101 protein-coding genes, 1 tRNA gene and 1 riboswitch (2 of these 103 cut by a window edge) are annotated in these 114,271 nt (G+C 67.9%); of the genes, 59 read left to right on the top strand and 43 right to left on the bottom strand.

Annotated elements, in window-relative coordinates; all coding sequences use genetic code 11:
* The 6 genes from ABIB29_RS13665 to ABIB29_RS13640 all read right to left on the bottom strand — a co-directional run.
* Window positions 1-1,501 carry the 5' portion of a sensor domain-containing protein gene (locus tag ABIB29_RS13665; RefSeq protein ID WP_354173338.1) on the bottom strand. 305 nt of this gene lie to the left of the window's left edge, so only the first 1,501 of its 1,806 coding nucleotides appear in the window; its start codon is at window positions 1,499-1,501; its stop codon lies beyond the left edge, outside the window.
* 210 nt (window positions 1,502-1,711) lie between these two features.
* On the bottom strand, window positions 1,712-3,898 hold the full coding sequence (locus ABIB29_RS13660; RefSeq protein WP_354173337.1) for a putative bifunctional diguanylate cyclase/phosphodiesterase: 2,187 nt from the start codon (window positions 3,896-3,898) through the stop codon (window positions 1,712-1,714).
* A 48-nt stretch (window positions 3,899-3,946) separates the two neighbouring features.
* Window positions 3,947-6,178, bottom strand: coding sequence for an EAL domain-containing protein (locus ABIB29_RS13655; RefSeq protein ID WP_502915608.1), 2,232 nt, complete (start codon window positions 6,176-6,178; stop codon window positions 3,947-3,949).
* Window positions 6,179-6,359: 181 nt separating this feature from the next.
* Window positions 6,360-7,799 (bottom strand): UDP-glucose dehydrogenase family protein, encoded by a 1,440-nt coding sequence (locus ABIB29_RS13650; protein ID WP_354173336.1) that lies wholly within the window; start codon window positions 7,797-7,799, stop codon window positions 6,360-6,362.
* The gene (locus ABIB29_RS13645; RefSeq protein ID WP_354173335.1) at window positions 7,796-8,944 is read right to left on the bottom strand and encodes a glycosyltransferase family 4 protein; all 1,149 of its coding nucleotides are present in this window, start codon (window positions 8,942-8,944) and stop codon (window positions 7,796-7,798) included. The genes ABIB29_RS13650 and ABIB29_RS13645 overlap by 4 nt, the downstream gene beginning before the upstream one ends.
* A 224-nt stretch (window positions 8,945-9,168) precedes the next feature.
* Window positions 9,169-10,104 carry an HNH endonuclease gene (locus tag ABIB29_RS13640; protein WP_354173334.1) on the bottom strand — a complete coding sequence of 312 codons (936 nt, stop codon included), beginning with the start codon at window positions 10,102-10,104 and terminating at the stop codon, window positions 9,169-9,171.
* On the opposite strand from ABIB29_RS13640, the gene ABIB29_RS13635 reads away from it, so the two are divergent.
* Complete coding sequence (locus ABIB29_RS13635) at window positions 10,103-10,282, top strand: hypothetical protein (RefSeq protein ID WP_354173333.1); 180 nt, start codon at window positions 10,103-10,105, stop codon at window positions 10,280-10,282. The two genes, ABIB29_RS13640 and ABIB29_RS13635, sit on opposite strands and share 2 nt — an antisense overlap.
* 228 nt (window positions 10,283-10,510) lie before the next feature.
* On the opposite strand, the gene ABIB29_RS13630 is transcribed toward ABIB29_RS13635, so the two are convergent.
* Window positions 10,511-10,981: a DUF4383 domain-containing protein gene (locus ABIB29_RS13630; RefSeq protein ID WP_354173332.1), complete on the bottom strand. Its 471-nt coding sequence runs from the start codon at window positions 10,979-10,981 to the stop codon at window positions 10,511-10,513.
* Between the two features lie 186 nt (window positions 10,982-11,167).
* On the opposite strand from ABIB29_RS13630, the gene ABIB29_RS13625 reads away from it, so the two are divergent.
* The gene (locus ABIB29_RS13625; RefSeq protein ID WP_354173331.1) at window positions 11,168-12,487 is read left to right on the top strand and encodes a cell division protein PerM; all 1,320 of its coding nucleotides are present in this window, start codon (window positions 11,168-11,170) and stop codon (window positions 12,485-12,487) included.
* Between the two features lie 28 nt (window positions 12,488-12,515).
* On the opposite strand, the gene ABIB29_RS13620 is transcribed toward ABIB29_RS13625, so the two are convergent.
* Window positions 12,516-12,956 (bottom strand): hypothetical protein, encoded by a 441-nt coding sequence (locus ABIB29_RS13620; RefSeq protein WP_354173330.1) that lies wholly within the window; start codon window positions 12,954-12,956, stop codon window positions 12,516-12,518.
* A gap of 39 nt (window positions 12,957-12,995) precedes the next feature.
* Between ABIB29_RS13620 and purN the strand changes: the two genes are divergently transcribed.
* Window positions 12,996-13,577: a phosphoribosylglycinamide formyltransferase gene (purN, locus tag ABIB29_RS13615; protein ID WP_354173329.1), complete on the top strand. Its 582-nt coding sequence runs from the start codon at window positions 12,996-12,998 to the stop codon at window positions 13,575-13,577.
* Between the two features lie 42 nt (window positions 13,578-13,619).
* Here the strand turns inward: purN and ABIB29_RS13610 are convergent, their stop codons facing one another.
* Window positions 13,620-14,972, bottom strand: a complete 1,353-nt coding sequence (locus tag ABIB29_RS13610) for an MFS transporter (RefSeq protein ID WP_354173328.1) — start codon at window positions 14,970-14,972, stop codon at window positions 13,620-13,622.
* A 151-nt stretch (window positions 14,973-15,123) separates the two neighbouring features.
* Between ABIB29_RS13610 and purH the strand changes: the two genes are divergently transcribed.
* A complete protein-coding gene (purH, locus tag ABIB29_RS13605; RefSeq protein WP_354173327.1) occupies window positions 15,124-16,818 on the top strand; it encodes a bifunctional phosphoribosylaminoimidazolecarboxamide formyltransferase/IMP cyclohydrolase in 1,695 nt (564 codons plus the stop codon).
* Between the two features lie 476 nt (window positions 16,819-17,294).
* Here purH and ABIB29_RS13600 read toward each other — a convergent pair whose 3' ends face one another.
* Window positions 17,295-18,296, bottom strand: a complete 1,002-nt coding sequence (locus ABIB29_RS13600) for a trypsin-like serine peptidase (protein WP_354173326.1) — start codon at window positions 18,294-18,296, stop codon at window positions 17,295-17,297.
* 247 nt (window positions 18,297-18,543) lie between these two features.
* On the opposite strand from ABIB29_RS13600, the gene ABIB29_RS13595 reads away from it, so the two are divergent.
* A complete protein-coding gene (locus tag ABIB29_RS13595) occupies window positions 18,544-20,763 on the top strand; it encodes an NADP-dependent isocitrate dehydrogenase (protein WP_354173325.1) in 2,220 nt (739 codons plus the stop codon).
* A 230-nt stretch (window positions 20,764-20,993) separates the two neighbouring features.
* Window positions 20,994-23,207: a catalase gene (locus ABIB29_RS13590; protein WP_354173324.1), complete on the top strand. Its 2,214-nt coding sequence runs from the start codon at window positions 20,994-20,996 to the stop codon at window positions 23,205-23,207.
* A gap of 120 nt (window positions 23,208-23,327) precedes the next feature.
* Here ABIB29_RS13590 and ABIB29_RS13585 read toward each other — a convergent pair whose 3' ends face one another.
* The 8 genes from ABIB29_RS13585 to ABIB29_RS13550 all read right to left on the bottom strand — a co-directional run bounded on the left by ABIB29_RS13585 (window position 23,328) and on the right by ABIB29_RS13550 (window position 33,978).
* On the bottom strand, window positions 23,328-23,921 hold the full coding sequence (locus ABIB29_RS13585; RefSeq protein ID WP_354173323.1) for a mucin-associated surface protein: 594 nt from the start codon (window positions 23,919-23,921) through the stop codon (window positions 23,328-23,330).
* Entirely contained in the window at window positions 23,918-25,126 is a 1,209-nt protein-coding gene (locus ABIB29_RS13580; protein WP_502915614.1) for a serine/threonine-protein kinase, read from the bottom strand. The genes ABIB29_RS13585 and ABIB29_RS13580 overlap by 4 nt, the downstream gene beginning before the upstream one ends.
* A 709-nt stretch (window positions 25,127-25,835) precedes the next feature.
* Window positions 25,836-27,086: a hypothetical protein gene (locus ABIB29_RS13575; protein ID WP_354173321.1), complete on the bottom strand. Its 1,251-nt coding sequence runs from the start codon at window positions 27,084-27,086 to the stop codon at window positions 25,836-25,838.
* A gap of 114 nt (window positions 27,087-27,200) precedes the next feature.
* On the bottom strand, window positions 27,201-28,271 hold the full coding sequence (locus tag ABIB29_RS13570; protein ID WP_354173320.1) for a Gfo/Idh/MocA family protein: 1,071 nt from the start codon (window positions 28,269-28,271) through the stop codon (window positions 27,201-27,203).
* Window positions 28,272-28,608: 337 nt separating this feature from the next.
* Window positions 28,609-29,709, bottom strand: coding sequence for a substrate-binding domain-containing protein (locus ABIB29_RS13565; protein ID WP_354173319.1), 1,101 nt, complete (start codon window positions 29,707-29,709; stop codon window positions 28,609-28,611).
* Between the two features lie 63 nt (window positions 29,710-29,772).
* Window positions 29,773-31,041 carry a multiple monosaccharide ABC transporter permease gene (gene mmsB, locus ABIB29_RS13560; RefSeq protein ID WP_354173318.1) on the bottom strand — a complete coding sequence of 423 codons (1,269 nt, stop codon included), beginning with the start codon at window positions 31,039-31,041 and terminating at the stop codon, window positions 29,773-29,775.
* A gap of 58 nt (window positions 31,042-31,099) precedes the next feature.
* Window positions 31,100-32,656, bottom strand: a complete 1,557-nt coding sequence (gene mmsA, locus ABIB29_RS13555; RefSeq protein WP_354173317.1) for a multiple monosaccharide ABC transporter ATP-binding protein — start codon at window positions 32,654-32,656, stop codon at window positions 31,100-31,102.
* A 131-nt stretch (window positions 32,657-32,787) separates the two neighbouring features.
* Window positions 32,788-33,978, bottom strand: a complete 1,191-nt coding sequence (locus ABIB29_RS13550; protein WP_354173316.1) for an ROK family transcriptional regulator — start codon at window positions 33,976-33,978, stop codon at window positions 32,788-32,790.
* A gap of 277 nt (window positions 33,979-34,255) precedes the next feature.
* On the opposite strand from ABIB29_RS13550, the gene ABIB29_RS13545 reads away from it, so the two are divergent.
* Window positions 34,256-35,047, top strand: coding sequence for a nitrilase-related carbon-nitrogen hydrolase (locus tag ABIB29_RS13545; RefSeq protein WP_354173358.1), 792 nt, complete (start codon window positions 34,256-34,258; stop codon window positions 35,045-35,047).
* Here ABIB29_RS13545 and ABIB29_RS13540 read toward each other — a convergent pair.
* Window positions 35,026-36,798 carry a PucR family transcriptional regulator gene (locus ABIB29_RS13540; protein WP_354173315.1) on the bottom strand — a complete coding sequence of 591 codons (1,773 nt, stop codon included), beginning with the start codon at window positions 36,796-36,798 and terminating at the stop codon, window positions 35,026-35,028. The genes ABIB29_RS13545 and ABIB29_RS13540 overlap by 22 nt on opposite strands.
* Window positions 36,799-36,910: 112 nt before the next feature.
* Here ABIB29_RS13540 and ABIB29_RS13535 point away from each other — a divergent pair, with 112 nt between their 5' ends.
* Window positions 36,911-38,452, top strand: coding sequence for an amino acid permease (locus ABIB29_RS13535; protein ID WP_354173314.1), 1,542 nt, complete (start codon window positions 36,911-36,913; stop codon window positions 38,450-38,452).
* A complete protein-coding gene (locus tag ABIB29_RS13530) occupies window positions 38,449-40,152 on the top strand; it encodes a flavin monoamine oxidase family protein (protein ID WP_354173313.1) in 1,704 nt (567 codons plus the stop codon). The genes ABIB29_RS13535 and ABIB29_RS13530 overlap by 4 nt, the downstream gene beginning before the upstream one ends.
* Window positions 40,153-40,155: 3 nt before the next feature.
* On the opposite strand, the gene ABIB29_RS13525 is transcribed toward ABIB29_RS13530, so the two are convergent.
* Window positions 40,156-40,674 (bottom strand): gamma carbonic anhydrase family protein, encoded by a 519-nt coding sequence (locus tag ABIB29_RS13525; protein WP_354173312.1) that lies wholly within the window; start codon window positions 40,672-40,674, stop codon window positions 40,156-40,158.
* 90 nt (window positions 40,675-40,764) lie between these two features.
* Between ABIB29_RS13525 and ABIB29_RS13520 the strand changes: the two genes are divergently transcribed.
* A complete protein-coding gene (locus tag ABIB29_RS13520; RefSeq protein ID WP_354173311.1) occupies window positions 40,765-41,283 on the top strand; it encodes a hypothetical protein in 519 nt (172 codons plus the stop codon).
* Between the two features lie 72 nt (window positions 41,284-41,355).
* On the opposite strand, the gene ABIB29_RS13515 is transcribed toward ABIB29_RS13520, so the two are convergent.
* The gene (locus ABIB29_RS13515; RefSeq protein WP_354173310.1) at window positions 41,356-41,784 is read right to left on the bottom strand and encodes a class I SAM-dependent methyltransferase; all 429 of its coding nucleotides are present in this window, start codon (window positions 41,782-41,784) and stop codon (window positions 41,356-41,358) included.
* A gap of 41 nt (window positions 41,785-41,825) precedes the next feature.
* Window positions 41,826-42,686 (bottom strand): formyltetrahydrofolate deformylase, encoded by an 861-nt coding sequence (gene purU, locus ABIB29_RS13510; protein WP_354173309.1) that lies wholly within the window; start codon window positions 42,684-42,686, stop codon window positions 41,826-41,828.
* Between the two features lie 62 nt (window positions 42,687-42,748).
* Window positions 42,749-42,834, top strand: a riboswitch (ZMP/ZTP riboswitch).
* Between the two features lie 171 nt (window positions 42,835-43,005).
* On the opposite strand from purU, the gene glyA reads away from it, so the two are divergent.
* The 10 genes from glyA to ABIB29_RS13460 all read left to right on the top strand — a co-directional run bounded on the left by glyA (window position 43,006) and on the right by ABIB29_RS13460 (window position 52,583).
* The gene (gene glyA / locus ABIB29_RS13505; RefSeq protein ID WP_354173308.1) at window positions 43,006-44,307 is read left to right on the top strand and encodes a serine hydroxymethyltransferase; all 1,302 of its coding nucleotides are present in this window, start codon (window positions 43,006-43,008) and stop codon (window positions 44,305-44,307) included.
* Window positions 44,308-44,311: 4 nt separating this feature from the next.
* On the top strand, window positions 44,312-45,244 hold the full coding sequence (locus tag ABIB29_RS13500) for a bifunctional methylenetetrahydrofolate dehydrogenase/methenyltetrahydrofolate cyclohydrolase (protein ID WP_354173307.1): 933 nt from the start codon (window positions 44,312-44,314) through the stop codon (window positions 45,242-45,244).
* 239 nt (window positions 45,245-45,483) lie between these two features.
* Entirely contained in the window at window positions 45,484-46,434 is a 951-nt protein-coding gene (locus tag ABIB29_RS13495; protein WP_354173306.1) for an ABC transporter ATP-binding protein, read from the top strand.
* A 10-nt stretch (window positions 46,435-46,444) separates the two neighbouring features.
* Window positions 46,445-47,332: an ABC transporter permease gene (locus ABIB29_RS13490; RefSeq protein WP_502915613.1), complete on the top strand. Its 888-nt coding sequence runs from the start codon at window positions 46,445-46,447 to the stop codon at window positions 47,330-47,332.
* Window positions 47,329-48,162, top strand: coding sequence for an ABC transporter permease (locus ABIB29_RS13485; RefSeq protein WP_354173305.1), 834 nt, complete (start codon window positions 47,329-47,331; stop codon window positions 48,160-48,162). Before ABIB29_RS13490 ends, ABIB29_RS13485 begins: the two co-directional genes overlap by 4 nt.
* Before the next feature lie 90 nt (window positions 48,163-48,252).
* Window positions 48,253-48,822, top strand: coding sequence for a hypothetical protein (locus ABIB29_RS13480; RefSeq protein ID WP_354173304.1), 570 nt, complete (start codon window positions 48,253-48,255; stop codon window positions 48,820-48,822).
* Window positions 48,823-48,832: 10 nt separating this feature from the next.
* Window positions 48,833-49,666 (top strand): exodeoxyribonuclease III, encoded by an 834-nt coding sequence (locus ABIB29_RS13475; RefSeq protein WP_354173303.1) that lies wholly within the window; start codon window positions 48,833-48,835, stop codon window positions 49,664-49,666.
* Window positions 49,667-49,683: 17 nt separating this feature from the next.
* Complete coding sequence (gene trpS, locus ABIB29_RS13470) at window positions 49,684-50,799, top strand: tryptophan--tRNA ligase (protein ID WP_354173302.1); 1,116 nt, start codon at window positions 49,684-49,686, stop codon at window positions 50,797-50,799.
* Window positions 50,800-50,803: 4 nt separating this feature from the next.
* Window positions 50,804-51,472, top strand: coding sequence for a 2'-5' RNA ligase family protein (locus tag ABIB29_RS13465; RefSeq protein ID WP_354173301.1), 669 nt, complete (start codon window positions 50,804-50,806; stop codon window positions 51,470-51,472).
* The gene (locus tag ABIB29_RS13460; RefSeq protein ID WP_502915612.1) at window positions 51,417-52,583 is read left to right on the top strand and encodes a YihY/virulence factor BrkB family protein; all 1,167 of its coding nucleotides are present in this window, start codon (window positions 51,417-51,419) and stop codon (window positions 52,581-52,583) included. Before ABIB29_RS13465 ends, ABIB29_RS13460 begins: the two co-directional genes overlap by 56 nt.
* Here the strand turns inward: ABIB29_RS13460 and ABIB29_RS13455 are convergent.
* From ABIB29_RS13455 to sdhC, 5 genes are all read right to left on the bottom strand, one after another.
* Window positions 52,540-53,310: an alpha/beta hydrolase family protein gene (locus tag ABIB29_RS13455; protein ID WP_354173300.1), complete on the bottom strand. Its 771-nt coding sequence runs from the start codon at window positions 53,308-53,310 to the stop codon at window positions 52,540-52,542. The two genes, ABIB29_RS13460 and ABIB29_RS13455, sit on opposite strands and share 44 nt — an antisense overlap.
* 84 nt (window positions 53,311-53,394) lie before the next feature.
* Window positions 53,395-54,177, bottom strand: coding sequence for a succinate dehydrogenase iron-sulfur subunit (locus tag ABIB29_RS13450; RefSeq protein WP_354173299.1), 783 nt, complete (start codon window positions 54,175-54,177; stop codon window positions 53,395-53,397).
* Window position 54,178: 1 nt separating this feature from the next.
* A complete protein-coding gene (sdhA, locus tag ABIB29_RS13445) occupies window positions 54,179-55,987 on the bottom strand; it encodes a succinate dehydrogenase flavoprotein subunit (RefSeq protein WP_354173298.1) in 1,809 nt (602 codons plus the stop codon).
* A gap of 126 nt (window positions 55,988-56,113) precedes the next feature.
* A complete protein-coding gene (locus tag ABIB29_RS13440; protein WP_354173297.1) occupies window positions 56,114-56,596 on the bottom strand; it encodes a succinate dehydrogenase hydrophobic membrane anchor subunit in 483 nt (160 codons plus the stop codon).
* 2 nt (window positions 56,597-56,598) lie between these two features.
* Entirely contained in the window at window positions 56,599-56,979 is a 381-nt protein-coding gene (sdhC, locus tag ABIB29_RS13435; RefSeq protein WP_354173296.1) for a succinate dehydrogenase, cytochrome b556 subunit, read from the bottom strand.
* A gap of 304 nt (window positions 56,980-57,283) precedes the next feature.
* Here sdhC and ABIB29_RS13430 point away from each other — a divergent pair, with 304 nt between their 5' ends.
* The 24 genes from ABIB29_RS13430 to ABIB29_RS13315 all read left to right on the top strand — a co-directional run bounded on the left by ABIB29_RS13430 (window position 57,284) and on the right by ABIB29_RS13315 (window position 83,163).
* Window positions 57,284-58,429 (top strand): mannose-1-phosphate guanylyltransferase, encoded by a 1,146-nt coding sequence (locus tag ABIB29_RS13430; protein WP_354173295.1) that lies wholly within the window; start codon window positions 57,284-57,286, stop codon window positions 58,427-58,429.
* Window positions 58,430-58,544: 115 nt separating this feature from the next.
* Window positions 58,545-59,744, top strand: a complete 1,200-nt coding sequence (locus tag ABIB29_RS13425; RefSeq protein WP_354173294.1) for an amidohydrolase — start codon at window positions 58,545-58,547, stop codon at window positions 59,742-59,744.
* Between the two features lie 142 nt (window positions 59,745-59,886).
* Window positions 59,887-60,336 carry a MarR family winged helix-turn-helix transcriptional regulator gene (locus ABIB29_RS13420; RefSeq protein WP_354173293.1) on the top strand — a complete coding sequence of 150 codons (450 nt, stop codon included), beginning with the start codon at window positions 59,887-59,889 and terminating at the stop codon, window positions 60,334-60,336.
* 33 nt (window positions 60,337-60,369) lie between these two features.
* Window positions 60,370-60,801: an organic hydroperoxide resistance protein gene (locus tag ABIB29_RS13415; protein WP_354173292.1), complete on the top strand. Its 432-nt coding sequence runs from the start codon at window positions 60,370-60,372 to the stop codon at window positions 60,799-60,801.
* Window positions 60,798-61,829 carry an NADP-dependent oxidoreductase gene (locus tag ABIB29_RS13410; protein WP_354173291.1) on the top strand — a complete coding sequence of 344 codons (1,032 nt, stop codon included), beginning with the start codon at window positions 60,798-60,800 and terminating at the stop codon, window positions 61,827-61,829. Before ABIB29_RS13415 ends, ABIB29_RS13410 begins: the two co-directional genes overlap by 4 nt.
* A 277-nt stretch (window positions 61,830-62,106) precedes the next feature.
* A complete protein-coding gene (locus ABIB29_RS13405) occupies window positions 62,107-63,216 on the top strand; it encodes a BMP family lipoprotein (protein WP_502915606.1) in 1,110 nt (369 codons plus the stop codon).
* 167 nt (window positions 63,217-63,383) lie between these two features.
* Window positions 63,384-65,027: an ABC transporter ATP-binding protein gene (locus ABIB29_RS13400; protein ID WP_354173290.1), complete on the top strand. Its 1,644-nt coding sequence runs from the start codon at window positions 63,384-63,386 to the stop codon at window positions 65,025-65,027.
* Window positions 65,020-66,354: an ABC transporter permease gene (locus ABIB29_RS13395; RefSeq protein WP_354173289.1), complete on the top strand. Its 1,335-nt coding sequence runs from the start codon at window positions 65,020-65,022 to the stop codon at window positions 66,352-66,354. The genes ABIB29_RS13400 and ABIB29_RS13395 overlap by 8 nt, the downstream gene beginning before the upstream one ends.
* Window positions 66,351-67,688, top strand: a complete 1,338-nt coding sequence (locus ABIB29_RS13390; protein WP_354173288.1) for an ABC transporter permease — start codon at window positions 66,351-66,353, stop codon at window positions 67,686-67,688. The genes ABIB29_RS13395 and ABIB29_RS13390 overlap by 4 nt, the downstream gene beginning before the upstream one ends.
* Before the next feature lie 2 nt (window positions 67,689-67,690).
* On the top strand, window positions 67,691-68,095 hold the full coding sequence (locus tag ABIB29_RS13385; RefSeq protein WP_354173287.1) for a cytidine deaminase: 405 nt from the start codon (window positions 67,691-67,693) through the stop codon (window positions 68,093-68,095).
* The gene (locus ABIB29_RS13380; RefSeq protein WP_354173286.1) at window positions 68,092-69,414 is read left to right on the top strand and encodes a thymidine phosphorylase; all 1,323 of its coding nucleotides are present in this window, start codon (window positions 68,092-68,094) and stop codon (window positions 69,412-69,414) included. Before ABIB29_RS13385 ends, ABIB29_RS13380 begins: the two co-directional genes overlap by 4 nt.
* A 133-nt stretch (window positions 69,415-69,547) precedes the next feature.
* Window positions 69,548-70,186, top strand: coding sequence for a DedA family protein (locus tag ABIB29_RS13375; RefSeq protein ID WP_354173285.1), 639 nt, complete (start codon window positions 69,548-69,550; stop codon window positions 70,184-70,186).
* A gap of 111 nt (window positions 70,187-70,297) precedes the next feature.
* Window positions 70,298-71,065, top strand: a complete 768-nt coding sequence (locus ABIB29_RS13370; RefSeq protein WP_354173284.1) for a DedA family protein — start codon at window positions 70,298-70,300, stop codon at window positions 71,063-71,065.
* A 69-nt stretch (window positions 71,066-71,134) separates the two neighbouring features.
* A complete protein-coding gene (locus tag ABIB29_RS13365; protein ID WP_354173283.1) occupies window positions 71,135-72,292 on the top strand; it encodes an adenosine deaminase in 1,158 nt (385 codons plus the stop codon).
* Between the two features lie 121 nt (window positions 72,293-72,413).
* Window positions 72,414-73,049, top strand: a complete 636-nt coding sequence (locus ABIB29_RS13360; protein WP_354173354.1) for a MazG nucleotide pyrophosphohydrolase domain-containing protein — start codon at window positions 72,414-72,416, stop codon at window positions 73,047-73,049.
* Window positions 73,050-73,207: 158 nt separating this feature from the next.
* Entirely contained in the window at window positions 73,208-74,488 is a 1,281-nt protein-coding gene (gene eno, locus ABIB29_RS13355; RefSeq protein WP_160667174.1) for a phosphopyruvate hydratase, read from the top strand.
* 210 nt (window positions 74,489-74,698) lie between these two features.
* The gene (locus ABIB29_RS13350) at window positions 74,699-75,526 is read left to right on the top strand and encodes an FtsB family cell division protein (RefSeq protein ID WP_354173282.1); all 828 of its coding nucleotides are present in this window, start codon (window positions 74,699-74,701) and stop codon (window positions 75,524-75,526) included.
* A 220-nt stretch (window positions 75,527-75,746) separates the two neighbouring features.
* A complete protein-coding gene (locus tag ABIB29_RS13345; protein WP_354173353.1) occupies window positions 75,747-76,436 on the top strand; it encodes a DUF501 domain-containing protein in 690 nt (229 codons plus the stop codon).
* Window positions 76,433-77,380 carry a Ppx/GppA phosphatase family protein gene (locus ABIB29_RS13340; RefSeq protein ID WP_354173281.1) on the top strand — a complete coding sequence of 316 codons (948 nt, stop codon included), beginning with the start codon at window positions 76,433-76,435 and terminating at the stop codon, window positions 77,378-77,380. Before ABIB29_RS13345 ends, ABIB29_RS13340 begins: the two co-directional genes overlap by 4 nt.
* Window positions 77,381-77,553: 173 nt before the next feature.
* Window positions 77,554-78,942: a S8 family serine peptidase gene (locus tag ABIB29_RS13335; RefSeq protein WP_354173280.1), complete on the top strand. Its 1,389-nt coding sequence runs from the start codon at window positions 77,554-77,556 to the stop codon at window positions 78,940-78,942.
* A gap of 38 nt (window positions 78,943-78,980) precedes the next feature.
* Complete coding sequence (locus ABIB29_RS13330) at window positions 78,981-80,450, top strand: NAD(P)/FAD-dependent oxidoreductase (RefSeq protein ID WP_354173279.1); 1,470 nt, start codon at window positions 78,981-78,983, stop codon at window positions 80,448-80,450.
* 123 nt (window positions 80,451-80,573) lie between these two features.
* Window positions 80,574-81,521, top strand: coding sequence for an N-acetyltransferase (locus tag ABIB29_RS13325; protein ID WP_354173278.1), 948 nt, complete (start codon window positions 80,574-80,576; stop codon window positions 81,519-81,521).
* Window positions 81,522-81,554: 33 nt separating this feature from the next.
* Window positions 81,555-81,628, top strand: a tRNA-Leu gene (locus tag ABIB29_RS13320).
* A gap of 176 nt (window positions 81,629-81,804) precedes the next feature.
* Complete coding sequence (locus ABIB29_RS13315; protein WP_354173277.1) at window positions 81,805-83,163, top strand: ABC transporter substrate-binding protein; 1,359 nt, start codon at window positions 81,805-81,807, stop codon at window positions 83,161-83,163.
* Window positions 83,164-83,476: 313 nt separating this feature from the next.
* Here the strand turns inward: ABIB29_RS13315 and ABIB29_RS13310 are convergent, their stop codons facing one another.
* The 4 genes from ABIB29_RS13310 to ABIB29_RS13295 are packed head-to-tail and all read right to left on the bottom strand — an operon-like array spanning window position 83,477 to window position 87,599.
* Window positions 83,477-84,250, bottom strand: coding sequence for an ABC transporter ATP-binding protein (locus tag ABIB29_RS13310; protein WP_354173276.1), 774 nt, complete (start codon window positions 84,248-84,250; stop codon window positions 83,477-83,479).
* Window positions 84,247-85,341, bottom strand: coding sequence for an ABC transporter ATP-binding protein (locus ABIB29_RS13305; protein ID WP_354173275.1), 1,095 nt, complete (start codon window positions 85,339-85,341; stop codon window positions 84,247-84,249). The genes ABIB29_RS13310 and ABIB29_RS13305 overlap by 4 nt, the downstream gene beginning before the upstream one ends.
* Entirely contained in the window at window positions 85,338-86,306 is a 969-nt protein-coding gene (locus ABIB29_RS13300) for a branched-chain amino acid ABC transporter permease (protein ID WP_354173274.1), read from the bottom strand. Before ABIB29_RS13300 ends, ABIB29_RS13305 begins: the two co-directional genes overlap by 4 nt.
* Before the next feature lie 9 nt (window positions 86,307-86,315).
* Window positions 86,316-87,599 carry a branched-chain amino acid ABC transporter permease gene (locus ABIB29_RS13295; protein ID WP_354173273.1) on the bottom strand — a complete coding sequence of 428 codons (1,284 nt, stop codon included), beginning with the start codon at window positions 87,597-87,599 and terminating at the stop codon, window positions 86,316-86,318.
* Between the two features lie 519 nt (window positions 87,600-88,118).
* Between ABIB29_RS13295 and ABIB29_RS13290 the strand changes: the two genes are divergently transcribed.
* On the top strand, window positions 88,119-89,027 hold the full coding sequence (locus tag ABIB29_RS13290) for a Bax inhibitor-1/YccA family protein (RefSeq protein WP_354173272.1): 909 nt from the start codon (window positions 88,119-88,121) through the stop codon (window positions 89,025-89,027).
* Between the two features lie 143 nt (window positions 89,028-89,170).
* On the opposite strand, the gene ABIB29_RS13285 is transcribed toward ABIB29_RS13290, so the two are convergent.
* Both ABIB29_RS13285 and galK read right to left on the bottom strand, forming a co-directional pair.
* Window positions 89,171-90,409 (bottom strand): acetyl-CoA C-acetyltransferase, encoded by a 1,239-nt coding sequence (locus ABIB29_RS13285; protein ID WP_354173271.1) that lies wholly within the window; start codon window positions 90,407-90,409, stop codon window positions 89,171-89,173.
* Between the two features lie 20 nt (window positions 90,410-90,429).
* Window positions 90,430-91,590 (bottom strand): galactokinase, encoded by a 1,161-nt coding sequence (gene galK, locus ABIB29_RS13280; protein WP_354173270.1) that lies wholly within the window; start codon window positions 91,588-91,590, stop codon window positions 90,430-90,432.
* 88 nt (window positions 91,591-91,678) lie between these two features.
* On the opposite strand from galK, the gene ABIB29_RS13275 reads away from it, so the two are divergent.
* From ABIB29_RS13275 to ABIB29_RS13260, 4 genes are read left to right on the top strand one after another with little or no spacing between them, the layout of a single operon-like run.
* Complete coding sequence (locus ABIB29_RS13275; protein ID WP_354173269.1) at window positions 91,679-92,662, top strand: aldose 1-epimerase family protein; 984 nt, start codon at window positions 91,679-91,681, stop codon at window positions 92,660-92,662.
* A 48-nt stretch (window positions 92,663-92,710) separates the two neighbouring features.
* Complete coding sequence (locus tag ABIB29_RS13270; RefSeq protein WP_354173268.1) at window positions 92,711-94,024, top strand: AI-2E family transporter; 1,314 nt, start codon at window positions 92,711-92,713, stop codon at window positions 94,022-94,024.
* Between the two features lie 43 nt (window positions 94,025-94,067).
* A complete protein-coding gene (ilvA, locus tag ABIB29_RS13265; protein ID WP_354173267.1) occupies window positions 94,068-95,306 on the top strand; it encodes a threonine ammonia-lyase in 1,239 nt (412 codons plus the stop codon).
* Between the two features lie 9 nt (window positions 95,307-95,315).
* Window positions 95,316-95,939: a rhomboid family intramembrane serine protease gene (locus tag ABIB29_RS13260; RefSeq protein WP_354173266.1), complete on the top strand. Its 624-nt coding sequence runs from the start codon at window positions 95,316-95,318 to the stop codon at window positions 95,937-95,939.
* A gap of 95 nt (window positions 95,940-96,034) precedes the next feature.
* On the opposite strand, the gene greA is transcribed toward ABIB29_RS13260, so the two are convergent.
* On the bottom strand, window positions 96,035-96,529 hold the full coding sequence (greA, locus tag ABIB29_RS13255; protein WP_354173265.1) for a transcription elongation factor GreA: 495 nt from the start codon (window positions 96,527-96,529) through the stop codon (window positions 96,035-96,037).
* A gap of 162 nt (window positions 96,530-96,691) precedes the next feature.
* Window positions 96,692-97,150: a DUF4307 domain-containing protein gene (locus ABIB29_RS13250; RefSeq protein WP_354173264.1), complete on the bottom strand. Its 459-nt coding sequence runs from the start codon at window positions 97,148-97,150 to the stop codon at window positions 96,692-96,694.
* A 108-nt stretch (window positions 97,151-97,258) separates the two neighbouring features.
* On the opposite strand from ABIB29_RS13250, the gene mca reads away from it, so the two are divergent.
* The 4 genes from mca (at window position 97,259) to ABIB29_RS13230 (ending at window position 101,502) form a co-directional block, all read left to right on the top strand.
* The gene (gene mca / locus ABIB29_RS13245; protein WP_354173263.1) at window positions 97,259-98,164 is read left to right on the top strand and encodes a mycothiol conjugate amidase Mca; all 906 of its coding nucleotides are present in this window, start codon (window positions 97,259-97,261) and stop codon (window positions 98,162-98,164) included.
* Between the two features lie 111 nt (window positions 98,165-98,275).
* Entirely contained in the window at window positions 98,276-98,629 is a 354-nt protein-coding gene (locus ABIB29_RS13240) for a hypothetical protein (protein WP_354173262.1), read from the top strand.
* On the top strand, window positions 98,607-100,886 hold the full coding sequence (locus tag ABIB29_RS13235; RefSeq protein ID WP_354173261.1) for a thioredoxin domain-containing protein: 2,280 nt from the start codon (window positions 98,607-98,609) through the stop codon (window positions 100,884-100,886). The genes ABIB29_RS13240 and ABIB29_RS13235 overlap by 23 nt, the downstream gene beginning before the upstream one ends.
* A gap of 220 nt (window positions 100,887-101,106) precedes the next feature.
* Window positions 101,107-101,502, top strand: a complete 396-nt coding sequence (locus ABIB29_RS13230; RefSeq protein WP_354173260.1) for an HAD-IA family hydrolase — start codon at window positions 101,107-101,109, stop codon at window positions 101,500-101,502.
* 142 nt (window positions 101,503-101,644) lie between these two features.
* Here ABIB29_RS13230 and trhA read toward each other — a convergent pair whose 3' ends face one another.
* A complete protein-coding gene (trhA, locus tag ABIB29_RS13225) occupies window positions 101,645-102,307 on the bottom strand; it encodes a PAQR family membrane homeostasis protein TrhA (RefSeq protein WP_354173352.1) in 663 nt (220 codons plus the stop codon).
* 211 nt (window positions 102,308-102,518) lie between these two features.
* Between trhA and ABIB29_RS13220 the strand changes: the two genes are divergently transcribed.
* Complete coding sequence (locus ABIB29_RS13220) at window positions 102,519-103,280, top strand: isoprenyl transferase (protein ID WP_354173351.1); 762 nt, start codon at window positions 102,519-102,521, stop codon at window positions 103,278-103,280.
* Window positions 103,281-103,513: 233 nt separating this feature from the next.
* On the top strand, window positions 103,514-104,956 hold the full coding sequence (gene phoH2, locus ABIB29_RS13215) for an RNA 5'-3' helicase PhoH2 (RefSeq protein ID WP_354173259.1): 1,443 nt from the start codon (window positions 103,514-103,516) through the stop codon (window positions 104,954-104,956).
* Window positions 104,957-105,026: 70 nt separating this feature from the next.
* Here the strand turns inward: phoH2 and ABIB29_RS13210 are convergent, their stop codons facing one another.
* From ABIB29_RS13210 to ABIB29_RS13200, 3 genes are read right to left on the bottom strand one after another with little or no spacing between them, the layout of a single operon-like run.
* Window positions 105,027-105,161 carry a hypothetical protein gene (locus ABIB29_RS13210; RefSeq protein ID WP_354173258.1) on the bottom strand — a complete coding sequence of 45 codons (135 nt, stop codon included), beginning with the start codon at window positions 105,159-105,161 and terminating at the stop codon, window positions 105,027-105,029.
* 48 nt (window positions 105,162-105,209) lie between these two features.
* Window positions 105,210-105,860 carry a GNAT family N-acetyltransferase gene (locus ABIB29_RS13205; protein WP_354173257.1) on the bottom strand — a complete coding sequence of 217 codons (651 nt, stop codon included), beginning with the start codon at window positions 105,858-105,860 and terminating at the stop codon, window positions 105,210-105,212.
* A gap of 48 nt (window positions 105,861-105,908) precedes the next feature.
* Window positions 105,909-106,751 carry a hypothetical protein gene (locus tag ABIB29_RS13200; RefSeq protein ID WP_354173256.1) on the bottom strand — a complete coding sequence of 281 codons (843 nt, stop codon included), beginning with the start codon at window positions 106,749-106,751 and terminating at the stop codon, window positions 105,909-105,911.
* Window positions 106,752-106,810: 59 nt separating this feature from the next.
* On the opposite strand from ABIB29_RS13200, the gene ABIB29_RS13195 reads away from it, so the two are divergent.
* Together ABIB29_RS13195 and ABIB29_RS13190 are read left to right on the top strand one after the other, a co-directional pair.
* A complete protein-coding gene (locus ABIB29_RS13195; protein WP_354173255.1) occupies window positions 106,811-107,371 on the top strand; it encodes a prepilin peptidase in 561 nt (186 codons plus the stop codon).
* Window positions 107,372-107,522: 151 nt separating this feature from the next.
* Window positions 107,523-108,191, top strand: a complete 669-nt coding sequence (locus ABIB29_RS13190; protein WP_354173254.1) for a vWA domain-containing protein — start codon at window positions 107,523-107,525, stop codon at window positions 108,189-108,191.
* 105 nt (window positions 108,192-108,296) lie between these two features.
* Here ABIB29_RS13190 and ABIB29_RS13185 read toward each other — a convergent pair whose 3' ends face one another.
* The 3 genes from ABIB29_RS13185 to ABIB29_RS13175 form a co-directional block, all read right to left on the bottom strand.
* Window positions 108,297-109,733 (bottom strand): class II fumarate hydratase, encoded by a 1,437-nt coding sequence (locus tag ABIB29_RS13185; RefSeq protein ID WP_354173253.1) that lies wholly within the window; start codon window positions 109,731-109,733, stop codon window positions 108,297-108,299.
* Between the two features lie 72 nt (window positions 109,734-109,805).
* Window positions 109,806-110,420 (bottom strand): carbonic anhydrase, encoded by a 615-nt coding sequence (locus ABIB29_RS13180; RefSeq protein ID WP_354173252.1) that lies wholly within the window; start codon window positions 110,418-110,420, stop codon window positions 109,806-109,808.
* A gap of 9 nt (window positions 110,421-110,429) precedes the next feature.
* Window positions 110,430-111,158 carry a DUF4245 domain-containing protein gene (locus ABIB29_RS13175; protein ID WP_502915605.1) on the bottom strand — a complete coding sequence of 243 codons (729 nt, stop codon included), beginning with the start codon at window positions 111,156-111,158 and terminating at the stop codon, window positions 110,430-110,432.
* A gap of 224 nt (window positions 111,159-111,382) precedes the next feature.
* On the opposite strand from ABIB29_RS13175, the gene glpX reads away from it, so the two are divergent.
* Window positions 111,383-112,405, top strand: a complete 1,023-nt coding sequence (glpX, locus tag ABIB29_RS13170; RefSeq protein WP_354173350.1) for a class II fructose-bisphosphatase — start codon at window positions 111,383-111,385, stop codon at window positions 112,403-112,405.
* 104 nt (window positions 112,406-112,509) lie between these two features.
* Window positions 112,510-113,484 (top strand): UDP-glucose 4-epimerase GalE, encoded by a 975-nt coding sequence (gene galE, locus ABIB29_RS13165; protein ID WP_354173250.1) that lies wholly within the window; start codon window positions 112,510-112,512, stop codon window positions 113,482-113,484.
* Between the two features lie 459 nt (window positions 113,485-113,943).
* On the opposite strand, the gene ABIB29_RS13160 is transcribed toward galE, so the two are convergent.
* On the bottom strand, window positions 113,944-114,271 hold the 3' portion of the coding sequence (locus ABIB29_RS13160) for a lipid II:glycine glycyltransferase FemX (RefSeq protein ID WP_354173249.1). The gene runs 665 nt beyond the window's last position; the window shows 328 of its 993 coding nt (coding positions 666-993); its start codon lies beyond the right edge, outside the window — the gene reads right to left on this strand; its stop codon occupies window positions 113,944-113,946.

Genomic DNA, 114,271 nt, shown 5'->3' with positions numbered 1-114,271 from the left:
ACACGTAGCCCGTACCGAAGTCGTCCATCGCGATCCGCACCCCGGCCTCACGCAACTGCCGCAGCTGGCGCAGCACTGCCGTGTCCGCCGCGAAGAACGTACTCTCGGTCAGTTCCAGCATGAGCTGGCGCGGGTCCACCCCGGCGGAGGCCACAATCGCGAGCACCTCCGCGGCGAAGTCGCGGTTCTGGAACTGCAGGCCGGAGACGTTCACCGAAACGCTGCACGCGGCGTCGCCGGCCAGCCAGGGCCGGATCTCGGCGCAGGCCCGGCGCATGACCTCGTCGCCGATCTCGCGGATCAGTCCACTTTCCTCAGCCACGGGCAGGAACTGGTTGGGCGGAACCAGCCGGCCGTGCCGTTCCCAGCGCGCAAACGCCTCGAACTGCACCACGGCACCGAGCCCGGGGGACACCACGGGCTGGTATTGGACCGAGATCTGGCCCAGCTCCACCGCCTGCCGGAGCCCGGCCTGGCCGTCGGCCCCGGTGTCCACCTCGGCCGTGATGGCCACGGAGTTCAGCATCTCCGGCCGGAACCGCAGCCAGGCGTTCTTGCCGGTCTTCGCCGCCGTCATCGCCGCGTCGGCCCGCCGGAGCAGCTCCGCGCCGTCGAGCGTCGGAGAAGTCCGGGAGGCCAGGCCCATGCTCACACCCGGCCGGACCAGCGAGCCGCCCACGCGCAGGGGCACGTGCAGCGACTCGGCGATCCGCGCGGCCACCGCCTCCGCGTTGAGGCATTCGGTCAGCAGCACGGCAAACTCGCCGCCGCCGAGCCGGGCCACGGTGTCATGCGGGCGGACGTAGTTCCGCAGCCGTCCCGCGACCTCCACCAGCAGTTGGTCCGCGGCGGAGCGCCCCAGCACGTCGTTGAGGTTCCGGAGGTCATCCAGGTTCAGCAGCAGTACGTCCACCGGGTCCGGGCGGCGCAGCGCCGCGGCGAGGCGAGCGTTGAACAGGGTCCCGTTGGGCAGCGACGTCAGCGGATCGCGCAGCACCCCGGCCCGCACCTGGTCATCGTGCCCGGCGAAGGCGGCGGGAGCGGCCGTTGACGCCGCCAGCGTCCGACGGCGGTGCGCCGCCCCGCCCGCTGTGCTGCCGCCGTCGTCCGGGTGGTTCCCGTGCAGCTCGGCTCGGTGCCCGGCGCCGCGGACGGACACCGCGACGGACGGTGCGGCCGGGCCTGCCCCGGCCCCGGCGGGCAGCAGTGAGCACGTGATGTCGAGCGGGATATCGGTGCCGTCAGCCCGGCGGCCGGAGCCCGTGAAGGGCTTGCCGGGGCGGGGTGCCGAGCCGGACAGCCCGGCGAGGAGCGCGCGGAAGTCTGCGCGGCAGGGTTCGGCCAGGAGCAGGCTGGAGTCCGTGCCCAGCAGCTGCGACCGCGAGTAGCCGAAGAGCTGCTCCGCAGCGGTGTTCAGGTAGGAAATGGAGCCGTCGGGCGCCAGTAGCAGCATCGGATCCGGGCCGTGCTCCAGCAGCAGTTGTGCGAGTCCAGCGTCCATGTGTTTGCCTGCCCCCAAGCCGGTGGATATGGATGGCAGCCGCTCCTGCGGAGAGCAAGGCGGGTTGCGCTCCCTGAAGCATATGCGCAGTAGCCGGTTGCGGCGCGCTGCGCATCATGCCGCGCCCAAGAAGATGCCGCGCGCCCGCCCGGACTGGCGGCTATCCCGGACGCGCGGCCGCCCGGACCGGCGGCTATCCCGGGCGGGAGGCTATCCCGGGCGGGAGGCGACGGCCAGGGCCGCGGCGGCCGCGGCGGTGTTGCGGATGGCCAGCGCCCGGCGGTGCTCCGGCTCGGGGCGGGAGAAAAGGAAGCCCTGCAGGGCATCGCAGCCCTGGGCTATCAGGTAATGGGCCTGTTCCGGGGTTTCGATGCCCTCGGCCGTGACCTTCAAGCCCAGGCTGCGGGCCATGTGGATCATCGAGGTGAGGATGGGCAGCTTCTCCGCCCCGGTGCGCAGCATGGAGACGAAGGACTTGTCGATCTTTACGATGTCCACCGGGAGCTCCTGCAGACGGCCCAGCGAGGAGTAGCCAGTGCCGAAGTCGTCCAGGGCTACCCGGACGCCGGCCCCGCGCAGGCTCTCGAGCTGGTCGATGACGTGGGACCGGGGGTCAAAGAACACGCTCTCCGTCACCTCCAGCACCAGCTGGTGCGGGTCCACGTTGCCCCACTCCGCGATGTCCAGGACGCGTTCGGCGAAGTCCCGGTGCAGCAGTTGCACGCCGGATACGTTCACCGCCAGGGTCCGGGACGGGTCCTCCGCCAGCCAGGGCTGCAGCTCGACGCAGCTGCGCCGCAGTACTTCGGCCCCGATGTCCCGGATCAGGCCGCTGCGTTCCGCGGTCCTGATGAACTCGTCCGGGGGCATCAGCTTCCCCTCGAACTGCCAGCGGGCCAGGGCCTCAAACTGCACCACTTCCAGCAGCCCGGTGGACACCACGGGCTGGTAGTGCACCACAATTTGCCCCAGTTCCACGGCCCGCCTGAGCCCGGCCGTCAGCTGGGTCCGTGCCAGCAGCTCGGCCAGCATCGCCGGCTGGAAGTGGAGATAGCAGTTCTTGCCGGCTTCCTTGGCGGCATACATGGCAAGGTCCGCCTGCCGCAACAGCTCCGAGGACGTCATGGCCCCGGCGCCGCGCGAGGCGACCCCCAGGCTGAGGGCCGGCCGCATGAGGGTTCCCTCGATGGAAAAGGGGGCGTTCAGGGTGGCCACGATCCGTCGGGCCACGGCGTCGGAATCGTTGCAGCCGATCAGCAGGACCACGAACTCGTCCCCGCCGAGGCGTGCCACGGTGCCGTGCGGCCCAACGCACTGCTGCAGCCGGCCCGCGATTTTCACCAGCATCTCATCGCCTGCGTGGTGGCCCAGGATGTCGTTGACTTCCTTGAAATCATCCAGGTCCAGCAGCAGCACGTGCACCGGGTCGCGGGTCAGCAGGGCGGCTGCGACGCGTTCGGTAAACAGGGTCCGGTTGGCCAGCCCCGTGAGCGGGTCCTGGAACGCGAGTTCCTTGAGTTTGTCCGCCTGCTCGGCGAGTTCCGCCAGGGCGCGACGGGCCTGGTCCTGGGCGCGCTGCGTGGAGGTGATGTCGCGGAAGTTCCAGATCCGGCCCACGATCCTGTCCGCGACTTTCTGCGGCCGGGAGACGAGCTCCACGGTGCGGCCATCCTTGAACTCCAGCACATCGCGGCTCTGCTTGAACTTGTCGGCGTAAACGTCCGTGACATTCTGCAGGAACTCCTCCGGATTCACCAGCTGCCGGGAGATGAAGGTGACCAGCGCCGCCGGGTCATCCGCCGCAACCAGCTCCGGCGGCATGCCCCACAACTTGAGGTACTGGTCGTTGATACCGGTGATGAGTCCCTCGTTGGAGATGACGAGAATCCCGTCGGCGGTCGATTCCAGCGTGGCATCGAGCAGCGAGACCGCCAGCCGGCGGCCGGAATCGGTGTCCTCCCGGTGGCTGCCGTCCCGGACGGCAACCGCCATGGCCGGACCGCCGTCGAGCGTCACCAGCGAGCAGGTGATCTCGAGGGACAATTCGCGGCCGTCCCGACGCCGGCCTGCCGCCGCGAACGGCCGGCTGCCGGACAGGCTGCCGCGGCCCAGCCGGCCCAGGACCCGCAGAAAGCCGCCGCGCTCGTCCTCGGAGAGCAGAATGGTGTGTTGTGCTCCGAGCATCTGCTCGCGGGGGTAGCCGAAGAGACGCTCGGCCGCCGCGTTCGCGAAGGCGATGGTTCCGTCGGCGGTCAGCAGCAGGACAGCATCGGGACCCTGCTCCAGCAGGCTTTCTTCAAACCCTGTTCCCACGGCGATACCGGCCCCCCGAAGCGACGGATGATGTGTTGATGGCTGAACCGCGGCGGCGCCGCGGAGAATGCGTTCCTGAATCATAGGGTCAGGGGGTCCTTGTCCAGTACCCCGGCAACCGAAAGTGCCGGGTCATCGCGGCCCGGACACCCGTTCTCCCCGCAGGGCGGCGAACGCGTCGTTGGACCGGGCAATGGCGGACCGCAGGCCGGGCCCGGCCGTCGGGCGGGAAAACAGGAAGCCCTGCAGCGAATCGCAGTCCAGTTTCATCAGGTACGCGACCTGCGCTGCCGTCTCCACGCCTTCCGCCGTGACGGTGAGGCCCAGGCCGTGGGCCATGGCGATCATGCAGCTGAGGATCGGCAGTTTCTCATCGCCGGTGTGGATCATGGACGTGAAGGACTGGTCGATTTTCAGGGTGTCCACGGGGAGCCCCTGAAGCCGTCCCAGCGAGGAGAAGCCGGTACCGAAGTCATCCAGTGCCACCCGCACGCCGGCGTTCCGCAGGGCGCTGAGCTGCTGGATCACGTGGCAGTCGTCGACGAAGAAGACACTTTCGGTGACTTCGACGACCAGCTGCCGTGGTTCCACGCCGGTGTTCCTGGCGACGGCCATCAGCAGCTCGGCGAAGTCCCCGTGCTGCAGCTGCACCCCGGAGACGTTGATGGCGAGGGCGCGTTCTGAATCTTCCGCCAGCCAGGGTTTCAGCTCGGTGCAGGCCCTCAGCAGTACCTCCGTGCCGATCTCGACGATCAGGCCGCTGCGCTCCGCCGCCGGGATGAACTGCGCCGGCGGGACGGTGCCGCCGTCGCGCTCCCAGCGGGCCAGCGCCTCAACTTTCACCACAACGCCGCTCCGGGCCGAGACGATGGGCTGGTAGTGCACGGTGATCTGGCCGGCGTCCACGGCCAGCCGCAGCCCGGCCTCCAGCTCGGTGCGCTCCACGAGGGACTTCATCATCGCCGGGCGGAACCGCAGGTACCGGTTCTTCCCGGCGGTCTTCGCGGCGTACATCGCGATGTCGGCCCGGCGCAGCAGCTCGGAGGCGTCCACGGCATCCTCGCTGATCGACGCCAGGCCCAGGCTGAGGCTCGGGCGCAGCATGGTCCCGTCGATCCAGAGCGGCACGCGCAGGGATGCGACGATCCGATCGGCAACCGCGTCAGGGGCCAGCGAACCGACCAGCAGCACCACGAACTCGTCACCACCCAGGCGTGCTACAACGTCGTTCGGGCGGACACACTCGCGCAGGCGGCGGCCGACCTCGATCAGCAGCTGGTCCCCGGCGTGGTGGCCCAGGATGTCGTTGACTTCCTTGAAGTCGTCCAGGTCCAGGAGTAGGACGTCGACGGCGGTGCCGCACGGCCCGCGCAGGGCTGCTTCGAGGTGGTCGTTGAAGAGCTGCCGGTTGGACAGGCCGGTCAACGGGTCCTGGAACGCGAGGGCCTTGAGCTGGGCGGCCTGCTCGGCAAGATCGGCCAAGGCCTGGGTGATCCGGTCCTGCGCGATCCGGGCCGGGGTCACGTCGCGGAAACTCCAGACCCGGCCGACCACCCGGTCCGCGACCTTCTGCGGGCGGGAATAGCGTTCAAAGGTGCGGCCGTCACGGAAGTCCAGGACGTCGTGGCTTTCGGCGTCCGGATCGGCGTAGAGCGCGGTGATCTTTTCGACGAACTGCGCGGGGTCCACCAGCTGGTCCAGGACGAAGCCCATCACGGCCTCGTCGTCCTGGGTGGCCAGCAGCTCCCGCGGGACGCCCCACATGGAAATGAACTGGTTGTTGACGCCGGCGATCCGGCTATCGCCGCCGACCACCAGAATGCCGTCGGCCGTGGATTCCAGCGTGGCGCTGAGCAGGGACAGGGCTTCGCGGAGTCCCGCGTCCGCGGCGAGCCGGTGCGAGGTGTCGCGGACGGCGACGGCCATGCTCATCGGGGCGCCGTCGGAATCCTGGACCAGCAGCGAGCAGGCCACTTCGCCCTGGAACTCGGTGCCGTCGCGCCGCACCCCGTAGGCCTCGGCCGGCGGGAGGCTGGAGGTGGCTGGGTCGGGGCCGGCGTCTGCCTCGGACTCGGCGTCGGACTCTGCGACGGGGCCGGCGTCGGCCTCCTTGCGGAGGGCGAAGAAGAGCCGGTGGAAGCCGCTGCGGAAGCCTTCGGCGAGGAGCATGCGGTGGTCCTGGCCCACGAGCTCCTCACGGGTGTAGCCGAACATGCGTTCCGTGGCGGCGTTGACCAGGCGGATTGTGCCGTCCTCGGAGATCACCAGAAGGGCATCGGGGCTGGATTCCAGCACCGCCTCGACGGCGGGCGGCGGGTACGAGGAATCCGTCACGGTGCCACCGCCGTAAGAGTCTGAGACCACCGGTAGTTCATATAGAGTCCTCCCCTCAGGAAATCATAGGGGCCTCACGGCTGGGCGGTGACCACATGCGCCCGGCGTTTCAGCGGCTGGGTTTCGGCGGCGGCGTTTTAGCGCCCGGCGTGTCAGCGGGGCCGGGATGGTGTCAGCGGGGCGGGATGCGGGGTCCGGCCAGCGGGTCCCGTCAGCGGGTGCGGTCGGCGATGGCTGCGCCGGCAGCGGTTGCAGGGCCGGCCGGGACCAGCGGGTGGCCTGCGGCATGGCCTGGGGTGGTCGCCCGGCCCCGGCCCAGGCCGCGGACCGTCCAGCCTTCCGCTTCCCAGACGGCGGCGTCGACGACGTTCCGGGCGTCCAGCAGGGTCCGGCGACGGACCAGCGCCCCGGCGACTGCCGGTTGGAGCGAGGTGTACTCGTCCCATTCGGTCAGCAGCAGCACGAGCTCAGCCCCTTCGAGGGCAAGGGACGTGGACGGCTCGAAGCGCAGCTGCGGAAAGCGGAGCCACGCATTGTTGGTCGCAGCCGGGTCCGTCACCGTGACATGCGCGCCGGCCGAGGCCAGCTGGAGGGCCACGGCCAGGGCAGGGGAATCCCGGATATCGTCCGTGTCCGGTTTGAAGGCCGCCCCGAGCACGGTGACCCGGCGGCCGCCGAGCTGGCCGCCGCACAGTTCCCGGGCCAGCCCGACAGTGCGGGAACGCTGGTCCTGGTTGATGGAATCCACCACCGCCATCCACCGATCCACCGAATCCACGCCCAGACCCGCAGCCTGGACCCGGAGGGAGCGGATGTCCTTGGGCAGGCAGCCGCCGCCGAAGCCCAGGCCGGCATGGAGGTACCGGCTGCCGATGCGCGGATCAAAGCCCATCGCCGTGCCCAGCTGTTTCACGTCGGCGCCCGTCGCGTCGCAGAGCTCGGCCATGGCGTTGATGAAACTGAGCTTCGTGGCCAGATACGCGTTCGACGCCGACTTGATCAGTTCCGCCGTGGCGAAGTTGCAGACCAGCCGCGGAATCCCGGCGGCAAGCAGGGGTTCGTAGACGGCATCGAGGGCTGCGGTGACCGCTGCGCCGGTGATGGGGCTGGTGGCGGACGGACCAGTCCGGGTGGGGCCGTCCTCGGGGACGCCGTAGACCAGGCGGTCCGGGACTAACGAGTCCTTGACCGCGGTTCCCTGGCGCAGGAATTCGGGGTTCCAGCCCAGGAGCACGTCCTGCCGCGGCGACAGTACACGGGTGAGCATGTCCACCGTTCCGACCGGCACGGTGGACTTGCCCACCACGGCGGACCGTGCGGCCAGATGGGGGAGCAGCGCCTCCGTGGCGGCGACGAGGTAACTGAGGTCGGCGCCGTCGGAAGTCTTGGACTGCGGTGTGCCCACGCAGAGGAAATGCAACTGGGCGCGGGCGGCGTCGGCGAAGTCCGTGGAGAAGCTGAGCTGGCCGGTGGCGATGCCGTCTCGCAGGAGTTCGTCCAGCCCCGGTTCGAAGAACGGTGCCGCGCCGCGGCCCAGCTGCTCCACCTTGGCGGCGTCGACGTCGATCCCCACCACGGTGTGGCCCATCGAGGCGAGGGTGGCCGCGTGCACGGCTCCCAGGTAACCGCAGCCGATCACGGAAATTCTCACAGGGCGACTCCTTGAGGGGTTGTGCTGGGAAGGTCGGCGGCGAGGACCGCCTGGTAGTGCTGGACCAGCTCGGCGCCGAGGGCGGACCACGTCCTGCCCTGGACCGAGGCGTAGGCTGCCGCTGCGAACGCGCGGCGCTTGGCGTCGTCGCCCATCAGGTCCACCACGTGGGAGCGCAGCGCGGCCAGGTTCCCCGGCTCATACAACCAGCCGGTGCGGGAGTTCTCGACGAGGTCCAGGGGGCCGCCGCGGCCCGTGGCGACCACCGGCACGCCCGAGGCCATCGCCTCCTGGATGGTCTGGCAGAAGGTTTCGAACTCGCCGGGGTGCACGAAGAGATCGAAGGACGCCACCGCGCGGGCCAGCTGCTCGCCGCCGAGGAACCCGGTGAAGACCGCGCCGGGCAGGGCGTCCTCGAGGGCCCGCCGCTGGGGCCCGTCGCCCACAATCACCAGCCGGGTGCCGGGGACATCGGCCAGCGCGGCGAGGTCCTGCACCTGCTTCTCGACCGCGAGCCGGCCCACGTAGCCGATGATGCGCCCGCCGGCCGGGGCGACGGCGGCCCGCCATCCGGCGTCGCGCTTGGCCGGGGAGAACCGTTCCGTGTCCACGCCGCGCCGCCACATCTCGACCCGCGGAATGCCGCGGCCGCGGAGCTGGTTGAGCGCGAAGCTGGACGGGGCGAGGGTCCGGGAGGCGAGCAGGTGGATGTTCTCCACCCGGTTCCAGGCCCAGTTCTCCAGGAACGGGACACCGTACCGGCCGGCGTAGCCCGGGACCTCGGTCTGGTAGATGGCGATGGTGGGGATCCCCAGCTGGTGGGCGGCCTGTGCTGCGCGCCAGCCGAGCACGAACGGCGACGCCAGGTGGACCACGTCGGGCGCATACTCGGCAAGGATTCGCTTGACCCGGGAGACACCGCCCATCGCCACCCGGACGTTCGCGTAGCCGGCCAGCGGAACCGAGGGCAGCCGGTGGACATGCGCCCCGGAGACCTCGTTGGGGGTCTCCGTGTCCTGCGTGGAGGGCGCGATCACGAGCACCTCGTCTCCGCGCTCCTGCAGATGCTCCAGGACCCGCAGGATCGAGTGGGTTACCCCATTCATCAGCGGCAGGAATGACTCAGCAACAATTGCGATCCTCACCCCTCCACAGTGCGGGGGCAGGCTGTCGGCGCGGGGTGAGGGGGATGGCGCGGGAGGGAAGAGTGGGTTAACGGGGCGTGGTTCGGGGCTGGGGGCGCTTGGTCCACTGGACATGCCCTCCGTGCGGGCCGAGGGCTGGACATAATCCCCATATGCCCACGCGTTGCAGCGAAGAATGAGCATGTCCACCGCGTATAGCGGCCATTTGTGGCAAACGGTTAGTGCTATTGCGGTCCCAGGAGCTCGCGGGCCTGCCGCTGGGCCTCGAGCTGTTCTGCGGTGACCGTGGATCCGCGGAGGAACCCGGCGTCGCCGATGATCCGGCGGAGCTCGGCCACGGTCCGCGGGGTGCCCACACTCTGGTGCGCCATGGCGTGGCAGTTGGCGCAGAGCGGGACGAGGTCGGTGATGGGATCGAGTTCGTAGCTGCTGCCCAGCTGGGAGACCGGGACGAGATGGTGTACCGGGATGAAGTCCATGCCGATCTCGCCGTACGTCTGCTCGAACGAGAAGCCGCAGGCCGCGCAACTGCTGCCGTGGTTCGCAATGCAGGCCCGCCGTGCGTCGGGGTCCTGTTCGTAGCGGTTCACCACGATCCGGGTGACTGCATTCTGCGGGTAGCTGCCAGGTCCGGGCCGGGTGGGGTCCAGGCCTGGCGGGGGCCCGAAGTCTTGCCAAAGTGCCCGGATGGTCGCTTCCTCGGCCGGCTCAACGCTCAGTCCGATGGCATCATCGCTGTCCCACGGCACCCCGGGCACCGCCTCCGTGAGCACGTCGACGGCGATCTGCTCACCGGGCGGCAGGAAGGCATCGAAGGCGACCTGCACATACATCGGAGCCTCATCCGGCGCGGCCTCCGCTGGGAAGAGCGAGTGCGGCCCGGCTTCGGACTGGACGGAGACCACGACGCCATGGCCGATCAGTCCCCGGCCGTGGTCTCCCTGCAGGAGCAGCCAGGCGTCCGTACCTGCGCTGATATTCCGGTGGCGTCCCACGCTCCAGCGCTCAAGGTGCAGCCCGGTCGCGGCCACGCGCTCAACGGCGTCGGCGTAGTTCCAGTCATTCCAGCGGTCCGGGTTCCAGCCCAGGATGATGGCGGTCATCTGGCCATTCTCGCAGGAGCGGACCGGAGTAAAATTGATCTTAGAGGTGTTGGACATGACCGGGTCCTTTGTGGTTCTGCTGATTATCCTGGCTGCGGTTGCCGTGGTCGCCATCGTCGGCACGGTGGTGCTGGTGGTTCGCGACGGCCGCGGGCGCATTCCGGTGGAAAAATCGGACCGCCCCTGGACTGCGGGGAACCTGCCGAGCCTGCCGTACTCCCTGGTCCGCTTCTAGCCGTGGCCCTCAAATGGGCCATGGGCCGCAAACGGCCGCTGAGCAAGGATGCTTAGCGGCCGCTTGTGGCACATGGCAGGGCCAGCGGCCCCCACCAAGCTCCGCACACAAATAAAGCTGGTGCAGCCGCTGCGTTTCCGCGATGCGACTGCACCAGCAGGTAGTACGAATTTTCGGATTGCTATGAAACGTTACTCATTCGCGGCTCCCTTTTTCCCGGTTGTTTGATTACCGGGTTTTTGCGTCGTCAGCCAGATGCCTCGACATCAGCCAACCGGCGCCGACCATTGCCAGGCCGATGATCATAAAGGCCCAGACGTCCATGGCGTTCAGCGACAGGAAGTTGGCCGCCGACGCCTCCCCAACAATGAGGCCGTAGACGCTAAGGACGATGTACAGCAGGCCAAAGCCCATCAGGAAGTTCCGGGCACCCATGGGGTTGTTCCGGGACATGGCCAAGCCGGTGGCGCCGATCGCGAGCTGAACAATGTTCAGCAGCATCGATACCTGGAACACGCCCAGGAACATGGCCGAGGAAGCCGGTCCAAGGAACGCCAATTCGCTGTACTGCGTGGTGATGACCGGGATGAACCCCAGGATGCCCACGACTATCAGGACGATACCTGCACCCATGCCGACGTTCTGGACGTCCGTCCGTCCGAAGTGAACGCCGTGTGCATGTGGAGATGCGGTAGTCATTTTTCTGCCTCCAACCACTGATTGCGGACACTCCAATTTTACGGCGGAGTAGGGAAAAAAGCGCCGGCAAGGAGGGCAGTTGAATTCATCCCGGATCCCTGCGATATGGGCAAAATCCCGGCCAAATCGGCCGGTTGAGCCTGTCGGAACGGGCAGGAACCCCGGCACGTGGCACCATGGAACACGATGAAACTGCGCGCTGATCAGACCGGGGAACGTGGACTTCCGATGCCGCTGTGGCTGCAGGGAGCCCTTGAGTCCGCGCAGGCAGCCATTATCTCCGCCCTGGTGGTGGCCGCCCCGATCCTCGCCGTGTGGGCCACTGCCGGTTTCCTGAACGGCGCACCCGACGCCCTGGCCCGCCTCGCCGGCCAGGCCTGGCTGCTGATCCATGGCGTCCCGCTGCTGCTGGACATCGTGGAAGTAGGCTCCGCGGCCGCCCATCCGCAGTCCGGCGTCCTTTCGCTTACCCCGCTCGGACTCACCCTGATCCCGTTCCTGCTGGCCTGGCGCGCGGGCCGGCGGCTGGCCCGGGCCTCGTACACGGACCAGCTTTGGCAGGCTCTGCTCGGCTCCTGGCTGATGTACGCCGCCTTCGGTCTGACCACCGGCTTTGTCTGCCGCACGGACGACGTCGGCGTGGGCCTCTGGTCCGCCGCCCTCATCCCGCTGATCCCGTTCGGGCTCGGCATGGTGATCGGCGCCCGCCGCGAGGCCGGTTCCTGGAGCCGCCTGATCGGCGTCGACGCCGTGGACTGGCTCGCCCGCACCAGCCAGCATTCACGCTGGGCCGGCTCCTACCTGGGGTCGGCGGTCAAGGCCGGATTCGTGGCGCTGCTGGCGGGCCTGGCGATGTCCTGCGCGCTGCTCGCCGCCACCTTCTTCATCCACTGGAACCTCGCGGTCGCGGTCTATGAAGCGCTCGACGCCGGAGCAACGGGAGGTGCCATGCTCACCATCGCGCAGCTCGGCTTCCTGCCCAACCTGGCGGTGTTCGCGCTCGCCTGGATCTCCGGTGCGGGCGTCGCACTGGGCGTCGGCTCCCAGGCCGGGGCGCTGGGCACCGCCGTCGGGCCGCTGCCGTCAATCCCGGTGTTCGCGGCGCTGCCTGCCGGGTCACTGGACTTCGCGGTGGCGGCGCTGGTGGTGCCGGTCCTCGCCGGAACCCTGGCCGGCTGGTGGTTCCTGCGCGAAGGCGAAAACCACTTCGACGAATGGCTCTCGATCAAGATCCACACCCGCTGGTTCACCGCCACGGTCTCCACCCTGGCGCTCGGCGTGATGGTCGGCAGCGTCGCCGGGCTGCTGGCAGCGGGCCTGGCCTGGCTGGCGAGCGGCTCCGCCGGGATCGGACGGCTCACGGAGATCGGGCCGGACCCGCTCCGGACGGCACTGTTCGTGGCCGCGGAGGTGGGGATCGGCGTCGTGATCGGTTACGCTGCCGGACCGTGGCTGGAACGCCAGCAGAAGCTGCGCGAAGCGGACCTGGAGACGGCGTCCGTCTGACGCCGGGCGGCGGTTAGCGGAACCGGCCTCAGCGGAACCGCGGCAGCGACTCTTCCAGCTGGGTCTGGCACATCGAGGCGGCCTGCTGGGTGAGGGCCTGGCGGCTGCACTGCTGGTAGTCCCGGACCTGGTTGAAGAACAACGCCGAGGTCACGAGCAGCAGCACCTGCACGGCCAGGACCACCATCCCCGAAATCGTCCCGAACAGCACGAACTTCGATTCCTTGAGCCTGGCGTACCGGACCAGTACCATGATGCCCAGCACGATCGCGGCCACCGTCAGAAGTGCGCTCAGCCAGAGATAATTGATGTCCAGCTGGTAGACGAAGAACGACCCCAGCACCGCCACAACGAAGCTGCGGAACAGATTATGGGTCTTGGCCTGCGAGGCCTTGGCCGCGTCGCTGAGCGGGTGCTTGCCTTGCGGCTGGCCGCCCTTGCTGCCGGCGGAGTCGTTCGGGGGATTCATGGTTTCCAGCCTACGCGAGCGGCCCCATAAGCTAGGACAATGCGCATCGTAGTCCTCGTCTCCGGCACCGGCTCCAACCTCCAGGCCGTCATCGACGCCGTGCACGAGGGCAGGCTCGACGTCGAGATCGCCGCCGTCGGCGCGGACCGGCCCGGAACCTACGGGGTGGAGCGCTCGGCCGCCGCCGGAATCCCGACCTTCGTGGCGGACTTCAAGGCCTACCCGGACCGGGCTGCCTGGAACGCCGCGCTCACCGACGCCGTGGCCGCGTACTCGCCCGACGTCGTTGTGTCCTCAGGGTTCATGCGGATCGTCAGCGCGGACTTCATCGACGCTTTCGGCGGCAAATACCTCAACACCCACCCGGCCCTGCTGCCCTCGTTCCCCGGCGCGCACGGGGTCCGCGACGCGCTGGCCTACGGTGTGAAAGTCACCGGCTGCACGGTGCACTGGGCCGACGCCGGGGTGGACACGGGCCCGATCATCGCCCAGGAAGCCGTGGCGATCGCGGACGGCGAGACCGAGGAGTCCCTGCACGAGCGGATCAAGGTGGTGGAACGCCGGCTCCTGGTTTCCACCCTGGCCTCCCTCGCCGCCGCGGACACCCCCGCACACGCGTAGCGCACCCCGGGTTGCCTGCACACCGAGGCGGGAGCGGGCGGCTTAGGCGAGGTGGCGCTGTTTGGTCTCGGGGGCGAAGAACGCCATCCACAGCACACTCAGCAGCACCAGCACCCCGGCAATGGCGAACGAGGTCGCGAGGCCCAGCTCCGGCCAGAGGAACGCCGCGAAGATCAGCGGTCCGAAGCCGGCGCCGAGCCGGGAGAACGTCGAGGCCCAGCCGAAGCCCGAACCGCGCAGCTCCGTCGGATACAGCTCCGAGACATAGGCGTAGAGCACCGGGATGGCCACCTGGACCACAAAGCCGAACACCAGCAGCCAGAACACGGCCGCCGTCGGGATGTCCACCACGATCGCCACGATCACCAGGGTCAGCGCGGACAGCGGGCCGGTGATCGCCAGGATCCATTTCCGGCCCACCCGCTCCACCAGCAGTGCGGCCACCACCACGCCCAGGAGTCCGACGGCGGCCATGGAGGCGGTGGTGAGGAAGGCCTTGTACTCCTCGAAGCCGGCGCCGATCAGGATCCGCGGCATCCAGGTCAGCGACAGGTAGTAGACCAGCAGGATGCTGAAGAACAGCGACCAGGCCGCCGTCGTGATCTTCCAGTCGTACTGCCAGAGCAGGCGCAGCTGGGTCCAGGCGCTGCCGGCGGAGAGCCGCGGCGCGTCCTGCGCCTCGGGCAGGCTGTAGACGCGGGGCTCGGCCCCGGTCGCCGCGACGAGGTCATCGATCACCTTGGCGGCTTCCTCCCGCCGGCCCTTGCGGATCAGGAACAGCGGGGATTCGGGAACGCTGCGGCGGACCCAGAACACCAGCAGCGCCGGCAGCACCATCACCAGCATGGTCAGCCGCCAGTCCCCGTACAGGGCCACGAGCCCGGCGGACACGAAACCGCACAATGCGGCGCCGATCGGCCACCAGCCGTCCATCGCGGTGAGGACCTTGCCGCGCTGCTTGCGGGGCGTGAACTCGCCCACCAGCGCGTAGTCCACCGGGATGCAGCCGCCCAGGCCGAAGCCGGCCATAAAACGGAACGCGACGAACCAGAGGAAGTCGGGGGAGAAAGCGCCGAGCACGGTGAAGAGCGAGAAGATCAGCAGGGTGGCCGTGAAGGCCTTCTTGCGCCCGATGGTGTCCGCGATGGTGCCCCAGATGAAAGCGCCCAGGGCCATGCCGATCAGGTTCGAGGCCCCGATCCAGGCAGCCTCGCCGGGGGTGAGGGACCAGTGCTTGGACAGCAGCGGGATCAGGATGCCGTTAAGCGTGACGTCCCAGGCATCGAACATAAAGCCCAGGCCGCCGATCAGGAAGATCCGGCCCTGCACTTTCCAACGCCACGGCAGTTCCTGGACCACCTGTTCGCCGCTGGGCACAGTGGTGTACGTATTCATCTCAGCCTCCTGGGAAAACTCTACGTGGCCCGGGGTGCAGGTGCGGTGCGCTTCATACTCCGGCGCGCGGGAAGGCCCGGCGCGCTGACGCGATAAACTGGCCGCATCCCCACCACCCGCGGCCCCGCCGCGATATAAGACGGAGACTTTTGTGAGCTTCACGCCGCTTGACCGTGTATCCATCGACCGTGTTCCCATCCGCCGGGCCCTGATTTCGGTCTACGACAAGACCGGTCTGGAGGAGCTCGCGCGGGGCCTGCACGACGCCGGCGTCAAGATCGTCTCCACCGGCTCCACCGCCAAGAAGATCGCCGCTGCGGGCATCCCGGTGCAGGAAGTCGAAGAAGTCACCGGCTCCCCGGAAATGCTCGACGGCCGGGTCAAGACCCTGCACCCGCGCGTCCACGGCGGCATCCTCGCCGACCGCCGCGTCCCGGCCCACATGGACACGCTCACGTCCATGGACATCGAACCGTTCGACCTCGTCGTCGTGAACCTCTACCCCTTCGTGGAAACGGTGAAATCGGGCGCTGCGCAGGACGACGTCGTCGAGCAGATCGACATCGGCGGCCCCGCGATGGTGCGCTCCGCCGCGAAGAACCACGCCGCCGTCGCGATTGTGGTGGACCCGTCCTCGTACCACGACGTCGTTGCCGCCGCCGCTTCCGGCGGCTTTGACCTGAAGACCCGACGCCGGCTCGCCGCCAAGGCCTTCGCGCACACCGCCACCTACGACACCGCCGTGGCCAGCTGGACCGCGAGCCAGTTCCTCGACGAGGACGGCGACGGCGTCATCGACTGGCCCGCCTACGCCGGCCTGGCACTCGAACGCTCCGAGGTGCTCCGCTACGGCGAAAACCCGCACCAGCAGGCCGCCCTCTACGTGGACAAGGCCGCCCCGGCGGGCATCGCGCAGGCCGACCAGCTGCACGGCAAGGCCATGAGCTACAACAACTTCGTCGACGCCGACGCCGCCCTGCGCGCCGCGTTCGACTTCGCCGAGCCCGCCGTCGCGATCATCAAGCACGCCAACCCCTGCGGCGTGGCCGTGGGTTCGGCCTCCGCAGCGGACCCCATCGCTGACGCGCACGCCAAGGCGCACGCCTGCGACCCGGTCTCCGCGTTCGGCGGTGTGATCGCGGCCAACCGCACGGTCACCGCCGGCATGGCCAGGACCGTCGCCGGCATCTTCACGGAGGTCGTCATTGCCCCGGGCTTCGAGGACGAGGCCGTGGAGATCCTGTCCAAGAAGAAGAACATCCGCCTTCTGGCCCTGCCCGAGGGCTACGGCCGCTACCCCTCCGAAATCCGCCAGGTCTCCGGCGGCGTGCTGGTGCAGATGTCGGACCGGGTCGACGCCGAGGGCGACAACCCGGCCAACTGGACCCTCGCCGCCGGTGCGGCCGCCGATGCCGTCACCCTGGCCGATCTCGCCTTCGCCTGGACCGCCTGCCGCGCGGCGAAGTCCAACGCCATCCTGCTGGCAAACCACGGTGCCGCCGTGGGCATCGGCATGGGCCAGGTCAACCGGCTCGATTCCTGCAAGCTCGCCGTCGAGCGCGCCAACTCCCTGGGCGTGAGCGTGGACTCTGACGTCGAGGGCGCCGGTGGTGCAGCCGGTCCGTCGACGGCAGAGGCGAGCGGTGCGCCCGAGCGTGCGCGCGGCGCCGTGGCGGCGTCGGACGCGTTCTTCCCGTTCGCAGACGGCCTGCAGATCCTGATCGACGCCGGCGTCCGCGCCGTCGTCCAGCCCGGCGGCTCGGTCCGCGACGAGGAAGTCATCGCCGCAGCCAACGCCGCGGGCATCACGATGTACTTCACCGGCGCGCGGCACTTCTTCCACTAAGGGCTCGCGCCGAGTCCCCTCGGGTTTTGCTGTCCCGCGTGGGGTTCCGCGCACCCTGCTTCAGCACGAGTGGACATGCCCTCCCTTTACCGGAGGGCATGTCCATTTTTCGTGGCTGCGGATGGGCACATTGGGACTATGTCCATGCTCTGAGCGTTGCGGGGGATATGTCCCGTGGTGTGGGGGAGGATCAGGATCGCGCGGAGTCCCGGGCCGGGGGACATGCTCTTTGTTCGAGCCAGGGACTGGGCATGTTGGGACTATGTCCAGTGCCAGGCCTGTGGATTGGGCATGTCCAGGCTTGCGGGGGACATGTCCCGTGGTCCGGGGGCGTGCCGGGAGGACATGTCCAGCCAGCCGGGCCCGGCCCCTGACCACACGGCAACGCGGGGCCACCCGGTCCCATCCCCGCTGCTGGAGATGGGCCTCGAGTGACCCCGCGCTGGTGTGCGTCTGCTGGGTGCAGGAAGCGCTACCTAGGAAGCGGCCGCGGTGCTGTAGGCCTGCTGGATGACGGAGCCCCAGTACGGGCCGTACATCGTGGTGGACTTGCTGCCGTAGCCGTAGCTGTTGACCGAGTTCTGGTAGCCGGTCGAGCTGGAGCCGATGAACCACGGGCCGCCCGAGGATCCGCCGGTCATGTTGCAGGGGATGCCCTGGGAGTTGAACTGCGGGTTGTAGGGATCGTTCGTGGCGGTGCCGCTGCAGCTCTTCAGGGATTCACCGTTGAAGGGCCGTGCTGCGGGGTAGCCGAACGCCTTGTAGCTCAGGCCGCGGGCGGCGTTGAACTCCAGGCCCGAGGCCCCCACGACGTCCGAAAGCGTCTGGCCGTTGAGCGGGTTCATGACCGCGAAGCCGGTGTCGTACATCATGTCGCCGCCGGAGCTCCACTGGGTGGGCGCGTGGAGGGACTTGGCCGTCCACATGCCGTAGGGAGCGGATCCGTTGAGGTAGGCCGGGACAAAGGTGAACTTGGTGGCGAAGGCGCCGGGACCCTCGTTGAGGCAGTGCCCGGCCGTGGAAACGGTGCTCTTGTTCGTGGAGGAGACCGAGTTGCCGGAGCAGACGTAGTTGGAGCCGCCCAGGGTGAAGAAGACCTTGCCGATGTGCTTGACCGGGGTTTCGCTCGCGTTCGCCTTGCTCTGGATCTCCTTCGCCTGCAGGCTCGGCGCCTGGGACTCCACGGTGGTCGGCGCTCCCGCTTCCGCCGGGCGGTTCACGGCGGCCTTGGAGTTGGCGCTCCTCTGCATGGCCTTCTCGGCCAGCACGTCGCCGGGGATGGCGTTGCGCATCCGTTCTTCCGTCCAGTACTCCGCTCCGCCGGTCTCGACGACGGTGTGGCTGCTGACCCCGGACGTTTCCGTCGGCGCGTTGCCGGGTGCCGGGGCGGCGGTCGCTGCGCCCGCGGCGCTCAAAGCCAACAGTGCCGCGGCCGAGAGGCTGAGGAGGCTGGTGGCCAGAGTTTTGGGTGTTCTCATGGTTGTCCTAACCGGTGGAATGCGGTGCGGCCTCCGGTGGTGGCCGCTGTGATGGGAACGAAACTACGGGACTTTGACGGGCCTGTAAAGCATATTGTCAATTCTTGTCACGATATGTTGCTGGCGTCACGGAGCCGGTGGCGTACGACGCCGGTAGGCGGCAACCCTACTCCCTCGGGTAAGTTAGGGGTGTTGAATTGGCACAAAATTCCGGAAATACCCAGACCTTCAGGGAGACGCCCGAGCAATGGCAAAGATTATCTATACCCACACCGACGAAGCGCCGATGCTGGCCACCTATTCGTTCTTGCCGATTGTTGAAGCCTTCGCTTCGACGGCCGGTGTGGGAGTGGAGACCCGCGACATTTCGCTGGCCGGCCGCATCATCGCCGCGTTCGGCGACTACCTCACCGAAGAGCAGCGCGGCACTGACGCCTTGGCTGAACTTGGCGGCCTCGTGAAGAAGCCCGAAGCCAACATCATCAAGCTGCCGAACATCAGCGCCTCGACGCCGCAGTTGAAGGCCGCCATCGCGGAGCTCCAGGGCCAGGGCTACGCCCTCCCGGACTACCCGGACAACCCCTCCTCGGACGAAGAGACGGACATCCGCTCCCGCTACGACAAGATCAAGGGTTCCGCCGTTAACCCGGTGCTGCGTGAAGGCAACTCCGACCGCCGCGCACCGCTCTCGGTCAAGGCCTACGCCCGCCAAAACCCGCACAGCATGGGCGCCTGGACCGCCGAGTCCAAGACCAACGTCGCCACCATGGACGCCGATGACTTCCGCTCCAACGAGAAGTCCGTGGTCATCAAGGCTGACGGTAAGGTCAAGATCCAGCTGGTCAAGGAGGACGGTACGGTCAAGATCCTCAAGCGGGCCTTCCCCGTGCTCGCCGGCGAGATCATCGACGGCACCGTGCTTCGCGCCGCCGCCCTGGACGCCTTCCTCGCAGCCCAGGTTGCCCGCGCCAAGGAAGACGGCGTGCTGTTCTCCGCCCACCTCAAGGCGACCATGATGAAGGTCTCGGACCCGATCATCTTCGGACACGTCGTCAAGGCCTACTTCGCCGAGCTCTTCAACACCTACGGCGCCCAGATCGCCGCCGCCGGCCTGAGCCCCAACAACGGCCTGGCCTCGATCCTCAACGGCCTCGAGGATCTCCCCGAGGAGATCCGCGGCGACGTCGAGGCGGCCATCAAGAAGGGCCTGAACGACGGCCCCGAGCTGGCCATGGTCGATTCCGACAAGGGCATCACCAACCTGCACGTCCCCTCGGACGTGATTGTGGACGCCTCCATGCCGGCCATGATCCGCAGCTCCGGCCACATGTGGGGCCGCGACGGCCAGGAAGCCGACACGCTCGCCGTCCTTCCGGACAGCAGCTACGCCAGCATCTACCAGGTCGTCATCGATGACTGCCGTGCCCACGGCGCCTTCGACCCGACCACCATGGGCACCGTCCCGAACGTCGGCCTGATGGCGCAGGCCGCCGAGGAATACGGCAGCCACGACAAGACCTTCGAGATCCAGTCCGCCGGCACCGTCCAGCTGGTTGACGACGCCGGCACCGTGCTGATCGAGCACCAGGTCGCCCCGGGCGACATCTGGCGCGCCTGCCAGACCAAGGATGTTCCGGTCCGCGACTGGGTCAAGCTGGCCGTCACCCGCGCCCGCGCCTCTGCCATGCCGGCGATTTTTTGGCTGGACAAGGGCCGCGCCCACGACGCCCAGATGATCGCGAAGGTTGAGGAGTACCTCAAGGAGTACGACACCGAGGGCCTGCAGATCGGCATCATGTCCCCGGAGGAGGCCACGGCTTTCACCCTGGAGCGCATCCGCAAGGGCGAGGACACCATCTCGGTGACCGGCAACGTGCTGCGCGACTACCTCACGGACCTTTTCCCGATCCTGGAACTGGGCACCAGCGCCAAGATGCTCTCGGTGGTGCCGCTGATCAACGGCGGTGGCCTCTTCGAAACCGGCGCCGGTGGCTCTGCCCCGAAGCACGTGCAGCAGCTGCTCAAGGAAAACCACCTGCGCTGGGACAGCCTGGGTGAGTTCCTGGCTCTCGCCGTCAGCTTCGAGCACCTGGCCACGTCCACGGGCAACGCCCGCGCACAGATCCTGGCCGACACCCTGGACCGCGCCACCGGCACCTTCCTGCTGGAGGACAAGTCCCCGAAGCGCAAGGCCGGCGAGCTCGACAACCGCGGCAGCCATTTCTACCTGGCCAAGTTCTGGGCCCAGGAACTGTCCCGCCAGGCCGACGACGCCGAGCTGGCAGCGGCGTTCGCTGCCGTCTCCGGCGCGCTGGACTCCGCAGAGGAGACCATCCTCGGCGAGCTCCTGGCCGTCCAGGGCTCCCCGGTGGACCTCGGCGGTTACTACCACCCGGACGAAGCCAAGGTCACCGCGGCCATGCGGCCCTCGGCGAAGTTCAGCGACGTGCTGTCCATGCTCGGCTAGTTCCGCCGAGCCGGCGTCCTGCCGGCAGTTTTTGGCCCCGACTGGCACTTACCCCGAACGGCGCACCGGAGATTTCCGGTGCGCCGTTCGGCGTTTTTTGGATCGGCCACCGGATGACTGTTGCCCGGGTGGACGCCGTCACCTAATGTACTAAGCAAGCTTAGTTTCGGCGGGCGCGCCACAGGGCCGCCGGTTCGGGACCAAGGTTGCCTACCCTGAGGAGTCGTCGCATGCCAGCAGAGCGCAACATCCAGATCCCCGGTGCCGTGTCCGTGGAACCGCCCACCCTGGAGGAGCCCACCACACCGCGGGAACCCCTTCCGCCCAAGCCTGACCAGCAGGGACCCGAGGCCGTGTCACCGACCGGCAGCCCCACCGGCGCCCCGGTGAACTCGCGGGCACAGTCCGGCGCCTACCTCACCACAGCCCAGGGGCTCCGGCTTTCGGACACCGACCATTCGCTGAAGGCCGGACGGCGCGGCCCGGTGCTGCTCCAGGACCACCACCTGCGCGAGAAGATCACCCACTTCGACCATGAGCGCATTCCGGAACGCGTGGTCCACGCCCGCGGCGCCGGAGCGCACGGCGTCTTCCGGTCCTACGGCGCGGCGTCGAACATCACCCGCGCCGGGTTCCTGGCCAAGGACGTCGAGACGCCCGTCTTCGTCCGCTTCTCCACCGTGCTGGGCTCCCGCGGTTCGGCCGACACCGTCCGGGACACCCGCGGTTTCGCTACCAAGTTCTACACCGACGAAGGCACCTTCGATCTCGTGGGCAACAACATCCCGGTCTTTTTCATCCAGGACGGTATCAAGTTCCCGGATATCGTCCACGCCGCAAAACCGCATCCGGACCGCGAAATTCCCCAGGCCCAGAGCGCCCACGACACCTTCTGGGACTTCGTCTCGCTGCACACCGAAGCCCAGGCGCACACCATGTGGAACATGTCCGACCGTGCCCTCCCGCGCTCCTACCGCACAATGGAGGGCTTCGGCGTCCACACCTTCCGCTTCGTCAACGGCGAGGGCGCCACGAGCCTCGTGAAGTTCCACTGGAAGCCGAAGCAGGGCGTGCATTCACTGCTCTGGGAGGAAGCCCAGCTGATCAACGGCATGGACCCGGACTTTCACCGGCGGGACCTGGCGGACGCTATCGAGGCAGGCGCTTACCCGCAGTGGGAACTCGGCGTGCAGGTCTTCCCGGACACGGAGGAGGAGTTCTTCGAGGGGATCGACCTGCTCGACCCCACGAAGTTCGTCCCCGAGGAACTGGCGCCCGTCCAGCCGATCGGCATCATGACCCTGAACGCCAACCCGGTGAACTACTTCGCCGAAACCGAGCAGGTCGCCTTCCACCCCGGCCACCTCGTCCCGGGCATCGACGTGACCAACGATCCGCTGCTGCAGGTCCGGCTGTTCTCCTATATCGATACCCAGATCAGCCGGCTGGGCGGCCCCAACTTCAGCCAGCTTCCGATCAACCGGCCGCACGCCCCCGTCAACGACATGCTGCGCGACGGTATGCACCAGACGGCGGTGCACGGGGGAGCAGCGCCGTACCATCCGAACTCGCTCGACGGCGGCTGCCCGTTCCTGGCCGGCGCCGACCTTGGGGCGTTCATCGACGTCCCGGAAGAGCTCGCCGCCGCGGTCAAGGAACGGAAGTCGCCTGCGTCCTTCGATGACCACTACAGCCAGGCCCGGCTGTTCTTCCGCAGCCTGACCCCGGTGGAACAGGACCACGTAATCCAGGCGTACACCTTCGAACTGGGGAAGTGCCGCGAGGAGACCGTCCGCCAGCGCCAGCTGCTGGCACTGGCCAACATCGACCCCGACCTGTGCGCGGCCGTGGCATCCGGACTCGGCATGCCCGCCCCGCAGGCCAGCGAACAGGTGGAGGACTCGGCGCCGAGTCCGGCGGTCTCCCAAGTGGGAGGCTCCTGGCCGGTGGCCGGCCGGGTGGTGGGAATCATCGCCGACGAGGACAGCGACCTGGACGCCGTCCGGGCCGCCCGGGCCGCCCTCGACGCAGCAGGGATCGTACCGCTCGTGATCGCCCCGGCCGGAGGCTTCCTCGGCGGGGCCGACGGCGGCATCCCGGTTCAGCGGACCTATCTCACGGCCCGCTCGACCGAGTTCGACGCCGTGCTGGTTGCCGCTTCGGGGGCGCCGGCGGCAGATGCCGCGCAGGGACGGGACGCCAAGGCCGGCGAGCCAGGGGCATCGCTTGACCCCCGTGTTGTGCTGCTGCTTTCGGAGATGTTCCGCCACGCCAAGGCAATCGGCGGCTGGGGCCCCGCCGCCACGTGCCTTGACGGAGCGAGCATCCCGCCGGATGCTGCGGGCATCGCTCTGGAGGAGGGGCCCGACGGCGTCGTGGCGCAGCTCACCGGGCTGCTCGCTGCACACCGGGCATGGGAACGCTTCCCGGCGACCGGGGTCTAGGCCCCTAACGACGCCTACACCACCCTTAGGCCGCAGGGCCCGGAGGATGGACGGAAACTAAGGAGGGAGGAGCCCCGCGGGACTGCTCCCTCCTTCGTGTTCCGGCCCGCCGGTACGGCACTAGTCGTTCTTGCCCTTACCCTTGCCCTTGCCATTGTCGGCCGGCGGCGCGGGAGCAACTGCGGGCGGGGGAGCCGCCGCCGCTGCGGCTGCTGCGGCTGCTGCATCCGCTTCGGCCTGCGCTGCGGCTGCCGCGTCCGCTTCGGCCTGCGCTGCCGCGGCCTGCGCCGCCGCTTCCTGTTCGGCGGCAACCCGGGCGGCTTCGGCGGCGGCCTCAGCTTCTGCCTGCAGTGCCCCGAGGTCCGCGCGGACGGTATCGACGGACTTCCGGATGCTCTGGTGCCGTTTAAAGGACATCTCACCACGGGCGGCCGCCTCGTCCAGCTTTAGCACGAGCTCGTCAAGGTGCTTCAGCGACGCCGCCGGATCATCCGCCGCGGCCGCCTCGGTCACGGCAAGGACCTGGGACTGGAGTTCCCGGGCGGCGTCACGGTCCAGTTCCGGCGCGGCCGCGCAGCCGGCCAGGGCGCCGGTGAGCAGGACCGAGCCGAGGAGCCAACCAGCGAGGAGCGGACGGATGCGGCGCGGCCGGATGCGGCGCGGACAGGCGCCGCTGGGCGGGGTGCCTTGGGCCGGCGGCGTGGTCAGGTTCACGGTTCCACGCTCTTCTGCAGCTCCTGCAGGTGCTGTCCCAGATCCCCGGTCACGGCCGGATAGGGGACGACGTCGGGTGGAACCGGCGCTGCGAGGGCGACGGCGGCCGTGACGGCGCCCGTCACGAGCGCCAGGAGCGCGAGGGACAGCAGGATCTGGGTGCGGCGGCGGGCCAAACGGAAGCGCGAGGAGGTTCGGGACCTCCAGGAGCCGCGCCTCGCCTGCGGGGTGGTGACCGCATCCGGGTCCAGCAGGTACCCGGCCGGGGCGCCGGTGCCGACACTGCCGCTGTTGCTGGTGGCGGCAGCGGGGGAGGACACAGGGTCGGCAAGGGTGCCGGTGGGGGCGCCTGGTCCGGCGGAAGGCTGCAGCGGGGGCCGGGCCGGCGGGGCAGGCAGGACGCGGGTGCGTTCTTCGGCGAGGAGCCCGGGAAGTGCCTCGGGCGAGACCAGGGCATGCCGCAGCGCCACTTCGAGGTCCGCCGCGGACGGACGGTCCAGGGGATCCAGGGCTGTCATGGCCCGGATCAGTTTGGCCCATTCCGCGGGCACGGAGTCGGGGATAGCCGGGGCCCGGTGCAGTCTCGCGACGGCGGATTCCACGGCGCTGCCGGGGTACTCCAGCTCACCCTTGATGCACTCAAGCAGGACCAGCCCCAGGGAGTAAATGTCACTGGCCGGCCCCAGATCGGCACCACGGGACTGTTCCGGGCTCAAGTACGCGGCGGTGCCCACCATGGTGCCGGTGGCCGTCAAGCGGGTCCCATCCACCATGCGGGCGATCCCGAAGTCGGTGAGTTTCGGACGCAGGGGCTCACCGGGCCGGACCGAAACGAGCAGGATGTTGGCCGGCTTGATGTCCCGGTGGACAATGCCGAGCGAGTGCACGTAGGCCAGCGCGTCCGACACACCGGCTCCGATGACGGCGACCTCGGCCAAGGGCAGCGGACTGTGCCGGATCCTGGCGCGAAGGTCCTGCCCGTCCACCAGTTCCATGGTCAGGAACGGCCGGGGTTCTTCCGGGATGCGGGTGTCCGTGCCGGCATCGAAGAGGGTCACCAGGCTTGGATGGTTCAGGGTCGCCAGGAGTTCGATCTCGGCTTCCTGGCGCCGGAGTTCGTCAGGGTCGGCGGACTGCGGGGCAAAGAGCTTGAGTGCCACCTCGCGGCCGAGGTTCAAGTCTTTGGCGCTGAAGACGGACGCCATTCCGCCCCGGCCGATCACGTCCCCGAGTTGGTAGCGGCCGCTCAAGAGCTCTGCCGCGACGCTATTGGGCGAACTACTGTCCACGCTGTCCCCGTCCCTTCCCCCGTGCGCCACGGCGGCGCCCCTCAAGAATGATACCGGGATGGGTATCGGCTTCCCGCACTGCGGCCGGGGACCGGCGGCCGCAGTGCGGGTGGATGCTGGCGTATCCTGCAAGGCCGTTGAGTCCCCCAGCGGACCCAACGACGGACTGCTTTTCCGGAGTCTGCAGGGCCGTTGAGTCCCCCAGCGGACCCAACGACGGACTGCTTTTCCGGAGCCTGCAGGGCCGTTGAGTCCCCCAGCGGACCCAACGACGGACTGCTTTTCCGGAGCCTGTAGGGCCGTTGAGTCCCCCAGCGGACCCAACGACTTCACTCCGGACTCACAAGACCCTGGCGGAAGCGGCGGAGACCCTAGGGCGGGCGTTCCAGGGCGTGCGGGGACGGTTTGCGGCGCGTCAGGGGTCCGGCAGGACGGGCCGGGGCAGCGTGCAGCGCCGCGGGCGCTGAAGGCGTCCGTTCGTTGGCGGGGAAAGCGGGAGGGCAAAATGGTGCGCCGGAATACCGGCAGCGGACGGTGCCGTCCATTGGGGATCTCCTGAATGACTGTTGGCGGGCGCGCAGGGCAGCCCGAGTGGCCGTGCTCTGTGGAGGGCAGAGACGGCTAACTAGTCAGGAGATGAACCGGGGTCAGCGGCGACGGCTGAGTGCACGTGCTGCAGCGGACCACGGATTGGATCAGCGCCGGCTGTGGGAATGACCAAATACGGGCTGGGAAGCCAGGCGGCGCCGCTGGCGGGTCCACCGGCGGGGGCGCTGTTTCCGGATCCAGAGCCGGGAGCCGCGGGCAGCGCATCGGGAGCGGGCAGACCTGTCCCGTTGGGCCAGGGGGTGGGGCCGTCGTCGCCGGCAGGTGCTGGCGGCACGGTGCCCTCCGGGATGGCGCCTGCGGGGGGAGCGCTTTCGTTTTGCTGGCCGTTTGCTCTTGGCCGGACAGCGGTGTCCAGGGCCGGGAGGTACAGGCCGGTTCCGAAGACCTCGATGCCCGGCGCGGGCGGGGGTTCCTGCAGAGCAGACAGGAGATCGTGCGTGACGTCGCAGCCTGCCGGGACCGCGGATTCTGCGGTGGGCACGGGGTCCGGGGGAACGGGAACCGGCGCCGGCGCCAACAGGCCCGGGAACGCGGAATTAAGGAGGACCAGGTCTGGAGTTGTCGGTCCGGCCGGCGGAACCGCGTCCGGAACCGCGGGCGCGGCCGACAGCGGGTCCGTTGCCGCCGGATCGGCTGGTGCCGTGGGTGACGGGACCGGCGCCGTGGGCGACGGGGAAGGGGACGGTGAAGTGACGGGCAGTGTTGGCTCGGGATCGACGACGGGTGCGGTCGGATCCGGTGCGGGAGCCGGGTATGTAACGGCCGGGTCCGGAGCGGGCGAGGGCGTGGGGCCGGAATCAGTCGGGGTGGGGGTTGGCGCCGGGTCGGTGACCGGCTCGGACACGGGGTCGGGAGTCGGCGGGGTGGTCGGCAGAGTTGTAGGTTCGGGTTCCGGCGCCGGCGGGGCAGTCGGCAGGGCAGTGGGGTCGGGATCGGGAACCGGAGCGGGCTTGGTCGGGAGGACCGGCGCCGGCTCCACGGTGGAGGACGGGACCGGGGCCGTGGCCCACTGTGTTTCCGCGGGAGTGATGCTGGCCCCGACTGTGATATCAGCTGGTGGCGGTGCGAGTGTTGGCGCGGCCACGGCGACCGCGGTGGCCGCGACGGTTTCCGAAACAGTGACGTCGGTTGTGGGAACGGGGGTGGCAGCATCGTCCGCGCTGGCAGCCGTTGCGGAGAGAACCAGCCAAACGAGTCCGGCGGCGCCGCCCAGGATTATCCGCCGGAGTGGACGGCGCGAGCGTAGCGGGACTGTTGCTGCGTCCACTCGCACACCCCATTTCCCGGAAAGGTCGACGGTTCCCTATAGGGTAAGTCCGCGCGCGGGGGCGAGTCCATAGCGCTCCGTAAACTCGAAGGGTTCCGGCGGCGCAGACGCCCGTCACCGCGCGTCATTCGGGTAACTCACACCCAGCTGGGCGCGCACCCCGTCGAACAGCCGCATGGTGTTGAGGGAGTCCTCAAGCGGCATCACGGGGCTCTCGGTGAGTCCGTGCTGGATGCACCGGGTCACCTCGCGCAGTTCGTAGCTGTAGCCCCGGCCGACGACGTCAAAGGACTCGCTGCGGGTATCGTCGAAGCCGACCCGTACCAGGAGCTCCTTGGGGTTGTTGATCGATCCGATGGCCTGCAGGAACCCCTGGCTGCCGGCCACGGTGGCCGTCCGGGGACCGTGGGCCAGCAAGGATGAGGTCAGTTGCGCCTGGGCGCCGTGGTGGTAGCCGAGGGTCAATGCGTTCTGGGCGTCCACGCCGTCGTCGTTCAGCCAGCCGGTGGCGCTGACGGTCTGCGGGAAGCCCAGGGTGCCCAGAGCCCAGAGCAGCGGGTACACCGTGAGGTCGAGCAGGGCCCCGCCGCCATCCTTGAGGGCCCAGAGGCGAGAGACGGGCGAATACGGCGCAGGGAAGCCCAGATCCGCTCCCACCCATTTGACCTCGCCGATCTCGCCGGAAGCCGCGATCTCGAAGGCCCGCTGCATGCTCGGCAGGAAGCGGCTCCACATGGCCTCCATCAGGAACAGGCCCCTGGCCCGCGCCAGCGACACCAGCTCGGAGGCCTCCCGGGCATTGACGGTGAGCGCCTTCTCGCACAGCACGTGTTTGCCGGCGGTCAGGGCCGCCAGCGCGATTTCGTGGTGGTGGGCGTGCGGCGTGGCGACGTACACGACGTCGACGTCGTCGTTGGCGAGCAGCCGTTCATAGCCGGTCTGCCCGTTGTTGTCCCCGTACGCCCGGGCGAAGCCGAAATCCGCGGCGAAGGCGTCCGCTGCCGCCTGGCTGCGCGAACTGACCGCGTAGAGCTCGGCATCGGGAAGGAGTTCCAGGTCGCGGGTCACGGACGCGGCGATGCCTCCCGTGGCGATGACGCCCCAGCGCAGCCTGGCGCCGGTGGCTGTGCGGGGATCGGTGTCCGGCTGGCTGAACAGCCAGGGTGTGGCGATGTGGGCGGTCATGGAGTCATCTTCTCACCCAGACGAGCGAGGTCCTGGGTTATGCACGCCGGAGCTGAGGGAGCGTCAGGGAGTTGGCCGCCGGAGCTGAGGGAGCGTCAGGGAGTTGGGTGCCGGAGCTGAGGGAGCGTCAGGGATTTGGGTGCCGGAGCTGAGGGAGCGTCGGGGAGTTGGGCGCCGGAGCTGAGGGAGCGTCGGGGAGTTGGGCGCCGGTTGCGGGACGGGTCGCTACGCTGGGGCCCCTGGATCCGCTGTGAAGCGCCGCGGGACGCGGGGCAGCAAAAAGCCCCGGCCCGCCAGGAGGCGGAGCCGGGGCTTCGTGTGCTCGAAAGCGAACAAACTACTTCGTCAGCGGTCCGAGTACCGGATCGTTGACGTAGGCCGTCTTGACGTTCTCCTGCGTCACGATGACCGGCTCCAGCAGGTACGCCGGAACAACCTTGACCGTGTTGTCGTAGGACTTGTCATCGTTGATCTCAGGCGTCTTGCCGGCCTGGAGGTCCTTGACCATCGTGATGGCATGCTCCACGAGCTTGCTGGTGTCCTTGTTGATGGTGGAGTACTGCTCGCCGGCCATGATGGACTTCACGGACTCAACTTCAGAGTCCTGCCCGGTGATGACCGGAAGCGGCTTGCCGGCAGCCTTGACCGAGGTCAGCACGGCGCGGGCCAGCGTGTCATTCGGGGACAGGACGCCGTCGAGCGATTCGGTGCCGTAGCTGCCGGTCAGCAGGGTGTCGGCACGACGCTGGGCGTTCTCTGCCTTCCAGCCCTGGGTCACGGCCTGCTCAAAGGTCGTCTGGCCGGACAGCACCTTGAGGGTGCCATCGTCGATCTTCGGCTTCAGGACGCTCATGGCGCCGTCGAAGAAGACCTTCGCGTTGGCGTCATCCGGGGAACCGGCGAACAGCTCGATGTTGTACGGGCCTTCCGGCTTCTTGGCCTTCATGCCGTCCAGCAGGGCCTGGCCCTGAAGTTCACCGACTTTGAAGTTGTCGTAGGCCACGTAGTAGTCCACGTTGGCGGTGTTCAGGAGCAGACGGTCATACGCGATGATCGTGGCGCCGGAATCCTTGGCCTGCTGCAGCTGGGTACCCAGCTGCGCACCGTCGATGGCACCGACGATGATGACCTTGGCACCCTTGGTGATCATGGCGCTGATCTGGTTCTGCTGTTCCGAAACGCCGCCGTTGGCGAACTGCACGTCCGGCTGGAAGCCGGCAGTCTTGAGGCCGTCGTTGAAGAGCGTCTCCGCCAGGACCCAGTTTTCGCTGGTCTTCTGCGGGAGCGCGACGCCGATCATGGAGTCCTTCGGGAACGCTTCACCGCCGGCGGTGGAACCGCCGGTGGTGCCGGTGTCGGCGCGGCCGCAGGCTGTCAGCGCCAGTGCCGCAATAGCAGCGATTGCTGCTGCCTTTCCTGCTTTACCAATCATTCGCATTGCTTGGTTCACTTTCTTTAGATGGTGTGCGGAGAATCGTGATGGAGAGGATCAGGGCGCGGCTTAGGCGCCCTTGGAGATGACCTCTTTGGTGGATGTGGTCTCGTCGGCTTTGATCTCGTTGCTGCGGCCGAAGTTCTTGATCATCAAACCAATGATCGATTTTTTGCCCTGAGTCTTGTTATAGACATCGAACGCGACGGCGATCAGGAGCACGAGGCCCTTGATGATCTGGGTCAGGTCGGCGCCGACGCCGAGCAGCTGCAGGCCGTTGTTCAGGACGGCCATCACCAGCCCGCCGACGATCGAGCCGATCACGGTGCCGACGCCGCCGGTCACCGCGGCGCCGCCGATGAACACCGCAGCAATGGCGTCCAGTTCCCAGCCGACGCCATCGAACGGGCCGGACGCGGTGGACCGGCCGACGAAGATCATCCCGGCGAGGCCGGCCAGGATGGACATATTCATCATGACCAGGAAGTTGACCTTCTTGGACTGCACGCCGGAGAGCTCGGCGGCGTGCCGGTTGCCGCCGACCGCGTAGACGTGCCGGCCGATGACGGTCTTGGAGGAGACGAAGCCGTAGATGAGTACGAGGGCAGCCAGGATCAGGCCCGGGATCGGGAAGGAGGTGCCCGGCCGGCCGGTGGCGAACAGGTACGTGGCGTACAGGATGGCGCCGCAAATCAGGACAAGTTTGGTGATGCTGACCCAGGCTTCGGGCACTTCGGCGCCCAGTGCCTTGGCGTTCCTGCGGGAGCGGATCTCGCTGAAGACCACAAAGGCGACGGCGAGAAGGCCCAGCAGCAGCGTGAGGTTGTTGTAACCGGTGTTCGGTCCGAATTCCGGCAGGTAGCCGGAGCCGATTTTCTGGAAGTCGGCGGGCACCGGGATGGTGTTGGACTTGCCGACGAACTGGTTGGCGCCGCGGAAGATCAGCATGCCGGCCAGCGTCACAATGAAGGCCGGGATGCCGACGTAGGCCACCCAGAACCCCTGCCAGGCGCCGATCAGGACGCCCAGCACCAGCCCCAGCAGGACACCCAGATACCAGGGGATGCCCCAGTCCCGGATCATGAGGGCCACGCAGACGCCCACGAAGGCCGCGATCGAGCCCACGGAGAGGTCGATGTGGCCGGCAATGATGACCAGGACCATGCCGATGGCAAGGATCAGGATGTAGGAGTTGCCGTTGAAGAGGTTGATGACGTTACCGGGGGTGAGCGTATTTCCGCCGGTGGCCACCTGGAAGAAGACGATCAGTGCCACCAGGGCGAAGATCATGCCGAATTGGCGGGTGTTGCCGCCAAAGAGCTTCTTGAGCGCGTTCATTGTTTCAGTCCTTGTTTCCGGAGTGTTCGGAGTATTCGGAGTACTTAGCCAGAGCGGGTCAGGCGGTCTTGCGGGCCGAAGTCATGAGTTTCATGAGGGTTTCCTGGCTGGCTTCGTCCTTGTTGAGCACGCCGGTGATGGCGCCTTCGAAGATGGTGTAGATGCGGTCCGAGAGACCCAGCAGTTCGGGCAGCTCCGAGGAAATCACGATGACGCCCTTCCCCTGGTTGGCCAGCTGCTGGATGATGCCGTAGATCTCGTACTTGGCACCGACGTCGATCCCGCGGGTGGGCTCGTCCAGAATCAGCAGCTCAGGGTCCGTGAACATCCACTTAGCCAGCACCACCTTCTGCTGGTTGCCGCCGGAGAGTTTGGCCACGCCTTCCTCCACCGACGGGGCCTTGGTCCGCAGGGACTTGCGGTACTGCTCGGCGACCGTGAAGACCTTGTTGGCGTCAATCACGTTGTGTTTGCTGACCTTTTTGAGGTTGGCCGAGACTGTGGTGGCTTTGATGTCATCCAGGAGGTTCAGCCCCAGGGACTTGCGGTCCTCGGTGACGTAGCCGAGGCCGGCGTCGATGGCCTGCTTGACGCTCTTGAGCTCGACCTCCTTGCCGTGCATGTAGACCTGTCCGGAGAGGAAGCGGCCGTAGGACCGGCCGAAGACGGAGCGCGCGAGCTCGGTGCGTCCGGCGCCCATCAGGCCGGCGAAGCCGACGATTTCGCCCCGGCGGACGAAGAAGTTGGAGTTCTTGCAGACCATGCGGTCCTGGACCTGCGGGTGGCCCACATTCCAGTTCTTGACCTCGAAGAAGACCTCGCCGATCTTCGGGTCGTGGTCCGGGAAGCGGGATTCCAGGGTCCGGCCCACCATGCCCTTGATGATGCGGTCTTCGTCGACGCCGTCGGCCTTGACGTCCAGGGTCTCGATCGATTTGCCGTCGCGGATGATGGTGATGGAGTCCGCAATCTGCTCGATCTCGTTCAGCTTGTGGGAAATGATGATGGAGGTGATGCCGCGGCCCTTCAGGCCGAGCATCAGGTCCAGCAGGTGCTGGGAGTCGGATTCGTTCAGGGCGGCCGTGGGCTCGTCGAGGATGAGCAGCTTCACCGACTTGTTCAGGGCTTTGGCGATTTCGACGAGCTGCTGCTTGCCGACGCCGATTTCCTTGATCGGGGTTTCCGGGTCCTCCCGGAGGCCGACCCGTGCCAGCAGCTCGGTGGAGCGGATCCGGGCCTCGGCCCAGTCGATCACCCCGCGCTTGGTGGGTTCGTTGCCCAGGAAGATGTTCTCCATGATGGACAGCTCGGGGATCAGAGCGAGTTCCTGGTGGATGATCACGATGCCGGCGTGCTCGCTGGCCCGGATGTCCTTGAACTGCTGGACTTCGCTCTGGTACACGATGTCGCCGTCGTAGCTGCCGAAGGGGTAAACCCCGGAGAGCACCTTCATGAGGGTGGATTTGCCGGCGCCGTTCTCACCGCAGATCGCGTGGATCTCACCGGCCTTTACCCGCAGGTTCACCTCGGACAATGCTTTAACGCCGGGGAACTCTTTGGTGATGGAGCGCATCTCGAGAATTATCGGATCGCTGTGCGTGTTGAGGGACGTCATCTGCCCTTACGCCTCCAATACATGACTTCGTTGTCCGCCCCTGCAAACCGCAGGGTCGTCTGATGGAAAAGTAAACTGGATCACAGGCCTTGTCGTCAAGTCTTTAACGCAACGGCCCGGTAACGAAAAGCTCAGCCGCGCCGGATTCCGGCGTGCTGGAAGACCAGCGCGGTGGCGCCCAGGGCCTCGGCACGGTCCCCCAGGGAGGACATCGTGAGGGTTGTTGTCTCACCGATGACGGGCACGGCGTGCCGGACCAGGCCCCGCCGGATCGGGTCCAGCAGCAGCTCGCGGAGCCCCGCCAGCGGGCCGCCGACCACGATTACTTCGGGGTTGATCAGGTTGGCCACATTGCCCAGCGCACGGCCGACGGCGAGCCCGGCGTCGTCCACCACCCGCAGGGTCGCGGAGTCCCGGGCGAGGGCCTTGCGGACGATGTCCTCCGGGGTGAGCGGCGCGTCCTCGCCGCGGCCCAGGAGCTCAATCATGGTGGTGGTCGAGGCGATGGTTTCCAGGCAGCCGCGGTTCCCGCAGCGGCAGACCAGCCCGTGCTCGTGGATGGTCGCGTGGCCGATTTCGCCGGTGATGCCCACGTTGCCGTAATAGGGCATTCCGTTCAGGATCAGCCCCGCGCCGATGCCCGATCCGATCTTGAGGAACAGCAGGTTGCTGATGCCGGTGTGCGGCCCCCAGGTGACCTCCGAGAGGGCGCCCAGGTTGGCGTCGTTGTCGAGGAAAACCGGGAGATCCAGCGCTTCTTCGAGGCGTTGCAGGATGTTGATGCCCACCCATTCGGGCAGGATGGCGCCCTGCGCCACCGTTCCCGTGCGGCGGTCAATGGGGCCCGGGATGCCGACGCCGGCGCCCACGACCGCGCTGCGTTCCACGCCACTGCCGGCCAGGAGCCGGTCAAGCAGTCCGACGGCGGCAGTGATGCCTTCCTCGGCGTGGTGGCCCAGCGGGAGCAGGACCGAATCCTCGGCGATCACGTGGTAACTCAGGGAGGCGAGGACGACGCGCAGGTGCCGGCGGCCGAAATCGATGCCGACGGCGACGGCCCCGTTGCTGTTCAGCCGGACGTTCAGAGCCCGCCGGCCGGAGCTGGTGATCGGTTCGGTGGAGGCCAGCCCGGCGTCCTGCATGATTTTGACGATGTTCGAGACCGTGGCCGTGGAGAGGCCGGTCTGCCGTGCCAGTTCCGCCTGGGTGGAGGGGCCGGCGAGAAGGCATTCGATGATTCGCTGCTGGTTCAGATGCCGGAGCGCGGATTGTGATCCGGGGTTTTTGGTTCGGCTCCTCGTTGAGCGCGTTGGTGAGGGCATGCAATGAAGAGTGCCCCATCCGCGCCTTGTAGTCAAGAAGTTAACGCATGGCCGCTCAGAACTCTGCTGGCGGGGCCCATGCGGGGTTCGGTGCGACGCCCGGAGCGGCCTCTGCCGTAGCGCCCCCAGAGGCTTCCGACGGGGCGGGCAGGGCGTTCCGCCCTGCTTCCGCCGCGGCCGGGCGGAAATGCACCGCGACGGCGACGCTGGTGCATCGCTACGCTGGAGGAGCGGGAGTCCGCCGCCTGGGGCGGGCCCTAAGGACGCTGAGGTGGTAATGGTGCTACTGGCCCTGATGCAGGCGAACGCCGCCGTGCTGGACGTTGACGCCAATTGCGCTGCGGTGGATGCCGCTGCCGGCAAGGCTGCCGCAGCCGGCGCCCGGCTGCTCCTCACCCCGGAGCTTTTCCCGGTCGGGTATGCGCCGCTGCGGCTGCGGGCGGAGCTGGACCCGGCGGCGTTGCCCGCCCTCCGGCAGGCCCTGGCGGAGATTGCCCGCAGGAACGGCATTGCGCTGGTCTACAGCCTCCCCGCCGTCACCGCCGCGGGGGAGTGGCAGATCACGGCCACCCTCCTCGATGAGGATGGGGAGGAGCTCCTCAGCTACGCCAAGGTCCACCTATTCGGCCCGGAGGAGCGCCAGGCCTTTGTCCCGGCCGCGGCCAGCCCCGGGGTCGTGGACTTCCACGGTGTCAGGACCTCACTGGTGATCTGCTACGACGTGGAGTTTCCGGAGGCAGTCCGTGCCGCCGCGGTGCGCGGCGCCGGGCTGCTGCTGGTGCCGACGGCCCTCGCGGAGGGATTCGACGCCGTGCCGCAGGTGCTCATCAGGGCGCGGGCACTGGAGAACCACCTGACGGTGGCCTACGCCAACCACTCCGGGACCGAGGACGGCTGCGATTTCCTGGGCGGCAGCGTCATCGCGGCCCCGGATGGCGGGCTCCTGGCCGCGGCCGGAACCGGGGCCGAACTGCTGTTCGCCGAGCTGCCGGAGCCGGACCGGGCCGGGCCGGAAGTAGCCTACCTGGATGATCTTCGGCCGGAGATCTACCGCTCCTGGGGCAGCTGACCGGTACCGGATTCCGGGGCGGCCGGCACCTCCGCCGGCACCCCGGGCAGCTCGTCCAGGTACTGCAGGGCAATCCAGAGCTCCGCCCGCGCCTGCGCCTGGTTGAGGTCCAGCTCCAGCAGCTCCGCGAGCAGGCCGATCTGCCGGCGGACGCTGTTGCGGTGCATGCCGGTGGTTTTGGCCGTGGCATCCCAGCTGCCGTTCTCGCCGAGCCAGGCTCGGAGGATGCCGAGCAGGGCGTCCCGCCGCTCCGGAGCCAGCGCCAGCACGGGGGCGAGCAGCCGGCCGGCCAGCATACCGCCCGCCTCCCTGCCGAGCAGCCCGGCCACGGACCACGTCACGTCATCAACCCGGACGCTGCGTCCGGTGGTCGCGACGCGGCCGCGAAGGGACCAGGCCCGCTGGTGGGCCTCTCTCAGGCCGGAGAGCTCGGTGGCGCTCCCGATCACGAGCCGCCAGCCGAGCCGTTCCACACCGGCCAGCAGGGCGTCGTCGACCTTCAGCCGGGTGATGGCGGCAAAGCCGTCGTCGGTGATCTCCACCAGCTTGGTATCAAACATCCGCCGCCACTCCAGCAGCTCCCGCACGGGACTGTCGCCGGCGCGGCGCGGGGCGGCGGTCCCCGCAGGTACGGCGGTGCCCGCAGGTACGGCGGTGCCCGCCGGAGCGGCGGGAGTCCCGGCCGCCTCCGGGCGGATGCCCAGGACCACACGCTGCTGCCCGGACCGGGTGGAGGAGACGCTCTGTGCCAGCAGGTCCTTGAGTCCGTTGAGGTGGCGGGTGCCTCCCGAGACCAGGCTGTCCGGGTGCAGCAGCAGCGCGGTGGCCAGCTGGCTGGGGGCCAGTGAACCGCTGGTGCGCTGGCGCACCAGCAGTTCCAGCAGCCCGACGGCGGTGGAGACGACGCTGTTCTGGGCCGGGGTCAGCGGGGCGTCGGTGCCCAGGACCAGAGCGCCCAGGTTGGCGTCCCGGGTGCTGCGCAGGGGGTACCCGAAGACGAGCGCCGACCCTGCCGTGCCGAACGAGTCCAGCTCCACGCGCGGGCCGCTGCCGGAGAGCAGCCTCGCCAGCAGGGGCTGCAGCGCTGCCGCGTCCACGCCCGGCGCTGAGGTGCCCCCCGCTGCGCCGGCGGTTCCACGGGCACGCACCCGCCCGTCGGCGCCCACGAGGACCGCCCAGACCGGAACCCGCTGCACGAGGGCGGCCAGGAGTTCGTGTTCCGGCCGCGCCGACAGCACGGCCCGCATGAGCTGCCGGTTCGTGTCCGCGAGCTGCCGGAACGTCGTGGCATTGTCCGATTCCAGCAGTTGCGAGAATTCCAGGCCGACGGCGGCGAAGGGAACGGTCTTCGGGACCGCCACGAGGGTCAGGTTGTGCCGCCGGCAGGCCTGCACCACGGTATCGGGCACCGCGTCGAAGTACGGTTCCAGGCCGAAGCCCAGGGCGGAGACGCGCGCCCCGACCAGACGCTGCACATAGGCATCGACAGGTTCCTCCGCGCCGCCCCCGCCCAGGAAGGGGAGGCCGGCCGTGAGCAGGAACTCGCCGTCGAGCAGGTACGGGGTGGGATCCTCCAGCTCGCTCGGCTCCACCCAGCGCAGCCGCTCCGCTCCGTTGCCGCCGTCGTGCAGCACCAGCAGCTCCGGCGGCAGCTGGCGCAGGAACTGCGCCAGGGTGACGAAGCCCAGCCGCTCGGCATCGTCAGCAGCCACGGCTGCCACGGGGGTCACAGGCCGGGGGCGTCGGTGCATTAAGTCTCATGGATGAAGACTATAGGTCATTTTGCACAACCGTGAGAGCTGGCTCACAAGCCTAGGCTGGACGCGGGGAAAAAGACCACTACTGAACATAAGGACGTCAACGATGACTGCGCCAACTCTTATTGGAGAACGGCCACCGGCCACCACAGGCCGTCCCGGACTGACCGCGCAGCTGCTTCGCCGCAAGCCGATCGGACAGCTGGTCAGCGAAGCCGAAACCGGCCACGGCGGCACGCGGCTGGTCCGCAGCTTCGGTGTGCTGCAGCTGACGATGATCAGCGTCGGCGCCACCCTCGGCACCGGCATCCTGGTGATCCTGGGCGAATCCGTGCCGCTGGCGGGTCCGGCCATCTGGATCGCCTTCGCGATCGCCGGACTCGCCGCGCTGCTCTCCGCCGTCTCCTACGCCGAAATGGCCGGGATGGTGCCCGCGGCAGGATCGAGCTACTCCTACACGTACGCGACCATGGGCGAGGGTATGGCCTGGATCTGCGGCTGGTGCCTGGTGCTGGAATACGCCGTCTCCGTGGCCGCCGTCGCGGTCGGGGCCGGCCAATACGTCAACGAAGCCCTCGCCGTTTTCGGCCTGGCGCTGCCGGACGCCATCTCGCAGCCGCCCGGAGACGGCGGAGTGCTCAACGCGCCCGCGATCCTGATCGTGGTCTTGGCCACGGCGCTGCTGGTCCGCGGCGCCAAGGAAAGCGCCTGGATCAACACGGCCATTGTGGTGGTCAAGGTGGGCATCCTGCTGTTCTTCTGCGCCGTGGCCTTCACCGCCTTCACCGCCGCACACTTCGAACCGCTGATGCCGATGGGCGCCGCCGGCGTCTCCGCCGCCGCCTCCCGGGTGTTCTTCTCCTACATCGGATTCGACGCAGCCTCCACGGCCGGCGAGGAGGCCCGCAATCCGAAGCGCGACCTGCCCCGGGCCATCCTCCTCTCCATGGTGATCGTCACGACCATCTACGTGCTCGTCGCGGTCGCCGCGATCGGCGCCCGGCCCTGGGGCTGGTTCGACGGCACCGAAGCCGCCCTCGTGAAGATCCTGGAAGAGACCACCGGGCAGCCCTGGATTGCGCTGGTGTTCGCCGTCGGGGCCGTGCTGGCCATCGCCAGCATCGTGCTGACCGTCCTCTATGGCCAGACCCGCATCCTGCTGTCGATGGCACGGGACGGCATGGTGCCCAGGATCTTCGGCCGCGTTTCGCCCCGCACGGGCACCCCGGTTGCCGGAACCTTGATTGTGGGCTCCGCCGTCGCCCTCACCGCGGGCCTCGTCCCGCTCGGAGCGCTGGCGGACGCCACCAGCATCGGCACGCTCTTCGCCTTCGCCCTGGTCAACGTCGCCGTCATTTACCTGCGCCGCCACCGGCCCGAACTCACGCGCAGCTTCCGCGTCCCGCTGTTTCCGCTGACCCCCATCCTCGGCGCCGCCATGTGCGGCTACCTCATGCTCAACCTTGGCGCCGACACCTGGGTGGTCTTTGGACTGTGGATGCTGGTGGGCCTGGCCGTCTACTTCGGCTACGGCCGCAGGCACTCCCGGGTAGCGGCACTCAGCCACGAGGAATACCGTGAACTATCCGCCGCGGCCCCGTCGGACTCCACGCCCACGCCCGAACCGATGAAAGCACACCACTCATGACAACCGCCACAGAACTCCCGGCCCCCGGACCGGCAGCGCCGGGCTCCGGCGACCAGCCTCCCATCACCATGCTGAACCCCGACTTTCCGTTCAGCTACGACCACTACCTGGCCCATCCGGACGGCTTGGGCGCCATCCCGGCCGGGCTCCACGGAACCGAAGTGGCGGTCGTCGGCGCGGGGCTCTCCGGGCTGGTGGCGGCCTACGAGCTGATGAAACTGGGCCTGCGCCCGGTCCTCTACGAAGCGGACCAGATCGGCGGACGGCTGCGGACCGCGGCCTTCCCCTCCGCCGCCGGCGTCGTCGCCGACCTCGGCGGGATGCGCTTCCCGGTGTCGGGCAAGGCCTTCTACCATTACGTCGAGCTGCTCGGACTGGAAACCCAGGAGTTCCCCAACCCGCTGGCGGCGGCGACCTCCAGTACGGTGATCGAGCTCGCCGGGCAGAAGTACTACGCCCGCACCCCGGCGGACCTCCCGCCGTTCTTCCGGGAAGTCGCGGAGGCCTGGAAGGCGGCCGTCAACGACGGCGCCAAGTTCGCCGAGATGCAGGACGCCATCCGCGCCCGGGACACCGCCCGGATCAAGGAGCTGTGGAACGCGCTGCTGCCCCTGCTGGATGAACAGACCTTCTACGGTTTCATCGCCGGCAGTGACTCCTTCAAGCAGGCCGGTTTCGCCCACCGCGAGGCGTTCGGACAGGTGGGCTTCGGCACGGGCGGCTGGGACACGGACTTCCCCAACTCCATCCTGGAAATCCTGCGCGTCGTCTACACCGACGCCGACGACGCGCACCGGCTCATTGCCGGCGGAGCGCAACGGCTCCCGGAAGCGCTCTGGGAGCACGCGCCGTCGGGCATGGCCCACTGGCCCGAGGGAACCTCGCTGGCATCGCTGCACGCCGGCGCCCCGCGGGGCGCCGTGGACCGGATCGCCCGGGACGGCAGCGGCGACTTCCGCCTCCGGGAGCGGTGGGGGCGCGAGGCGGCCTACCCGGCCGTCATCACCACCTGCCAGTCATGGCTGCTCTCGACGCGGATCCACACCGAGGAAACCCTGTTCCCGGCAGAACTGTGGACCGCGATCGAACGCTCGCACTACATGCAGTCGTCCAAGACCTTCGTGATGGTCGACCGGCCCTTCTGGAAGGACATCGATCCCACGACCGGCCGCGAGGTCATGTCCATGACGCTGACGGACCGGCTGAACCGTGCCACCTACCTGCTGGACAACGGACCGGACCAGCCCGCGGTGATCCTGCTCTCCTACACCTGGAACGACGACGCGCTCAAATGGCTGGCCCTGGACGCGGACCAGCGGGTCGAGCTGATGCTGCACTCGCTCGCGCAGATCTACCCCGACGTAGACATCGCCGGCCACATTGTCGGCCAGCCCATCACTGTCTCGTGGGAAGCCGACCCCAACTTCATGGGCGCGTTCAAAGCCAACCTGCCGGGGCACTACCGCTACCAGCAGCGCCTCTTCAGCCACTTCAAGCAGGACACGCTCCCGGAGGGGCAGCGCGGAATCTTCCTGGCCGGCGACGACGTGTCCTTCACCGCAGGGTGGGCCGAAGGCGCCGTAACCACCGGACTGAACGCGGTCTGGGGCGTCGTCAACCACCTGGGCGGGTCATCGGCCGCCGGGAACCCGGGCCCGGGCGATGTGCTCGACGAACTGGGCCCGATCTCGCTGGACTAGGGCTCAGCCGTGCAGTTCGCGGTGCGCCCGGGCCAAGTCCTGGTAGTGCGCCGCGTTCTGCTGCACGCCCGCGAATTCCTCGTCACTGAGTTCGCGGCGGACCTTGGCCGGCACCCCCGCGACCAGCGAGCGGGGCGGGACCACGGTGCCTTCCAGCACAACGGCGCCCGCGGCCACGAGCGAGCCGGCCCCGATCACGGCGCCGTTGAGGATGGTGGCGCTCATGCCGATCAGGCAGTCGTCCTCGACCGTGCAGCCGTGCACGACCGCGCTGTGGCCGACGCTGACCCGGGCGCCGACCGTGCAGGGGAAGCCCGGGTCCGCGTGCAGCACCACGTTGTCCTGCAGGTTGCTGCCGGCGCCCACAGTGATGGCGGCGGTGTCGGCCCGGACGGAGACGCCGTAGAAGGCACTGGAGTTCTCGGCGAGCGTTGCCTTGCCGATCACCGAGGCGCTTGGTGCGATGAAGGCGGATGCGTGGACGGCCGGGGTGTCCCCGGCGAAAGCGTAAATGGGAGCCATGCCTCCAGCCTAGGACACGCCCCCTTGAAGCGGGGCCGGAGCTGAGTAGGATCGGGGCCATCAAATGCCCTGTCCGGAAGGTGGTCCGTGGTGACGGAAAACGGGAAGTTCCGACGAATGATGCGGCGGCTGGAAGAGTCGGACCGCCTCGACCCGGCGGTCCGGGCGGCGGCGCCGCTTGCAGGCCGGCTGGTGGCCGACCCCCGGCTGCGCAGCTTCTTCCGGGGTGACGCCACCGGCAGCATACCGCACGCCGTCGCCACCGACGTGCCGTTCGGGGCCTGGTTCATGGCGATCTTCCTGGACTTTTTCCCCGACGAAGGCACCCGCCGGGCAGCCGCCCGGCTGGTGGCCCTCGGCGTCGTCGCGGCCGGCCCCACGGGAATCACCGGCTGGGCCGAATGGGCCCGGGCGGACCACGCCACCCGACGCGTCGGCGTCGTCCATGCGGCGGCGAACGGCACGGCGACGCTGATCTTCCTGGCCTCCTGGGCCGCACGGTCCCGCGGACGTTACGAGCTGGGCGTGCGGCTGGCCCGGCTGGGCGGCGTCCTGCTGATCGTCGGGGGTTTCCTGGGCGGCTACATGCGCAGCGTGCGCCGCCCCTGACCCCGTTGAGCTATCCCATATGGTCACTATCAGCGCTGGGAACAACCAGAACTGATAGCTCAACGGGTGTTTTCAGGCGGGGGAGCGGAGCACCGTGAAACCGGGGCCCTGTTCGGGGAGGCCCTGTTCGGGGAGGCCCTGTTCGGGGAGGACGACGGCGATCGGCGCGCCGGGCGCCGCCACCCGCCCCAGTTCCCGGACGACGTCGTCCCACTCCTCGGGGGGCAGTCCCGCGAGGGAGTCCACCGCCCACACGGACGGGAACACCGAGTCGGCAAAAGGCAGGGAGCCAGCCGCCGCGACCGAGGCCTCCAGGCCCCGGGCGCGCGCCGAGTGGATGTTCTCCTCCGACGGGTCGACGCCGGTGAAATGGATGCCGGACCGGACAAAGAGCAGCCCGTCCGAGCCCTGGCCGCAGTCCAGGCCCAGGACGCCCTTGCGTCCCTCGGCCTTGAGCAGGGCCACGAACTCGGTCAGCGGGTCTTCCTGGGAAAGTGCCATACCCCTATTCAATGACCGCCGCCAGCTGAAAACAACCGGGCTCAGTTGAAAACAACCGTCCGGTTCCCGTCGAGCAGGACCCGGTGCTCGGCATGCCACTGCACGGCCTGGGCCAGTGTGCGGCCCTCCACGTCGCGGCCCATCTGGACGAACTGCTCGGCCGTGCGCCGGTGGTCCACCCGGATGACTTCCTGCTCGATGATCGGCCCCTCGTCCAGGGCAGCCGTGACGTAGTGCGCGGTGGCGCCGATGAGCTTCACGCCCCGGGCGTGCGCCTGGTGGTAGGGCTTGGCGCCCTTGAAGGACGGCAGGAAGGAGTGGTGGATGTTGATGGCCTTGCCGGTCAGCTGCTGGCAGAGTTCGTCGGAGATGATCTGCATGTAGCGGGCCAGGACCGTGAGCTCGATGTCGTGCTCGGCCATCAGCGCCCGCAGCTGGTCCTCGGCCTGGACCTTGGTGGCCGGGGTGACCGGGATGTGGTGGAAGGGGATGCCGTAGAACTCGGCCAGGCCCGCCAGGTCCCGGTGGTTGGACACGATGGCCGGGATCTCGATCGGCAGGGTGCCGGAGCGCTGCAGGAACAGCAGGTCATTGAGGCAGTGCGCGGACGTGCTGGCCATCAACAGGGTGCGGACCTTCCGTCCGGCCGGGTTGAGGCTCCACTGCATGCCGAAGGCCTGGGCAACGGGCTCCAGGGCGGCCTGGAGCTCCAGCTGGGAGGAGGGCGTTGTGGCCTCGACGCGCATAAAGAAGGTGCCGGTGCTCTGGCTGCCGTACTGCTGCGAGTCCGTAATATTGCAGCCCGCGACGAGCAGGGCGCCCGCGACGGCGTGCACGATTCCGGGGCGGTCCGGGCAGGAGAGGGTCAGGATATAGGAAGCAGTCAGCTGGTCGTCAGTCACGGAAGATAAGCCTACCCGCGGTCAACCGGGAGCTGGGTCCGGGCCGCCGGTCTGGGGTAGTCTGGAACGGTCGCAACTGGCGTTGGGTGGCTAACCACCAGGGAGCGGCACTCACGAAGACCACGGATCGTACGCCTGGGCCGAGGGTCATGTTTTTCCGGTTGGCAGCACCCCGCTGCCAGCCCGCATCGGCGCCCACTGCGGGTGCCGGCCCCTTGGCACGTCCCCGTTTCCCGGGGCCGTAATCTTGGGGCGCCGCCGCGGGCCAGCCGGTAACCTGACCTTAAGCAGTGCCCGTTGCCTAGCCAGGAGTTCCCCCGTGACCACTTCTCTTAGCCTTTCCTCAGCCGCCGTGAGCAACCAGCCGCTGGCCGACCTTGACCCCGAAATCGCCGCCGTCCTTGCCCAGGAGCTGGGCCGCCAGCGCGGCACCCTGGAAATGATCGCCTCCGAGAACTTCGCCCCGCGCGCTGTGATGGAAGCCCAGGGCTCGGTCCTGACCAACAAATACGCCGAGGGGTACCCCGGCCGCCGCTACTACGGCGGCTGCGAGTACGTCGACATCGCCGAGCAGCTCGCGATCGACCGGGTCAAGGAGCTCTTCGGCGCCGAATACGCCAACGTCCAGCCGCACTCCGGCGCCCAGGCCAACGCCGCGGCGCTCTCCGCGATGATCACTCCGGGGGAGAAGATCCTGGGCCTGTCCCTGGCGCACGGCGGCCACCTGACCCACGGCATGAAGCTCAACTTCTCCGGCAAGCTCTACAAGGTCGCCGCGTACCAGGTCGAGGAAGACAACTTCCGCATCGACATGGACAAGCTCCGCGCGCAGGCCATCGCCGAGAAGCCCAGGGTGATCATCGCCGGCTGGTCCGCCTACCCGCGCCACCTCGACTTCGCGGCCTTCCGCTCGATCGCCGACGAGGTCGGCGCCCTGCTCTGGACCGACATGGCGCACTTCGCCGGCCTCGTGGCCGCCGGACTGCACCCGAGCCCGGTCCCGCACTCCGACGTCGTCACCTCCACCGTGCACAAGACCCTCGCCGGCCCCCGCTCCGGCGTGATCCTGGCCAAGCAGGAGTGGGCCAAGAAGATCAACTCCAACGTCTTCCCCGGCCAGCAGGGCGGACCGCTCATGCACGTGATCGCCGCCAAGGCCGTCGCGTTCAAAATCGCCGGAACGGAAGAATTCAAGGAGCGCCAGGAGCGCGTCCTCGAGGGTGCCCGGATCATCGCCGACCGCCTTAACCAGTCCGACCTGTCCGACGCCGGCGTCTCCGTCCTGACCGGCGGCACCGATGTGCACCTGGTCCTGGTGGATTTGCGCAACTCCCAGCTCGACGGCCAGCAGGCCGAAGACCTCCTGCACTCGGTCGGCATCACGGTCAACCGCAACGCCGTGCCGTTCGACCCGCGCCCGCCGATGGTCACCTCCGGCCTGCGCATCGGCACCCCGGCCCTGGCCACCCGCGGCTTCGGCGCCGAGGAATTCACCGAGGTCGCCGAGATCATCGCGACCGCGCTGAAGGCGGGTTCCGCCACCAACATCGAGGCGCTCCAGTCCCGCGTGGACAAGCTCGCCGCCGACTTCCCGCTGTACCCGCAGCACGAGCAGTGGTAGGCCAATGACTTCTGCTGAAACCGCACAAAGGGCCGAAACCGCGCGGATCCTCGACGGCAAGGCCACCGCCGCCACGATCAAGGCCGAACTGACCGAACGCGTCGCCGCGCTGAAGACCCGCGGCATCGTCCCGGGCCTGGGCACCATCCTGGTCGGTTCCGACCCGGGCAGCACCTGGTACGTCGGCGGCAAACACAAGGACTGCGCCGAGGTGGGCATCACGTCCATCCGCCGCGACCTGCCGGAGGAGACCACCCAGGAGGAGTTGCTGGCCGTGGTCCGGGAGCTCAACGACAACCCGGAATGCACCGGCTACATCGTCCAGCTCCCGCTGCCGGCGCACATCGACCAGGACGTCATCCTGGAGGCCATGGACCCCGAGAAGGACGCCGACGGCCTGCACCCGATGAACCTCGGCCGGCTCGTGGCCAACGTCAGCGGCCCGATGAAATCCCCGCTGCCGTGCACCCCCAAGGGCTGCGTGGAGCTGCTCACCCGGCACGGCATCAACCTCAACGGCAAGCGCGTCCTGGTGGTGGGCCGCGGGGTCACCATCGGCCGCCCGGTGGGGCTGCTGCTGACCCGCAAGGACGTCAACGCCACAGTCATCCTGGCCCACACCGGCACCGTCGACCTGCCCGCCGAACTCCGGCAGGCCGACGTCGTGATAGCCGCGGCCGGCCAGCCGCACATGATCAAGGCGGAGGACCTCAAGCCGGGCGCCATCGTGCTCGACGTCGGCGTCAGCCGCGTCGATGACGGCTCGGGCAAGGCTGTGGTCACCGGGGACGTGGACCCCGCCGCGGCCGACGTCGCCGCCTGGCTCTCGCCGAACCCCGGCGGAGTGGGCCCGATGACCCGCGCCATGCTGCTGGCCAATGTGGTCGAAACCGCCGAACGCCACCTGGCGGAGGCGGGCCCCTCAGGCACCGCCTGAGCCCCGCCTGCGTCTGGGTCTCTCCCGCGCCTGAGTCTCTCCCGCGCACAGGGCGCCCCCTCCTCCCGGAGGTGGCGCCCTCGGCCGTTTAAGCCCCGGACATCACGGAATGGCAAACGTCTGGATTTTTTACGAAAAGACTCTTTCATAGTTCGGTGGTATCCACTACCGTGATTCGGGTGCCTGAACTAGTCTCAAGAGAATCCTCAGCCAAGGAAGCCTCCCATAAGGACGCCCCATTGAGCAGCCCCTCCGAAGCCGGCCCGCCGCAGTACGTGATCACTGCCGAAAACCTCACGAAGCGCTACGGCGACGTGGTCGCCGTCGACGGTATCTCCTTCTCCGTGCCCGCCGGTGAGGCCTTTGGCCTGCTGGGCCCCAACGGCGCCGGCAAGTCCACCACCATGAAGATGATCGGTGGGGTGTCGCAGCGGACCTCCGGAAGCCTGAGCATCATGGGCCTGGACCCGGACCAGAACGGGCCGGAGGTCCGCGCGCACCTGGGCGTCGTCCCGCAGCAGGACAACCTCGACGAGGAACTCAAGGTCCGCGACAACCTCCTGGTCTACGGGCGCTACTTCGGCCTGCCCATGAGCTACCTCAGGCCCAAGGCCGACGAGCTGCTGGAGTTCGCGCAGCTCACGGACAAGGCCAAATCCAAGGTCGATGCGCTCTCCGGCGGCATGAAGCGCCGCCTCACGATCGCGCGCTCCCTCATCAACGAGCCCCGGATCCTGCTCCTGGACGAACCCACCACCGGGCTGGACCCGCAGGCCCGGCACATCCTCTGGGACCGGCTGTTCCGGCTCAAGGAGCAGGGCGTCACCCTGATCCTCACCACCCACTACATGGACGAGGCCGAGCAGCTCTGCGACCGCCTGATCGTGGTGGACAAGGGCAAGATCATGGCCGAGGGCTCGCCCGCGAGCCTGATCCGCGAGCACTCCACCCGGGAGGTCCTTGAGCTGCGCTTCGGCTCGGAACGCAACGCCACGGTCGGCGCCGAACTCGAAGGCATCGGCGAACGGCTGGAAACCCTGCCGGACCGCGTCCTGATCTACGCGCACGACGGCGAGGCCGCCCTCGAAGAGGTTTCCGCCCGCGGACTGCGCCCGGTGACCTCGCTGGTGCGCCGGTCCTCACTCGAGGACGTCTTCCTGCGCCTGACCGGCAGGAGCCTCGTTGACTAGGAAAGCCGGGCTGCCGGAGCCGGCAGCCGCTGCCGGGGCGGCGGCCGGCGCGGCCCCGGGCGCCCCGGCCTCTCCCGGCCTGCGCGCGCATTCGCCCGAGGTCTCGGCCGCCCGGGCCCGGCGCTGGGGGTCCCTGTACTTCGCCGAACATGTCCTGCGGGTGATGAAGAGCTACGGCTGGACCATCGTGATGTACGGCGTGGGGCAGCCCGTCGCGTACCTCTTCGCGATGGGCGTGGGACTGGCCACCCTGGTCGACACCAACAGCGTGGCCGGCTTCGGCGGGGTCAGCTACCTGACCTTCATCGCACCGGCCCTGTTGATCTCGGCCGCGGTCATGACGGCGGCGAACGAATTCACCTTCCCGGTGATGGACGGCTTCAAATGGCGTCGGGTCTACTACGGGCCGCACGCCTCGCCGCTGACCCCGGAGCAGATCGCCCTCGGGCAGATCATCGCCGTCACGGTGCGCTTCGCGCTGCAGTCCGCCATCTACTTCGGCGTGGTGGCGCTCTTCGGGGCGTCGCCGAGCGGCTGGGGCTGGGTCTCGATCCTGGTCGCCACCCTCGCCGGGCTGTCGTTCGGGCTGCCGCTGATGGCCTACGCCGCCTCGATCAAGGAGGACAAAGGCCAGTTCGCCATGGTGATGCGCTTCATCGTGATGCCGCTGTTCCTGTTTTCCGGCACCTTCTTCCCGCTGGACACCCTGCCCCTCGCCGTGCGCTGGATCGGCTGGATCTCACCGATCTGGCACGGCACCGAGCTTGGCCGGGTCTTCAGCTACGGCTATCAGGAGCCCCCGCTGCTGACCATCGCACACCTCGTTTTCCTGCTGGTCCTCACGGTGGCGGGCTGGGTCCTGGCCAAACGCCAGTTCATCAAAAGGATGGCCGGATGAGCGCCGTCACCACCAGCCACAGCGCCACCGAGGCTGCCCGCAACCGGAAGTTCGGGCCGCTGTACTCCCGCAACGTCCGCGCCGTCGTCGCCCGCGGGCTGATGGCCACCAAGAGCAGCAACTGGATGGTCATGCTCTCCGGCTTCTTCGAACCCGTGCTGTACCTGATCTCGATGGGCGTCGGCCTGGGCGCGATCGTCGGCTCGGTACAGGGGCCCGGCGGCGGGGAGATCTCCTACGCCGCCTACATCGCCCCGGCGCTGCTGGCCGTGTCGGCCATGAACGGCGCCGTCTATGACTCCACCTGGAACGTCTTCTTCAAGATGAACTTCGCCAAGCTGTACCAGGGGATGCTCTACACCTCCCTGGGCCCGCTCGACGTCGCCATGGGGGAGATCTTCCTGGCCCTGCTGCGCGGCCTGATGTACGCCACGGGGTTCACCGCCGTTATGGGGGTGATGGGCTTGATCACGACGCCGTGGGCCATCCTGATGATCCCGGCCGCCGTGCTCATCGCCTTCGGCTTCGCGAGTTTCGGCATGGGCATCACGAGCTTTATGAAGACGTTCCAGCAGATGGACTGGATCAACTTCGTGATGCTGCCGATGTTCCTGTTCAGCGCCACCTTCTACCCGCTCAGCGTCTACCCGCAGTACATCCAGTGGCTCATCCAGGCCATGCCGCTGTGGCACGGCGTGGAATTGCTCCGGCAGATCAGCGTGGGCGTTTTCACCCCGGCAACGGCGGTGCACATCGGCTACTACCTCGTGATGATCGGCTTCGGCGTGCTGCTCACCACCGGCCGGCTGCGCCGGCTGTTCCTCAAATAGGGCCGGAAACCCAGGCCCGCTCCGAGGGTCCTCCGTTCGCCCCGGGTGGAAGGTGCCCGGGGCGGCGCGAGGGTTTGCGATAATGGGCTCATGCAATCTCTGGGCAACCCCGCGTCTTCCAAGCCGTCCCCGAACAGCGCCGCAGGCAAGTTCTCCATGTTCCGCATCAGCGGACCCGGGATGATGGTGTTCATCATCGCCTTCGTCGTCGCGGTCATCTTTGCTGCGAACCAGAACGACGTCGTCGGCTGGCTCGTGGCGATCATCGCCGGCTTCTGGCTCGCCCTGGCCTCCTTCGTGGTCTTCAGCATCCAGAAGGCAGCCAGGAAGGCCGGCGCCAAGCTCACCGAAGCGCAGAACGCCTTCAACGCGGCCGCCGGCCGGGCGCCGTCGTCGGGCAGCGTGGACCACGGCGGCACGCGCCTCGTGCAGGCCCGCCGCGAATCCGACGAGGTCCGGGACCTGAAACTCGACCACTCGTTCAAGATTGTGCAGGTGCAGGTCCGCGTCGTCGAGCAGGAGCGGGCCAAGGGCGCCGCCTCGGACCAGGAGACGATCCGCCGGGCACTCGAGACCATCGAGATCACCGCCACCAACGCCCGGGACATGATCAAGTCCTCCGGCACCGACGAACCTGTTGCCGGAACCATTGTCGACTAGAGTGGACCGGGTGAGTTCGGCATTGAAGAAGGACAACCTTCGCATCGCATCAGTCAACGTCAATGGCCTCCGTGCCGCCTACCGGAACGGCATGGCGGAATGGCTGGAGCCCCGCGAAGTGGACATCCTCTGCCTGCAGGAAGTCCGCGCGCCTGACGCGATCGTCCACGAACTGCTCGGCGAGGGCTGGTACATCCTGCACGCCGAAGCCGAAGCCAAGGGCCGCGCCGGCGTCGCCATCGCCTCCCGGACCGAACCCCTGCAGACCCGCGTGGGCATCGGGGACGACTACTTCGCCACCGCCGGCCGCTGGGTCGAAGCCGACTACACCGTCCGCAACGCGGAGGGGGAGGCCTCGCAATTGACCGTCGCCAGCGCCTATGTGCACTCCGGCGAGGCGGGCACCCCGAAGCAGGACGACAAGTTCCGGTTCCTCGACGTGATGCTCAATCGGCTTCCCGAGCTGGGCAAACACAGCGACCACGCCCTCGTGGTGGGCGACCTCAACGTCGGCCACACGGAACTGGATATCAAAAACTGGAAGGGCAACGTCAAACGTGCCGGCTTCCTGCCGGAGGAACGGGCGTACTTCGACCGCTTCTTCGGCGAGGATATCGGCTGGAAGGATGTTCACAGGGGCCTGGCGGGTAACGTCGACGGCCCCTACACTTGGTGGTCGCAACGGGGACAGGCCTTCGACAACGACACCGGCTGGCGCATTGACTATCACCTGGCCACGCCCGCTCTCGCTGCCGCCGCAGTGTCAGCCGTTGTCGACCGGGCACCGTCCTGGGATACACGCTTCTCCGACCACGCCCCGCTGGTAGTGGACTACCGGCTCTAGTCTTAAGGCTCCCACGCATGACTTCTCCCTCCACTGTGACCCCGGTCAACGACGCCGACGTCTCCACCGCCGCCGCTGCCTCCGCTGCCTCCACCTCTGCTGTCCCGCTGGGGGTCCGCCCGCGCATCCTCTCCGGCATGCAGCCTTCGGCGGACTCCCTGCACCTGGGCAACTACCTCGGCGCCCTGGTGAACTGGGTCCGGATGCAGGATGAGTTTGACGCCATCTTCTTCATCCCGGACCTGCACGCGATCACGGTGCCGCAGGACCCGGCCGAACTGGCCCACCGCACCCGGGTCACGGCCGCGCAGTATATTGCCGGCGGCGTGGACGTGGACAAATGCACCCTCTTCGTCCAGTCCCAGGTGCCCGAGCACGCCCAGCTCGCCTGGGTCCTGAACTGCATCACCGGCTTCGGCGAGGCCTCCCGGATGACCCAGTTCAAGGACAAGGCCTCCCGGCACGGCTCGGACCAGGCCAGCGTGGGCCTGTTCACCTACCCGGTTCTGCAGGCCGCGGACATCCTCCTCTACCAGCCGCACGGTGTGCCGGTGGGAGAGGACCAGCGGCAGCACGTGGAGCTCAGCCGCGACCTGGCCCAGCGCTTCAACTCCCGCTTCGGAGAGACCTTCAACGTTCCGGTGCCCTTCATCCAGAAGGAATCGGCGAAAATCTATGATCTGCAGAACCCCACCGCCAAGATGTCCAAATCGGCGGAGTCACCGGCGGGGCTGATCAACCTCCTGGATGATCCCAAGGTCATCGCCAAGCGGATCAAATCCGCAGTGACCGACGCGGAGACGGAGATCCGCTTCGACCGGGAGGCCAAACCGGGAGTGTCCAACCTCCTGACCATCTACTCGGCGATCACCGGGCAGAGCGTGGAGGCCCTCGTCGCCGCCTACCAGGGCAAAATGTACGGCCACCTCAAGGTCGACCTCGCCGAAGTCGTGGCGGAGCGCCTGACCCCGATCCGGGACCGGGCCAACGAACTGCTGGATGACCCCGCGGAGCTTGACCGGCTGTTGGCGCTCGGCGCCGATAAAGCCCGGGACATCGCTTCCGTCACACTTCGCGACGTCTACGCCAAGGTGGGGTTCCTGCCCTACGCCGGAGCCCAGGGAGTCCGCTAGCGCAATGTCCTCCGTCAGCAAAGTCACCGCTAACGAGCCGGCACGCACCTCCGTGCGTGCCGGCAGCAGCAGCACGGCTCCAGTGATCCGGGACGCCGGGGGCAACGGACAGCGCAGCGAGGGCATCAGCATCGGCGTGATCCTGGGGTTCCCGGCGGAAATCACCGAGGAGCTCCAGCGCTGGCGGGCGTCCTTCGGGGACCCCATGGCGGGCGTCATCCCCGCCCACATCACGCTGGTGACCACCACCACGACCCAGGACTGGGAAGCGACGCGCAACCATGTGCGGGACGTGGCGAGCAAGCAGGAGCCGTTCAACGTGACCATTGCCGGGACCGGATCCTTCCGGCCCGTCTCTCCCGTGGTCTTCCTCAACGTTGAGGACGGCTTCGGCGATTGTGTCAGCCTGCACCGGCAGCTGCAGGCCGGGCCGCTGGAGCGGGAACTGCCGTTCGCCTACCATCCGCACGTCACGGTCGCCCACGACGTCGCCCCCGAGAGCCTCGACGAGGCCGAAACGGCGCTCAAGGATTACAGGGCCACGTTCCCGGTGGCTAGCATGGGACTTTACGAGCACGATGACAACGGCATCTGGCAGCTACGGGAAGAGCTTGACTTTGGGACCGAACCTGACAACGACCGAGGCGAGGACGGTGCCGCGGGCGCCCGCTGAGCCGCCCCTTCCCACTGATCTGGCCGGGCTGAAACTGGAAGTCATCCGGAAGAGGGTCGACTGGGGCAAGGTTCGTCGCTCCGGCGGCGGGGGCATCGCGTCGCTGATGGCGATGGTGCCCTGGCTGCTGGCCCGGCTCAACACGCTCCGGCCGCTGCGGGTGTTACAGCACTACGGGCGCCAGCACGGCCCGCTGATGAGCGCCGGCATCGGGTTCAGGATGTTTTTCTCCATCACGGGCCTGTTGGCCACCGGGTTCTCCCTGGCTGGCCTTTTCCTGAGCGGGCAGCCCGCGCTGCTGGACCAAATCATCCGGAGCGTGGCCATGACCGCGCCCGGCCTCCTGCAGGTCAACGGCAGCGAGGGGCTGGTTGACCCGTACGCGCTGCTAAACCCGTCCGGACTGGGCTGGACCGCCGCGATCGCCGCAGCGGTGACGGTGTTCACGTCCCTGGGCTGGATCAGCGGCGTCCGCGACGGCGTGCGGGGCATGATGCAACTCGGCCCGCGCGGCCTGAATCCGGTCCTGCAAATACTGCGCGACGTCGGCACCCTGCTCCTGCTGGGGGTGGCCCTGGTGATCAGCGCCGGAGCCTCCCTGGTGTTCGGTACGGCGGCGGACTGGGTGGCCGCGCAGCTGAACCTTGATCCGCTGCTGGCCGGGCCCCTGACGACCTCCGTCACGATCATGGTTCCGCTGCTGCTCGGCTGGGGTACCGCCCTGATCATGTTCCGGGTGGCCGCGGGGCTGAAGCCGGCCCGGCGCGCACTGCTGGAGGGGACCCTCTTCGCAGCGGTGGGCACCACCGTGCTGCAGATCTTCAGCACCCAACTGCTGGCCAGTGCGGGAAGGAATCCCATCCTGGCGCCCTTCGCCATCATTATCGGCCTGCTGATCTGGTTCAACCTGGTCAGCCAGGTCTACCTGGTGTGCGCCTCGTGGGTGGCGATCCGGGAGCAGGACCTCAGGCTGCAGCCAGCCGGCAAGAAGACCGGGTGGGGCGCCCGCCGGGTCCAGCCGGGCAAGACTCCCGTCGAGCCGGCGGAGAGCCCCCGCCCGGCCCCGGCTACGAGGTGGCGTCGAGGTACTGGTCGGCCCAGGCTGAAATAATCTTCGCGGCGCGGGCAGCCTGGCCCTTGGCCGTCAACAGGTGGTCGCTGCCCTCGAGCGAGACGAAGCTGCGCGGATGCCGTGCGGTCTGGAAGATGGTGCTGGCATTCTCAATGCCGACCGTGTTGTCGGTGGGGGAGTGCAGCACCAGGAGCGGCTTCCCGAGCCGCCGGATGCAGTCCGTCAGGTCCGCGTTCTCCAGGTCCTCCACGAAGTGCCGGCGGATCTCCACCCGTTTGCCGCCCAGGTCCACTTCCGCGCTGCCCTCGCTGAGGATCCGGTCCAGGGCGGCGTCAAAGACGTGGGCCACATGATTGGGGGAGAACGGCGCGCCCACAGTGGCGACGGCGTCAAGCTCCGGGATCTCCCGCGCGGCCGCCAGGACGGCGGCCCCGCCAAAGGAGTGGCCCACGAGCAGCGAGACCGCCCGGCCGGTCCCGCGCATGAATTCCGCGGCCTTGACGGTGTCCGCCACCTTGTGGCTGAAGGAGCCCTCCGACCACAGGCCGGCGGATTCGCCGAGGCCCAGGTTGTCGAAGCGGAGCATGCCCACCCCGTTGTCCGCCAGCGCCTTGCAGATCCTCGAGGCCGAGGGGCTGTCCTTGCCCAGCGTGAAGCCGTGCGAGAACACGCCCCAGCCCTTCACCGGCCCCTCGGGGACGTCGACGATACCGGAGAGGATTTCGCCGGTGGAACCCTGGAAGGAGACTTTCTCGGAGCGGGACACGGGGACCTTTCGTTCTGGCGGGCTACGACGACGGCGCCCCCACCTGGCAGGTGGGAGGCGCCGTCGTCGTGTTTCTTTAGGTTCCTAGATCTTGCGGGACAGGATGGCCTGCTTGACCTCGGCGATCGCCTGCGTGACCTGGATGCCGCGGGGGCAAGCCTCGGTGCAGTTGAAGGTGGTGCGGCAGCGCCACACGCCTTCCTTGTCGTTGAGGATCTCCAGGCGCATGTCGCCGGCGTCATCACGGGAATCGAAGATGAAACGGTGTGCGTTGACGATCGCCGCCGGGCCGAAGTACTGGCCGTCGGTCCAGAACACCGGGCAGGACGAGGTGCACGCGGCGCAGAGGATGCACTTGGTGGTGTCGTCGAACCGCTCGCGGTCCTCGGCGGACTGCAGGCGTTCCTTCGTGGGCTCGTGGCCGCGGTTGATCAGGAACGGCATGACCTCGCGGAAGGACTGGAAGAACGGTTCCATATCCACGATCAGGTCCTTCTCCACCGGCAGGCCTTTGATCGGCTCGACCGTGATGGGCTTGGACGTGTCCAGGTCCTTCAGCAGGGTCTTGCAGGCGAGGCGGTTGCGGCCGTTGATGCGCATGGCATCGGAACCGCAGACACCGTGCGCACAGGACCGGCGGAAGGAGACGCTGCCGTCGATTTCCCACTTGATCTTGTGCAGGGCGTCGAGGACCCGGTCGGTGCCGTACATGGTGACGTTGAAGTCATCCCAGGTGGACTCGTCGGAGACCTCCGGGTTGTAGCGGCGCACGCGCAGGTGGACGTCGAAGGACGGGATGTCCCCGCCGCCACCGACGTGGGCGGGCAGTTCGATCTTGGAAGCTGGCTCAGCGAGTTCAGCGGTCATCTTAGTACTTCCTCACCATCGGCTCGTAGCGCGTAAAGACCACCGGTTTGGTGGCAAGCCGGATGCCCGCTGTTGTTTCTGCGGTACCCGCACCCCCATCCGCAGGGGTGTGGTCATCCTTGTACGCCATGGAGTGCTTCATGAACTTGTCGTCGTCGCGCTCGGGGAAGTCCTCGCGGAAGTGGCCGCCGCGGGATTCCTCGCGGTGCAGGGCCGCCACGGTCATGACCTTGGCGAGCTCCAGCAGGAAGCCCAGCTCCACGGCCTCGAGGAGGTCCAGGTTGAAGCGCTTGCCCTTGTCCTGGACGCTGATGCGCTGGTACCGCTCCTCGAAGGACGCGATGTCCGTCAGGACCTGGTTCAGCGTCTCGGCGGTGCGGAACACCTGCATGTTGGCGTCCATGGTGTCCTGCAGTTCCTTGCGGATCGCAGCGACCTTCTCGGTGCCGTCTGAGGTGCGGACGTGGTCCAGCAGGTCCAGCGTGTAGGCCTCCGGGTCAACCGGGAGCTCCACGAAGTCTGCGGTCTTGGCGTACTCCGCGGCGGCGATGCCGGCCCGCTTGCCGAAGACGTTGATGTCCAGCAGCGAGTTGGTGCCCAGTCGGTTGGAGCCGTGCACGGAGACGCAGGCAACCTCACCGGCGGCGTAGAGGCCCGGGACGACGGTGTCGTTGTCCTGGAGCACCTCGGCGGTGATGTTGGTGGGGATGCCGCCCATGGCGTAGTGCGCCGTCGGGAAGACCGGTACCGGCTCCGTGTACGGCTCGACCCCGAGGTAGGTGCGGGCGAACTCGGTGATGTCCGGCAGTTTGGCGTCGATGTGCGCCGGCTCCAGGTGCGTCAGGTCCAGCAGGACGTAGTCCTTGTTCGGGCCGCAGCCGCGTCCCTCACGGACTTCGTTGGCCATGGAGCGGGCCACGATGTCGCGGGGGGCGAGGTCCTTGATGGTCGGGGCGTAGCGCTCCATAAAGCGCTCACCCTCGGAGTTACGCAGGATCGCTCCTTCGCCGCGGGCGGCCTCGGAGAGGAGGATGCCCAGGCCGGCGAGTCCTGTCGGGTGGAACTGGTAGAACTCCATGTCCTCCAGGGGGATGCCGCGGCGGAACGCGATGCCCATGCCGTCGCCGGTGAGGGTGTGGGCGTTGGACGTGGTCTTGAAGACCTTGCCGGCGCCGCCGGTGGCGAACACCACGGACTTGGCCTGGAAGACGTGCAGCTCGCCGGAGGCAAGGTCGTAGGACACGACGCCGGCCACGCGCTTCTGCTTGTAGGGCGTACCGTCCTCGCGGACAGCGTCTTCCTCAACGGTCAGCAGGTCAAGGACGTAGTACTCGTTGTAGAACTCGACGTTGTGCTTGACGCAGTTTTGGTACAGGGTCTGCAGGATCATGTGGCCGGTGCGGTCGGCGGCGTAGCAGGCACGGCGGACCGGAGCCTTGCCGTGATCGCGGGTGTGGCCGCCGAAACGGCGCTGGTCAATCCGGCCCTCGGGCGTCCGGTTGAACGGCAGGCCCATCTTTTCCAGGTCCAGGACGGCGTCGATCGCTTCCTTCGCCATGACCTCGGCGGCGTCCTGGTCAACCAGGTAGTCGCCTCCCTTGATGGTGTCGAAGGTGTGCCACTCCCAGTTGTCTTCCTCGACGTTGGCCAGGGCTGCGCACATGCCGCCCTGCGCCGCGCCGGTGTGGGAGCGGGTGGGGTACAGCTTGGTCAGTACTGCTGTTCGGGCGCGCTGACCTGATTCGATCGCCGCGCGCATCCCGGCGCCACCGGCACCGACGATAACGACGTCGTACTTATGGACCTGCATACCAGACGCTCTTTCTCTCAAAATTCGCTAACAACACCGGCCGGCGGAGCCGGAACGGTGCAATCTCGTGGAAATCCCTTGCCCGCACCGGGCAGGCAAGGGATCGGTTACCGCTGGGCTGCGCTGCTACGGCGCGGGGCAGAACCCACCGGGCAGCTGGACGCCGTTCACCACGGGGCACGGGTCAAAGGTGAAGATGACCAGGGTGCCCAGGATGATGATGGCGGCGGTAGCCGCGTACAGGACGATCTTCAGCCACAGACGCGTGGCGTCCTTTTCGGCGTAGTCGTTGATGATGGTCCGCACACCGTTGGTGCCGTGCAGCATGGCGAGCCACAGCATGGCCAGGTCCCAGATCTGCCAGAACGGATCCGCCCACTTGCCGGCCACAAAACCGAAGTCGATCGCCTTGATGCCTTCGCCCACCAGCAGGTTGACGGTCAGGTGCCCGAAGATCAGGACAACCAGGACGACGCCCGAGAGCCGCATGAAGAGCCATGCGAGCATTTCGAAGTTCCCCTTGGAACTGCCGTTGCGGCGGTACTGCGGCGCAATCCGGTTGCTGCCCACCTTGGGGCTGCGGGGGCTTTCAATCTGAGCTGCACTCATGGCTAGTGACCTCCAAGGGCGAGGGAAAGGTGGCGGATGGAGAAGCCCACCATGACGACTGCCCAGAGAATGAGCGCCGCCCACAGCATCTGGCGCTGGTACTTCGCGCCCTTCTTCCAGAAGTCGACGGCGATGATCCGCAGGCCGTTGAAGGCGTGGAACACGATCGCTGCGACAAGGCCCGTTTCACCCAGGGCCATCAGGGGGTTCTTGTAGGCACCGATCACGGCGGTGTAGGCCTCCGGGGACACACGCACCAATGAGGTGTCCAGGACGTGGACCAACAAGAAGAAAAAGATCACTACACCGGTAATGCGATGTCCAACCCAGGACCACATGCCTTCACGGCCGCGGTACAAGGTGCCAGCTGGTTTTGTCGGCACTGAATAAACCTCCCTGCAACACAGCGGCGCTGGCATGGGATCCACGCGGGGGGAACGCCTGCTGCGAGAGCACTCGTAAGCTCAAGCCTAAATCTAGGCTTCGCTAACAGCTTATTCAATTCAACCACCCGTTGGTGACGGCTCCCAGCGGGGAATTGGTCCACTTTTGAGACGAACGCCACATTTCCTGCCCTGCCGGAGCGTGCCGGCGCTGCATCGGAAGTGCTCCCCGGGAGGGCGCTTCCGCGCCGTGTCAGCGCCAGCGTCGGGGACTCGCGCACGACGTTCGGCTAAAGTAGCCGTGATGACTACAGACAAAGCGACAAGCCAGGACTCACACAACGACTCGGCCCTGAGCCGGTTTATTGCGGTGATTCCGGCAGGCGGTGTGGGGACCCGCCTCTGGCCCCTGTCGCGGGCAGCAGCCCCCAAGTTCCTTCACGACCTCACGGGATCGGGCAGTACCCTGCTGAGATCCACGTACGACCGGCTCGAGCCGCTGGCCGGCAAGCACATGCTGGTGGTGACCGGCATGGCGCACCGTGACGCGGTCTGCCGCCAGCTGCCGGAGATTGATGACGCGGACCTGGTGCTGGAGAGCGAGCCCAAGGATTCCGGCGCCGCCATCGGTCTGGCCGCGGCCATCCTGCACGAGCGCGATCCGGACACCATCATGGGCTCCTTCGCCGCAGACCAGGTGATCAGCCCGGACGAGCTGTTCCATGACGCCGTCAGGGAAGCCATCCACGCCGCCGCGGCCGGAAAAATCGTCACGATAGGCATCAAGCCCACCCACCCTTCCACCGGCTTCGGGTACATCCGGGCCGGGAAGAACCTTGGCGTGGCCGGGGCCGACAGCGCCCAGGCCGTCGTCGAATTTGTGGAGAAGCCCAGCGAAGAGGTCGCCCAGGAGTACCTCGACAGTGGCGAATATGTCTGGAACGCCGGGATGTTCGTGGCTCCGGTCTCGCTGATGCTCAAGCACCTCGAAGCCAACCAGCCCGAGCTCTTCGCCGGGGTGCAGGAAATCGCCAAGGCCTGGGACACCCCGCAGCGCGACGAGGTCCAGGCCCGCGTCTGGCCCACCCTGCCCAAGATCGCCATTGACTATGCCGTGGCCGAACCGGCCGCCGCCGCCGGCGACGTCGCCGTCGTTCCCGGTACCTTCCGGTGGGACGACGTCGGGGACTTCGCTTCGGTGGGCCGGCTGAACAGTGCCAAGGAAGTCAAGGACGTCACCGTGATCGGTGAGGGCGCCCGCGTCTTCACCGAGGACGCGAGCGGTGTGGTGGTCTCCGACACCAAGCGCGTGATCGCGCTGATCGGGATCAAGGACGTTGTGGTGGTGGACACCCCTGACGCGTTGCTCGTGATGCACAAGGAGCACTCGCAGCGCGTGAAGCAGGCTGTTGACGCCCTCAAAGCCAGCGGCGACACCGACGTTCTCTAGCTCGCGGCGGTTTTCAGGGTCCTTCGCCCCTTGCCGGGCGGCCGGAAAAGTTTGCCGATCCGTAACGCGCCGTACGCGATGCCGCTATTTTTTGTGCGCTCGCTAGAGTTATTGCGTGCGTAACTACTCTACTGAAGCTGAGCCCACCACATTGGTGGGGCCGTGGCTCGAGCCCCTGCTGCCGGAGCTGATTGCGTTCCGCCGGGACTTGCATGCGCACCCGGAACTTTCCTTCAAGGAGTTCCGCACCACGGACAAGCTCGCAAAGCGCCTCGAGGATGCAGGTCTGAAACCCCGCCGCCTGGAGGGGACCGGCCTGACGGTGGACATCGGCGACGGTCCGATCGCCACCGCCCTGCGCGGCGACATCGATGCCCTTCCGATCATCGAGGAGACGGGCCTGCCCTTCGCCTCGAAGAACCACGGCGTCACGCACGCCTGCGGCCACGACGTCCACACCGCCACCATGCTCGGCGCGGCGCTGGTCCTGCAGCGGATGCACGAGGAGTCGCCGCTGCGCGGTTCCGTCCGGATCATCTTCCAGCCTGCCGAGGAGACGATGCCCGGCGGCGCCCAGAGCTGCATCGAGCAGGGCGTCCTCGACGGCGTTCCGCGGATCTTCGCCCTGCACTGTGATCCCCGGATCGAGGTGGGCAAGATCGGCACCCGGATCGGCGCCATCACCTCCGCCTCGGACACGATCAAAATCGAACTGACCGGCCGCGGCGGCCACACCTCACGCCCGCACCTGACCGAAGAACTCGTCTTCGCCCTGGCGCAGATCGCGGTCAACGTTCCGGCCGTGCTGTCCCGGCGGGTTGATGTCCGCAGCGGCGTGTCCGTCGTCTGGGGCCACATCTCCGCAGGATCCGCCCCCAACGCGATCCCCGCCAGCGGCTACATGGCGGGCACCATGCGCTGCCTGGACCGCGACGCCTGGCACAGCGCCGGTGAGATCCTCGATGAGGTCATCCAGCAGATCGCCGCACCGTACGGCGTCGACGTTCACCTGGAGCACACCCGCGGTGTGCCTCCCGTGGTGAACTCCGAACACGAGACCGCGCTGATCGAAGCCGCGGCCCGCGCCGAGATCGGCGAGGGCGCCGTCGTCCTGACCCCGCAGTCCATGGGCGGCGAGGACTTCGCCTGGTTCCTCGCGGACCTCCCCGGCGCCATGATGCGCCTGGGCACCAAGACCCCCGGCGGCGAGGAGTATGACCTGCACCGCGGCGACTACATCCTGGACGAGCGCGCCCTGGGCCTGGGCATCCAGGTCCTCACCGCCGCCGCACTGCGCACCCTCCGCGACCTCTAGCCGGGCACCGCGCACCACCACCGCGCCGAGGTGAGAGTTCGCGCCCGTCGTCGGACGCAACATGGGCGCGAACTATGACCTCGGCGGGATCGGTGCATCCATATAAGTTGTGCACAATCTAATTGTGTACTATCGTATTGTTATGACCGATACGCCGCGCGACAACGCCCCCCGCCTGAACCGGCAGCTGTGCTTCGCCATGTACTCGGCTTCGCGGGCAGCCACGGCGGCGTACCGGCCGATGCTCGACGAGCTCGGCCTGACCTACCCGCAGTACCTTGTGATGCTAGTGCTCTGGGAAGACGAGCCGCGCAGCGTCCGCGAACTGGGGGAGGAGCTGGGGCTCGACTCCGGCACACTCTCCCCGCTGCTCAAGCGGCTCGAGTCCCTGGGCCTCGTGGAACGCCGCCGGTCCGCCGAGGACGAGCGCCGGGTTGAGGTCTTCCTGACCGGCGCCGGCGCCGCGCTCAGTGCCCGGGCCACCGGCATCCCGCAGCGTCTCGCCGACGCCGCCGGGCTCTCGCCCGCTGAACTCGACCAGCTCCGCGAGACCCTGACCCGGCTCGCCGCCGCACTGCACGGCTCCCACTGACTTCCACTGAAACGCAAACAGATCGGACCTCCCATGAAGACTCTCTACACAGCCGAGGCCTTGGCTTCGGGCGAAGGCCGCGACGGCACCGCCGTCACCAGGGACGGCAAACTCAACGTGGCCCTGGCCAGCCCCGTGGAACTCGGCGGCAACGGTGAAGGCACCAATCCGGAACAGCTCTTCGCCGCCGGCTATGCGGCCTGCTTCCATTCCGCCCTGCGCCTCGTCGGTCGCCAGCAGAAAGCCGACCTGACGGATTCCGCCGTCGCGGCCCGGATCCACCTTGGCGCCCTCGGCGACGGATCCGGCTACGGCATCGCCGCGGAACTCGAGATCGCCCTGCCCGCCGTGGACCGGGAAACGGCCGAGGCCCTCGTGGCCAGAGCCCATGAAGTCTGCCCCTATTCCAACGCCACCCGTGGCAACATCACTGTCGACATCACCATCCTGGAGGTCGCCGCATGAGCACCCAGACCGAAACCACCACCCTGCCCGCCGCCACCCGGGAGATCCAGCTCGCGTCCCGGCCGCACGGCCGGCCCGTACCGGAGAACTTCCGCCTGGCCGAGACCGCACTGCCGGAACTCCAGGACGGCCAGGTCCTGGTCCGCAACCTCTTTATGTCCGTGGACCCCTACATGCGCGGCCGGATGAATGACGTTAAGTCCTACTCGGCGCCGTTTGCCCTGGATGCCGCGCTCGACGGCGGCGCCGTCGGCGAGGTCATCGCGTCCCGCGCCGCTGACCGCCAGGTGGGCGACGCCGTCGTCCATTCACTGGGCTGGCGTGAGTATGCCGTGCTCGACGCCGGTGCCACCACCCCTGCCCGCACCGATCTGGCGCCCGCCCCGGCCTTCCTGGGTGCGCTGGGCATGACGGGCCTGACGGCTTACGCCGGTCTGCTCAAGGTGGCCGGCTTCAAGGCCGGAGAAGTCGTCTTCGTGTCAGGCGCCGCAGGTGCCGTCGGCTCCCTGGTGGGGCAGATCGCAAAGGCGCTCGGCGCATCCCGGGTCATCGGCAGCGCGGGCTCCCCGGACAAGGTGGCACGGCTGCTGGAGCTCGGCTTCGACGCGGCGTTCAACTACCACGACGGCCCGGTGGCCGAGCAGCTCGCCGCTGCCGCCGGCGACCGCGGGATCGACGTGTACTTCGACAACGTCGGCGGGGAGCACCTGGAAGCGGCGCTGTCGGCGCTCACCGTCGGTGGCCGGGTGGCCATGTGCGGGGCGATCTCGCAGTACAACTCCACCGAGCCGACGCCGGCCCCGCGGAACCTCATGCAGGCCATCGGCAAGCAGCTGACCCTCAAGGGCTTCCTGGTCAGCGGCTACTGGCAGTACATGGCCGAGTTTGTCGAGACCATGTCCGGCTGGCTCGCGGACGGCACCGTGCGCTACGACGAGACCATCGTGGACGGGCTGGACAACGCACCGCAGGCCTTCATGGACCTGCTGGACGGCGCCAATACCGGCAAGATGCTGGTCCGGCTTTAGTCCGGCCTGCGCCCGCACGCGCAAAGCCCCGCACCGGAGATGCCCGGTGCGGGGCTTTCTGTCTCTACTGCTTGGTAACAAGTTCTCAACAATCTGTGGAATCGCTGTGAACTGTGCTACTTGGACGTGTCACAGGACACTAAAGTGGCTTCCATCAGTGCGCCTCGGCGCAGTGCTGCGAAGTCCATCAGTGAAAACAGCGTTTCAGCGGCAACCCCGCCAACAGACACTCATTGAGCTCCCGTCGTAGCGCCTACTCTTTCTTCCTGGAGGAAAATTGAAGAACTCTCTGCGTGCACCCTTCAAACGCGGTTCAATGGCCGGAGTCGCCACCGCCGGTGCGGCCGCACTCCTGCTCACCGGTTGCGGGGCCGCCCCGACGGCCAGCAGCACCGCCAGCGCGACGGCCAGCGACTACACAGGCTGCATCGTGTCCGACTCGGGTGGATTCGACGACCAGTCATTCAACCAGTCCTCCTACGAGGGGCTGAAGAAGGCTGAGCAGGATCTGGGCATCAAGGTCAACCAGGCCGAGTCCAAGACCAACAACGACTTCGAGCCCAACCTGCGCGCCATGGTCACGGCCGGCTGCGACCTGACCGTCACGGTCGGCTTCCTCCTCGGCGACGCCACCAAGGCCCAGGCCACGGCCAACCCGGAGAGCCACTTCGCCATCATCGACTTCGGCTACGAGACCCCGATCAGCAACGTCAAGCCGATCATCTACGACACGGCCCAGGCTGCCTTCCTGGCGGGCTACCTCGCAGCCGGCACCACCCAGACCGGAACGGTCGCCACCTTCGGCGGCATCAAGATCCCCACGGTCACCATCTTCATGGACGGCTACGCCGACGGCGTCAAGTACTACAACGAGAAGAAGGGCACGGACGTCAAGGTCCTTGGCTGGGACAAGGCCAAGCAGGACGGTTCCTTCACCGGTGACTTCGAAAAGCAGGACAAGGGCAAGCAGTTCACCCAGAACTTCCTGGACCAGGGCGCGGACATCGTGATGCCCGTCGCCGGACCGGTCGGCAAGGGTGCGGGCGCGGCCCTGAAGGAAGCCAAGGCAGCAGGCAAGGACGTCAAGCTCATCTGGGTTGACTCCGACGGCTTCCTCACGGCACCGGATTACAAGGACATCATGCTCTCCTCCGTCATGAAGCAGATGGGCGAGGCCGTTGAAACCGTTGTGAAGGAAGACAAGGAAGGCAAGTTCAACAACACCCCTTACGTTGGCACCCTAGCGAACGACGGCGTGCAGCTGGCCCCCTTCCACGACCTGGACTCGGCGGTTCCGGCCGAGCTGAAGTCCGAGCTGGACCAGATCAAGAAGGATATCGCCGACGGCACGCTGAAGGTTGAATCCGCAGCCAGCCCGAAGGTCTAACACCCTCCGCTAAGCGCCACGGCCCGTCCGGTCATCCACCGCACGGGCTGTGGCGCTTTTCGTTGAGCGGACCGGCTCCGCCTCCGGCTGCAGGCACTAGGCTGATGCTGCAGCCCCATCATCCGTCCGGGCCACGGCTACCGGATACTTCGAGATTGGTCAGAGTTTTGAAACTTGAACTCAAGGGGATCACCAAACGCTTCGGCTCCCTGGTAGCCAACGATCACATCGATGTGGTTGTTGAACCCGGGCAGATTCACTGTCTGCTCGGCGAGAACGGCGCGGGCAAGTCCACGCTGATGAACGTCCTCTACGGACTGTACGAGCCCACCGAGGGCCAGATCCTCATCGACGACAAACCCGTCACCTTCCGCGGCCCCGGCGACGCCATGGCCGCGGGCATCGGCATGGTGCACCAGCACTTCATGCTGGTCCCGGTCTTTACGGTTGCCGAAAACGTCGCCCTCGGCGCGGAAGCCACCAAGGCCGGAGGATTCCTGAACCTGGACGACACCCGGCAGAAGATCCAGGAGATCTCGGACCGGTACGGCTTCGACGTTGATCCCGACGCGATGGTCGAGGACCTCCCGGTGGGTGTGCAGCAGCGCGTGGAAATCATCAAGGCGCTCGTCCGCGACGCCAAAGTGCTCATCCTCGACGAGCCCACGGCCGTGCTGACCCCGCAGGACACCGACGAGCTGCTGGACATCATGCGCCAGCTCAAGAGCCACGGCACCTCGATCGTCTTCATTTCGCACAAGCTCCGCGAGGTCAAGGCCGTCTCGGACACCATCACGGTCATCCGGCGCGGCAAGGTGGTCGGCACCGCCGATCCCGGCGCCTCAACGACGGAACTGGCGTCCATGATGGTGGGCCGCGCCGTGAACCTGACCCTGGACAAGGCCCCGGCCAAGCCCCAGGAGAGAACCTTCCAGGTCAAGGACCTCACCGTGATCGCGCCCAGCGGCCAGCACGTGGTGGACGGCATCAGCTTCGACATCGCGCGCGGCGAGATCCTCGCCATCGCCGGCGTCCAGGGCAACGGCCAGACGGAACTGACCGAGGCCATCCTGGGGCTCCAGGACCGCGTCCACGGCTCGATCCTGCTCGACGGCGAAGAACTCGTTGGCCGCAGCGTCAAGGACGTCCTGAACTCAGGCGTCGGCTTCGTGCCGGAAGACCGCTCGGTCGACGGCCTGATCGGTACGTTCTCGATCGCCGAAAACCTCATTCTGGACCGCTACGACCAGGCGCCGTTCGCCAAGGGCATCAGCATGAGCCCGGCCAAGGTCCTGGAGAACGCCCAGACCCGGATCGATGAGTTCGACGTGCGCACCCCGTCCGGCTCGCTCGCGGCCGGCACCCTGTCCGGCGGCAACCAGCAGAAGGTCGTGATGGCCCGGGAGCTCTCCCGTCCGCTGCGGCTCTTCATCGCCTCCCAGCCCACCCGCGGCGTGGACGTCGGATCCATCGAATTCCTGCACAAGCGCATCGTGGCCGAGCGCGACCACGGCACCCCCGTGATGATCGTCTCCACCGAACTGGACGAGGTGATCGAGCTCGCCGACCGGATCGCGGTCCTCTACAAGGGCAAGCTGGTCGGGATTGTCCCCGCCGGCACCGGACGCGACGTCCTTGGCCTGATGATGGCAGGGCTGTCCCCGCAGGACGCCCACGCCGATACCGCGGGCAAGCAGCAGGCACAGCGCCCCGCGGGTGCCCCCGCCGAACCCCACGCAACGAACCCGGCGCCCGCCGCCCACCCCGTGCAGGAGCCGAACTCCGGCGCCGTAGGAGACGACCATGAGTGAAAATAAGCCTGAGGCTCCCGTCGAGGACGCCGACCTTGCCACGTCGCTGGACACCGCGGGCGGGGCGATGCGCCCGTCGGCGGTTCCCGTCTCGGCCCAAAGCGGATCCCTCCCCGGTGACGAGGACCAGGACTCGGTGCTCCGGAAGATCTTCACCGGCAACGGTATTGTGACCATCCTGGCCGTCCTCCTCGCCCTGATCCTGGGCGGACTGCTCATTGCCAGCACGGACAAGGTGGTCGCCGCGACGTCGAGTTACTTCTTCGCCCGGCCGACCGACTTCCTCGCAGCTGTCTGGTCAGCCGCCACGAGCTCCTACGTCGCGCTCTTCCAGGGCTCGGTCTACAACCCGAGGGGGAGCGGAGTGGGCGGCCAGTTCGCCCCGCTGATGGAGACCCTCACCATCGCCACCCCGCTGATTACCGCCGGCCTGGGCGTCGCCCTGGCCTTCCGTGCGGGCCTGTTCAACATCGGTGCCCAGGGCCAGATCATCATGGCGGGCATCCTGGCCGCGTGGGTGGGCTTCGCGCTGGACCTGCCGGTTGGGCTCCACCTGCTGCTGGTCCTGCTCGCCGGCGTCATCGGCGGCGCCGTCTGGGGCGGCCTGGTGGGCGTGCTCAAGGCGAAAACCGGGGCCCATGAGGTCATTGTGACCATCATGTTCAACTACATCGCCCTCTACCTGGTGCGCTACCTCCTCGACACGCCGGCGTTCCAGCGGCCGGGGGAAACCACCCCGATTTCCCCGATCCTGGACGCGTCCGCCGTGTACCCGCAGATCTTCGGCAGCCAGTACCGGCTGCACATCGGGTTCCTGCTGGCCATCGCCGCGACGGTCTTTGTCTCGTGGCTGCTGAACCGCTCCACCATCGGCTTCGAGTTCCGCGCGGTGGGCGCCAACCCCAAGGCGGCCCTCACCGCCGGGATCAACGTTCCCCGCGCCACCATCCTGGTGATGACCATCGCCGGTGGCCTGGCCGGCCTGGCCGGCGTCGCGCAGGTGGCGGGCACCGAGAAGGTCCTGACCGACGGCGTCGCGGCAACCTACGGCTTTGACGCCATCACCGTCGCGCTGCTGGGACGTTCGACGCCGTGGGGCACCTTCGCCGCCGGCGTGCTGTTCGGCGCCTTCCGCGCCGGTGCGGTCCAGATGCAGATCCAGACCGGAACCCCGATCGACATCGTGCTGGTGGTCCAGTCGCTCATCGTGCTGTTCATCGCGGCGCCGCCGCTGGTCCGGGCGATCTTCGGACTGAACCCGCGCAAGAAGAAAGCCGCAACCGCCGGCAAGTCCCAGAAGGCAGCAGCCACCGGAGGTGCAGCATGAGCACAACAGCAACTTCACCCGTCCCGGGGAAACCTTTCAAGCCGCAGCCGGGCACCCCGCAGGCGGAGAAGAACCGCAAGCACACGGTGTCCGCGAAGCCCGTGACCTGGAAGTTGCCGGTTACGCTGCTGGCGCTGGCCGTCGTCGCGTTCATCTTCTTTGGCCTGATGGGCCCGCAGGCTACCGCCAAGTTCGGCATTTCCTCCGGCGGTGACTTCTTCCAGCTCCCCGCGATCGAGGTACCCGCCTTCCTGGCCGGGATTGTGCTCTCGGTGATCCTGCTGGGCCTTGCCGGTTACGCGATGTTCCTGAAGACAAAGAACGTCCGGCCCCCGCGCTGGCTGCCGGCCGTATTCACGGTCCTCTTCGTGGTGGCCTTCCTGATCTGGGTGGTCGGCGGCGCTCGGACCCCCAGCATCTCGCTGGCCGGACTCATCGCCGGGTCCGTGACCCTCGCCGTGCCGATCGTCTTCGGCTCGTTGTCCGGTGTCCTGTGCGAACGCGCCGGCGTCGTGAACATCGCCATCGAAGGCCAGCTCCTGGGCGGGGCCTTCACGGCCGCGATCGTCGCCAGCCTGACCGACAACCCCTACCTGGGGCTGCTCGCGGCGGCCGTCGCCGGCGCCCTGGTCTCGATGGTGCTGGCGGTATTCAGCATCAAGTACGTGGTGAACCAGATCATTGTCGGTGTGGTGCTCAACGTCCTGATCTCCGGCCTCACCGGTTTCCTCTTCAGCACCGTGATGCAGGCGAACAAGGAGATGTTCAACTCCCCGGGCCGGCTTCCCATCATCGACATCCCGGTCCTGTCCAGCATCCCGGTCCTCGGCCCCATCCTGTTCAAGCAGTCCGTGGTGGGCTACCTGATGTACGTGGCCGTGATTGTGGTGTGGATCGGGCTGTTCAAGACCAAGTGGGGCCTCCGGGTCCGGTCCGTGGGCGAACACCCGCAGGCCGCCGACACCCTCGGCATCAAGGTCAACGCGACCCGGTTCTGGAACGTCACCCTCGGCGGCGCCGTCGCCGGGATCGGCGGATCGTTCTTCACCCTCGTGGCGATCGACAGCTTCACGAAGGAGATCTCGGGTGGACGCGGCTTTATTGCCCTCGCCGCCATGATCCTGGGCCGCTGGAACCCGATCGGGGCGTTCTTCGCCGCGCTGCTGTTCGGTTTCGCCGACAACCTGCAGAGCATCGTGACCATCATCGGCACCCCGGTGCCGAGCCAGTTCATGGCCATGCTGCCGTACCTCGTGACCGTGTTCGCCGTCGCCGGACTGGTCGGACGCTCCCGGCCGCCGGCCGCCAGCGGCATACCGTACGTCAAGGGTTGACCATGGACAGCACCAAGGTTGACTGGGCCGCCCTCGAGGCCGCCGCGGTCGCCGCCATGGAAAACGCCTACGCGCCGTATTCGAAGTTCGCGGTGGGGGCAGCAGCGCTCACCGCGGACGGCCGGATCGTGAGCGGCTGCAACGTCGAAAACGCCAGCTACGGGCTGACCCTGTGCGCCGAGTGCGCGCTGGTGGGCAACCTGCACATGACCGGAGGCGGCCTGCTCCGCGCCTTCTACTGCGTCGATGCCGGCGGCAACGTCCTGATGCCCTGCGGACGCTGCCGGCAGCTGCTCTACGAATTCCGGGCTCCCGACATGGAGCTCATGACCACGCAGGGAATCAAGACCATGGACCAGGTCCTTCCCGATGCCTTTGGCCCCCAACACCTGGAGGAACCCCGGTGACACAAACCCCCAAGCTGACCGAATCGTTCGACGCCGTCGACATCATCCGCATCAAGCGGGACAAGGGCGTGCTCAGCCCCGCCCAGATTGACTGGACCATCGACGCGTACACCCGCGGCGCGATCGCTGACGAGCAGATGGCCGCCCTGAACATGGCGATCCTGCTCAACGGCATGGACCGGGCGGAAATCTCGCGCTGGACGGCGGCCATGATCGCCTCCGGTGAACGGATGGACTTCTCCAGCCTGCGCCGCCCCGACGGCAGCGTGAAGCCCACGTCCGACAAGCACTCCACCGGCGGTGTGGGGGACAAGATCACCCTGCCGCTGGCGCCGCTGGTGGCGGTCTTCGGCGTCGCCGTGCCGCAGCTCTCCGGCCGCGGCCTCGGCCACACCGGCGGCACCCTGGACAAGCTCGAAGCGATCCCGGGCTGGCGCGCCGCGCTGAGCAACGAGGAAATGCTGGCCCAGCTGCAGGACGTCGGCGCGGTCATCTGCGCCGCCGGTGCCGGGCTGGCCCCGGCCGACAAGAAGCTCTACGCCCTGCGGGACGTCACCGGCACGGTCGAGGCCATCCCGCTGATCGCGTCCTCGATCATGAGCAAGAAGATCGCCGAAGGCACCGGTTCGCTGGTGCTGGACGTCAAGGTCGGCTCCGGCGCCTTTATGAAGGACGAGGCCCGCGCCCGCGAACTCGCCGAGACCATGGTGGCCCTGGGCAAGGACGCCGGCGTCAACACGGTGGCCCTGCTGACCAACATGAACACCCCGCTGGGCCTCACCGCGGGCAACGCGATCGAGGTCGAGGAATCGGTGGAGGTGCTGGCCGGGGGAGGCCCGGAAGACGTCGTCGAACTCACCGTCCGGCTCGCGGAGGAAATGCTCGCCTGCGCGGGCGTCCACGACGCCGACCCGAGGGCCGCGCTCCGGGACGGCCGGGCCATGGACGTCTGGAACCGCATGATCGAGGCGCAGGGCGGGGACCCGCGCGCCAAGCTCCCCGTCGCCCGGGAATCCGACGTCCTTTACGCGCCGGCCGACGGCGTGCTGGTGGAGCTCGACGCGATGGCCGTCGGCGTCGCCGCCTGGCGCCTCGGCGCCGGCCGTGCCCGCAAGGAGGACCAGGTCCAGGCCGGAGCCGGGGTGCGGATGCACGCCAAGCCCGGCGCCCTGGTCAAGGCAGGCGAGCCGCTGATGACACTGCTGACGGACACCCCGGAGAAGTTCGAACGGGCCAGGGAGGCGCTGGAGCACGCCGTGCTGATTGCCCCGGAAGGCTCCCGCCCGCCGCAGCAGCTCATCATCGACCGCATCGCCTAGCCCACCCCGTTGCCCTATCACTTGTGGTCCCTCAACTGCAGGGTTGGCCGCCACAAGTGGTAGGGCAAACGGCGGGGCGCGGCCCGCAGTAGACTGGCTCGACAGCCGTCCTCCCGTTGTTTGTTAGGAAACCGTGCAGGCAATCAACGACTTCATCCTGGCCGCAGCGGGGCAACCCTGGGTCCTCATCCTGGTGTTCGCGTGCTGCGTGATTGACGGCTTCTTCCCGCCCATTCCAAGCGAATCGGTGGTCGTCGGACTCGCCGCGGTGGCCGCCACCGCCGACGTCCCCAACCCGGTGCTCCTGGCCGCGACCGCCGCCGCAGGGGCCTTCCTGGGCGACAACATCGCCTACCTGATCGGCCGCGGCGCCGGAACACAGCGCTGGGCCTGGATGCGCGGCCACCGCATGCAGCGGGCCTTCCGCTGGGCCGGCACCGAGCTGCGGAAACGGCCGGCGTCGCTGATCCTCGTGGCGCGCTTCGTGCCGATCGGCCGGGTGGCGGTCAACCTGACCGCGGGTGCCACGAACTTCCCGCAGTCGCGCTTCGTCGGGATGACGGTGCTCTCGGCGCTGCTGTGGGCGGCGTATTCCGTGGCCATTGGCCTCTTCTTTGGCCAATGGTTTGAAGAGAACCACCTGCTGGGCGTCATGGTCGCCGTGATCTGCGCGATCGGCCTGGGCATCCTGGTTGACCTCGCCATCAGCAGGCTGCGCGGCAGGCTTCCCGAGGACGCCGAACGCCCTGTCCCTCCCTCGGAGGCTTCCTGAAACCGGAGCCTTTGGCTGCGGCAGATTCATCGGAGGGGAACGTAGCGCATCCTTGCCGGTCATGGGACACTGAAGAGCGCTTTTCGTCACTTTCCTAGGAGCCCAGCCCGCGTGGAATTTATCAATGAGGCTATCCTCCATGCCGCGGGACAATGGTGGATTTACCCGATCCTCACGATCTTCTGTTTCATCGACGGTTTCGTTCCGATTCTGCCCAGTGAAACCCTGATCGTCGCTTTGGGTGCACTGTCTGTCACGTCCGGCCAGCCGAACATGTGGTTCGTGATGGCCGCCGCCGCCATCGGGGCGATTGCCGGTGACAACATGGCCTACCTGCTGGGCCGCCGCGTCGGCGTCGAGCGCTTCCGCTGGATGCGCAAACCCAAGGTCCGCCGCGCCCTGGACTGGGCGCGCTATGAACTCGACAAACGCGGCGCCATGCTGATCTTCACGGCCCGGTACATCCCGGTCGGACGCGTGGCCGTGAACTGGATCGCCGGCACCACCGCGTACCCGCGGCGCCGCTTCGTCATCCTCGACGTTTTTGCCTCCATCACCTGGGTCGCGTACTCGGCCGGAGTCGGCATCATCGCCGGCAACTGGGTCCACGAACACCCGCTGCTCGGGGTGGGCATCGCCATCGCGTTCGCCATCGTGCTCGGCATCGTGATCGATCACCTGCTGACCTGGCTGCACCGCTGGCGCGACACCCGCGGCGCCGCCGCGGCGGCCGCCCGGGCCGCCACCCTGGCTGCCGAAGCGAAGGCAGCGCACGCCAGGAACGCGCACGCCACCCCCGCCGCGTCCGCGCCCCGGCAGGCTTCCGGCCCCGCAGCGGTGCCCGCACAGTTGACAGCACCGGCCGACGTCGAGGCCTGATTCCGCCGACCGGCGCGTCCGCCGGCGGACCGGCTGGTGTTGCCGGGCCTCCAACCCTAAGGTTGGAAGGTGACTGAGATAATTCTTGACGCTGCCCCTGACCTCGACTTCGACCTGAAGGGCCTCCCCAAGGTTTCCCTTCACGACCACCTGGACGGCGGACTCCGTCCGGCCACCATCATTGAACTTGCCGAGGCCGCGGGACACACCCTGCCCTCCACCGACCCCGTCGCCCTGGGGGAGTGGTTCCGCGAATCCGCCGACTCCGGCTCGCTGGTCCGCTACCTCGAGACGTTCGACCACACCATTGCCGTGATGCAGACCAAAGAGGGCCTCTTCCGCGTCGCCCGGGAATTCGTCGAAGACCTTGCCGACGACGGCGTGGTCTACGGTGAAGTGCGCTGGGCCCCCGAGCAGCACCTCCAGCAGGGCCTGAGCCTGGATGAGGCCGTCGAGGCCGTGCAGGCGGGCCTTGAGGCCGGCGTCGACGCCGTCGCCGAGACCGGCCGCGATATCCAGGTCGGCCAGCTGATCACCGCCATGCGGCACGCCGACCGCGGCCAGGAAATCGCGGAACTGGCCGTCCGCCACCGGAACAACGGTGCCGTCGGCTTCGACATTGCCGGTGCCGAGGACGGCTTCCTGCCGTCCCGTTTCAAGGACGCCTTCACCTACCTGGCCCAGCACAACTTCCCGGCCACGGTCCACGCCGGGGAAGCTGCCGGACTCGAAAGCATCCAGTCCGCTCTGGTCGACGGGCGCGCACTGCGCCTGGGCCACGGTGTCCGGATCGCCGAGGACGTCACCGTCGAATTCGACGGGGACGAAGACGCCGACGCCGAAAGCGATGAGATCAACGACAACATCGGCATGGTGACCCTCGGCGAGCTTGCCAGCTGGGTCCGGGACCGCGGCATCGCCCTGGAGATCTGCCCCTCCTCCAACCTGCAGACCGGCGCCGTCTCCGGCTTCGGCGAGGGCATCGAAAGCCACCCGCTGGACATGCTCTACCAGCTGGGCTTCAACGTCACCATCAACACCGACAACCGGCTCATGAGCGGCGTGACCCTCACGGATGAGTTCGAACTGCTGGTCGAGACGTTCGACTATGACCTCGACGACCTGCTGGAGCTGACGCTGAACGCCGCCGAGGCCGCTTTCCTGCCGCTCGAGGAGAAGGAAGCCCTCGTCGAATACATCAACGAGGCCTACGCCGACCTTGGCTAACGAGGACAACGCCGTGGGCGCGCCGGCCGGTGGGCCCACGGCAGCCGGGGTCCCCGGCCGGGCCGGCGGGGTCGGGGAGCTGACCGGGATTATCGCCGGGCTGCGCGCCCACTGCCCCTGGATGGGTGCCCTCACCCATGAGTCCCTCGTGGAGTACCTCCTCGAGGAGGCCTATGAGGTGGCGGAAACCATCGAAACGGACGGCGGCGACGCCGAGCTGAAGGCCGAACTCGGCGACGTCCTGCTCCAGGTGGTCCTCCATGCCCGGCTCGCCCAGGAGCGCAGCGCCTTCGACCTCGACGACGTCGCCCGCGGCCTGACCGCCAAAATGATCCGGCGCAACCCGCATGTGTTCCGTCCCGACGGCTCACTGCAGGACTCCTTCCCGGCGACGGTGGAGGAAATCGTCCAGACCTGGGACGCCGTCAAGCGCTCGGAGCAGGTCCTGCATTCCGGGCCCGCGGACTCCGGCCCGGAGCCCTCCCGCGCTGTTCCTTCCCGGCCGGGATCACTCGGGGGCGTCCCGGCCGCCCTGCCGGCGCTGGCCCGGGCACAAAAGCTTCTCGACCGCGCCGAACGGGCCGGCCTTCCGGCCTTCACGGAGCCGGTCGACGTCCCCTCCACGGAAGAGGGCCTCGGGGAGCTGCTCTTCGCCATCGCCGCCGCCGCACGGGACGCAGGGCTCGACGCCGAACGCGCACTCCGCGGTGCGAACCGCCGCTTCCAGGAGGGCCCGCACACACCGCCGTCGCCGTGATCCGCCAAAATGACGTCCGGGGACTGGATAGGTTTCTGTAACTTATCCCACTCTCGACTAGGCTGGGTAGCGACGAGGACGTCGGTTTTTCAGCTTGATTCCCAGCTTGATTTCCCATCAGATTCCCAGCAGATCGCTTCACCCAAAGGAGCCTATCCATGGCGCTTATCGATGCCATCCACGCCCGCGAGATCCTCGATTCCCGTGGCAACCCGACCGTAGAAGTTGAAGTGCTGCTCTCGGACGGCCAGATCGGCCGCGCGGCAGTTCCCTCCGGAGCCTCCACCGGCGAACACGAAGCCGTTGAACTCCGCGACGGCGACAAGGGCCGTTACCTCGGCAAGGGCGTCCAGAAGGCCGTCGACGCGGTCATCGACCAGATCGCCCCGGCCCTGATTGGTTTCGACGCCACAGACCAGCGCAGCATCGACCAGTCGATGATCGACCTGGATGGCACCGCCAACAAGAGCAAGCTCGGCGCCAACGCCATCCTGGGCGTGTCCCTGGCCGTCGCCAACGCAGCCGCGGCCTCCGCCGACCTGCCGCTCTACAAGTACCTCGGCGGACCGAACGCCCACGTGCTGCCCGTGCCGCTGATGAACATCCTCAACGGCGGCTCGCACGCCGACTCCGACGTCGACATCCAGGAATTCATGGTTGTTCCGCTGGGTGCCGAGACCTTCTCCGAAGGCCTGCGCTGGGGCGTTGAGGTCTACCACGCGCTCAAGGCGGTCCTGCAGGCCAAGGGCCTGTCCACCGGCCTGGGCGACGAAGGCGGCTTCGCGCCGAACCTGCCGTCCAACCGCGCGGCCCTGGACCTCATCCAGGAAGCCATCCGGAACGCCGGCTACACCCCGGGCCAGGACATCGCCCTCGCCCTGGACGTCGCCTCCTCCGAGTTCTTCAAGGACGGCGCCTACCAGTTCGAAGGCAAGTCCCTCAGCTCGACCGAGATGAGCGCCTACTACGCCGAGCTCGTTGCCGACTACCCGCTGGTGTCCATCGAGGACCCGCTGGACGAAAACGACTGGGAAGGCTGGAAGACCCTCACCGACGCCATCGGCGACAAGGTCCAGATCGTGGGCGACGATCTCTTCGTCACGAACCCGGAGCGCCTGCAGACCGGCATCGATTCGAAGACTGCCAACTCGCTGCTGGTGAAGGTCAACCAGATCGGTTCCCTGACCGAAACCCTGGATGCTGTCTCCCTTGCCCAGCGCGCGGGTTACACCACCATCACCTCGCACCGCTCCGGCGAAACTGAGGACACCACGATCGCTGACATCGCCGTTGCCACCAACGCGGGCCAGATCAAGACCGGTGCCCCGGCCCGTTCCGAGCGCGTTGCCAAGTACAACCAGCTGCTGCGCATCGAAGAGGAACTCGACGACGCCGCACGCTACGCCGGCCGGAGCGCCTTCCCGCGTTTCAAGGGCTAGTAGCCGCAGTAACAGCGGACCGGTGGCTATGGTTGAAAGACCATGGCCACCGGTTCCTTTTTGGGTACGTCTTTTTTGGCACCGTTTTAGTGGCGCCGCTCAGCCGGCTCCATGTCGGTCTTCGGTCCAGGCCACGGGATCAGCACTGATCAGCACTGAACCAGCAAGCCGCAAGCCAGCCGGGGGAGAACCTGGCATTACAGGAGTGACATGGCTACCCGCCGACCCAAGGTTCCCCGGGCCACGCCTGCGGCCCCAAAGTCTCCGGACACCGGCGACGGCGGCGACGTCATCCAGGCAGATTTCGGCGGTTCCCGCGGCGCCCAGGCCCACCCGCCCGGCAACGCCGCCCCCGGCCCGCGCACTCCCGGCAGGGCAGCCGGCCAGCACACCGGCAACGCCGCCCCCGCCCGGACGGGCGGAGCTGCGTCCGCCGCATCCCCGTCGGCCGCCGCTCCCCAGAACGCCGCCCCGACGAACGCCGCAAAGTCAGGCACCGCAAAGTCAGGCACCGCCACACCGGGCAAGCAGGGCACGGACAGGCAGGGCACGCCCAAGCAGGGCACGGACAGGCAGGGCACGCCCAAGCAGGGCTCGGCGAAGCAGTCCAACGGCGGCAACGAGCCCGCAGCAGAGAACCTCGACCCGGTTCCCGCCAAGGCCTTCTCCGGCCGGATGCTGGCGCTGTTCGTCGTCATGATTGCCATCACCATCATGCTGGCGCCCACGGTCAAAATTTTCTTCGACAAGCGCGCCGAAATCGCCGCGCTCCAGGCGGACATTTCCGATAAGCAGGCCCAGCAAAACGAGCTCAGGCGCCAGGTCTCCCGGTGGCAGGATCCGAACTATGTGAAACAACAGGCCCGGGACCGCATTAACATGGTTATGCCCGGCGAGACGGGCTACTGGGTCTTCGGCAGCGATCTTCCTGCCGGTTCCTCCAGTGGCGCGGCCGGTGCAGGATCAGCACAAGACCCGGCCGAGCTGCCCTGGGTTGACTCCCTCTGGGACTCCATCCGGCGCTCGGCAACAGACTAGAAGCGGCGCCCGCCGCAGGATTGTCCGCCGGACAAACCAAACAGGGCAGGAAGGTGCCGCTCCCGTGGACCAGAACCAAGTGGACAAGACCCCCACGGCAGTGAACCCGAGCGCAGTGAACCCGAGCGCAGGGAACCCGAGCGCAGGGAACCCGGAGACCCCGGAAGCCGCCCGCTCCGTCGGGGAATCCCGCCGCCCCTCGCCGCGCGACCTCGATGTCCTGAGCCGGCAGCTGGGGCGCCCGGTGCGGGACGTCGTGGAAATCCCGGCCCGCTGCGTCTGCGGCAACCCGCTGGTGGCGGCCACCTCCCCGCGGCTGAGCAACGGCACGCCCTTCCCCACGACCTTCTACCTCACGCACCCGGTCATCACGTCCGCAGTGTCGCGGCTCGAGGCGGCCGGCCTGATGAACGAGATGAACGAGCGGCTCGGCGGCGACGAGGCCCTGGCAACGGACTACCGCGCCGCCCACGAGGCCTATCTGGCGTCCCGCGCGGAGATCGGGGCCAGATCCGGGATCGGCGCCGTGCCCGAAATCGACGGCATCTCCGCCGGCGGGATGCCCACCCGCGTCAAGTGCCTGCACGTCCTGGTGGGCCATTCGCTCGCCGCCGGACCGGGTGTGAATCCGCTCGGCGACGAGGCGATCGCCGCCATCAGCGAGTGGTGGACCACGGACCGCTGCTACTGCGATGGCGCCTGGGACACCGGCGGCGAGGCCCCCTCCCAGGACCTCAGCAGGCACGGACCGCAGGGACTTCCGGAGATCGTGGGACGGCCGGCCCCGGTCCGCAAGCCCCGCACCGGGGACCCCGGCAGCACCTCCGAAGCAGGCGCCACCGGAGCTGCAGGCGCCGCCGGAGCGGCCGGAACTGCTGGATCCGCCGACACCAGCGGGGCCGGGCAGTGACCCGCGTGGCCGCCGTCGACTGCGGCACCAACTCGATCCGCCTGCTCATTGCCGATTTGGACGTGGACGGCGCGGCGCCCCGGCTGAAGGACATTGTGCGCGAAATGCGCGTCGTCCGCCTGGGCCAGGGCGTGGACGCCACCGGCGAGCTCGCCCAGGAGGCCCTGGACCGGACCTTCGCCGCCGCGGCGGACTACGCCGGGCAGATCCAGCACCACGGGGCCACCAAGGTGCGTTTCGTCGCCACCTCCGCGACCCGCGACGCCCGCAACCGGCAGGTCTTCATGGATGGCATCCGCGATCTCCTCGGCGTCCAACCCGAGGTCATCACCGGGGACGAGGAAGCTGCCCTGTCCTTCGCCGGCGCCAGCAGCGTGCTGCCCTCCCGCGGCGCGGACCCCGTCCTCGTGGTGGACCTCGGCGGCGGCAGCACGGAGTTCGTGCTGGGCAACGCCGGCGGCGTCATCGCCGCCAAGTCCGTCGACGTCGGCTGTGTCCGGATGACCGAACGCCACCTGCGCAGCGACCCGCCCACGGCGGAGCAGATCGCCGCCGCGGAGGCCGACGTCGACGCCGCCCTCGAGCTGGCTGCCCGGACGGTACCGCTGGACCGCAGCACCGCCGTCGTCGGGGTCGCCGGTTCCATCACCACCATCACGGCCCACGCGCTCGCGCTGCCGGAGTACTCCGCCGAGGCAATCCACGGCACTGAACTGACGCTGGAGGCCGTGCGCCGCGCCTGCACGGAACTGCTGGAGATGTCCCACTCCGAACGCGCCGCCCTGCCCTACATGCACCCGGGACGGGTGGACGTGATCGGAGCAGGCGCCCTCGTCTGGCGACGCGTCCTTGAACGGCTGGCCGAGGTGACCGACCGCAGGGTCGCGTCGGCCGTCACCAGCGAACACGATATTCTTGACGGAATTGCCTTGAGTATCAGCTAGGCCCCGGTCCGGCTGGACTGTGTCTCCGCCGGACGCCCCCGCCGGACGCCCCCGCCGGCCGGCGCCCGGTCCGCACGTCCCCCGCATGGATCCCTCCCGGCATTCCCCAGCGACGACCACCCCAGCGCCACCATAGCCACAGCGCCACCAGCTGTCCCGCCGATAGGACCCGAATGACCAGAGCAACAGCCCGGCGCCGCCGGACCGCCTCCGCGTTGATGGCCTTGGCCCTTGCGGGCAGCACCCTTGCGGCCGCCTTGACCGCAGCCCCTGCCGCGCACGCCGACGAGTGGCGCGACAAGGAGTACTGGCTCGCCGAATCCGGCATCACCAAGGCCTGGGAGGTCTCCAAGGGCGCCAACGTCAAGGTCGCCGTGATCGACAGCGGTGTGGACGGCAAGCACCCTGACCTGGCCGGAGTGCTGGCCGGCGGCGTCGACGTCTCCGGCGCCGGGAGCCCGGACGGACAGAAGAGCATCGGCGCGAAGCCCGAGCACGGGACCCTGGTCGCCACCATGCTGGCAGGCCGCGGCCACCAGCCCGCCGATGCAACTGCCAAGCCCAGCCCCAGCACAGGCCCGTCCGTCGCGCCGGAGGGAATTGTCGGGGTGGCCCCCGAAGCCCAGCTGCTGTCCGTCTCCACCTGGCTGGGATCCGCGAACCCCGGCGGCAAGAGCGACCAGGACCAGATACCCCAGGCCGTCCGCTGGGCTGTCGACAACGGAGCCCGCGTTATCAACATCTCGCTGGGCAGCACCTCGCCGGAATGGCCGCAAAGCTGGGACGCAGCGTTCCTGTACGCCGAACAGAAGGACGTGGTAATCGTCGCCGCCGCGGGCAACCGCGGGGGAGGCAACGTCCAGGTCGGGGCCCCGGCCACCATCCCCGGGGTGCTGACCGTCGCCGGGCTGGACCGCAAGGGAACCGCCAGCATCGATTCCTCATCCCAGGGCATCAGCATCGGCGTCGCGGCCCCCGCGGAGAACCTGATCGGGGGCCTGCCCGGCGGCGGCTACGCGGAATGGGCCGGCACCTCGGGCGCCACCCCCATCGTGGCCGGCGTCGCGGCCCTGATCCGCTCCAAATGGCCGGAAATGACGGCCAGCCAGGTTATCAACCGAATCGTCAGCACCGCGAAAGACGCCGGCGCCGCGGGGAAGGACCCGTTGTACGGGTTCGGGATCCTCGACGCCGAGGCCGCCCTGAAGGCCGAGGTTCCGGAAACCCGGATCAATCCGCTGGGCTCGATCTCCGACTGGATCCGGGTCCACCGGCGGGGCAACCTGGCCACCTCGCCGGCCGCCCCCTCAGCGGTCCCCTCCAGCGCGGCCCCCACCCTTCCGGAGGCCACCGTCCCGGTCGCGGAACCCCCGTCCGAGCTGGACTCCGCGGTTCCGGCCCTGGTGGTGCTGGGTTTCGGCGGCCTGTTCCTGAGCATCCTGGGTGCCGCGGCCTTCCAGCTCCGGCGTACCGTAGGGCCGGCCCCGGCGGAGGACCCTGACAGCCCGGCAAACCCGGACACCGGAGTGCTCGATTCCGCGGATTCCAGCGGAAAACCGTAGTTAGTGAAGTTTTTCACAAAGTACGGTATTCTTGGGGAATGGCATCCTCCCCTCAGCTCCAGGACCGTCCCAGGGTACTCGTCGTCGGCGGCGGGTACGTCGGCCTGTACGTAGCCCTCAAACTGCAGAAGAAGATCGCGAATGCCGGTGGCATCGTCACCGTCGTTGATCCCCTGCCTTACATGACTTACCAGCCTTTCCTCCCCGAAGTTGCCGGTGGCAACATCGAGGCACGCCACGCCGTCGTCTCGCACCGCCAGCACCTCAAGCAGACCGAGCTCATCCAGGGCCGCGTCACCTCGATCGACCACGCCAACCGCACTGCTGTGGTTGCCCCGGCCGACGGCGGCGAGAACTTCGAGGTCCCCTACTTCGACGTCGTCATCGCCGCAGGCGCCATCACCCGCACCTTCCCGATCAAGGGCCTCGCGGACAAGGGCATCGGCCTCAAGACCATCGAGGAAGCCGTCGCCCTGCGCAACAAGGTCCTCGACCGGATCGAAGCCGGTTCGCTCATGACGGATCCGGCCGAACGCGCCCGCGCGCTGACCTTCGTAGTGGTCGGCGGCGGTTTTGCCGGTATCGAGTGCATCACCGAAATGGAAGATCTCGCCCGCGCCGCGGTCAAGAACAACCCCCGCGTCAAGCAGGAGGAAGTCCGCTTCGTCCTGGTCGAGGCCATGGGACGCATTATGCCCGAGGTGACCGCCAGCCAGGCTGAGTGGGTCGTCGAGCACCTGCGCAGCCGCGGCATCGAGGTCCTGCTCAACACCTCGCTGGACAGCGCCGAAGGCACCCTGAAGCTCATCAACCTCCCGGACAAGTCCGCGGCCCAGGAATTCGAGGCCGACACGCTGGTCTGGACTGCCGGTGTGCAGGCCAACCCGATGGTCCGCTCCACCGATTTCCCGCTCGAGCCGCGCGGCCGCGTCCGCGTCCTCGCTGACCTGCGCGTCGCCGGCGACGAAGGCATCATCGACAACGCCTGGTCTGCTGGTGACATTGCGGCGGTGCCGGACCTCACGGGCAGCGGCCTCCCGGACGGCACCTGCGTCCCGAACGCCCAGCATGCGCTGCGCCAGGCCAAGCTCCTCGCCAAGAACCTGTGGGCCTCCCGCTGGGACAAGCCGCTCAAGGACTACAAGCACAAGAACCTGGGCGCCGTCGCCGGCTTCGGCGAGTGGAAGGGTGTGGCCAACATCAACCTGCTGGGCCGCATCGGACTCAAGGGCCCGCTGGCGTGGCTGGCACACCGCGGCTACCACGGCCTGGCCATGCCGACCGTGGAACGCAAGATCCGCGTCATCTTCGGCTGGATCCTGGCCTTCTTCATGGGCCGCGACACCACCCAGCTGATCGACCTGGACAACCCGCGCGGCGCGTTCGTTGCCGCTGCGGCGCCGGCTCCCAAGCCGGCCGCAGCACCCGCCGCCCCGGCCGCTGAGACGCCGGCGGCAGAGGCCGGCAAGACCGCGAAGAAGGAAGCTGTTTCGGCTGACTCCAAGTAGCCTGCAGTAGCCTTCGACGGCGGCCGTTCCCTTGCGGGGGAGCGGCCGCCGTCGTCGTTAACCCCGCACTCCGTCGCCGGCAGCCTGCCCGGGCACGGCCGGGGTTGCCCCTAAACTGGCTCCATGACCGCTGAAAAGGACCTCCACACCCTGTTGGCCACCATGCACCCGGAACTCCGGGAGGGGGAGTTCGTCTACGTCCTCTGGCCGCACGGCCGTCCCCTGACCGGGGCGATCGCGGCCGCCGTCCGTGAAGCCGAAGGCCTGACGGTCGTGCTTCCGCGGACCGAAGCCGACAGCCTCGGGCTGTCCTACGACTTCGTCGGCGCCTGGATCACCCTCCAGGTGCACTCCTCGCTCGAGGCCATCGGCCTGACGGCGGCGGTCAGCGCCGCCCTGAGCGAGGCCAAGATCAGCTGCAATGTCCTGGCCGGCTTCCACCATGACCACCTCCTGGTCCCGGTCGCGGACGCTGACCGGGCGCTTGAGGTGCTGCACGAACTGGTGGCCGCCAGCGGGGAGCACAAGCCCGCCCAGGAGCTGGTGCTGCGCGGCGAACAGCCCGCGGACCGGCCCGCCATCCTTGCCCTCACCGCCGCGGCCTTCGCTGTCTCCCCGGTCACCGGGCTGCCCGTCGAGGGTGAGCCCGAAGAGGTGCAGCTCCTGGCCGCGCTCTTCGACTGCGATGACTACCTCCCGGAGTTCAGCATCGTCGCGGAGCAGGGCGGCGCGATCGTCGGCCATGCGATCAGCACCCGCGGCCGGGTGGGGGAGCTGGAGCTCCTGGGCCTGGGGCCGATCGGGGTGGTCCCGCGGCTGCAGCGCCACGGCATCGGCAGCGCGCTCATGACAGAAACGATTCTCCGGGCCAACGCCGCGGGGGAGCGCGGCATCGCGCTGCTGGGCGACCCGGAGTACTACTCGCGCTTCGGCTTCGTGGCGTCGACCTCCCTCGGCGTGGAAGCCCCCGACCCGGCCTGGGGCGGGCATTTCCAGCTGCTCCCGCTGGCGGTCTGGCCGGGCGGGGTCAGCGGAACATTCCGCTACGCCAAGCCGTTCGGCATCGCCTAGCCGGAGCCCCTAAGGGGATACCATGGACCGGGCGCCCCAGTAGCCCAATTGGCAGAGGCAGCGGACTTAAAATCCGCGTGTTGTGGGTTCGAGTCCCACCTGGGGCACACGTCGTGGCTCTAGCCGGTCCGGCCGGCAGATTTCCTCTATGCAACGAGTGTTATAAGGATGTGACCGTAGTCACTTTGGATCGGGCCGGAATTGCACTAGCTTGAAGTAAATCAGGAACACCTGATCATTCGCATCAAAGGCCGTTCGCACCTTTAGATCGAGGAGATTGTAAATGACTTCACTCCCCCAGGTGGCGCCCCGCATCGCTAAGCTGACCGCGCTTAGCATCGGCGTCGCCCTTCTGGCTACGGCTTGTGGTGGCGCGTCCACCCCAACGTCGACCGGAACCGGATCCGCTTCCGCCAACGCCGCAGGCATCGCATGCCCGGCCCCCAGCGCTGGAGCCGGAGCCGGTACCTCTGCCGCGACCAATGCCGGCGAGGTCCCCGCTTCCACCGGCACCACCGACACCGCCCTGAAGATCGGCTCGCTCCTGCCGACCACCGGGTCGCTGGCCTTCCTCGGCCCGCCCGAAATCGCGGGTGTCAACCTTGGCATCAAGGAAATCAACGATGCCGGCGGCGTGCTGGGCAAGCCTGTAGAGGTCATCCACCGCGACTCCGGTGACACCAAGACCGATATTGCCACGCAGTCCACCACGGCTCTGCTGGGCCAGGGCGTTGGTGCCATCATCGGTGCCGCGTCCTCCGGCGTTTCCAAGACCGTGATCAACCAGATCACCGGCGCAGGCGTCATCCAGTTCTCCCCGGCCAACACCTCGCCTGACTTCACCGACTGGGACGACAAGGGCCTCTACTGGCGCACCGCCCCCTCGGACGTGCTCCAGGGCAAGGTCCTCGGCAACTACATGGCCACCTGTGGCGCCCAGACCGTTGGCATGATCGTCCTGAACGACGCTTACGGAACCGGCCTCGCGAAGAACGTGAAGGCAGCGTTCGAGGCGGCAGGCGGCAAGGTCGTTGCAGAGGAACTCTTCAACGAAGGCGATTCCCAGTTCAGCAGCCAGGTCGACAAGGTCATCGCCGCGAAGCCGGACGCCATCGCCCTGATCACCTTCGACCAGGCCAAGAGCATCGTTCCGCTGATGACGGGCAAGGGCATCAAGCCCACCCAGCTCTTCCTCGTTGACGGCAACATGTCCGACTACAGCAAGGACTTCCAGGCAGGCACCCTGAAGGGCGCCCAGGGCACCATCCCGGGCACCTTCGCCAAGGATGACTTCAAGAAGAAGCTCCTCGCCATCGATCCCGCACTGAAGGATTACAGCTACGCAGGCGAGTCCTACGACGCCGTGAACCTCATCGCGCTGGCCTCCGAAGCGGCCAACAGCACCAAGGGCGTCGACATCGCCACGCAGCTCAAGGCAGTCTCGGAGAGCGGCGAAAAGTGCAGCGACTTCCCGTCCTGCGTCACCCTGCTCCGCGAAGGCAAGGACATCGACTACGACGGCCAGTCCGGCCCCGTAACGTTCTCCGAAGCCGGTGACCCGACGGAAGCCTACGTCGGCATCTACGAGTTCCAGGATGACAACACCTACAAGGCATCCAAGGAAGAGTTCGGCAAGCTGTAAGCTCGCCCTTCCCTAGCCACCTAGAGACCCCCGTCCACTCCGGACGGGGGTCTCTTGCGTGCGGAGTAGGTTCACGACCTGCGGGCCCGCGTCACGGACGGCAGACTCCTGGGGCGCGCCGGGGTGGCCGGCACCGGGATTCCGGCCTCGCGTCCCGGCGGCCGACACCGTGCCCTGCGTGACGCCGCCGTCGTCCTGCCGGGGGAGGCCCGGGCAGACGAGGCCGGGGGAAGCACCCCCGGGCGCGCAGAAGGGCCGCCACCGGCTGGTGACGGCCCTTCTGCTACTGAGGTGCTGCGGTGTTGCCGGGGAACTACTCGACGGTGTCGGCGAGGGTGCCCAGGTACAGCTGGATGACCTTGGGATCCTTCATGAGCTCCCGGCCGGTGCCGGTGTACGCGTCCTTGCCCTGGTCGAGGACATAGCCGCGGTCACAGATCTGCAGGCAGCGTCGGGCGTTCTGTTCCACCATGATGACCGAGACGCCTGCGCGGTTGATCTCGTGCACCCGGAGGAAGGTCTCGTCCTGTTTGACCGGGGAGAGACCCGCGGAGGGCTCGTCGAGCAGCAGCACGGCCGGGTCCATCATGAGGGCCCGTCCCATCGCGACCATCTGGCGTTCGCCGCCGGAGAGCGAGCCGGCACGCTGGGCACGCCGCTTGCCGAGTTCCGGGAACAGGCCCGTGACGAAGTCAAAGCGCTCGGCAAAGTCCTTAGGGCGCTGGAACATGCCCATCTGGAGGTTCTCCTCGATGGTCAGGGCCGCGAACACGTTGTTGTTCTGCGGCACAAAACCGATGCCCTTGCTGACCAGTTTGTTCGCCTTGAGCCCGGTGATGTCCTGGCCGCGGACCACCACGGAACCCGAGTGGACCTTGACCAGGCCGAACATCGCCTTCAGCAGCGTGGACTTGCCGGCGCCGTTGGGGCCGATGATGCCGATCAGCTCGCCCTTGCGGGCCTCGATGCTGCAGCCGTTGAGGATATTGACGCCGGGGATGTAGCCGGCCACCAGGTCGGTGACCTTGACGACCGAATCCTCATCGTGCACGGGGTTAGCGGCGGGAGCCGCGCTGGTGGAGCTCATTCTGTGTCCTTAGCTGTGCTGTGCGGCTGCTCGCCGTGGATCGGCTCCTCGGCGCTGCGCCGGCCGCGCACCGGACTGGTGCTGTCCGGTCCCGTCGGCTCAGCCGTCTCCGAGGCGACGACGTCGAGCGAGATGATCCCGGCGTTTTCGGTGCCGACAATCGACTCCTCGTCGGCGACCAGTTCGGCGGCGAGCTCCTTGATGCCTTCCGAGTCGCCGAGGTCCACGTCGTGGTGGGCGCCCAGGTAGGCGTCAATCACGGCAGGGTTCTTCATGACCTCGGCCGGCGGGCCCTCAGCCACGATCTTGCCCTCGGCCATGACCACCACCCAGTCGGCGATGTGCCGGACCATGTGCATGTCGTGTTCGACGAACAGCACGGTCATGCCCTCGGCCTTAAGGTTCTTGATGTGGTCCAGCAGCGACTGCGTCAGGGCCGGGTTGACGCCGGCCATCGGCTCGTCGAGCATGACCAGCTTGGGCCGGACCATCAGCGAGCGGGCCATTTCGAGCAGCTTCCGCTGGCCGCCGGAGAGGGACGCAGCGTAGTCGTCCTTCTTGGCGTCCAGCTTGAACTTCTCGAGCAGGACGTTGGCTTCCTCGGTGATCTTCTTCTCCTGGCCACCCCAGATGCCCTTGAAGAGGGCCTTGGAGAGCCGCTCGCCGGACTGGTGGGAGGCGCCGAGGCGCATGTTCTCCATCACGGTGAGCTTGCCCATGACCTTGGTCAGCTGGAAGGTGCGGACCATGCCCATCCGGGCAACCTTGTACGAGGACACCCCGGCCAGGCTGTTGCCTTCGAACTGCCACTTGCCCGAGTTGGGCGTATCAAAGCCCGTGAGCAGGTTGAACAGGGTGGTCTTGCCGGCGCCGTTGGGGCCGATCAGCGCGGTGATCTTGTGCCGCGGGATCTCCAGGTACTCGACGTCGACGGCGTTGATGCCGCCGAAGCTGCGGGTGACGTTTTCCGCCACCACGATCGGGTCGCGCTTCTTGCAGCCGGGTGCAGTCTCCCCGGCGGCAATCGGACGCGTGTCCGTCATATAGTCGATTTCTTCCGACGCGCGGGGTTCTTCGCTATGCGTGCTCATGCGAACGCCAGCTCCTTCTTATTGCCGAGGACACCCTGGGGCCTGAAGATCATCAGCAGCATCAGTGCGACACCCACCAGGATGTAACGCAGCTGGCCGGCCTGGACCGTGTTCAGCCAGGTGACGGCGCCGGATTCGATGAGGCCGTAGAGGATGCCTTGTGTGAGGGACAGCACAACCCAGAAGATCATGGCGCCAACGACCGGCCCCAGCACCGTGCCCAGGCCGCCAAGCAGCAGGCAGGTGTAGAGGAAGAACGTCAGCTCGGTGCCGTAGTTCGCCGGCTGGACCGCGCCGCGGGGGAGGGTGAAGACCATGCCCGCGAGGGCGCCGAGCACACCACCGATGATCAGGGCCTGCATCTTGTAGGCGTACACGTTCTTGCCGAGCGAACGGACGGCGTTTTCGTCCTCGCGGATGCCTTTGAGGACGCGTCCCCAGGGGCTGCGCATCAGCAGCCACACCAGGAGGCAGCAGATCGCGACCACGGACCAGCCGACAACGCGGATGAAGAAGTCGCGGTTGTTCATGCCCATGTAGGAGCCTTCAGGGAACGGGTTCATCGCATAGAACCCGCCTTCGAAAGCGGCCAGGCCGTTGGCCGAACCGGTGACCGTGGTCAGCTGGTTGGTGGTGACGATGTAGCGCACGATTTCCGCCGCCGCGATGGTGACGATTGCCAGATAGTCGGCCCGCAGCCGGAGGGTAGGGATACCCAGCAGCAAAGCAAAGATGGCTGAGCAGACCACGGCGATCAGCAGACCGACGAAGAACGGAACACCGAACGTCAGGGTGGAGATGGCGAAGCCGTAGGCCCCCACCGCCATGAAGCCGGCCTGGCCGAAGTTCAGCAGGCCGGCGTAGCCGAAGTGAACGGCGAGGCCGAGGGTGGCCAGGGCGTAGGCAGCCGTCGTCGGGCTGAACAGCTCACCGGCAGCGCTGGAAAATATGAATCCGAAGTCCATGGCTGTCTCCTAACCCACGCGCTCGCGCCGGCCCAAGATACCTTGGGGCCGGATCAGAAGGACAATAATCATGATGAACAGTGCTCCCACGTATTTGAGGTCGGCGGCGAGGCCGAACACAGTGGTCAGCTCCACGAAGATACCGACGATGATGGATCCGATCAGGGCGCCCCACACCGTGCCGAGGCCACCCAGGGTGACGCCGGCGAAGATAAGCAGCAGGATCTGCGAACCCATGTCGAAGGTGACACCGGGCCGGTAGTACGCCCACAGGATGCCGCCGAGGGAGGCAAGCATGCCGCCGGTGACCCAGACAATCCGGATGACGGCGTCGACGTCGATGCCTGAGGCCGCTGCCAGCGCCGGGTTGTCGGCGACCGCGCGGGTTGCTTTGCCGAGCCGGGTCTTGAGCAGGACGATACCGAGGATGGCAATCACCACCGCGCTGATCACGAGGGACCAGAGGTTGTTGGGTGAAATGGAGATCGGGCCGAGCTGGATTTCCGCGCTCTGGGCGTACGGCAGCTGCTGGGTGGCGCCGCCGAAGAAGAACTGGATGACGTAGCGGACGGCCAGGGCGAGGCCGATGCTGACAATCATCATCGGCACCAGGCCGGTGCCGCGGCGCCGGAGCGGCTTCCATAGGCCGGCGTCCTGGACATAGCCGAATAGACCGCCGCCGAGCAGGGCGAGCAGGATGGCCAGCCAGAACGGAAGGTTCATGGCGTTGAAGGCGAAGACCAGGACGGCACCGAGGGTGACCATCTCGCCGTGGGCGAAGTTGGTCAGTCCGGTGGTGCCGAAGATCAGGGAGAGGCCCACGGAGGCGAGGGCCAGCAGCAGACCGAAGCTGAGACCCGCCACGAGGCGGTTGATCAGGTTCTGGCCGAAATCCTGCTGCTGAATGACGATGCCTTCGCCGAAGGCGAAGATCACCGAGAGGTTGGAGGTCTGGCTGAAAGTGACCTGCCGGGGGTTTTCCTGGCCGTCGGCGAGTTTGATGCCCTCCGGAAGCGAGGATTCATCCAGCTCGACCTCGTAGGTGCCCTGGGTCGGCACCCCGATGGTCCAGGAGCCGTTGGCGCCTGACTTGGTCGTTCCGGTGAAGTCGTCGCCCTTGGCCGTGATGGTGACGTCAGCGATGGGCGCGCGGTCGTCGCCGCGCAGGAAGCCGCTGATGCTGTTTTGGAACGTGGTTGCCGACGGGGATGGTGTCGGCGAGGGGCTCGTGGCCTGGGATGCTGGCGCGACGATGAGCAGTAGCGCGGCCACGGCGGCAAAAACAGCCCCCACAACTCTCAGCAGTCTGCCGCGCCGTCTCTGCGACAGGCCTCTCGGTGTGCTTCTCAAAATGAAACCTCCACATGGGGGTGGTGTGGGTTGCGCCATTGCAACCGCTGCGAACAGTCAGGGTGACGGGGTGGTGCCAGGTGCGATGCGGTGGAGCGGTAGGGCTTGTGATATCCGTCACCCTGTTGGGCCCATGTTACAGCCCGTTCGGGGCTATGAATGCCGTCGCGAGCAGGCTTAACGTCGCGATCACGTAACAACCGTGAAGCAGGGGCGGCAACGTGGTTTACCTGTCCTTAAGTAAACTTTTGTTGATCCTGAGTATGCCTAAACAGTCGATATCCGCCAACGGGAAACGGGGTCCCAAAAACCCGGCGCACAGGTCACGGTTGCGTTGCGGCAAGGGCCTGCCGGGAACTAACAGTGCCCCTCGGCTGTTGGAATTGGTAGCGTGTTGTAACCAGGCACTATAAGTTCATTACCGAATCATCATTCACCCCCTTTATTTGGAGGACACCCGCAATGGCTCTTGGCGGAAACCCAGTCTTCAACGGAAAGAACTTCCGTGGAGCAACCCAGGCACCGCCTGCCCCGCAGGCTTACGGACAGGGCTCCTACGGTCAAAACCAGTACGGCCAGGCCCAGTACGGCCAGACCCAGACCGGTTGGAACCCTGCCCAGCAGGGCATGACCCAGGACCAGCTCCAGGACATGTACAACCGGCCCGCCGCCGGCCCCGCCGACACCGGCCGCATGACCTACGACGACGTCATCATGAAGACCGGGGCCTGCCTTGGCGCCGTCGTCGCCGGTGCGGCTGTCACCCTGGTGGTGGCAGAGGGTCTGGCCTACATGCTGATGATCGTCGGTGCGCTGGGCGGATTCGTCCTCGCCCTCGTCAACACGTTCAAGAAGCAGCCCTCGCCGGCGCTGATCCTGGCCTACGCGGCCCTCGAGGGTCTGTTCCTCGGCGGCCTGACGCGGATCCTCGACGGCATCTACCCGGGCGTTGGCCTGCAGGCCGTCATCGGCACGCTCTCCGTGTTCGCCGTGACCCTCCTGCTGTTCAAGAACGGCAAGGTCCGTGCGACCCCGAAGGCCATGCGCTTCTTTATGATCGCCACCATCGGCTACGCCGTCTTCGCGCTCATCAACATGGTCATGGTGTGGACCGGCGCTGTTGATTCCCCGTTCGGTCTGCGCACCGAGATCGAGATCTTCGGCATTCCGCTGGGCGTCTTCATCGGCGTGCTGGCGATCGGCCTCGCCGCCTTCGCCCTGATCATGGACTTCACCAGCATCGAAGCCGGCGTCCGCAGCGGCGCCCCGCAGCGCTTCTCCTGGACTGCCGCCTTCGGCCTCACGGTCACCCTGGTCTGGCTCTACGTGGAGATCATCCGGCTGCTCGCGATCCTGCGCGGCGACGAGTAACAGCGCCAACGTTCGGCCGGTAACGGACGAACAGGAAAGGGGAGCCCCGCGGGGCTCCCCTTTTTGTCTGCCCGCACCGAGGTCCGGCCGCAACTTCACCGCCCGCAACGTCTCCGCCAGCGGCGCCCAGCGACGCGTGGGCCTCAGCTGAGCCGCTCCAGCACCACGGCCATGCCCTGGCCGCCGCCGACGCACAGCGTCGCCAGGCCCAGGGCCGCGTCCCTTTCCCGGAGGCCGTTGAGCAGGGTCGTGGTCATCCGGGCGCCGGTCATCCCGAAGGGGTGCCCCAGGGCGATGGCGCCGCCGTGGACGTTGAGCTTGTTATGGTCGATGCCGAGTTCCCTGGCGCTGGCGACTACCTGGACCGCGAAGGCCTCGTTGAGCTCCACGAGGTCGATGTCCTGGATCCCCAGCCCGGCAAGGGCCAGCGCCCGCCGGCTCGCCTCGACCGGACCCATCCCCATGAGCTCGGGGGAGAGGGCGCTGACGCCCGTGGAGAGAATCCGTGCCAGCGGTTCCAGTCCCAGTTCGCGCGCCCGGACGTCGCTCATCACGACGACGGCGGCCGCTCCGTCGTTCAGCGGGCAGGCATTGCCGGCGGTGACGGTGCCTTCCGCGCGGAAGACGGGCTGGAGGGCGCTGACCGACTCGAGGGTGACGCCGGCCCGCGGGGAGTCGTCCCGGTCGATCACGGTGCCGTCCCTGCGCGTGTAGGGCGTGATCTCGCGGGCGTAGTAGCCGGAAGCGATGGCTGCTTCGGCGCGGTTCTGGCTGAGCACCGCCCAGGCGTCCTGCTCTGCCCGGCTGATGCCGAAGCTGGTCGCGACGTTTTCCGCGGTCTGACCCATGGCGATATAGATATCCGGCATCCGGCCGCCCAGCCGCGGGTCCGTCCACGGGGTATTGGACGCGGCCCGGGCTGCGGTGCGCTGCCGGGCTGCGTCAAAGAGCGGGTTGTGGGTGCTGGCGTCCGTCTCCCCGGCACCGGCCCAGTCGCGGTACCGGGACACGGCCTCCACCCCGGCCGAGACAAACGCGTGTCCCTCGCCGGCCTTGATGGCGTGGAAGGCCATCCGGAGGGTCTGCAGGCTGGAGGCGCAGAAACGGTTGATGGTGGCGCCCGGGACGTTGTCCAGCCCGGCCAGGATGGTGACCACCCTGGCCATATTGGAGCCGGCCTCGCCGCTGGGTTCGGCGCAGCCCAGGTAGAGGTCGTCCAGACCGCGGCCGGCGGTGTCCGCCGCGTCGAAGGACGGAATCCGGGCCAGCGCGGCGGACACCACGGCGGCCGCGAGATCGTCGGGCCGTTCATCCTTCAGTGAGCCTTTGAAGGCGCGGCCGATGGGGCTCCTGGCAGTGGAAACTATGACGGCATCTGGCATGCGCCCAGCCTACGCTCCGCCTATGACAGGCGCATCGCCCCTGCCGAGGGCCGGACACTGAAGATCTCCGGCGCCACGTAGCCGGCTCCTGCGAAGGCACGTTCGACGGCGGCGCGCACCTGCTGCTCGTCCGCCACCGGGGTGAGCGCGATCGCCGAGCCGCCGAAGCCGCCCCCGGTCATCCGGGCGCCGACCGCGCCGGCAGCGCGGGCGGCCTCGACGGCAAGGTCCAGCTCGGGGCAGGAAATCTCGAAGTCATCCCGCATGGAGGCGTGGGACGCATCCAGCAGCGGTCCGATCGCCGCCGGCCCGGCGCTGCCGAGAAGCCCGGCCACCTGCAGGACCCGGTCATTCTCGGTGACCACATGCCGCACCCGGCGGAACGTCTCCGGATCCAGCAGGCCGCTGGCTTCTTCCAGGTCGTCGATCCCGACGTCGCGCAGGGCTTTCACCCCGAGCACCTCGGCCCCCAGCTCGCAGGAGGCGCGCCGGGAGGCATAGCCGCCGCCGGCATGGGAATGCGAGACCTTCGTGTCCACCACGAGCAGCACCAGCCCGGCGGCCTCGGCGTCGAAGGGGACCAGCCGGCAGCTCTGGTCGCGGCAGTCCAGGAAGAGGGCATGCCCGGCGGCACCGCGCAGCGACGCGGACTGGTCCATGATGCCGGTGGGCGCGCCGACAAAGTCGTTCTCGGCGCGCTGGGTGGCCAGGACCATGTCCCGGGTGTCCAGGCCCGCCGCGGTGAGCTCGTTGAGCGCGGAGATCACGGCGCACTCGATCGCGTGGGACGAGGACAGGCCGGCGCCGCGCGGGACGTCGGAGTCCAGCAGGAGGTCCAGGCCGCGCACCGGGAGTCCGAGCTGCTGGAGTGCCCACACGACACCCAACGGGTACCTGGTCCACCCCTTCGCCGTGCCGCGCTCCAGCGACCCGGCATCCGCCGTCGTCAGCCCCTGGTTGCCGAACGTGGACAGCAGCCGGATACCGGAGTCCGGACGCCGGCGGACCGCCACCCTCGCTGTCCTGTCGATCGCAAACGGCAGCACGAAGCCTTCGTTGTAGTCGGTATGCTCGCCGATCAAATTGACGCGTCCGGGTGCCTGCCACACGCCCTCGGGCGCCGCGCCGAAGACAGAGGCGAAGCGGGCCGCCATGGGCCGGGCATCAAGGGGGCGCGTCATGCCGTGTGGCCGGCAGGGGCCGTCCTGGAAATGCGGGTCATGGGTCCACGGTATACGCCGCGGCCCGCGGCTAGGTACGGTGGTGAGCATGAACCTGCCGCCACACGCCTCCCCGGATTCCCCCGCCAGCGACAGCCTCAGCAACGGCACGGACGCTTCGGCCCGGCGCTATGCCTCGGGCCGGCAGTATGAGCTGAGGCGCGGCGACGCGCTCGCCGTCGTCACCGAACTGGCCGCCGGGCTGAGGCTGTACAGCCGCGGCGGCACGCAGCTGACGGAAAGCTACGGCAACGCGGAGATTTCACCGGGCGCCGCCGGCATCACACTGGCCCCGTGGGCGAACCGCGTGGAGGACGGCGTCTGGTACCTGAACGGCAAGAAGCAGCAGCTGGACATCACGGAGGTATCCCGCAACAACGCCAGCCACGGGCTGCTGCGCAACGCCTCCTATGAACTCGTCGACGAATCCCAATTCTCGGTCACCCTGGAAGCGGCGGTGTTCCCGCAGCACGGCTATCCCTTCCTGCTGCGCCACCGCGTGAGCTACGAACTCGCCGAGGACCTGGGCCTTGTGGTCCGGCAGCTGCTGATCAACGACTCCCAGGAGCGGGCACCGTTCGTCCTCGGCGCCCACCCCTATCTCCGGCTGGGGGAGGTGCCCAGCGAGGAGCTGACGGTCACCGTCCACGCCGGCACCAGGCTCGTGACGGACGAGCGGCTGATCCCGCGCGGCGCGGAACCGGTGGGCGGCGACTTCGACCTCCGGGCCGGGCGGTCCGTAGCCGCCCTGGACCTCGATTCCGCGTACACGGACCTGGAGTTCGACGCCGGCATCGCCCGCCACACGCTAAGCGCACCGGACGGGCGGAACGTGAGCCTCTGGCAGGACGAAAACTGCGGCTACGTCCACGTTTTCGTCACCCCTGAATTTCCGGGCCGCACCAAGGCGGTGGCGATCGAGCCGATGACCGGTCCGGCCAACGCCTTCAACAGCGGCGACGGCCTCCGCTGGCTGGATCCGGGGGAGCGGTTCGCCATGACGTGGGGGATCAGCGCGTCCCTGGGGCGCTGAGAAAGCGCGTGGTTTCACATCCGGGCGGCGCTGGTGAATCATGGGGCTATGACGCCAGCTGACGATGCCGCCCCGCGAGACCACACCGCGGCAGCACGCCCCGACGCCCGGCTGCGGGCCGCCACGGACCGGGAACTCGATCAGGACATCCCGTACGGCGTTCGGATCGCCGCGTCCTGGTCCTGGCGCCTCGGACTCATCATTCTGATGGCAGGCGCGCTCGTGTGGCTGCTCAGCCGGGTCAGCTTCCTGCTGATACCCGTGTTGGTCGCCGCGCTGCTGGCCGGGCTGCTGTCACCGGTGAAGAACTGGCTCAGGAGAAACCACATCCCCACCGGGCTCGCCGTCGCCATGACCGTCCTGGGCTTCATCGGCACGATTGGCGGGGCCCTGGCCCTCGTGGGGCGGCAGCTGGTCTCCGGCTTCGCCGAGCTGTGGAGCGAGGCGCTCGCCGGAATCCAGAAAATCCAGGCCTGGCTCGCGGACGGCCCCCTGCACCTCAGCGCGGCCCAGATCGACCAGTACCTGAAAGAGGGCACGGAAGCGCTGCAGAACAACAGCAGCAGCATTCTCAGCGGCGCTCTTTCCTTCGGCAGCACCGCCGGGCACTTCGCCGCCGGCATGATCCTGGCGCTGTTCATCCTCATCTTTTTCCTGCTGGAAGGAGACCGCATCTGGTCCTTCCTCGTGCGGCTGCTTCCCCGGAAGGCCCGCGTCGCGGCGGATGGAGCCGGCCGGGTGGGCTGGTCCTCCATGGTGAGCTACGCCCGGGTGCAGATGTTCGTTGCCTTCGTGGACGCGGTCGGCATCGGGGTGGGGGCAGCGATCCTCGGTGTGCCTTTGGCGCTTCCGCTGGGGGTGCTGGTGTTCCTCGGCTCCTTCATCCCGATCGTTGGCGCCCTGGTGACCGGCGCTGTCGCGGTGCTGCTGGCCCTGGTCGCCAATGGGTGGGTGAACGCCCTGGTCATGCTGGGGGTTGTGCTGCTGGTCCAGCAGCTGGAAAGCCACATCCTCCAGCCGCTGATCATGGGCAAGGCCGTCAAGCTGCACCCGGTCGCCGTCATCCTGGCCGTCGCCGCCGGTTCCTACCTTGCCGGAATTCCCGGAGCCCTGTTCTCCGTGCCCATCCTGGCCGTAGCAAACTCGTCGATTCGCTACATTGCCGGCAGAACGTGGGAACATGAAAGTGCGCTGTCGGCCGCGGGCACGGACTTGATTGCCCCTGCGCCGGGCGCCGTCAGCTCCGGAAGCGACGCCCGCCTGCCGGGCGCAACTACCGGACGCGGCGACGATGCCGCACCCGGCAGCGGTTCCCCTGGCAGTGACGCCGGACGGGGCGCCGGTGCCGGCTCCACCACCTGATCCACGCTGAGCCGAAGACTGATCCTAAGAAGGAGACTAGTTCGTGAACACCCTTGAGAGCCTGCCCGTCACGCTGGACAATGTCCTGGAGGCGCAGAAGCTGCTCGACGGGATTATTACGCGGACGCCGGTTGAGTCCTCCCGCGCCCTGGGCAGCATGGTCGGTGGCGAGGTCTTCCTCAAGTGCGAGAACCTGCAACGGGCCGGTTCCTTCAAGGTCCGTGGCGCCTATGTCCGGATGGCCAAGCTTTCCCCCGAGGAGAAGAAGCGCGGCGTCGTGGCGGCCTCGGCGGGCAACCACGCCCAGGGCGTGGCCGTTGCGGCCAAGAGCCTGGGCATCAAAGCCCGGATCTACATGCCGTTGGGCGTCGCCCTTCCCAAACTCGCCGCCACGCGCAGCCACGGGGCCGAAGTGGTCCTGCACGGACACAACGTCGACGAGGCCCTCGCTGAGGCGAAGCGCTACGCCGACGAGACCGGAGCAGTCTTTGTCCACCCCTTCGACGACGTCGACGTCGTCGCCGGCCAGGGCACCGTCGGACTGGAAATCCTGGAACAGATCCCCAACGTCGACACCATCCTGATGGGCGTCGGCGGCGGCGGACTCCTCGCCGGCGTCGCCGTGGCAGTCAAGGCCAGGGCGAAGGAACTCGGCCGGGAGATCCGGATCATCGGCGTCCAGGCCGAAAACGCGGCCGCCTACCCGCCCTCGCTCGCCGCGGACGCCCTCGTGCCGCTCAAACGCGTCTCCACCATGGCCGACGGCATCGCCGTGGGCCGGCCCGGGCAGCTGCCCTTCAGCATCATCCGGGAACTCGTCGACGACGTCGTCACCGTCAGCGAGGACGCCCTGGCCCGGGCGCTCATCTTCCTGCTGGAGCGCGCCAAGATGGTCGTCGAGCCCGCCGGCGCGGTGGGTGTCGCGGCGCTGATGGAAGGCAAGATCGAAAACCCGGGCACCGTCGCCGTCGTGCTCTCCGGGGGCAACATTGACCCGATGCTGATGCTCAAGGTCATCCAGCGCGGCCTCTCCGCCGCCGGCCGGTACATGACCGTGCGGATGATGCTGGACGACCGTCCCGGCTCGCTCGCCACGATCGCCCGGATCATCGCCGAGAACGACGCCAACGTGACAGGCCTGGACCACACCCGGGTCGGCGGCTCCATCAGCATGGGCGATGTGTCCATCACCGTGAACCTGGAAACCAAGGGCCACGAGCACTGCGAGAAGGTCCTCGCGGCGCTTCGGGCCGAAGGCTTCCAGCCCATCGTGGTGCACTAGGGGACCGCGATGCTGGACTCCACCCGGAACGGCAGCCCGCGCGCCGGCGACACCACGGCGGCACGCGCCCGCAAGGGCCTGCTGGTGGTGGGATTGTTGGTGCTGGCGCTGTATGTCATCGAGGTCATCAACGCCCTCATGCTGCGTTCGCTCAACGGCACGTTCGGCCTCCGCCCGCGCAGCCTCGACGGGATCCTGGACATCCTGACGTTCCCGCTGCTGCACGCCAACCTGGCGCACCTGTTCTCCAACACGCTTCCGCTGATCATCTTCGGCTTCCTGGTGCTGCTGTCCGGGCGCCGGGTGTTCTTCACCACGCTGGCCCTGAGCTGGCTTGTCTCCGGGGTGGTGGTGTGGCTGATCGGCGGCTTCAACATCACCGTCGGGGCGTCCGGCCTGGTCTTCGGCCTCTTCGCGTTCCTGCTGGTGCGCGGCTTCTTCAACCGCAACTGGTGGCAGATCCTGCTCTCGGTGGTGCTGTTCCTGAGCTACGGGGGCATCCTGTTCGGAATCCTGCCCACGGTGGCGGGCTACGTGTCCTGGCAGGCGCACCTCGGCGGGGCCATCGGCGGAGTGCTCGCAGCCCTGCTGTTGAGCGCACAGCGGGCCGGAACGCTGCGCACCAGCCAGTAGCGGCAATCGACGCCGGCATTCACTAGCGGGAACGACGCCGGCCCTCCCGCTTGGGGAGGGCCGGCGTCGTTCGTTGCGTTACGTTAAGTCCGGTGTCAGCCGGCGTAGGGCTTGGCGGACATGATCTCCACCGCAATGTCCTTGCCGTTGGGGGCGGTGTAGCTGAGCTTGTCGCCTTCCTTGTGGCCGACGATTGCGGCACCCAGCGGTGACTTCTCGCTGAAGACGTCCAGATCCGAGTCGCCGGCAATTTCCCGGGAGCCGAGCAGGAAGGTTTCCTCATCGCCGGCGATTTTGGCCACGACGATCATGCCGGGCTCGACAATTCCGTCGTCGGCGGGGGACTCGCCCACGTGGGCGTCCCGGAGCAACGCGGTCAGCTGGCGGATGCGGGCCTCGATCTTGCCCTGCTCCTCTTTGGCCGCGTGGTAGCCGCCGTTCTCCTTGAGGTCGCCTTCCTGGCGCGCCGCCTCGATCTTCTGGACGATTTCCGCCCGGCCGGGGCCGGAGAGGTGGTCCAGCTCTGCCTTCAGGCGGTCAAAAGCTTCCTGGGTAAGCCAAGCTGCAGTTGCGCTGTTGGTGGTAGACACGGACTTCTCCTTTGTGGTCAAACAAGCAAAGACCCCGCCACGGTGGCCACTTTTAGGACTCAGTAACCAGCTCAGCGGGGGAAAGGTATTGATCCATTGTAGTCAATCCTGTGGATAAACCAAAGAAGCCTGCGGTGTGGATCACACCATGGCGCCGCGACCCTATGTGCCGGCGTCGGGGATCCAGCAGCTGTCGACGACGACGGATACGGCCCCGGACTCGGTGCGCACTGTCGCCCGGTGGGCAGTGGTGCGTCCGCCGTCCGAGCCGGCGTCGGCGGCGTTGGGCGCGATATCCACCACTTTCCAGCCGACGACGGCGAATTTGGAATCAAGCGCCTTGACGGAACACTTCACGGCGGTGGCGGGCTCCTTGGTCACCTGAAAATCGATCTCCGCCAGGGTGGCGTCCGGCGTGCTGTAGCCGATGTCCTTGAAGGTGACGCTCTCCGTCGCGTTCGAGGTCGAGATCCAGGCCATAAAGGCCATCCCGGCCACCAGGGCAAGGATGAGGATGGTGCGTTTGGCTTTGCCGCTGAGCGTCCGCTTTTGACCGCCGTAGCGATTGGCTAGGCTGGGAGATGCCGGCGCGGGCGCGGCAGGCTGATCCTTGGAAGTCACCAGTCCAGTTTAGTGTGGATCAGGACGGGAATTTGCCGCGCCGCCGATCCGGCCCGCTGCGCCTGCCAAAAGTTCTGTACCTGTAGATGAAAGAGGAGCCGTCCCACGATGACAGCGTCCACCAGCCCGTCAGCGCCGCTTCGGCTGTTGGCGGTCCATGCTCATCCCGACGATGAATCCAGCAAGGGCGCCGCCACGATGGCCATGTATGCCGCGGCCGGTATCGACGTCCTGGTTGCCACCTGCACCGATGGTTCCCGCGGGGACATCCAGAACCCCGCCGTGGAAGGCGAGCCGCACCCCAAGCGGGACATGGCCGGTGCCCGCCGGCTCGAGATGGAACACGCTGCCAAGGTCCTGGGCGTCCGCCAGCGCTGGCTGGGCTTCGTCGACTCGGGGCTGCCCGAAGGCGATCCGCTGCCGCCACTGCCGGCAGGTTCCTTCGCCACGCTGCCGCTGGACCGGGCGGCCGCCCCGCTGGTCCGGCTGGTCCGCGAGTTCAAGCCCCAGGTCATCCTGAGCTACGACGAAAACGGCGGGTATCCGCACCCGGACCACATCATGGCGCACCGCGTCGCCGTCGAGGCCTTCGAAGCCGCCGGGGACCCGGCCCGCTACCCCGGAACCGGCGAGGCCTGGGCGCCGAGCAAGCTTTACTACGACCGCGCGTTCAGCCCCGAACGGTTCCGTGCCCTGCATTTCGCGCTGGAGGAATCGGGCCTCCGCTCGCCTTACGCCGAACGGCTCGCTGCCTGGCTGGAAGCCGACGCCGAGGGCCACACCCCGCCCGCGCCGACCCACCCCACCACCACCCAGATCGAGTGCGGGGACTTCTTCGAAGCACGCGATGACGCACTCCGGGCACACCGCACCCAGGTGGACCCGGAAGGCTTCTTCTTCGCCGTCTCCCCGGCGATGCAGCGCCGCGTCTGGCCATGGGAGGACTACTCGCTCATCCAGTCCAGGATCCCGGCCGAACTGCCTGAAAAGGACTTCTTCGCCGGGCTAAGATAGACCCAACAGGCCATTTCTATGACGCGTAGAAGACGTTATGGAAACAGATCCAGCGCAGCCCCGCGGCCAGCCCTGTCGGGCCGCCATTCAGCCCCATAGAAGGTTCCTCACGTGCATTCCCTGCTCATCACCCTGGCAACCGCGCCGGCACCCACCCCTACGCCGTCGCTGCGCCCGGGACTGTCCCAGGACCAGGTGACTCCCGGCCTGCTGGGATTCCTCCTGACCGCGTTCATCGTGGTGCTGACGGCGCTGCTGATCGTGGACATGGTCCGGCGCATCCGCCGCGTCCGCTACCGCGCCCAGGTGGAGGAGGAACGCGCGGCCGCCGCCGGGGCCGCCGGCCTCGAGGGTGATTCCCGGACCACCGGGGCGGGTGCCGGGAACCCCGGGGCCCAGGATCCCGCCGGCCAGCCCGGCAGCCGTCCGGAAGCCAACGGTGATGCAGGGCCCGGAAGCCGCTGACGGCGGCATCCTCCCGCCCTTCCCCCAGGCCGCGAACGCCCTGGGCCGGGAACCCTCTGCCTATCTCCGGCAGCACGCCGGAAACCCCGTGCACTGGCGGCCGTTCGGCGACGAGGCCTTTGCCTTCGCGGCCGCCCGCGACGTGCCGGTCTTCCTCTCGGTCGGCTACGCGGCCTGCCACTGGTGCCACGTGATGGCCCGGGAATCGTTTGAGGACCCGGACACCGCGGCCTACCTGAACGCCAACTTCGTGGCCGTCAAGGTGGACCGTGAGGAGCGCCCCGACGTCGACGCCGTCTACATGGCCGCGACCCAGGCGATCAGTGGTGAAGGCGGCTGGCCCATGTCCGTCTTCCTGCTGCCCGATGGCCGTGCCTTTCATGCCGGCACCTACTATCCGCCCCGGCCGCTGCCCGGCAGGCCCTCCTTCCGCCAGGTGCTGGAGGCCGTGGCCGACGCCTGGCAGGTGCGCCGCGACGCCGTGGAACAGAACGCCGCTGCCCTGGCCAGCGGCCTCGCCGCCTCGCAGCCCAGCGCCGCCGTCCGGCTGGGCGGTGTGCCGGAGCCCCTCGATGCGTCCCTGCCCGCCGATGCCGTGCAGGCGCTGGCGGCCGCCGAAGACCCGTCTGGCGGCGGTTTCGGCGCCGCGCCGAAATTCCCGCCCCCGGCGGTCCTGGAATTCCTGATCCGCCACGCCGCCGCCTCCGCACCTGGCGTTTCCTCACCTGCCGTCCCCGCGCCGCTTGCCGGGGCCGGCACCGGCTCCGGCACCGCGGCGCAGGCCCGCGGCCTGGCGGGCCGGACCCTCGCCGCGATGGCCCGCTCGGCCCTGTTTGACCAGCTCGACGGCGGCTTCGCCCGCTACTCCGTGACCCGAGACTGGTCCGTGCCACACTTCGAAAAAATGCTCTACGACAATGCCCAGCTGCTGCGCGTTTATGTCCACTGGGTCCGGCTCGGCGGCACGGCCGGGTACCCCGCCGCGGAGGCGGCCGAAGTCGCCGGACGCACGGCCGGCTGGCTGCTGGCATCGCTGGGACTCGGCACGGACGGTGCCGGTGACGCGCCGCCGCCCGGGGCCGGTGAACGGCCGCCACCCGGTGCGCTTCCCGAGGCGCTGGCCTCGTCCCTCGACGCCGACACCGTGGTGGACGGTATCCACGCCGAGGGCGGCAGCTACCTGTGGACGCCGGCAGCGCTGGAGGCCGTTTTAGGCCCCGCCGACGGCGCCGCCGTCGCGCGTCTCATGAACGTCCACCCGCGTGGCACCGTCTCCGCGGACGGTTCCCCGCTGCACCCCGGCCGGGCGCCCAGCGCCGGCGAGGCGGAACTCTGGCAGCGGGTGAGGCCGGTGCTGCTCACCGAGCGTTCCCGCCGGCCGCAGCCGGCCCGGGACGACAAGGTGGTGGCCGGCTGGAACGGGCTGGCCGTCGCCGCCCTGGCCGAAGCCGGCGCGGTACTGGAGCAGCCCCGGCTGGTGGCCGCAGCCGGGCGCATCGCAGCGTACCTGGAGCGGGTGCACTGGCGGCCGGGTGCCGCAGGAGCACCCGGAACCCTCATGCGGGTGTCCCACGACGGCGCCGCGCGGGGGATCGGCGGGCTCCTGGAGGACTATGCCTTCTGCGTCGAGGGCCTGGTCGCGCTCTACGCCGTGACCGGCCGGACACACTGGTACCGGCTGGCGGAGGGCATCCTGGCCGCAGCCTGCGTGCGGTTCACCATGGACGGCGCGCTCAAGGACACCACGGGCGAGTCGGACCAGGTCTCCAACGCCCAGGGCGGACGAGCGCCACTGGAGCTGTTCGACAGTGCCACACCGAGCGGAGCGGCCGCCTTCGCCGGTGCGCTGCTGTCCTGCGCGGCACTGTCCGGCTCCCAGGAACACCGCGCCCTCGCGGGCAACGTCCTGTCGCTGCTGCCGCCGCTGGCCACCCGGGCGCCGCGGGCGGCCGGCTGGCTGCTCGCCACTGCGCACGCGGCGCTGGCCGGCCCCGTGGAGGCGGCCGTCGTCGGGCCGGACACGCCGGAGCGGGCAGCGCTGCACCGCGAGCTGCTGCTCTCGCCGAGCCCCGGGCTGGTGATCGCCCTGCAGGACGAAGCTATGAAGGACGACGACGCCGCGGTGCCCTTACTGCGCGGGCGCGGGGCGGATGCCGACGGGGCGCCCCTGGTCTATCTGTGCCGCGGCATGGTCTGCGGGCTTCCGGTGCGTTCGCCCGGCGAGCTGAGGCAGCGCCTGGCTACCATGGCGGAATGACTCTTCACGGTTTCGAGCTCGTGGTTTTCGACTGCGACGGCGTCCTGGTCGATTCCGAGGTCATCGCCGTCCGGGTGGACCAACTGGTGCTCGCCGACCTCGGGTGGGAACTGGAGCTGGAGGAAATTGTCGAGCGCTTCGTGGGCAGGACCGAGGCGCACTTTATTGCTGGGACCGCAAATACGATCCCTGGTACCGGTCGGCGTTCGAGCGCGGGCTGGTGGCGGTCGACGGCGTCGTGGAGGCGCTGGACGGGATCCGGCTCCCGCACTGCGTGGCCTCCAGCGGGAGCCACGCCAAGATGCAGCGGACGCTGGGCCAGACCGGCCTGCTGCAACGCTTCGAGGGCCGGATCTTCAGCGCCACGGAAGTCGCCCACGGGAAACCGGCACCGGACCTGTTCCTGCACGCAGCCGCTATGCTCGGCACCGCACCGGAACGCTGCGCGGTCGTCGAGGACAGCGCCCACGGCGTTCAGGCGGCCCGGTCGGCCGGGATGCACGTGTTCGCGTACGCCGGCGGCGTGACCCCGGCGGAGCGGCTGGCCGGTCCGGGCACCACCGTGTTCCACGACATGCGGCAGCTGCCCGGCCTCATCGCGGCCGGCCTGCCCTGACAGGCGGGCCCCGACGTCGGAAATTCCCCACCTTCGAAGTCGGCGCCCGGTGTGTCGGGCAGAAGAGCCGGTGAGTCGCGGCGACACTGTCACAAAGGTGGGGAGAACCGGCGTCGGGTAGCTGTGGTCCCCAAGGAGAAAATCAGCTCAGGACGGCGATGGCAATCGCAATGTAGTGCGCGGCGAAGGCAAAGACCGTGAGGGCATGGAACAGCTCATGGAAGCCGAAGTGCGAGTAGCTGATGTTCGGCTTCTTCAGCGCGTAGAAGACCGCGCCGGTGATGTAGAGGGCACCCCCAACGCAGATCAGGACGGCGGAGGCGACATTGGCGGCAAAGAAATCCGGCAAGTAGAACAACGCGCCGCAACCCAACGCGATGTAGATCGGCACGTACAGCCACCGCGGGGCATGGGTCCACAGCAGCCGGAACAGCACGCCGAGGATGGCCCCGGACCAGATCACCCACAACAGCAGTACGGCCTTGGGCCGGTCCAGGAGGGCCCACGCCAGCGGGGTGTAGCTTCCGGCGATCACCAGCATGATGTTGGTATGGTCCAGCCGCTTCAGCACGATCTTGACGCCGGGAGACCAGTTGCCCCGGTGGTAGATGGCGCTGATGCCGAAGAGCAGGACCCCGGTGAAGGCGTAAATGGCGCTGGCGATCTTCAGGTCCGGTGTCGGGGCCAGGACCACCAGCACCAGCCCGGCAGCCAGCGCCAGCGGAGCCGTCACGGTGTGGATCCAGCCGCGCCATTTCGGCTTGATCATCAGGAGTTCGGCCAGCCGGATCGCGGCATCGTCCATCGGGCCGGTTCTACGGTCCGCAGGCTGCTCCGGCCGGGGCTCGGGGGTGTTGCTTTCCATGCCGCAATAATAACCTACGGCCAAGTAAGTTACCCGCGAGTAATAGGATGCGCTGATCAAAATCGTCACGTCCCTGCGCCCCGGCCCGCGCTCCGGCGGGTAGCCTAGGATGTGCACTGCAGTCGTACAAGGAAGCCAGGTGAATCTCCGGATGGAAATGCCCGGGTTCCTCTATGGCTTCTACGAGCGCAAACTCCAGCGGTCCCTGGATTCCGAACGCATCCCCAGGCACATCGGCGTCATGGTGGACGGCAACCGCCGCTGGGCCCGGCAGTTCAACGCCCCGACCAGCCAGGGGCACCAGGCCGGGGCTGACAAGATCCACGAGTTCCTCGGCTGGTGCCAGGAACTCGGCGTCAAAGTGGTCACCCTCTACATGCTCTCCACCGACAACATGAACCGCTCGGGCGAAGAGCTCGACCTGCTCATGGGGATCATCGCCAACACGCTGGACAGGCTGGACGAGGACGCCGAAATCTCGGTACACGCCATGGGCGCCCCGGAACTGCTCCCCGGGTACCTCGCCGCGCGGCTCAACCGGCTCACGGCCCGCACCCCGGCGCGCGAGAAACTCCACGTCAACGTCGCCGTCGGCTACGGCGGACGCCGCGAAATCGTCGACGCCGTCCGTGAACTGCTGCACGACGCCGTCGCCCGCGGCACGGACATCGGGAAACTGGCCGATGACCTCAGCGTCGATGACATCTCCCGCTTCCTCTACACCCGCGGGCAGCCCGATCCGGACCTCGTGATCCGCACGTCCGGGGAACAGCGGCTGTCCGGTTTCCTGATGTGGCAAAGCGCGTACAGCGAGTTTTATTTCTGCGAAGCCCTGTGGCCGGCCTTCCGTAAAGTGGACTTCCTCCGGGCCCTCCGCGACTACGCCGGCAGGCAGCGCCGCTACGGCTCCTGAAGCGTCATCGGGTGTTCACACGATGGCAACAAGAATCGCCGAAAAATTGGCGCTGAAACGCCGCACCCCGGACGTACGTTAATCCCATCAGCAGGCAAACCGCCGGCTGATCGGGGAGGCCAGTACATGGAGCGGAAGTTCGCACCGGGTGTATGGGAGGCCGCGTCCGGCCTCAAGGCCGAGCCGCCTCACCAATAACAATTCCGGGCATGCGCCCCGGGGCTGGAGTCGATGTGGCTACTTCTGAACAACTGCCCGACGTCGTGACTGACCAGGGACAGAAAGCTACCTCTCGCGCCAAGCGAGCCACCTCAAAGACCGGTGCAGCGGAGATTGACGCTGCAGCCGGTTTTGCTGTTTCCGGGGAAGGGACAGCAAGCAAGGAACCGGCCCGGAGCTTCGTGATCGACACGTCGGTGCTGCTTTCGGACCCGCGGGCGCTGCTGCGCTTCGCGGAGCACGAAGTGATCCTGCCGATCGTTGTCATCACCGAACTCGAAGGCAAGCGGCACGATCCGGAACTTGGCTATTTTGCCCGCAAGGCGCTCAGGCTCCTCGATGACCTGCGGGTGGAGCACAACGGGCTCGACCGCCCCATCCCGCTCGGCCACGCCGGCGGCACGCTCATGGTCGAGCTGAACCACATCTCCGCCGACGTGCTCCCCGCCGGCTTCCGCGGCGGGGACAACGACAGCCGGATCCTCGCCGTCGCCAAGAATCTCGCCAACGAGGGCCGCGACGTCACGGTGGTGTCCAAGGACCTCCCGATGCGCGTCAAGGCCTCGGCCATGGGGCTGCAGGCCGACGAGTACCGCAACGAACTCGTCAAGGACTCGGGCTGGACCGGCGTCGCGGAAATCGACGCGAGCGAGGAGGAAGTCTCAACCCTCTACGGGCACGAGCCGGTCTTCATCCCGGAGGCGGCCGAGATGCCGACGAACACCGGTCTGGTGATCCTCTCCCAGCGGGGCTCCGCCCTGGGCCGTGTGGGAGCCGACAAGCAGGTCCGGCTCGTGAAGGGTGACCGCGACGTGTTCGGGCTGCACGGGCGGTCGGCCGAACAGCGGCTGGCGATCGACCTGCTGATGGACCCGTCCGTGGGGATTGTGTCCCTCGGCGGGCGTGCCGGCACGGGCAAGTCCGCGCTCGCCCTGTGCGCCGGCCTGGAAGCCGTGCTGGAGCGGCGGGAGCACCGCAAGGTGATCGTCTTCCGGCCGCTGTACGCGGTGGGCGGGCAGGAACTCGGCTACCTGCCCGGTTCGGAGGCGGAGAAAATGAATCCGTGGGCGCAGGCCGTTTTCGACACGCTCGGGGCTCTGGTCAGCCAGGAGGTCGTGGAGGAAGTGATGGACCGCGGCATGCTCGAGGTGATGCCGCTGACACACATCCGGGGGCGTTCGCTGCATGACGCGTTCGTGATCGTGGATGAGGCGCAGTCGCTCGAGAAGAACGTGCTGCTGACCGTGATGAGCCGGATCGGGCAGAACTCCAAGATTGTCCTGACCCACGACGTCGCCCAGCGCGACAACCTCCGCGTCGGCAGGCACGACGGCGTTGCCGCCGTCGTCGAGACCCTCAAAGGCCACCCGCTCTTCGGCCACGTCACCCTCACCCGCTCGGAGCGCTCGCCGATCGCGGCCCTGGTGACGGATCTGCTTGAGGGGGCGGAGATCTAGGTTTCCGCGGGGTCGTGGCCGGGTTCGCCGGGCCGCGGCCCTTCGCGTGGCCGCGGCATCCCGCCGTCGCTTAGACACCTCCCGGCGCCAGGAACAAGTACGCCAGGGCCAGCCCGATGACGCCCGGCAATGCGATGGGCAGCAGCATCAGCCGACGGCGGCGAACACGCGGTGCAGGATTGCCTTCAAGCCCGGTGGCGGCCATGCGGCCATTCAAAACGTCAGCGCTTGGGAAAAACCGGTGCCGGAGGTTCTAGGCACCGATCCCCAGGTATTTCGCCGTGGCGTCGTGGCCTGCCACTTTCAGCTGCCAGCCGGGGCGGTGGAATGCCTCGGGGGTGAGGCGGACTTTCTGGGCCTCCTGGCGTTGGCCGCCCCAGCTGGCAAGGGTGACGCCGTTGAGTTGGTAGCCGAGGGAGCGCGAGACACCGAGGGACTGCTGGTTCCAGGCGGCCGCCTCGGATTCCGCGACCTCCGCGCCGAGCCACTCGAAGGCGTAAAGGGCGACGGCGGCACGCATCTCCTTGCCAAGTCCCCGGCCGTGGACGCTTTGCCGGAGCCAGGAGCCCGTGCTGACCGTCTTGAGTGTGGCGAAGTCCCTGGCCTCGATGTCCTGGCACCCGATGAACTCGCCCTCGTGCCAGATGCCCAGCAGGAGGGTCCACTCCTGCGGCGACATGGTCCCTCGGCACCGCCAGTACCACTGCGCCATGTTCGGACCCAGCTCCTCGGCAGGGGCCTCCGCCCACGGCCTGCTGAAGGGGCTGCGGCCGGGTTCGTGGATGCCGCTCAGGGCCGCCTCTACCGCCGCCGGGATCTCCTCGTCGCGGATGGGCCGCAACACCAGGCGGGGTGTGGTCAGGGTGAGGCCGAATGGCGGCCAGTAGCGGGTGAGCTCAGTCATCCGGGAAGCCTAGCGGCGCGGGCAACGCCCAGCCAGTCACACGCGCCGTCAGCCGGCCGGGAGCTCCCAGCTGATGTGCCGGCGGACGTCCGTGAGGTTCATGGACTCGGCGAGGAACAGGTCATCCAGCATGTACTCGTCCACGCCAAGGATCCGGAGCCAGTGCCCGTACGCTTCCGGCCCGTCCCCTTCCTCTCCGGGCCTTCCCTGGCCACCCTCCAGCCAACGGCTGGCGACGCAAACGCCCGTGCCGGCGTCGACCCTCACGAGCGTGCGGCCCGGACGGCACAGCGGCGCGTCGGGGTGGCTGGGCCGGTAGCCGGGGTTCGGGGTGACGATGGCCTCCAGGGCGGGGCGGCCCTCGTGCAGTACTTCGGTGACGGTGCCAAGCTCCACGGCATTGGAGTTGGGGAACTCGAGCGGCACGGGGGCGTTGCCTGCCAGTTCCACCGGGTCCAGCGCGGCGGCGAAGCGACCGTTGCCGAAGCCGGGCTCGCCGTAGGCTGCTTCGGGGCGGCGCCGGACCAGGCCGCGGTCGTCGTAGACCGGGGTGACGAGGTGGGGCGGCAGCAGCCAGGTCTTCCTGGTGGAGCGGACGTAGAACACGTCACGGGAATCATTGATGCCGGTGGTGCTGTGCAGGACCAGCCCGTCCGCTGTCTCCAGCCGCAGGGCACCCGGGCGGCGCAGCCACGCGCGGACCAGATCCGGTGGCGGCGCTGATTCAGTGGCCCCGGGATCGACGGCGAGGGGCCGGTCCAGGTATTCGAAGCGCAGGGACTGCCACTTCCACGGCGAGGAACGGCACAGGTGCCGGAATGCGGCCCCCTGTTGCGCGGGGCCCCCGGGCGTGCCCGGCCCGCGCACGTGCGAGGTGTCCCATGCGGCCATATCCACAGTTTACGCGCGGGCCCGGCCCTGGCCGCCGGAATTTCCAGTAGCATCCGAGGGTGATCCAACGACTGGACGGACTGGGCGAAGTGACCCCGCTGGCCTACTGGCTGGTGCTTCTGGCGTGCGCTTACCTAGCGGTCGTGGCGGTCCGGCTCACGGTCATCGACGTCCGGCACCATCTGTTGCCGGACCGGATCGTCTTTCCGGCCTACGCCGTCGCCGGGGTGCTGTTGCTCGGTGCCGTAGCGGTCCACGCAGTGTCGGGTGCCCCGGCCTCGGAAGCCGTGCCCGACGGCGGGGCCGGGCTCTTCGGGGTGCCCGGACTGCGCGTGCTGGCCGGGGGAGCGGCGCTGTGGCTCTTCTACTTCATGCTGCGGGCGGTTTATCCGCCGGGAATGGGTTTTGGGGACGTCAAGCTGGCAGGTGTGCTTGGCATGTACCTGGGGTTCCTCGGCTGGCCGCATGTGCTGGCCGGGACCTTCGCTGCCTTCCTTTTTGGCGGATTGTGGAGCCTGGCCCTGCTGGTGTCGCGGCGCGGCACCCTGAAATCCAGCATCCCCTTCGGGCCGTTCATGCTGGCCGGCACGGCCGCGGCCATGGTCCTCCTGCCGGCCTGACAGGTCCGCGGGGGCGCAACTGAGGTAAGGCAAAACCGGGGCCGGCGTAAGGTTTGCTCTTTTTGTCGCAGCCCCGGCATAGCCTGCTACTGTCCAGCCACCCGCTGGGAAGGGGTTGGTCCGGGAGCGCCCGGACCGGAAATGGGGAAGCATGACAGATTCAGCGTTGACGCACGTGTACGTCCTTCTGGACCGCTCCGGATCCATGAGTGCCATTGCCGACGACACCGTGGGAGGTTTCGCCGCGTTCGTCCGGGAGCAGCAGTCGGTGCAGGGGCGCTGCCGGCTGTCCCTGGCGCAGTTCGACGACGTCTACGAACGGGTCTACGCCGCTGTGGACATCCGTGAGGTACCGCCGCTGGACTTGCAGCCGCGCGGCTCCACCGCCCTGCATGACGCCATGATCCGGCTGATCGGGGAGGCCGGCGAGGAACTGGCCGCCCTCCCCGAGGAGCAGCGCCCCGGAACGGTGCTGGTGGCGGTACTGACCGACGGCCACGAAAACGCCTCGAGGGAGGCGACAGGTCCCATGGTGAAGGCCCTCGTGGAGCGGCAGCAGAGCCAGTGGGGTTGGCAGTTCACCTACCTGGGCGCCAACCAGGACGCCGTGCTGACGGCGGAGGGGCTGGGCATCCGGGCCGACGACGCGCTGACCTACGCGGCCGGCAACGTGGATGCGGCCTTTTCCGGGCAGTCTGCCAAGACCCGCAGGCTGCGGGAGGCCCGCCTGGCCGGTGCCAGCATGGCGGATGCCGCCGCTGCGGCGGCCTACACCGCCGAGGAGCGACGGGCCGCCGGGGGAGCGGTGACACCGCCGTAATCTCCTGGCGGAAAACAAAACGGCGGCCGGCGCCTTTCGCTGGAAAGGTGCCGGCCGCCGTCGGACACTGCCGCGGCCAGGGACCGCGGCGGCTGGAGCCGGGTGCTAGGCCTTGTGCGGCGGACGGGTCATGGACATAACGTCCAGGGCCGTGTCCAGCTGCTCCTCGGTCAGTTCGCCGCGTTCCAGGAAGCCCATCGCCACCACGGTTTCGCGGATGGTGAGGCCCTCGGCCACGGCCTTCTTGGCGATCTTCGCGGCGTTCTCGTAGCCGATAAACTTGTTCAGCGGCGTGACGATCGACGGGGACGCCTCGGCCAGGTAGCGGGCGCGCTCGACGTTCGCGGTGATGCCGTCGATCATCTTGTCGGCCATGACGCGGCTGGTGTTGGCCAGCAGGCGTACGGATTCGAGCAGGTTGGCGGCCATGACGGGGATGCCGACGTTGAGCTCGAAGGCGCCGTTGGTGCCGGACCAGGCGATGGCGGTGTCGTTGCCGATGACCTGGGCGCAGACCATGATGGACGCCTCGCAGATCACCGGGTTGACCTTGCCGGGCATGATTGAGGAGCCCGGCTGCAGGTCCGGGATCGCGATTTCGCCGAGGCCGGTGTTGGGGCCGGAGCCCATCCAGCGCAGGTCGTTGTTGATCTTCATGAAGGAGATCGCGATGTTGCGGAGCTGGCTCGAGGCCTCGATCAGGCCGTCACGGTTGGCCTGGGCCTCGAAGTGGTCGCGGGCCTCGGTCAGCGGCAGTCCGGTGTCGGCCGCGAGCAGTTCGATGACGCGTTCCGGGAAACCGGCGGGGGTGTTGATGCCGGTGCCGACGGCGGTGCCGCCGAGCGGGACTTCGGCGACGCGGGGCAGGGAGGCGTTGATGCGCTCGACGCCGTAGCGGACCTGCGCGGCGTAGCCGCCGAACTCCTGGCCCAGGGTCACCGGGGTGGCATCCATGAGGTGGGTGCGTCCGGACTTCACGACGTCCTTGAACTCGACGGCCTTGCGCTCCAGGGACTCCGCGAGGTAGCCCAGCGCCGGGATCAGGTCGTTGATCAGCGCGGACGTGGCGGCCACGTGGACCGAGGTGGGGAAAACATCGTTGGAGGACTGCGAGGCGTTGACGTGGTCATTGGGGTGGACCACCTTCTCACTTCCTGCGGCCTTCAGCGCGCGGGTTGCCAGTTCGGCAAGGACCTCGTTGGTGTTCATGTTGGACGATGTACCGGAGCCGGTCTGGAACACGTCGATCGGGAAGTCGCCGTCGTACTTTCCGGTGGCGACCTCATCGGCAGCGTCCGCGATCGCCTGGGCGAGCTCGCCGTCGAGCACTCCCAGTTCTGCGTTGGCCTGCGCTGCGGCCTTCTTGACCCGGGCGAGGGCCTCGATGTGGGCACGCTCCAGGGTCTTGCCGGAGATCGGGAAGTTTTCGACGGCACGCTGCGTCTGGGCACGGTACAGGGCGTTCACGGGCACCCGGACTTCACCCATCGTGTCGTGTTCAATGCGGAACTCTTCGGTGTTCAACTCTTCTGTGGAAGTCATGGGGCTAGCTTATTGGGCCGAGGCGTCCCATCGAAAACCGTGAAGTGCTTGCTACCCGGCAGCCGCAGGAACCTAGAGCTCGCCGATGCCGGAAACGAGGTCCGCCCTGCCGTCGGCCAGGCTGTAGGCGAGGCCGATCACCGCTGCCCGGCCGCCCTCGACTGCCTCAGAAATCACCCGCGAGCTGTCCACGAGCCGCTGCGACGTCTGCTTGACGTTCTCCACCACCATGTCGTTGACGTCGTTCTGGTTGTTACGCAGCGAGGTCAACACCGACGGCGTGATGCGCTCGACGAGGCTCCGCATGAAGCCCACGGGCATCTGCCCGGTTTCCACGGCGTTCTTGGTGGCCGTGACCGCGCCGCAGCTGTCGTGCCCGAGGACCACGATCAGCGGCACAGCGAGGACGCTGACGCTGTATTCGAGCGAGCCGAGGACGGCGTCGTCGATCACCTGCCCGGCGGTGCGGACGACGAAGGCGTCCCCCAGGCCCAGATCGAAGATGATCTCTGCGGCCAGCCGGGAATCCGAGCAGCCGAAGATCACCGCGAAGGGGTGCTGGTTCTCCACAAGGGAGGAGCGGCGGGACGCGTCCTGGTTGGGATGCGACGATTCGCCGGAAACGAAGCGTTCGTTGCCTTCGCGGAGGCGACGCCAGGCAAGGGCAGGGGTGAGATAAGTGGCCACGGCCCTACTTTACGGCGACGGGGCGGGGGAGGGTGAAACTGTTGCGTCCGCGGTGCTCCCGGGTGACGCGGTGCCGGCTGCGCCGGACTTGCTCTCCAGGTCCTTGACCACCGCTGCGGCCAGCACCGTGAATTCGTCCAGCTGGGCGGATCCGGTCAGGATCACCGTGGTGCCGGCGGCGTCGGCAAGCACCATGCTCTTCTCGCCCTTGCCGGTGTCGCGGAGCTCCCAGTCGCGGCCTCCCGCGTTGCGGGTGCCGGTCACGGGCGCACTCTTCACCTGCTGCAGCAGCCAGGTGGGATTGGACTGCCGGGACTGCACCAGGCCGATGAAGGACTCCTTGGGGGTGAGGTAGCCGACCTCCCAGGTCGGGACGCCGCTGCCCGTCCCGGATTCCCAGCGGGCGTAATTTGCGCGGAATGTGTCGCCCGTATCAGGGGCAGCCGGTGTGAATCCCGCCACATCAGCTGCGTTCTGCGCCACGGCGCTGACGTTGATGTTCGGCCGGTAGCCGTCGGTTTTGGGTGACGGGTTCATCAGGACAATCGGCAGGAAAGCGGCGATGCTCAGGACCAGTGCAATGATCATGCCAATCACCGATGCGTTCGCGCGTTTCGCCGCTCCGGCGCTCAGGACGGGCTTGACGGGCGGCTGGCCGGCTGCGCCGGGGGCTTCCCGGCCGGCGGTGCCGGCAGGCGAAGCGGGGGCAGCGGGGGGCGTTTCCTGCAATTCACTCACCCCTCTATAGTCGCCCATTCCGGGCCGATCTCACATTCGGTAGTGCCGGGCGGGCCGGGGTCGGGCAGTTCACGGAATGGTCAATCCAAGACGCGGCTTTCCTCCGCGACTATGATCAGTAGCAGACGAGATCACAAACTAAGAATCACCGCGACGGATCGATCCTGTCCGCACGGCTTCAATGATCGCCACTCGAAGAAGAGGTTCACGTGACACCACCGCCAATGACCCAGAAGTACTCCACGCTTTCGCCGTCCCTCGCCGTCGGCATCGACGAGCCGGACCGCAACCTTGCGCTGGAACTGGTCCGCGTCACCGAAGCCGCCGCCATCGCCGGCGGCCACTGGGTTGGGTTCGGGGACAAGAACAAGGCCGACGGCGCCGCCGTTGACGCCATGCGTTCGTTCCTCCAGACCGTCCACTTCAACGGTGTTGTTGTGATCGGCGAAGGCGAAAAAGACGAAGCCCCAATGCTCTTCAACGGAGAGCACGTCGGTGACGGCACCGGCCCCGAGTGTGACGTCGCCGTCGACCCGATCGACGGAACCCGGCTGACCGCCCTGGGCATCAACAACGCCCTGGCCGTCCTCGCCGTTGCCGAGCGCGGCTCCATGTTCGACCCCTCCGCGGTCTTCTACATGGAGAAGCTCGTGACCGGTCCGGAAGCCGCCGACATGGTCGACCTGCGTCTGCCGGTGAAGCAGAACCTCCACCTGATCGCCAAGGCCAAGGGCGTCAAGGTCAACCAGCTCAACGTCATGATCCTGGACCGCGACCGGCACCGCCCGCTCGTTGAAGAGATCCGCGAAGCCGGTGCACGGACCAAGTTCATCATGGACGGTGACGTCGCCGGCGCCATCGCCGCGGCCCGCTCGGGCACCGGCGTCGACGCGCTGATGGGTATCGGCGGAACGCCGGAAGGCATCGTCACCGCATGCGCCATCAAGTCCCTCGGCGGCGTCATCCAGGGCCGCCTCTGGCCCACCAGCGACGACGAGAAGCAGAAGGCCATCGACGCCGGCCACGACCTGGACCGGGTGCTGTCGACCAACGACCTCGTCTCCAGCGACAACTGCTACTTCGCCGCCACGGGCATCACCGACGGCGATCTGCTCAAGGGTGTGCGCTACTCCAAGGACAAGGTCCTCACCCAGTCCATCGTGATGCGTTCCAAGTCCGGGACCATCCGCTTTGTGGATGGCGAGCACCAGGCCAGCAAGTGGGAAGGCTACGCCCGGAAGGGTTAACAGCTTCCCGCTCGAGGACACCCGGATCCCGGGGCGCGTTTAGCGCCCCGGGATCCGTCGTTTCCAAGCCGCTGGGCAGGCAGGGCATTGGGTAGGGTGGAACCATGACATGGCTTGTAACAGGTGGCGCAGGGTATATCGGTTCTCACGTGGTTTCCGCTTTGCGCGGCGCCGGGATGCAGGCGGTGGTGGTCGACTCGCTCTCCAGCGGGCACCGCGAGTTCGTCCCGGACGATGTTCCGTTCGTGCACGGCACCATCCTCGACTCGGAACTTGTGGCCCGCACCATGCTGGACCACGGCGTGACCGGGGTGATCCACCTCGCCGGCTTCAAATACGCCGGTGTTTCCGTTCAGGAGCCGCTGCTCACCTATGAGCAGAACGTCACCGGCACGGCAGAACTGCTGAAGGCCATGGAACTCGCCGAAGTCGACAAACTGGTCTTCTCGTCCTCCGCCGCCACGTACGGCACCCCCACCGGCGACATCGTCACCGAAGACACCCCGACCCAGCCGGAATCCCCCTACGGCGAGAGCAAACTGATCGGCGAATGGCTGATCCGGGACCAGGGCAGGGCGCGGGGACTGAAGCACACCTCGCTGCGCTACTTCAACGTCGTCGGCTCCGGCTCACCCGAGCTCTATGACACGAGCCCGCACAACCTCTTCCCGATCGTGCTCCGTGCCCTGACCGCAGGGAAGACCCCGCGAATCAACGGCATCGACTACAACACCGCCGACGGCACCTGCGTGCGTGACTACGTGCACGTGGCCGATCTGGCGACCTCCCACGTCGCGGCGGCCCAGGCCCTCGCTGCCGGCACGCCGCTGGAACGCGTCTACAACCTTGGTTCCGGTGACGGGCTCTCCGTCCGCCAGATCATGACGGCGATGGCCACGGTCACCGGTATCGACTTTGAGCCGGAGATCGGGCCCCGCCGGGCGGGCGACCCGGACCGGATCGTGGCCGACGGCTCCTTGGCCGCGCGCGACCTGGACTGGAAGATGCGGCACTCCGTGGAGGACATGGTTGCCAGCGCGTACGAAGCGCAGAAGAAAGCCGCCTCCGCCGGAAACTAGGGCTCCCCCCGGGGACATGCCCAGTGCTGACGCCCAGGAGTGGACATAGTGGCTCTATGTCCACCCGCCGGGGCTGACGCGGGACATGTCCAGTGGCCGGGTCCAGGACTGTGCTGCCAGCGGGGGGCATGCCCAGTGCTGACGCCCAGGAGTGGACATAGTGGCTCTATGTCCACCCGTCGGGGCTGACGCGGGACATGTCCAGTGGCCGGGTCCAGGACTGTGCTGCCAGTGGGGGACATGTCCTGTGGCCAGGGCCGGGTGTGTGCTGCCAGTGGGGGACATGTCCAGTGGCCGGGGCCAGGTGTGTGCTGCCACCGCGGGGCATGCCCAGTGATGAGAGCCAGGGGTGGACATAGTGGGTCTATGTCCACCGGCCAAGGCTGACGCGGGGCATGTCCAGTGGTCAGGCCCGGTCTGCCGGCGCTGACGCTGGGCATGTCCGGTGGGGGAGGGCAGCTACCGGCGGAGGGCGCCGCGCAGCCGGGCGGGCAGCTTCCGGGCCGCTGTGACGCCGCGGCGTGCGGCCTGCGCAGCCTTCCTGGCCAGCTGGTACCCGTTGTAGCGCAGGTTCTGCACCGGCAGGTCCCAGGTTCCGGGGTACGCGACCTCGCGCCCCCCGAAGGACTTCTTGAAGGACGTGAACCCTGCCCATTTGTGGTCGGGCTGGTCCGCGGGTGCCACGCCCCAGAGATCGACCTGCTTCAGGCCCCTGTCCTTGGCGTCGGCCATCAGGGTGACCAGCAGCGGGATCCCGGCGCTGAGCTTGCGGTGCACGTCATCCAGG

This window comes from Arthrobacter sp. UYEF36 (assembly GCF_040547025.1).
Taxonomy (GTDB): domain Bacteria; phylum Actinomycetota; class Actinomycetes; order Actinomycetales; family Micrococcaceae; genus Arthrobacter.
Note: the sequence above shows the minus strand (reverse complement) of the source record. Positions and strands in the feature narration are given on the sequence as shown.

Excerpts from the sequence above, each read along its gene's own strand:
- ABIB29_RS13660 (WP_354173337.1), bottom strand. The coding sequence starts at position 3,898 with ATGATTCAGGAACGCATTCTCCGCGGCGCCGCCGCGGTTCAGCCATCA.
- ABIB29_RS13635 (WP_354173333.1), top strand. The coding sequence starts at position 10,103 with ATGACCGGGTCCTTTGTGGTTCTGCTGATTATCCTGGCTGCGGTTGCC.
- ABIB29_RS13640 (WP_354173334.1), bottom strand. The coding sequence starts at position 10,104 with ATGTCCAACACCTCTAAGATCAATTTTACTCCGGTCCGCTCCTGCGAG.
- ABIB29_RS13630 (WP_354173332.1), bottom strand. The coding sequence starts at position 10,981 with ATGACTACCGCATCTCCACATGCACACGGCGTTCACTTCGGACGGACG.
- ABIB29_RS13625 (WP_354173331.1), top strand. The coding sequence starts at position 11,168 with ATGAAACTGCGCGCTGATCAGACCGGGGAACGTGGACTTCCGATGCCG.
- ABIB29_RS13620 (WP_354173330.1), bottom strand. The coding sequence starts at position 12,956 with ATGAATCCCCCGAACGACTCCGCCGGCAGCAAGGGCGGCCAGCCGCAA.
- purN (WP_354173329.1), top strand. The coding sequence starts at position 12,996 with ATGCGCATCGTAGTCCTCGTCTCCGGCACCGGCTCCAACCTCCAGGCC.
- ABIB29_RS13610 (WP_354173328.1), bottom strand. The coding sequence starts at position 14,972 with ATGAATACGTACACCACTGTGCCCAGCGGCGAACAGGTGGTCCAGGAA.
- ABIB29_RS13600 (WP_354173326.1), bottom strand. The coding sequence starts at position 18,296 with ATGAGAACACCCAAAACTCTGGCCACCAGCCTCCTCAGCCTCTCGGCC.
- ABIB29_RS13595 (WP_354173325.1), top strand. The coding sequence starts at position 18,544 with ATGGCAAAGATTATCTATACCCACACCGACGAAGCGCCGATGCTGGCC.
- ABIB29_RS13590 (WP_354173324.1), top strand. The coding sequence starts at position 20,994 with ATGCCAGCAGAGCGCAACATCCAGATCCCCGGTGCCGTGTCCGTGGAA.
- ABIB29_RS13580 (WP_502915614.1), bottom strand. The coding sequence starts at position 25,126 with ATGGCGTCCGTCTTCAGCGCCAAAGACTTGAACCTCGGCCGCGAGGTG.
- ABIB29_RS13570 (WP_354173320.1), bottom strand. The coding sequence starts at position 28,271 with ATGACCGCCCACATCGCCACACCCTGGCTGTTCAGCCAGCCGGACACC.
- ABIB29_RS13565 (WP_354173319.1), bottom strand. The coding sequence starts at position 29,709 with ATGCGAATGATTGGTAAAGCAGGAAAGGCAGCAGCAATCGCTGCTATT.
- mmsB (WP_354173318.1), bottom strand. The coding sequence starts at position 31,041 with ATGAACGCGCTCAAGAAGCTCTTTGGCGGCAACACCCGCCAATTCGGC.
- mmsA (WP_354173317.1), bottom strand. The coding sequence starts at position 32,656 with ATGACGTCCCTCAACACGCACAGCGATCCGATAATTCTCGAGATGCGC.
- ABIB29_RS13550 (WP_354173316.1), bottom strand. The coding sequence starts at position 33,978 with ATGCCCTCACCAACGCGCTCAACGAGGAGCCGAACCAAAAACCCCGGA.
- ABIB29_RS13545 (WP_354173358.1), top strand. The coding sequence starts at position 34,256 with ATGGTGCTACTGGCCCTGATGCAGGCGAACGCCGCCGTGCTGGACGTT.
- ABIB29_RS13540 (WP_354173315.1), bottom strand. The coding sequence starts at position 36,798 with ATGCACCGACGCCCCCGGCCTGTGACCCCCGTGGCAGCCGTGGCTGCT.
- ABIB29_RS13535 (WP_354173314.1), top strand. The coding sequence starts at position 36,911 with ATGACTGCGCCAACTCTTATTGGAGAACGGCCACCGGCCACCACAGGC.
- ABIB29_RS13530 (WP_354173313.1), top strand. The coding sequence starts at position 38,449 with ATGACAACCGCCACAGAACTCCCGGCCCCCGGACCGGCAGCGCCGGGC.
- ABIB29_RS13525 (WP_354173312.1), bottom strand. The coding sequence starts at position 40,674 with ATGGCTCCCATTTACGCTTTCGCCGGGGACACCCCGGCCGTCCACGCA.
- ABIB29_RS13515 (WP_354173310.1), bottom strand. The coding sequence starts at position 41,784 with ATGGCACTTTCCCAGGAAGACCCGCTGACCGAGTTCGTGGCCCTGCTC.
- ABIB29_RS13500 (WP_354173307.1), top strand. The coding sequence starts at position 44,312 with ATGACTTCTGCTGAAACCGCACAAAGGGCCGAAACCGCGCGGATCCTC.
- ABIB29_RS13485 (WP_354173305.1), top strand. The coding sequence starts at position 47,329 with ATGAGCGCCGTCACCACCAGCCACAGCGCCACCGAGGCTGCCCGCAAC.
- ABIB29_RS13480 (WP_354173304.1), top strand. The coding sequence starts at position 48,253 with ATGCAATCTCTGGGCAACCCCGCGTCTTCCAAGCCGTCCCCGAACAGC.
- trpS (WP_354173302.1), top strand. The coding sequence starts at position 49,684 with ATGACTTCTCCCTCCACTGTGACCCCGGTCAACGACGCCGACGTCTCC.
- ABIB29_RS13465 (WP_354173301.1), top strand. The coding sequence starts at position 50,804 with ATGTCCTCCGTCAGCAAAGTCACCGCTAACGAGCCGGCACGCACCTCC.
- ABIB29_RS13450 (WP_354173299.1), bottom strand. The coding sequence starts at position 54,177 with ATGACCGCTGAACTCGCTGAGCCAGCTTCCAAGATCGAACTGCCCGCC.
- sdhA (WP_354173298.1), bottom strand. The coding sequence starts at position 55,987 with ATGCAGGTCCATAAGTACGACGTCGTTATCGTCGGTGCCGGTGGCGCC.
- ABIB29_RS13440 (WP_354173297.1), bottom strand. The coding sequence starts at position 56,596 with ATGAGTGCAGCTCAGATTGAAAGCCCCCGCAGCCCCAAGGTGGGCAGC.
- ABIB29_RS13430 (WP_354173295.1), top strand. The coding sequence starts at position 57,284 with ATGACTACAGACAAAGCGACAAGCCAGGACTCACACAACGACTCGGCC.
- ABIB29_RS13420 (WP_354173293.1), top strand. The coding sequence starts at position 59,887 with ATGACCGATACGCCGCGCGACAACGCCCCCCGCCTGAACCGGCAGCTG.
- ABIB29_RS13415 (WP_354173292.1), top strand. The coding sequence starts at position 60,370 with ATGAAGACTCTCTACACAGCCGAGGCCTTGGCTTCGGGCGAAGGCCGC.
- ABIB29_RS13410 (WP_354173291.1), top strand. The coding sequence starts at position 60,798 with ATGAGCACCCAGACCGAAACCACCACCCTGCCCGCCGCCACCCGGGAG.
- ABIB29_RS13395 (WP_354173289.1), top strand. The coding sequence starts at position 65,020 with ATGAGTGAAAATAAGCCTGAGGCTCCCGTCGAGGACGCCGACCTTGCC.
- ABIB29_RS13390 (WP_354173288.1), top strand. The coding sequence starts at position 66,351 with ATGAGCACAACAGCAACTTCACCCGTCCCGGGGAAACCTTTCAAGCCG.
- ABIB29_RS13385 (WP_354173287.1), top strand. The coding sequence starts at position 67,691 with ATGGACAGCACCAAGGTTGACTGGGCCGCCCTCGAGGCCGCCGCGGTC.
- ABIB29_RS13360 (WP_354173354.1), top strand. The coding sequence starts at position 72,414 with ATGGGTGCCCTCACCCATGAGTCCCTCGTGGAGTACCTCCTCGAGGAG.
- eno (WP_160667174.1), top strand. The coding sequence starts at position 73,208 with ATGGCGCTTATCGATGCCATCCACGCCCGCGAGATCCTCGATTCCCGT.
- ABIB29_RS13350 (WP_354173282.1), top strand. The coding sequence starts at position 74,699 with ATGGCTACCCGCCGACCCAAGGTTCCCCGGGCCACGCCTGCGGCCCCA.
- ABIB29_RS13335 (WP_354173280.1), top strand. The coding sequence starts at position 77,554 with ATGACCAGAGCAACAGCCCGGCGCCGCCGGACCGCCTCCGCGTTGATG.
- ABIB29_RS13330 (WP_354173279.1), top strand. The coding sequence starts at position 78,981 with ATGGCATCCTCCCCTCAGCTCCAGGACCGTCCCAGGGTACTCGTCGTC.
- ABIB29_RS13325 (WP_354173278.1), top strand. The coding sequence starts at position 80,574 with ATGACCGCTGAAAAGGACCTCCACACCCTGTTGGCCACCATGCACCCG.
- ABIB29_RS13315 (WP_354173277.1), top strand. The coding sequence starts at position 81,805 with ATGACTTCACTCCCCCAGGTGGCGCCCCGCATCGCTAAGCTGACCGCG.
- ABIB29_RS13310 (WP_354173276.1), bottom strand. The coding sequence starts at position 84,250 with ATGAGCTCCACCAGCGCGGCTCCCGCCGCTAACCCCGTGCACGATGAG.
- ABIB29_RS13305 (WP_354173275.1), bottom strand. The coding sequence starts at position 85,341 with ATGAGCACGCATAGCGAAGAACCCCGCGCGTCGGAAGAAATCGACTAT.
- ABIB29_RS13300 (WP_354173274.1), bottom strand. The coding sequence starts at position 86,306 with ATGGACTTCGGATTCATATTTTCCAGCGCTGCCGGTGAGCTGTTCAGC.
- ABIB29_RS13290 (WP_354173272.1), top strand. The coding sequence starts at position 88,119 with ATGGCTCTTGGCGGAAACCCAGTCTTCAACGGAAAGAACTTCCGTGGA.
- ABIB29_RS13285 (WP_354173271.1), bottom strand. The coding sequence starts at position 90,409 with ATGCCAGATGCCGTCATAGTTTCCACTGCCAGGAGCCCCATCGGCCGC.
- galK (WP_354173270.1), bottom strand. The coding sequence starts at position 91,590 with ATGACGCGCCCCCTTGATGCCCGGCCCATGGCGGCCCGCTTCGCCTCT.
- ABIB29_RS13275 (WP_354173269.1), top strand. The coding sequence starts at position 91,679 with ATGAACCTGCCGCCACACGCCTCCCCGGATTCCCCCGCCAGCGACAGC.
- ABIB29_RS13270 (WP_354173268.1), top strand. The coding sequence starts at position 92,711 with ATGACGCCAGCTGACGATGCCGCCCCGCGAGACCACACCGCGGCAGCA.
- ABIB29_RS13260 (WP_354173266.1), top strand. The coding sequence starts at position 95,316 with ATGCTGGACTCCACCCGGAACGGCAGCCCGCGCGCCGGCGACACCACG.
- mca (WP_354173263.1), top strand. The coding sequence starts at position 97,259 with ATGACAGCGTCCACCAGCCCGTCAGCGCCGCTTCGGCTGTTGGCGGTC.
- ABIB29_RS13235 (WP_354173261.1), top strand. The coding sequence starts at position 98,607 with ATGCAGGGCCCGGAAGCCGCTGACGGCGGCATCCTCCCGCCCTTCCCC.
- trhA (WP_354173352.1), bottom strand. The coding sequence starts at position 102,307 with ATGGACGATGCCGCGATCCGGCTGGCCGAACTCCTGATGATCAAGCCG.
- ABIB29_RS13220 (WP_354173351.1), top strand. The coding sequence starts at position 102,519 with ATGGAAATGCCCGGGTTCCTCTATGGCTTCTACGAGCGCAAACTCCAG.
- ABIB29_RS13210 (WP_354173258.1), bottom strand. The coding sequence starts at position 105,161 with ATGGCCGCCACCGGGCTTGAAGGCAATCCTGCACCGCGTGTTCGCCGC.
- ABIB29_RS13205 (WP_354173257.1), bottom strand. The coding sequence starts at position 105,860 with ATGACTGAGCTCACCCGCTACTGGCCGCCATTCGGCCTCACCCTGACC.
- ABIB29_RS13200 (WP_354173256.1), bottom strand. The coding sequence starts at position 106,751 with ATGGCCGCATGGGACACCTCGCACGTGCGCGGGCCGGGCACGCCCGGG.
- ABIB29_RS13190 (WP_354173254.1), top strand. The coding sequence starts at position 107,523 with ATGACAGATTCAGCGTTGACGCACGTGTACGTCCTTCTGGACCGCTCC.
- ABIB29_RS13185 (WP_354173253.1), bottom strand. The coding sequence starts at position 109,733 with ATGACTTCCACAGAAGAGTTGAACACCGAAGAGTTCCGCATTGAACAC.
- glpX (WP_354173350.1), top strand. The coding sequence starts at position 111,383 with ATGACCCAGAAGTACTCCACGCTTTCGCCGTCCCTCGCCGTCGGCATC.
- galE (WP_354173250.1), top strand. The coding sequence starts at position 112,510 with ATGACATGGCTTGTAACAGGTGGCGCAGGGTATATCGGTTCTCACGTG.